Source organism: Pedobacter folensis (assembly GCF_056490665.1).
The window spans coordinates 403,701-519,043 of record NZ_JBWJIF010000004.1; the positions used below are offsets into that span (position 1 = coordinate 403,701).

The 115,343-nt window shown below is 38.2% G+C and carries 106 protein-coding genes (1 of these 106 only partly in view); 56 read left to right on the plus strand and 50 right to left on the minus strand.

Annotation, left to right across the window (positions count from 1 at the left end; translation table 11 throughout):
• Window positions 1–1,093: 1,093 nt before the first annotated feature.
• Both AC04QZ_RS21365 and AC04QZ_RS21370 read right to left on the minus strand, forming a co-directional pair.
• A complete protein-coding gene (locus tag AC04QZ_RS21365; RefSeq protein ID WP_478359393.1) occupies window positions 1,094–2,074 on the minus strand; it encodes a deoxyhypusine synthase family protein in 981 nt (326 codons plus the stop codon).
• A 485-nt stretch (window positions 2,075–2,559) separates the two neighbouring features.
• On the minus strand, window positions 2,560–3,594 hold the full coding sequence (locus AC04QZ_RS21370; protein ID WP_478359394.1) for a carboxypeptidase-like regulatory domain-containing protein: 1,035 nt from the start codon (window positions 3,592–3,594) through the stop codon (window positions 2,560–2,562).
• A 93-nt stretch (window positions 3,595–3,687) separates the two neighbouring features.
• Between AC04QZ_RS21370 and AC04QZ_RS21375 the strand changes: the two genes are divergently transcribed.
• Complete coding sequence (locus AC04QZ_RS21375) at window positions 3,688–4,818, plus strand: BamA/TamA family outer membrane protein (protein ID WP_478359395.1); 1,131 nt, start codon at window positions 3,688–3,690, stop codon at window positions 4,816–4,818.
• Between the two features lie 115 nt (window positions 4,819–4,933).
• Here the strand turns inward: AC04QZ_RS21375 and AC04QZ_RS21380 are convergent, their stop codons facing one another.
• The 5 genes from AC04QZ_RS21380 to AC04QZ_RS21400 all read right to left on the minus strand — a co-directional run bounded on the left by AC04QZ_RS21380 (window position 4,934) and on the right by AC04QZ_RS21400 (window position 11,232).
• The gene (locus tag AC04QZ_RS21380; protein ID WP_478359396.1) at window positions 4,934–7,138 is read right to left on the minus strand and encodes a M56 family metallopeptidase; all 2,205 of its coding nucleotides are present in this window, start codon (window positions 7,136–7,138) and stop codon (window positions 4,934–4,936) included.
• Window positions 7,139–7,150: 12 nt separating this feature from the next.
• Window positions 7,151–8,704, minus strand: coding sequence for an N-acetylmuramoyl-L-alanine amidase (locus tag AC04QZ_RS21385; RefSeq protein WP_478359397.1), 1,554 nt, complete (start codon window positions 8,702–8,704; stop codon window positions 7,151–7,153).
• Window positions 8,701–9,069, minus strand: a complete 369-nt coding sequence (locus AC04QZ_RS21390) for a BlaI/MecI/CopY family transcriptional regulator (protein WP_478359398.1) — start codon at window positions 9,067–9,069, stop codon at window positions 8,701–8,703. The genes AC04QZ_RS21385 and AC04QZ_RS21390 overlap by 4 nt, the downstream gene beginning before the upstream one ends.
• 707 nt (window positions 9,070–9,776) lie before the next feature.
• Complete coding sequence (locus tag AC04QZ_RS21395) at window positions 9,777–10,445, minus strand: DUF1345 domain-containing protein (protein ID WP_478359399.1); 669 nt, start codon at window positions 10,443–10,445, stop codon at window positions 9,777–9,779.
• Between the two features lie 4 nt (window positions 10,446–10,449).
• Window positions 10,450–11,232 carry an O-methyltransferase gene (locus AC04QZ_RS21400; protein ID WP_478359400.1) on the minus strand — a complete coding sequence of 261 codons (783 nt, stop codon included), beginning with the start codon at window positions 11,230–11,232 and terminating at the stop codon, window positions 10,450–10,452.
• 44 nt (window positions 11,233–11,276) lie between these two features.
• Here AC04QZ_RS21400 and AC04QZ_RS21405 point away from each other — a divergent pair, with 44 nt between their 5' ends.
• The gene (locus tag AC04QZ_RS21405; protein ID WP_086547908.1) at window positions 11,277–12,140 is read left to right on the plus strand and encodes a transglutaminase-like domain-containing protein; all 864 of its coding nucleotides are present in this window, start codon (window positions 11,277–11,279) and stop codon (window positions 12,138–12,140) included.
• Between the two features lie 18 nt (window positions 12,141–12,158).
• On the plus strand, window positions 12,159–13,283 hold the full coding sequence (locus tag AC04QZ_RS21410; RefSeq protein WP_478359401.1) for a glycoside hydrolase family 18 protein: 1,125 nt from the start codon (window positions 12,159–12,161) through the stop codon (window positions 13,281–13,283).
• Here AC04QZ_RS21410 and AC04QZ_RS21415 read toward each other — a convergent pair.
• The 5 genes from AC04QZ_RS21415 to prfB all read right to left on the minus strand — a co-directional run bounded on the left by AC04QZ_RS21415 (window position 13,278) and on the right by prfB (window position 17,815).
• Window positions 13,278–13,760 (minus strand): CAP domain-containing protein, encoded by a 483-nt coding sequence (locus AC04QZ_RS21415; RefSeq protein WP_478359402.1) that lies wholly within the window; start codon window positions 13,758–13,760, stop codon window positions 13,278–13,280. The two genes, AC04QZ_RS21410 and AC04QZ_RS21415, sit on opposite strands and share 6 nt — an antisense overlap.
• A 69-nt stretch (window positions 13,761–13,829) precedes the next feature.
• Window positions 13,830–14,657 (minus strand): glycoside hydrolase family 16 protein, encoded by an 828-nt coding sequence (locus tag AC04QZ_RS21420; RefSeq protein ID WP_478359403.1) that lies wholly within the window; start codon window positions 14,655–14,657, stop codon window positions 13,830–13,832.
• Between the two features lie 305 nt (window positions 14,658–14,962).
• Window positions 14,963–15,775 (minus strand): hypothetical protein, encoded by an 813-nt coding sequence (locus tag AC04QZ_RS21425; protein WP_478359404.1) that lies wholly within the window; start codon window positions 15,773–15,775, stop codon window positions 14,963–14,965.
• A 40-nt stretch (window positions 15,776–15,815) separates the two neighbouring features.
• Window positions 15,816–16,730 (minus strand): alpha/beta hydrolase, encoded by a 915-nt coding sequence (locus tag AC04QZ_RS21430; protein ID WP_478359405.1) that lies wholly within the window; start codon window positions 16,728–16,730, stop codon window positions 15,816–15,818.
• Window positions 16,731–16,740: 10 nt separating this feature from the next.
• Window positions 16,741–17,815, minus strand: a protein-coding gene (prfB, locus tag AC04QZ_RS21435) for a peptide chain release factor 2 (protein ID WP_145954278.1) whose coding sequence is annotated in 2 segments (ribosomal slippage) — window positions 16,741–17,754 and window positions 17,756–17,815 — 1,074 coding nt in all. Because the reading frame shifts where the segments join, the coding sequence is not laid out codon by codon here.
• Window positions 17,816–18,457: 642 nt separating this feature from the next.
• On the opposite strand from prfB, the gene AC04QZ_RS21440 reads away from it, so the two are divergent.
• Window positions 18,458–19,714: a 6-bladed beta-propeller gene (locus AC04QZ_RS21440; protein WP_478359406.1), complete on the plus strand. Its 1,257-nt coding sequence runs from the start codon at window positions 18,458–18,460 to the stop codon at window positions 19,712–19,714.
• Window positions 19,715–19,727: 13 nt separating this feature from the next.
• Window positions 19,728–22,553 (plus strand): TonB-dependent receptor, encoded by a 2,826-nt coding sequence (locus tag AC04QZ_RS21445; RefSeq protein WP_478359407.1) that lies wholly within the window; start codon window positions 19,728–19,730, stop codon window positions 22,551–22,553.
• Window positions 22,554–22,571: 18 nt separating this feature from the next.
• On the opposite strand, the gene AC04QZ_RS21450 is transcribed toward AC04QZ_RS21445, so the two are convergent.
• From AC04QZ_RS21450 to AC04QZ_RS21460, 3 genes are all read right to left on the minus strand, one after another.
• Complete coding sequence (locus AC04QZ_RS21450) at window positions 22,572–23,876, minus strand: amidohydrolase (protein ID WP_478359408.1); 1,305 nt, start codon at window positions 23,874–23,876, stop codon at window positions 22,572–22,574.
• 121 nt (window positions 23,877–23,997) lie between these two features.
• Window positions 23,998–24,996 (minus strand): NHL repeat-containing protein, encoded by a 999-nt coding sequence (locus AC04QZ_RS21455; RefSeq protein WP_478359409.1) that lies wholly within the window; start codon window positions 24,994–24,996, stop codon window positions 23,998–24,000.
• 261 nt (window positions 24,997–25,257) lie between these two features.
• The gene (locus AC04QZ_RS21460) at window positions 25,258–25,767 is read right to left on the minus strand and encodes a hypothetical protein (protein WP_478359410.1); all 510 of its coding nucleotides are present in this window, start codon (window positions 25,765–25,767) and stop codon (window positions 25,258–25,260) included.
• 156 nt (window positions 25,768–25,923) lie between these two features.
• Here AC04QZ_RS21460 and pgi point away from each other — a divergent pair, with 156 nt between their 5' ends.
• From pgi to AC04QZ_RS21495, 7 genes are all read left to right on the plus strand, one after another.
• Entirely contained in the window at window positions 25,924–27,570 is a 1,647-nt protein-coding gene (gene pgi, locus AC04QZ_RS21465; protein ID WP_478359411.1) for a glucose-6-phosphate isomerase, read from the plus strand.
• Window positions 27,571–27,742: 172 nt separating this feature from the next.
• On the plus strand, window positions 27,743–29,056 hold the full coding sequence (locus AC04QZ_RS21470; RefSeq protein WP_478359412.1) for a M16 family metallopeptidase: 1,314 nt from the start codon (window positions 27,743–27,745) through the stop codon (window positions 29,054–29,056).
• Window positions 29,057–29,089: 33 nt separating this feature from the next.
• On the plus strand, window positions 29,090–31,168 hold the full coding sequence (locus tag AC04QZ_RS21475) for a M16 family metallopeptidase (RefSeq protein WP_478359413.1): 2,079 nt from the start codon (window positions 29,090–29,092) through the stop codon (window positions 31,166–31,168).
• 387 nt (window positions 31,169–31,555) lie between these two features.
• Window positions 31,556–31,924 carry a hypothetical protein gene (locus tag AC04QZ_RS21480; RefSeq protein WP_478359414.1) on the plus strand — a complete coding sequence of 123 codons (369 nt, stop codon included), beginning with the start codon at window positions 31,556–31,558 and terminating at the stop codon, window positions 31,922–31,924.
• Window positions 31,925–31,983: 59 nt separating this feature from the next.
• The gene (locus AC04QZ_RS21485) at window positions 31,984–32,526 is read left to right on the plus strand and encodes a YceI family protein (protein WP_478359415.1); all 543 of its coding nucleotides are present in this window, start codon (window positions 31,984–31,986) and stop codon (window positions 32,524–32,526) included.
• A gap of 6 nt (window positions 32,527–32,532) precedes the next feature.
• Entirely contained in the window at window positions 32,533–33,480 is a 948-nt protein-coding gene (locus tag AC04QZ_RS21490; RefSeq protein ID WP_478359416.1) for a DUF5777 family beta-barrel protein, read from the plus strand.
• A 36-nt stretch (window positions 33,481–33,516) separates the two neighbouring features.
• On the plus strand, window positions 33,517–33,969 hold the full coding sequence (locus tag AC04QZ_RS21495; protein WP_478359417.1) for a QcrA and Rieske domain-containing protein: 453 nt from the start codon (window positions 33,517–33,519) through the stop codon (window positions 33,967–33,969).
• A gap of 54 nt (window positions 33,970–34,023) precedes the next feature.
• Here the strand turns inward: AC04QZ_RS21495 and AC04QZ_RS21500 are convergent, their stop codons facing one another.
• From AC04QZ_RS21500 to AC04QZ_RS21510, 3 genes are read right to left on the minus strand one after another with little or no spacing between them, the layout of a single operon-like run.
• The gene (locus tag AC04QZ_RS21500; protein WP_478359418.1) at window positions 34,024–35,166 is read right to left on the minus strand and encodes an ABC transporter permease; all 1,143 of its coding nucleotides are present in this window, start codon (window positions 35,164–35,166) and stop codon (window positions 34,024–34,026) included.
• The gene (locus AC04QZ_RS21505; protein ID WP_478359419.1) at window positions 35,166–36,302 is read right to left on the minus strand and encodes a glycosyltransferase family 2 protein; all 1,137 of its coding nucleotides are present in this window, start codon (window positions 36,300–36,302) and stop codon (window positions 35,166–35,168) included. Before AC04QZ_RS21505 ends, AC04QZ_RS21500 begins: the two co-directional genes overlap by 1 nt.
• Window positions 36,280–37,257 carry a hypothetical protein gene (locus AC04QZ_RS21510; RefSeq protein ID WP_478359420.1) on the minus strand — a complete coding sequence of 326 codons (978 nt, stop codon included), beginning with the start codon at window positions 37,255–37,257 and terminating at the stop codon, window positions 36,280–36,282. The genes AC04QZ_RS21505 and AC04QZ_RS21510 overlap by 23 nt, the downstream gene beginning before the upstream one ends.
• Before the next feature lie 41 nt (window positions 37,258–37,298).
• Between AC04QZ_RS21510 and ruvC the strand changes: the two genes are divergently transcribed.
• A complete protein-coding gene (gene ruvC, locus AC04QZ_RS21515) occupies window positions 37,299–37,886 on the plus strand; it encodes a crossover junction endodeoxyribonuclease RuvC (RefSeq protein ID WP_478359421.1) in 588 nt (195 codons plus the stop codon).
• A gap of 135 nt (window positions 37,887–38,021) precedes the next feature.
• Here the strand turns inward: ruvC and AC04QZ_RS21520 are convergent, their stop codons facing one another.
• The 3 genes from AC04QZ_RS21520 to AC04QZ_RS21530 form a co-directional block, all read right to left on the minus strand.
• Window positions 38,022–38,915: a DUF4349 domain-containing protein gene (locus AC04QZ_RS21520; RefSeq protein ID WP_478359422.1), complete on the minus strand. Its 894-nt coding sequence runs from the start codon at window positions 38,913–38,915 to the stop codon at window positions 38,022–38,024.
• 523 nt (window positions 38,916–39,438) lie between these two features.
• Window positions 39,439–39,657 carry a hypothetical protein gene (locus tag AC04QZ_RS21525; protein WP_029278686.1) on the minus strand — a complete coding sequence of 73 codons (219 nt, stop codon included), beginning with the start codon at window positions 39,655–39,657 and terminating at the stop codon, window positions 39,439–39,441.
• A 57-nt stretch (window positions 39,658–39,714) separates the two neighbouring features.
• Window positions 39,715–40,482: a 5'-nucleotidase, lipoprotein e(P4) family gene (locus tag AC04QZ_RS21530; protein WP_478359423.1), complete on the minus strand. Its 768-nt coding sequence runs from the start codon at window positions 40,480–40,482 to the stop codon at window positions 39,715–39,717.
• 174 nt (window positions 40,483–40,656) lie between these two features.
• Between AC04QZ_RS21530 and AC04QZ_RS21535 the strand changes: the two genes are divergently transcribed.
• Complete coding sequence (locus AC04QZ_RS21535) at window positions 40,657–41,289, plus strand: PKD domain-containing protein (RefSeq protein ID WP_478359424.1); 633 nt, start codon at window positions 40,657–40,659, stop codon at window positions 41,287–41,289.
• Between the two features lie 59 nt (window positions 41,290–41,348).
• On the opposite strand, the gene AC04QZ_RS21540 is transcribed toward AC04QZ_RS21535, so the two are convergent.
• The 9 genes from AC04QZ_RS21540 to AC04QZ_RS21580 form a co-directional block, all read right to left on the minus strand.
• A complete protein-coding gene (locus tag AC04QZ_RS21540; protein ID WP_478359425.1) occupies window positions 41,349–42,476 on the minus strand; it encodes an ATP-binding protein in 1,128 nt (375 codons plus the stop codon).
• Between the two features lie 201 nt (window positions 42,477–42,677).
• The gene (gene atpG, locus AC04QZ_RS21545) at window positions 42,678–43,574 is read right to left on the minus strand and encodes an ATP synthase F1 subunit gamma (protein ID WP_478359426.1); all 897 of its coding nucleotides are present in this window, start codon (window positions 43,572–43,574) and stop codon (window positions 42,678–42,680) included.
• Window positions 43,575–43,647: 73 nt separating this feature from the next.
• Complete coding sequence (gene atpA / locus AC04QZ_RS21550) at window positions 43,648–45,222, minus strand: F0F1 ATP synthase subunit alpha (protein ID WP_055912900.1); 1,575 nt, start codon at window positions 45,220–45,222, stop codon at window positions 43,648–43,650.
• 139 nt (window positions 45,223–45,361) lie between these two features.
• Window positions 45,362–45,901 carry an ATP synthase F1 subunit delta gene (gene atpH, locus AC04QZ_RS21555; RefSeq protein ID WP_086547935.1) on the minus strand — a complete coding sequence of 180 codons (540 nt, stop codon included), beginning with the start codon at window positions 45,899–45,901 and terminating at the stop codon, window positions 45,362–45,364.
• 61 nt (window positions 45,902–45,962) lie between these two features.
• Entirely contained in the window at window positions 45,963–46,457 is a 495-nt protein-coding gene (locus AC04QZ_RS21560; RefSeq protein ID WP_478359427.1) for a F0F1 ATP synthase subunit B, read from the minus strand.
• Window positions 46,458–46,544: 87 nt separating this feature from the next.
• Window positions 46,545–46,757, minus strand: coding sequence for an ATP synthase F0 subunit C (gene atpE / locus AC04QZ_RS21565; protein WP_025144011.1), 213 nt, complete (start codon window positions 46,755–46,757; stop codon window positions 46,545–46,547).
• Window positions 46,758–46,799: 42 nt separating this feature from the next.
• On the minus strand, window positions 46,800–47,930 hold the full coding sequence (gene atpB, locus AC04QZ_RS21570) for a F0F1 ATP synthase subunit A (protein WP_086547937.1): 1,131 nt from the start codon (window positions 47,928–47,930) through the stop codon (window positions 46,800–46,802).
• 14 nt (window positions 47,931–47,944) lie between these two features.
• Window positions 47,945–48,214, minus strand: coding sequence for a hypothetical protein (locus tag AC04QZ_RS21575; protein WP_478359428.1), 270 nt, complete (start codon window positions 48,212–48,214; stop codon window positions 47,945–47,947).
• A 325-nt stretch (window positions 48,215–48,539) separates the two neighbouring features.
• The gene (locus AC04QZ_RS21580; protein ID WP_478359429.1) at window positions 48,540–48,764 is read right to left on the minus strand and encodes an AtpZ/AtpI family protein; all 225 of its coding nucleotides are present in this window, start codon (window positions 48,762–48,764) and stop codon (window positions 48,540–48,542) included.
• A 110-nt stretch (window positions 48,765–48,874) separates the two neighbouring features.
• On the opposite strand from AC04QZ_RS21580, the gene porW reads away from it, so the two are divergent.
• The 5 genes from porW to uvrC all read left to right on the plus strand — a co-directional run bounded on the left by porW (window position 48,875) and on the right by uvrC (window position 56,480).
• Window positions 48,875–51,640 carry a type IX secretion system periplasmic lipoprotein PorW/SprE gene (gene porW / locus AC04QZ_RS21585; protein WP_478359430.1) on the plus strand — a complete coding sequence of 922 codons (2,766 nt, stop codon included), beginning with the start codon at window positions 48,875–48,877 and terminating at the stop codon, window positions 51,638–51,640.
• Between the two features lie 105 nt (window positions 51,641–51,745).
• Window positions 51,746–53,965, plus strand: coding sequence for a transglycosylase domain-containing protein (locus tag AC04QZ_RS21590; protein ID WP_478359432.1), 2,220 nt, complete (start codon window positions 51,746–51,748; stop codon window positions 53,963–53,965).
• A gap of 77 nt (window positions 53,966–54,042) precedes the next feature.
• Entirely contained in the window at window positions 54,043–54,273 is a 231-nt protein-coding gene (locus AC04QZ_RS21595; protein ID WP_478359433.1) for a hypothetical protein, read from the plus strand.
• Between the two features lie 2 nt (window positions 54,274–54,275).
• Window positions 54,276–54,644 (plus strand): type II toxin-antitoxin system VapC family toxin, encoded by a 369-nt coding sequence (locus AC04QZ_RS21600; protein WP_086547942.1) that lies wholly within the window; start codon window positions 54,276–54,278, stop codon window positions 54,642–54,644.
• Between the two features lie 33 nt (window positions 54,645–54,677).
• Complete coding sequence (gene uvrC / locus AC04QZ_RS21605; protein ID WP_478359434.1) at window positions 54,678–56,480, plus strand: excinuclease ABC subunit UvrC; 1,803 nt, start codon at window positions 54,678–54,680, stop codon at window positions 56,478–56,480.
• Window positions 56,481–56,588: 108 nt separating this feature from the next.
• Here the strand turns inward: uvrC and porN are convergent, their stop codons facing one another.
• From porN to AC04QZ_RS21635, 6 genes are all read right to left on the minus strand, one after another.
• The gene (gene porN / locus AC04QZ_RS21610; protein WP_086547944.1) at window positions 56,589–57,503 is read right to left on the minus strand and encodes a type IX secretion system ring subunit PorN/GldN; all 915 of its coding nucleotides are present in this window, start codon (window positions 57,501–57,503) and stop codon (window positions 56,589–56,591) included.
• A gap of 7 nt (window positions 57,504–57,510) precedes the next feature.
• The gene (gene porM / locus AC04QZ_RS21615) at window positions 57,511–59,043 is read right to left on the minus strand and encodes a type IX secretion system motor protein PorM/GldM (protein ID WP_478359435.1); all 1,533 of its coding nucleotides are present in this window, start codon (window positions 59,041–59,043) and stop codon (window positions 57,511–57,513) included.
• Between the two features lie 42 nt (window positions 59,044–59,085).
• The gene (porL, locus tag AC04QZ_RS21620) at window positions 59,086–59,889 is read right to left on the minus strand and encodes a type IX secretion system motor protein PorL/GldL (RefSeq protein ID WP_086547946.1); all 804 of its coding nucleotides are present in this window, start codon (window positions 59,887–59,889) and stop codon (window positions 59,086–59,088) included.
• A 40-nt stretch (window positions 59,890–59,929) separates the two neighbouring features.
• Window positions 59,930–61,255, minus strand: coding sequence for a T9SS ring complex lipoprotein PorK/GldK (gene porK / locus AC04QZ_RS21625; protein ID WP_478359436.1), 1,326 nt, complete (start codon window positions 61,253–61,255; stop codon window positions 59,930–59,932).
• A gap of 225 nt (window positions 61,256–61,480) precedes the next feature.
• Window positions 61,481–62,251, minus strand: a complete 771-nt coding sequence (locus tag AC04QZ_RS21630) for a uroporphyrinogen-III synthase (RefSeq protein WP_086547947.1) — start codon at window positions 62,249–62,251, stop codon at window positions 61,481–61,483.
• Window positions 62,252–62,265: 14 nt separating this feature from the next.
• A complete protein-coding gene (locus AC04QZ_RS21635; protein ID WP_478359437.1) occupies window positions 62,266–63,243 on the minus strand; it encodes a DUF4271 domain-containing protein in 978 nt (325 codons plus the stop codon).
• Window positions 63,244–63,367: 124 nt separating this feature from the next.
• On the opposite strand from AC04QZ_RS21635, the gene AC04QZ_RS21640 reads away from it, so the two are divergent.
• From AC04QZ_RS21640 to AC04QZ_RS21675, 8 genes are all read left to right on the plus strand, one after another.
• Window positions 63,368–63,595 carry a hypothetical protein gene (locus AC04QZ_RS21640; RefSeq protein ID WP_478359438.1) on the plus strand — a complete coding sequence of 76 codons (228 nt, stop codon included), beginning with the start codon at window positions 63,368–63,370 and terminating at the stop codon, window positions 63,593–63,595.
• 164 nt (window positions 63,596–63,759) lie between these two features.
• Window positions 63,760–64,893 carry a radical SAM family heme chaperone HemW gene (hemW, locus tag AC04QZ_RS21645; RefSeq protein WP_478359439.1) on the plus strand — a complete coding sequence of 378 codons (1,134 nt, stop codon included), beginning with the start codon at window positions 63,760–63,762 and terminating at the stop codon, window positions 64,891–64,893.
• Between the two features lie 93 nt (window positions 64,894–64,986).
• On the plus strand, window positions 64,987–65,769 hold the full coding sequence (locus AC04QZ_RS21650) for an SDR family oxidoreductase (protein WP_478359440.1): 783 nt from the start codon (window positions 64,987–64,989) through the stop codon (window positions 65,767–65,769).
• Between the two features lie 315 nt (window positions 65,770–66,084).
• The gene (locus AC04QZ_RS21655) at window positions 66,085–66,636 is read left to right on the plus strand and encodes a fasciclin domain-containing protein (RefSeq protein WP_478359441.1); all 552 of its coding nucleotides are present in this window, start codon (window positions 66,085–66,087) and stop codon (window positions 66,634–66,636) included.
• A 340-nt stretch (window positions 66,637–66,976) separates the two neighbouring features.
• Window positions 66,977–67,858 (plus strand): cupin-like domain-containing protein, encoded by an 882-nt coding sequence (locus AC04QZ_RS21660; RefSeq protein WP_478359442.1) that lies wholly within the window; start codon window positions 66,977–66,979, stop codon window positions 67,856–67,858.
• Between the two features lie 80 nt (window positions 67,859–67,938).
• Complete coding sequence (locus tag AC04QZ_RS21665) at window positions 67,939–68,724, plus strand: DUF3050 domain-containing protein (RefSeq protein WP_478359443.1); 786 nt, start codon at window positions 67,939–67,941, stop codon at window positions 68,722–68,724.
• Window positions 68,725–68,854: 130 nt separating this feature from the next.
• Window positions 68,855–69,733, plus strand: a complete 879-nt coding sequence (locus tag AC04QZ_RS21670; RefSeq protein ID WP_029274179.1) for a cupin-like domain-containing protein — start codon at window positions 68,855–68,857, stop codon at window positions 69,731–69,733.
• Window positions 69,734–69,848: 115 nt separating this feature from the next.
• Window positions 69,849–70,463: a sugar O-acetyltransferase gene (locus AC04QZ_RS21675; protein WP_478359444.1), complete on the plus strand. Its 615-nt coding sequence runs from the start codon at window positions 69,849–69,851 to the stop codon at window positions 70,461–70,463.
• A gap of 228 nt (window positions 70,464–70,691) precedes the next feature.
• Here AC04QZ_RS21675 and AC04QZ_RS21680 read toward each other — a convergent pair whose 3' ends face one another.
• Window positions 70,692–71,117 (minus strand): YybH family protein, encoded by a 426-nt coding sequence (locus AC04QZ_RS21680; protein ID WP_478359445.1) that lies wholly within the window; start codon window positions 71,115–71,117, stop codon window positions 70,692–70,694.
• Between the two features lie 92 nt (window positions 71,118–71,209).
• Here AC04QZ_RS21680 and AC04QZ_RS21685 point away from each other — a divergent pair, with 92 nt between their 5' ends.
• From AC04QZ_RS21685 to AC04QZ_RS21700, 4 genes are all read left to right on the plus strand, one after another.
• Window positions 71,210–72,088, plus strand: a complete 879-nt coding sequence (locus AC04QZ_RS21685) for a carbohydrate kinase family protein (RefSeq protein ID WP_478359446.1) — start codon at window positions 71,210–71,212, stop codon at window positions 72,086–72,088.
• Window positions 72,089–72,213: 125 nt separating this feature from the next.
• Window positions 72,214–73,311, plus strand: a complete 1,098-nt coding sequence (locus AC04QZ_RS21690; protein ID WP_478359447.1) for a vWA domain-containing protein — start codon at window positions 72,214–72,216, stop codon at window positions 73,309–73,311.
• A gap of 158 nt (window positions 73,312–73,469) precedes the next feature.
• Complete coding sequence (locus AC04QZ_RS21695; protein ID WP_478359448.1) at window positions 73,470–74,957, plus strand: P-loop NTPase family protein; 1,488 nt, start codon at window positions 73,470–73,472, stop codon at window positions 74,955–74,957.
• An 89-nt stretch (window positions 74,958–75,046) separates the two neighbouring features.
• A complete protein-coding gene (locus AC04QZ_RS21700) occupies window positions 75,047–76,303 on the plus strand; it encodes a metallophosphoesterase (protein WP_478359449.1) in 1,257 nt (418 codons plus the stop codon).
• A gap of 113 nt (window positions 76,304–76,416) precedes the next feature.
• Here AC04QZ_RS21700 and AC04QZ_RS21705 read toward each other — a convergent pair whose 3' ends face one another.
• From AC04QZ_RS21705 to AC04QZ_RS21715, 3 genes are all read right to left on the minus strand, one after another.
• Window positions 76,417–77,106: a response regulator transcription factor gene (locus tag AC04QZ_RS21705; RefSeq protein ID WP_086547960.1), complete on the minus strand. Its 690-nt coding sequence runs from the start codon at window positions 77,104–77,106 to the stop codon at window positions 76,417–76,419.
• A gap of 78 nt (window positions 77,107–77,184) precedes the next feature.
• Window positions 77,185–78,858 (minus strand): sensor histidine kinase, encoded by a 1,674-nt coding sequence (locus tag AC04QZ_RS21710; RefSeq protein ID WP_086547961.1) that lies wholly within the window; start codon window positions 78,856–78,858, stop codon window positions 77,185–77,187.
• Window positions 78,859–78,861: 3 nt separating this feature from the next.
• Window positions 78,862–80,745, minus strand: a complete 1,884-nt coding sequence (locus AC04QZ_RS21715; RefSeq protein WP_086547962.1) for a S9 family peptidase — start codon at window positions 80,743–80,745, stop codon at window positions 78,862–78,864.
• 228 nt (window positions 80,746–80,973) lie between these two features.
• On the opposite strand from AC04QZ_RS21715, the gene AC04QZ_RS21720 reads away from it, so the two are divergent.
• The gene (locus AC04QZ_RS21720) at window positions 80,974–82,797 is read left to right on the plus strand and encodes a tetratricopeptide repeat protein (protein ID WP_478359450.1); all 1,824 of its coding nucleotides are present in this window, start codon (window positions 80,974–80,976) and stop codon (window positions 82,795–82,797) included.
• Between the two features lie 150 nt (window positions 82,798–82,947).
• On the opposite strand, the gene AC04QZ_RS21725 is transcribed toward AC04QZ_RS21720, so the two are convergent.
• Window positions 82,948–83,505, minus strand: coding sequence for a GNAT family N-acetyltransferase (locus AC04QZ_RS21725; protein WP_478359451.1), 558 nt, complete (start codon window positions 83,503–83,505; stop codon window positions 82,948–82,950).
• A 390-nt stretch (window positions 83,506–83,895) separates the two neighbouring features.
• Here AC04QZ_RS21725 and AC04QZ_RS21730 point away from each other — a divergent pair, with 390 nt between their 5' ends.
• Entirely contained in the window at window positions 83,896–84,207 is a 312-nt protein-coding gene (locus tag AC04QZ_RS21730) for a DUF4286 family protein (RefSeq protein WP_478359452.1), read from the plus strand.
• Window positions 84,208–84,251: 44 nt separating this feature from the next.
• On the opposite strand, the gene AC04QZ_RS21735 is transcribed toward AC04QZ_RS21730, so the two are convergent.
• From AC04QZ_RS21735 to dtd, 3 genes are read right to left on the minus strand one after another with little or no spacing between them, the layout of a single operon-like run.
• Window positions 84,252–84,581, minus strand: coding sequence for a nucleotide pyrophosphohydrolase (locus AC04QZ_RS21735; protein ID WP_025143974.1), 330 nt, complete (start codon window positions 84,579–84,581; stop codon window positions 84,252–84,254).
• Window positions 84,571–86,133 (minus strand): glycosyltransferase family 39 protein, encoded by a 1,563-nt coding sequence (locus AC04QZ_RS21740; RefSeq protein ID WP_478359453.1) that lies wholly within the window; start codon window positions 86,131–86,133, stop codon window positions 84,571–84,573. Before AC04QZ_RS21740 ends, AC04QZ_RS21735 begins: the two co-directional genes overlap by 11 nt.
• A gap of 18 nt (window positions 86,134–86,151) precedes the next feature.
• Window positions 86,152–86,604: a D-aminoacyl-tRNA deacylase gene (gene dtd, locus AC04QZ_RS21745; RefSeq protein ID WP_478359454.1), complete on the minus strand. Its 453-nt coding sequence runs from the start codon at window positions 86,602–86,604 to the stop codon at window positions 86,152–86,154.
• A 30-nt stretch (window positions 86,605–86,634) separates the two neighbouring features.
• Between dtd and AC04QZ_RS21750 the strand changes: the two genes are divergently transcribed.
• Both AC04QZ_RS21750 and AC04QZ_RS21755 read left to right on the plus strand, forming a co-directional pair.
• Window positions 86,635–87,660, plus strand: coding sequence for a hypothetical protein (locus AC04QZ_RS21750; RefSeq protein WP_478359455.1), 1,026 nt, complete (start codon window positions 86,635–86,637; stop codon window positions 87,658–87,660).
• Window positions 87,626–90,079: a hypothetical protein gene (locus AC04QZ_RS21755; RefSeq protein WP_478359456.1), complete on the plus strand. Its 2,454-nt coding sequence runs from the start codon at window positions 87,626–87,628 to the stop codon at window positions 90,077–90,079. The genes AC04QZ_RS21750 and AC04QZ_RS21755 overlap by 35 nt, the downstream gene beginning before the upstream one ends.
• A gap of 297 nt (window positions 90,080–90,376) precedes the next feature.
• Here the strand turns inward: AC04QZ_RS21755 and AC04QZ_RS21760 are convergent, their stop codons facing one another.
• A complete protein-coding gene (locus AC04QZ_RS21760) occupies window positions 90,377–91,423 on the minus strand; it encodes a 3-oxoacyl-ACP synthase III family protein (protein WP_086547974.1) in 1,047 nt (348 codons plus the stop codon).
• A gap of 168 nt (window positions 91,424–91,591) precedes the next feature.
• Between AC04QZ_RS21760 and AC04QZ_RS21765 the strand changes: the two genes are divergently transcribed.
• The gene (locus AC04QZ_RS21765; protein WP_029274160.1) at window positions 91,592–91,873 is read left to right on the plus strand and encodes an ATP-dependent Clp protease adaptor ClpS; all 282 of its coding nucleotides are present in this window, start codon (window positions 91,592–91,594) and stop codon (window positions 91,871–91,873) included.
• A gap of 137 nt (window positions 91,874–92,010) precedes the next feature.
• On the opposite strand, the gene AC04QZ_RS21770 is transcribed toward AC04QZ_RS21765, so the two are convergent.
• Both AC04QZ_RS21770 and rsmA read right to left on the minus strand, forming a co-directional pair.
• A complete protein-coding gene (locus AC04QZ_RS21770; RefSeq protein ID WP_478359457.1) occupies window positions 92,011–92,610 on the minus strand; it encodes a thioredoxin family protein in 600 nt (199 codons plus the stop codon).
• Between the two features lie 405 nt (window positions 92,611–93,015).
• Window positions 93,016–93,801, minus strand: coding sequence for a 16S rRNA (adenine(1518)-N(6)/adenine(1519)-N(6))-dimethyltransferase RsmA (rsmA, locus tag AC04QZ_RS21775; protein WP_478359567.1), 786 nt, complete (start codon window positions 93,799–93,801; stop codon window positions 93,016–93,018).
• A 154-nt stretch (window positions 93,802–93,955) separates the two neighbouring features.
• On the opposite strand from rsmA, the gene pdxA reads away from it, so the two are divergent.
• The 20 genes from pdxA (at window position 93,956) to ade (ending at window position 114,239) form a co-directional block, all read left to right on the plus strand.
• Window positions 93,956–95,035, plus strand: coding sequence for a 4-hydroxythreonine-4-phosphate dehydrogenase PdxA (pdxA, locus tag AC04QZ_RS21780; protein WP_086547976.1), 1,080 nt, complete (start codon window positions 93,956–93,958; stop codon window positions 95,033–95,035).
• Between the two features lie 286 nt (window positions 95,036–95,321).
• Window positions 95,322–96,509, plus strand: a complete 1,188-nt coding sequence (locus AC04QZ_RS21785) for an MFS transporter (RefSeq protein ID WP_478359458.1) — start codon at window positions 95,322–95,324, stop codon at window positions 96,507–96,509.
• Window positions 96,506–97,024: a hypothetical protein gene (locus tag AC04QZ_RS21790; RefSeq protein WP_478359459.1), complete on the plus strand. Its 519-nt coding sequence runs from the start codon at window positions 96,506–96,508 to the stop codon at window positions 97,022–97,024. The genes AC04QZ_RS21785 and AC04QZ_RS21790 overlap by 4 nt, the downstream gene beginning before the upstream one ends.
• The gene (locus AC04QZ_RS21795) at window positions 97,021–97,863 is read left to right on the plus strand and encodes a sulfurtransferase (protein WP_478359460.1); all 843 of its coding nucleotides are present in this window, start codon (window positions 97,021–97,023) and stop codon (window positions 97,861–97,863) included. Before AC04QZ_RS21790 ends, AC04QZ_RS21795 begins: the two co-directional genes overlap by 4 nt.
• 142 nt (window positions 97,864–98,005) lie before the next feature.
• On the plus strand, window positions 98,006–98,761 hold the full coding sequence (locus AC04QZ_RS21800; RefSeq protein WP_478359461.1) for a hypothetical protein: 756 nt from the start codon (window positions 98,006–98,008) through the stop codon (window positions 98,759–98,761).
• 168 nt (window positions 98,762–98,929) lie between these two features.
• Window positions 98,930–99,460 carry a YceD family protein gene (locus AC04QZ_RS21805; protein ID WP_086547980.1) on the plus strand — a complete coding sequence of 177 codons (531 nt, stop codon included), beginning with the start codon at window positions 98,930–98,932 and terminating at the stop codon, window positions 99,458–99,460.
• A 15-nt stretch (window positions 99,461–99,475) separates the two neighbouring features.
• Window positions 99,476–99,667 carry a 50S ribosomal protein L32 gene (gene rpmF, locus AC04QZ_RS21810; protein ID WP_025143959.1) on the plus strand — a complete coding sequence of 64 codons (192 nt, stop codon included), beginning with the start codon at window positions 99,476–99,478 and terminating at the stop codon, window positions 99,665–99,667.
• 101 nt (window positions 99,668–99,768) lie between these two features.
• Window positions 99,769–100,707 (plus strand): phosphate acyltransferase PlsX, encoded by a 939-nt coding sequence (gene plsX, locus AC04QZ_RS21815; protein ID WP_086547981.1) that lies wholly within the window; start codon window positions 99,769–99,771, stop codon window positions 100,705–100,707.
• A gap of 18 nt (window positions 100,708–100,725) precedes the next feature.
• Complete coding sequence (locus AC04QZ_RS21820; RefSeq protein ID WP_086547982.1) at window positions 100,726–101,724, plus strand: beta-ketoacyl-ACP synthase III; 999 nt, start codon at window positions 100,726–100,728, stop codon at window positions 101,722–101,724.
• Window positions 101,725–101,841: 117 nt separating this feature from the next.
• Window positions 101,842–102,318 (plus strand): acetyl-CoA carboxylase biotin carboxyl carrier protein, encoded by a 477-nt coding sequence (gene accB / locus AC04QZ_RS21825; protein ID WP_086547983.1) that lies wholly within the window; start codon window positions 101,842–101,844, stop codon window positions 102,316–102,318.
• Window positions 102,319–102,414: 96 nt separating this feature from the next.
• On the plus strand, window positions 102,415–103,755 hold the full coding sequence (gene accC / locus AC04QZ_RS21830) for an acetyl-CoA carboxylase biotin carboxylase subunit (protein ID WP_057931790.1): 1,341 nt from the start codon (window positions 102,415–102,417) through the stop codon (window positions 103,753–103,755).
• A gap of 173 nt (window positions 103,756–103,928) precedes the next feature.
• A complete protein-coding gene (locus AC04QZ_RS21835) occupies window positions 103,929–105,116 on the plus strand; it encodes an LVIVD repeat-containing protein (RefSeq protein WP_478359462.1) in 1,188 nt (395 codons plus the stop codon).
• Between the two features lie 119 nt (window positions 105,117–105,235).
• Window positions 105,236–106,117 (plus strand): twin-arginine translocase subunit TatC, encoded by an 882-nt coding sequence (tatC, locus tag AC04QZ_RS21840; RefSeq protein ID WP_478359463.1) that lies wholly within the window; start codon window positions 105,236–105,238, stop codon window positions 106,115–106,117.
• Between the two features lie 45 nt (window positions 106,118–106,162).
• A complete protein-coding gene (rpiB, locus tag AC04QZ_RS21845; RefSeq protein WP_478359464.1) occupies window positions 106,163–106,600 on the plus strand; it encodes a ribose 5-phosphate isomerase B in 438 nt (145 codons plus the stop codon).
• Between the two features lie 27 nt (window positions 106,601–106,627).
• Complete coding sequence (locus AC04QZ_RS21850; RefSeq protein WP_478359465.1) at window positions 106,628–108,262, plus strand: M28 family peptidase; 1,635 nt, start codon at window positions 106,628–106,630, stop codon at window positions 108,260–108,262.
• 103 nt (window positions 108,263–108,365) lie between these two features.
• On the plus strand, window positions 108,366–108,575 hold the full coding sequence (gene vapB, locus AC04QZ_RS21855; protein ID WP_086547988.1) for a type II toxin-antitoxin system VapB family antitoxin: 210 nt from the start codon (window positions 108,366–108,368) through the stop codon (window positions 108,573–108,575).
• Window positions 108,575–108,964, plus strand: coding sequence for a type II toxin-antitoxin system VapC family toxin (locus AC04QZ_RS21860; RefSeq protein ID WP_478359466.1), 390 nt, complete (start codon window positions 108,575–108,577; stop codon window positions 108,962–108,964). Before vapB ends, AC04QZ_RS21860 begins: the two co-directional genes overlap by 1 nt.
• Before the next feature lie 140 nt (window positions 108,965–109,104).
• Window positions 109,105–110,490, plus strand: coding sequence for a LutB/LldF family L-lactate oxidation iron-sulfur protein (locus tag AC04QZ_RS21865; protein WP_478359467.1), 1,386 nt, complete (start codon window positions 109,105–109,107; stop codon window positions 110,488–110,490).
• 30 nt (window positions 110,491–110,520) lie between these two features.
• The gene (locus AC04QZ_RS21870; RefSeq protein WP_478359468.1) at window positions 110,521–112,497 is read left to right on the plus strand and encodes an alpha-ketoacid dehydrogenase subunit alpha/beta; all 1,977 of its coding nucleotides are present in this window, start codon (window positions 110,521–110,523) and stop codon (window positions 112,495–112,497) included.
• Window positions 112,498–112,601: 104 nt separating this feature from the next.
• Window positions 112,602–114,239, plus strand: coding sequence for an adenine deaminase (gene ade, locus AC04QZ_RS21875; RefSeq protein ID WP_478359469.1), 1,638 nt, complete (start codon window positions 112,602–112,604; stop codon window positions 114,237–114,239).
• A gap of 1 nt (window position 114,240) precedes the next feature.
• Here the strand turns inward: ade and AC04QZ_RS21880 are convergent, their stop codons facing one another.
• The 3 genes in view from AC04QZ_RS21880 to AC04QZ_RS21890 are tightly spaced (at most 38 nt apart) and all read right to left on the minus strand, a layout consistent with a single transcriptional unit that may run on beyond the window.
• A complete protein-coding gene (locus AC04QZ_RS21880) occupies window positions 114,241–114,585 on the minus strand; it encodes a DUF5615 family PIN-like protein (protein WP_086547993.1) in 345 nt (114 codons plus the stop codon).
• Window positions 114,585–114,821 carry a DUF433 domain-containing protein gene (locus AC04QZ_RS21885; protein ID WP_478359470.1) on the minus strand — a complete coding sequence of 79 codons (237 nt, stop codon included), beginning with the start codon at window positions 114,819–114,821 and terminating at the stop codon, window positions 114,585–114,587. The genes AC04QZ_RS21880 and AC04QZ_RS21885 overlap by 1 nt, the downstream gene beginning before the upstream one ends.
• A 38-nt stretch (window positions 114,822–114,859) precedes the next feature.
• Window positions 114,860–115,343, minus strand: the 3' portion of a protein-coding gene (locus AC04QZ_RS21890) for a SprT-like domain-containing protein (RefSeq protein ID WP_478359471.1). Its footprint extends 125 nt past the window's final position; only the last 484 of its 609 coding nucleotides appear in the window; the start codon falls outside the window, past its right edge; it ends in the stop codon at window positions 114,860–114,862.

A 115,343-nucleotide genomic window follows, 5' to 3' on the forward strand; every position in this document is an offset into this window, starting at 1 on the left:
ATACTTATTTAATTTACTTTTTGTTGTGAAATTGATGCTGAACTAGGGGTAGCCCCACCAAAACTTGAACAAAAGTATAACTTATTAATAAATCCCATGACATAATAGTGACTGGAAATACAATTTATAATCATTCTAAACAAATGTCATTTCAAGCCATTCAGGCAATAAAATACCCATTTTCGATATAGTATCTTAAATGGGCATATTGGAAACTAATTTGATTTTATTAAATCTTTATATAGCAAAATATTTATTGCATTATTTGATATTGAAAATGGTTGAGACGATAAGAGTTTTTCAACCATTACCTCTACTATTATTTAAATCATTTTAATAATGACCGATTTCAAATTCATTTATTCTCTTTTGATTATTTTTTTAAAAAAAAACAGACATTTTCTTTTATGGAATATTTTTTTATTCATATGTTTTCATCCTCTTTAAGAACTTAGTTGTTTCAATTTGATTGTTAAGACGATTAAAAATTTTATCGCTTAATATTCGCTATTGAGCAAAAAACATATAATCTAATTGAGAATAGTACTTTCATATTTTGTGTTTATAAATTCGATACTTATAAACAGATTGTGCTATTTAGTAAGTTTCATAGAACTACAAGAATAAATTATCTAAAACTTTAGCTAATATTTATGAATAATTTTATGCATTTTCAGAATATTTTTATTCTGAAAATATTCTTTATTAAGTGTAATCCACATTAACTTTATTTTTAGGCCTTATTAAATAATCGAGGCGTAATAATTGTTTAATATTTAACATCGTTACCAAATGAAAATCAAATGAAAAAATTAAGTTTACGAGCAAACGTCTTTAATAAAGGCGAAGTGCTAACAAGAGTGCAATTAAAAAAAGTAGTGGGTGGTTCAGGTTCAGGAACAGGTGACTGTAGACATCACTATACTGATGGCACAAGTCGCTGCCTCGGTCACGACTATACGCAAGCACAATGTACAGAATCATGTTCTCATAACCCTAGTTGCTCTTGGACCGATTCGCTTTGCTAATTGTAAAGGTTAACAACTTTAGATTTTTAAAAAAAATCTAAAGTTGTTAATTGAGAATTTATCGTTTATTGTTTTAATATCCAGGCAAACATTAATGGTGCTACAATTGTTGCATCACTTTCTACAATAAACTTAGGGGTGTGAATATCTAATTTACCCCAGGTAATCTTTTCGTTCGGTACAGCACCAGAATATGAGCCATAAGAAGTGGTCGAATCCGAGATCTGGCAGAAATAACTCCAGAAAGGAATATTTTCCATTTCCATATCCTGATAAAGCATTGGCACTACACAAATAGGAAAATCGCCGGCTATACCACCGCCAATCTGGAAGAAACCAATTCCTTTGCCACCACTGTTTGCAATATACCAATCGGCTAACCAGCCCATATATTCAATACCGCTTTTCATCGTTGTTGCTTTCAATTCACTTTTCATCACATATGAGGCAAAAATATTACCCATAGTAGAATCTTCCCATCCCGGTACTACAATTGGCAAATTCTTTTCTGCCGCAGCAAGCATCCATGAGTTTTTAGGGTCTATTTCATAATATTGCTCTAAATCGCCACTTAAAATCATTTTGTACATGAACTCATGCGGAAAATATCTTTCACCGGCCGTATCTGCATCTTTCCATATTTTATGAATGTGTTTCTGTAAACGGCGGAAAGCCTCTTCTTCCGGGATACAGGTATCGGTAACACGGTTGTAATGGTTCTCTAAAAGATCCCACTCGTCCTGCGGACTTAAATCGCGGTAGTTTGGTACACGTTTATAATGTGAATGTGCTACCAGGTTCATAATATCTTCTTCAAGGTTTGCACCCGTACAAGAAATAATTGCCACTTTATCCTGGCGAATCATCTCTGCAAGTGAAATTCCCAATTCTGCAGTACTCATTGCACCAGCAAGTGTGATCATCATTTTACCACCTTCGTCTAAATGCGTTTCGTATCCTTTAGCCGCATCCATCATTGCCGCAGCATTAAAATGGAGGTAATTACGCTCCATAAACTGAGATATTGGTCCTCTTGTATTGCTCATTTCGTTTTGTATTGTTTGCCGCAAAAATAGGTATTTAGGCCGAAAGGTTAAAACGTAAAAGCGTTTAGCGCTTGGAGCATCGCGTTTGGCGCATCGCGATTAGGGCATGGCGCCAATTAACTTATATAAAATTAACTGATCATTCCCTACCGGTTCGTCATCCTGAACTTGTTTCAGGATCTTTCATTAAAATAGTTGGCAATTAACAGTTATCAATAAACGGTAACCGATCCCCCTCGGGATTCGTCACCCTGAACTTGTTTCAGGATCTTTAATGGAAATAGTTGGCAATTAACAGTTATCAATAAACAGTTAACCAATTCCCACCGCGATTCGTCATCCTGAACTTGTTTCATGATCTTTTATGGAAATAGTTGGCAATTAACAGTTATCAATAACAATTAACCGATTCCCCTCGGGATTCGTCATCCTGAACTTGTTTCAGGATCTTTCGTGGAAATTAAGCTAATCTCATTTACCTATTATTAAGGCTGGTATTCAAATGGCAACCTATCCCCTATTCTTTTGCCGCCCCAAAAACCACGCACGTAAAAACTTTTATAATCTACATAACTACCTTTGCTATCAACCAGTGTATGCTTAAGGTAAGGGCGTAAAAGTGATCCAGCATTATAATCCAAACGCGCAGTAATTTCATGATTATACAACACATACACCGATCTGGGGAGTTCAAGTTTTATAAAATTACTATCTACTACACTCGTAAACACACTGGGATTTGTAGGTTGAGTACTTATTTTCATCGGTCCCGTTTCATTTATAGCGGCATAGGTAAAAAAACCATTTTGCTCTGCGTTGTTTGCAAACACAGTTCTTAAATAATGCATAAAAGAACCAAAATAAGCAACTTTCCTGTTCTCCATCCACTTGCTTCGCTCCTCCTGATTACCCGTTAGCTCTTCAAAAACACAATCACCATCAAAACTGGTCAAACGGCTAGCCCTGGTAAAAGTAAAGTCCTTTAGCAGATATTTTATCCGATAACCAAGCATATGATTTGTAATGATTAAAAAATCGCTGGATGTGGCATTTAAATAATCAGTTTTAGATTTAAACTTTAAAATTTCAGTATTCTCTATTTCACAACTGGCTGCGTTTGAAGACGTTCCTAAAAAAGCATCTCTAAATATCCTTAAATATTCTTCTCTTTTCTTATCAAATTTTATGGTTACACTATTTAATTCTACAACTGCATCTGCTAATTTTATATCCAGCACCAACGATTTACCATTAATGCTCATATTTCTTTTCTCAGAAACATAACCAATCATCTTTACGACTAATTCATAATTACCACTCGCTAATCCACCAATAAAATACGCTCCTTTATTATCCGTTAAGGTAATACTCTTCGAATCGGCTATAAACACAGTAGCAGCCTCAATGGGTTTTCCGTCTTTTGCTTTAATTACCCCACTAATGGCAAAATTATTTTGAGCCATAGTCACAAAATTGCCAAAACAGAATACCAATACTAGGAGCGCGAATTTATACATCATTATTTAGAGCGTTTTACTTTTTTTTTCAATTTATAAAATTAATTTAATCAGACAATTGTTAAACCATAATTTAAAATTCCTTTTCTTTGCGCCATGAAAAGAATCTACATTTTCTTTTTCCTTTTAACAATTACGCTGCCTGGTATGGCGCAGATGAAATTGATTAAAAAGATGCTCTCGAACGAAAAAGATACCACCCGCAAAGCCAGCTTTTTACCCCTGCCTGCCTTCGGCTATAGCCAGGAAACTGGTTTCGAATTTGGGCTTGGCGCGATTTACTCCTTTTATGTCGATAGAAAAGATACTTTGAACAGAAGTTCGAATTTCGCTTTGAATACGACCTATTCTACAAAAAAAACTGCCAATTTTATGCTTAAGGGCGATTCCTGGACCAAAGGGAATAAATACCATTTTATCGGCGATGTCCGTTTTAAAAATCAGCCTTTCAATTTTTACGGCATTGGCAATAAGGCAAAAAAAGCAGATGAAGATAAATTAGACCAACGGGTTTTTAAAACGCTTTTCGATGCCGAAATGAACACTTTACCCAAAGCATATACAGGCGTATCATTGGGTTTTGAGCATTACCGCTTTATAGATAAGGAAATTGGTGGCATTTACACAACGAATCCACAGATTTTAGATAAAGATGGAGGCTCAGTAGCGTGGATAGGTGCATCGCAGAGTTACGACACGCGTAACAGCAACAATTACCCAACAAGGGGCTTTTTTGGCAGGGCAACCTACCAGTATGCACCCGATTTTTTTGGTGGCGATAATTTTACCGGCTCACAGATGAAGCTAGATCTTCGCGGTTTCTTCAGTTTGTCGCCAAAAGTAGTTTTAGGGGTACAGGGTATTTTTTACACCATACAAAGTAAAGCTACGGCATTTTACCTTTTACAACAGCTAGGCAACGACCAAATGATGCGCGGTTATTACAGCGGTCGCTACCGCGATGAAAACCTGATGGCCACACAAGCCGAAATCCGTTACCGTTTTATGAACCGCTTTGGCATTGTAGCTTTTGCAGGTACCGGTAAGGTATTTGCAAACGGCCAATTTAATGCTGATGGATTAAAACCGAACTTTGGCCTTGGAGGGCGCTACTTTTTCGATCCGGCAAAAGGTTTAAGCGTGCGGGTAGATTACGGCATTGGCGAAAAACTGCCAAACGAGAAACGCCAATCGGGATTTTACATCAGTTTAGCAGAAGCGTTTTAAGAGGATGTAAGATGGGTGACGGAAAAGGGATAATGGGTTAAGATACCAGATACTGAAACAAGTTCTGAGCATGACAGACGAATTAAGAAAATAAATAGGCCAAATAATGCTATATCTAGCGATTTACATCTGCCCCATACAATTTGGCCTTTGTGGTTTTTAAATCAAAAACGATACTATCAGCCTTAACAGGCTTATGACCACCCGACGTCATTGTTCCCTTGCTCACCATCACAGAACTGTTATTTCTGTTGTAAACAATTTTAGCTCCTGATAAAGTTACCTCATCATATAATATCCTGGCATTTCCGAATAAATATATAACGGATTTATCCTTATTCATTTTAACCGAATCTTCAGCGCTGTAACTTATTTTCGTCTTCACTTTATGATCTTCCTTCGTTAAAGAGTCTCTGATTCTTTGCAACAGTTGTTGATCGGTATCTCTTACCTTAGGAGCTTTAAAAGTCCCATTACCATTTTCGGCAGTATAATTTCCATCTTTTAAATTAAAAACAAAAATTCTAGCCGTTGCAGACCCGCCTTCATTAGCTTTTAATACTGCATTTTTGGCAATCATTTTACCCTTAAGCTGATCCAATTCTACATATTCGGCTTCTAATCTACAGTTTACAATATCGATAACTGCATTTTCCATGTATGAAACTTTATTCTTCACATCACCAGTTATTTTAGAAAATGAGATGATTTTAGGTGTAACTGGTATGGCAACCCCGCTTGATTGATTTTTTATTGCAGCCACTTTCTGTTTGCCATCGTTAAAATAAAAACGGTTGTAAAGCACTTCGTTTTTGACCGCATATTTTTTAGGCTCAGAATACAAAATGATCATCTTATCAGTCGTATAGGTATTCTTTGAAACCAACTTTTCGCCAATAAATTTCACCAAAACCCGATCTCCCGTTTTAAAATTGTCATCCTTTATATTTTGAGCGGTAAGATTTAAATTGATAGTAAAAAGGCCATCATTTAAAACAATTTTTTCAAGTTTATTATTCGCACCTTTTTTTATCGACTTAATTTTAGAGGTGGCAAAACGGGCCTTATTGGCTTCATACAGAAAAGCATATTTTTCAGGTTTATACTCGTAAATTAAATTGCCCTTTAAATCCTTTATGGTTTGAGGCACGTAAGTAATGTCGACATCTTTAAATCGGCTAGGCTCTCCAATTGGTGCAGGCGGCAATATACTTGCGTTAATTAGTACAACTATTTTGTCGCCTATTTTAAGTTTATTGTTAACATTGTTATATTCTATTGAATAAGTACCAGTTGCCGTTTTTAAGCCAAATGTTTTATGGTTCCTTTTCTTACCAAATTCAATCACCACGCCTTCTATCGGTTTTCCAGGTAAAGAATCGGTTTGCAATGTTTTAATGTCTGTTTGTACCGTAGGGGCAACATCAACATACGCTACCGTAAAACTATACACCAGTCCCAATAATATCGGCAATGCCAGTACATACACTAACTTTTTCATGTTCGTTGATTTTTGGTTAAACAACATTTTAATACGGTCCTTAATCGGACTTTTAACAAAATTGTGGATCAATGGCATATCGCTTTTAGTTATGGCCAGTTTTAGTAAAAGATTGGCATATGCCCTACTGCCATAATCTGTTGAGGTGACTTCATCGGCCTCATATTCATGTACCTGCTCTAAAGCTTTATCAAATAGGTAAATCACTGGGTTAAACCATAAAACAGCTTTAAAAACCATAAGCACTAGCTTATCTATAGAATGGTATTGCCTGGCATGAACCTGCTCGTGTTTTAGCAAAACTGATAGATCAGCAGCACTTAAATCCTCATCATTTATAAAAACATAGTTAAAAAAGGAGCAGTTGGTAAAACCTTGTGTTTTGCTTATTAGCTTTAATCCATCGTTATTTTGGGTGTAACTACCGGTGTGTTTAAGCAAACCAAACAACCGCCATAGGCAAACCAACAATAAAAGTGTAGCCGTAGCACCGTAAGCAGTACACATCAGCAGCATCCAGTCGAATTGAGCGCTTACCTCTGGCTGGTACTTTAGCATAATGGGCTGAATAAGCTGCACTGGTGCCTCATCAGCAGGTTTTATTTCAGGTATATTAACCGGAGCCTCAGTTTCTACCGTTGTTATTTCGCGTTTAATTTCAACATGTAAAGCCGGAATAATAAAACTCAGCAACAGCGTAGCCAGCAAATAAAAGCGGTTGATCTTAAAAAAAGTGAGTTTTCTTAAAACCACCAGGTAAAATCCGAAGAACAGTACCGTACAGGCGGTAACTTTAAGCAGATAGGTTAACCATTCCATAGCTATCATTAATTAACAACCACGTTTCGAAAAGGCAACAAAGCCATCTAAAATCAGGTTGCTGATTTTTCGGATATTTTTCTCCTTATTAATGTAATCAAGGGTCTTACTGTTGGATATATTGCCAAGCTCGATTAAAACTGCAGGCACTTTAGATTCACGGAGTAATAAAAGGTTTGCATTTTTTAACGAATCTCTTACTTCCATCCCTTTAAGCTGCTTTAAATTGCTTAAAATTCCGGCACCCAGGTCTTCCGCTGTTTTAATATTGCTGTTCAGCTTAGAAACATAAACCTCAATACCACCGAAAGGCACTGCTTCATTTGCAACTGCTGCATTATGATGGATGGAAATAAATGCCATAGCCTCTTGTTTAGGCAAACGATCGCGAAGTGAGATAAATTCATCAGAAGTTCTCGTCAATACGACTTTAATCCCTCTCTTTTCTGCTTCTTCTTTAATGATTTTTACCGCCCTTAGGTTCAGGTCTTTTTCCTTTTGACCATCCAGGGCGCTTACAGCTCCATCTTTTCCGCCATGGCCGGCATCAATAACCAATATAGGTTCTACTTCATTAAAAGCAGGATTTGGATTAACCTTAATCGCGCTGTTTAAGTAATTCATGGCATAAACATTTGGCTTTATCGGTGCATCTGCTGAAGCCTGTTTCCCTACCAATGTTTTCTCAACAATAATTTCTTTGCGGTTTATAAATGCCATGCAGCAAATCATTAAAACCGGAATAATGGCTAAATAAGCAAGCTTTTGTAGCTTTGCATTTGGTTCTTTGTACAACATCATGATTCTATTTTTTAGTGGAAGTTTACTAAAACTATTAATGACTAAATTTTTAGCTGGCATAGCCAGATTTAAAAGTAAAGAAGCATAAACCTTCTTATCTGCAACTTTAGAAGTCTCACGATCGGCCAGAAATTCGTGGTTATGATCAATGGCATTCCGCCAGAAATAAATGATGGGGTTAAACCAGAGGACTGCAGTTACGAGGTTAACTAAAAGTTTATCGAAAGCATGCCACTGTTTTACGTGGACCGATTCGTGTTTAATCACCAGATTCTTTTCGTCCAACTGTAACGAGTCGTCGACAACTATCTGGTTAAAAAAAGAGCAGTTTTTTACGGTTGATTTACAATCGACCAAAATAATGGCACCATTTCTAACTATCGCATGTTTGCGCAATTGCATCTGGATGCGTACCATCATCAAAAGCATTCTAAAAACAAGGGCGGCCAGTATTAAACAGTAAGCATACATCACTAGCTGGTTCCAGTTTATGTTGGTGTTAGTAGCATTGCCTTCATCTGCAAAATCCTGCTCTACAAAACCATCATTACTATACGCTATTTTTGAGGGAATCTCCTGACTGGCTACTGTTACTTCGTGGCGATTTTCGATGGTCACTGCCGGGATGCTAAAACTCAATACCAGCATCATTAATAAATAAGCACGGTTCAGGTTAAAAAACGTGAGTTTAGCCAGCAAGAACTGATAGGCCGCAAAGAAGATTACGGTACAGGCCGAAACCTTTAATAAGTAAATTAAAATCATGACTTCGAATCCTGGTTAATGATCTTTTTAATTTCTTCTATATCTTTTTCACTTAGTTTTTCTTCTTTTACCATAAAAGATAAAAGGCTGGTTGGAGAATTATCAAAATAACCTGAAAATAATTTTGAAAAGGTAGTTTTGGCATATTCATCTTTGGTAATCGCCGGAAAGTATTCGTAGGTTTTTCCATAAGCCTTATAATTAACATAACCTTTCTTTTCTAAAAGCCTCACAATTGATGAGATGGTATTATAAGGTGGTTTAGGTTCTTCTTCCAGCTCATCAATAATATCTTTCACAAATGCTTTTTGCAGTTTCCATAAAATCTGCATAATACGCTCTTCTGTTTTAGTTAATTCTTCCATCCCCAAATCTATAACTTACTTTTCAGTTTTACAACTAAAAAACAAGTTATATTACTGAAAAATCAGTTTAAAATATCAATTAACTGATTTACAGATAAATAAATTACAAATTTCTTTTAATTAGCAAACGAAAAGATTGTAGTGCTTGGCAACTGTAGCCCCGCCATTCGCTATAGCCCTCATAAAAAATTCGGGGCTACCGCTGCTGTCAGGTTTATTGAACAACGGTCTCTCACCATGGTGCAAAACACGAAACGTTCCTAACGGAACGAAAAAAAAACAATATTTTTTCTACCCAAGAGCCGTCCCGATGGGACGTATATTCGCAGACCGTCCCATCGGGACGATTCCTGGGTAGCCAATTGTACGATTGGCGTTTCGTTCCGTAGGAACGTTTGGTGATTAATCTAATATTTTTTACCGGATGGGATTTAAAATTCCAACTCCAAAGGTCAGGATTCTGACATAGGGTTAAAAGGTATCCATCCTTGCTACCCCAAACCCGGCAGAAGCGGGAGCGGGACTGAAACCCGCCACAAAAACGGATCTGCTCATTTCCTAAAAACTGTTATAATTGTTGAGCATAAATCTTTCCAGTCCCCCAATTCGGCTAAAATATTGAATTTTAAAGATCATTCACTGCGCTCAGGATGACAAAAAAATAGCGGTATGATAGATTTCTTCTAGTTAGTCGGAATTTGAAATCCTTATTTGCTTAAGCCTGCCAATGCATTAATGGTTAAGGCTACAATAACCGTATTGAAGATAAAGGCGATTAAACTGTGCAGCAGTGATAGTCTTCTAATCTTTCGATCAGAAATTTCAACATCCGAAACCTGGAAAGTCATGCCCAGCACGAAAGAGAAATAAGCAAAATCGATAAAATCGGGTTCGTCATCACCAGGAAATTCCAGTCCGGCTCCTTTTTTATCAGTAGATTTCTTCTTATCGCCATAATAAAGGTGCGCATAACGCATGCTAAAGGTAGTGTGCACCAAAAACCACGACAAAAACATGCCTGCAATGGCCACCACCAGATCGAGCGGCTTAATATCTTTATTAATTAACAGCAGAATTACAGCAAGCAAACCTGCAAAGGTAGATACCACCACAATGGCAAAAATTTCGCCACGGGTTTCGTCCTGCATTTTGGCCTTCAGGTGTGTTTCGGCAGCAGAGGTATGAAAAAACATGTACCAATGAAGGGTAATCAGCATCAAACAAAACGCATCCCAACCCAACATGATATGCGTAAGCACACTCATTTCAATAAAAAGCGAAACCAAATAAAAAGCAATACCCGAAAATAAGCTAATCAACAAAATAAACATGGCTGATCGTTTCTGGATACCTGCTAATTTGGGTTCAACATTCATTTTTTTAAAATTTAAGCTTGAAGTGTTCCTTGGCCTGCCCTTTTTTAAAGTAAACCAAACCGATCCAGAACAAATCGACGGTTACGGTAACGTCAGGATGGTTTTTAATTTCTGCCCAGGCTTCTTTCATGCCATCGCTCCAATAAATATCGTCAAAAATCAGGAGCGAATCTTCATTAATTTTAGGCAAACACCATTTAAAATAATTCAGGGTAGCATCTTTGCGGTGGTTACCATCAATGTAAACGAAATCTAAACTGGGTTGTTTCGCAATAATATCGGGCAGGATTAAATCAAAATTACCGACATGAAGTTCGATATTCTCTAAATTAAGGTCCTGGAAATTTTTCTTCGCCACTTCAGCCGTTTGCGGACAACCTTCTATCGTAATTACTTCGGTTTGCGGATCTGTCTTAGCCAGATAGGCCGTGGTAATACCCAAACAGGTACCCAATTCGATGGCACTTTTTGGATGTGTATTTTTAGCCAGGCGATAAATAAGCTTGGCCAGCCTCGGACTTTTTAACGCATTCTTGGCAATCTGACTTACCTTCTTTGTACGGTTTTTATTGAGGTGAGAGCCCGCTCCAAGGTCTGTAACCGTGATTATCGAATCGTCATTAAAAAGTTTTTTTCGCTGTTCTTCTATGTTTTTGTATTCAGATTTGTCGGTAAAATCGTAAATTACCTCATCAGCGAGCTTGTACACGAATGGTGAGTGCGTTCCATGTCGGCTTTTTGCTGTTAAACGGTGTTTAAGGTAATCTGTAATAAATTGAAATAGCATAATATTGCAAAAGTAATTAAACACTGCAAACGTAGGTATGTTTTATGGAAAATAACGCAGAGATAAGTGCTTTAGTAAAACTGTTGGATGATCCTGACGAGGAAGTGTTCCATCATGTAGAGAAGAAACTGCTTGAATATGGCGGTGAGGTAGTACATTTTTTAGAAAATGCCTGGGAACAGTCGTTTGATGGCCTGTTGCAGGAGCGGATTGAAAACATTGTTCATCAGATCCAGTTTAAAACGGTTAAAGAAGATTTAAACTTATGGTATTTAAGTGGTGCTTTTGATTTATTGCAAGGTGCATTGATTATTAACCGGTACCAATACCCCGATTTAGATGAGCAAAAGGTAATTAACCAGCTGGAAGAAATTAAAAGAGATATCTGGCTGGGGCTTCAATACGAAATGAGTTCGGTTGAAAAAGTAAAACTGATCAATCATGTTTTGTACCAACAATATGGTTTTGGGGGTAATACCAAAAACCACCACGATCCGCAAAATTCTTATTTAAACCAGGTGCTGGAAAGTAAAAAAGGCAACCAGATTTCGTTGGCCATCATCTATTCTACCCTGGCACAGAAATTAGATTTGCCTGTTTATGGGATCAATTTGCCGCAACACTTTATTTTGGGTTATATAGACGATAGCAAACAGGAAGGAAGCGAATATGGTGTGCTTTTTTACATCAATGCTTTTAACCGCGGTAACATTTTCGGCAAACATGATGTTGATCAGTTTCTGCGTCAGCTTAATTTAGAAGCCCTGCCCGAATATTACAGGCCATGTAGCAATACCGATATTATCCGCCGCGTAATCAGAAACCTGATTTCGGCATACGAAAATGCCGGCGCAACAGAAAAAGTTGCCGAACTAAACGAATTACAAAATATTATTGCCGAAAAATAACCCCTTTAATTTTAGCCCGTGCAGAAAAGAAACGCCGATTACCACACCATCACATTCAGAATAACTGCCTTGGTGGTGTTGACACTACTGTTTTGCTTCCATGTAAAAGCGCAAAAAACAGTAAAACCTAATGTAATTGCATACTACACCGGGCAAAATACAGTAATAGATAGTTTCCCCATTGAAAAACTGAGTCACTTAATTTACAGTTTTGGACACTTAAAAGGCGATAGTTTAAACATTCGATCGGCAAAAGATTCTGCGCTGATTTCGAAAATGATCAGTTTAAAAAAACGCAATCCCGATTTAAAGGTGATGATTGCCATGGGCGGCTGGAGTGCTTGTAAAAACTGCTCTGAAGTATTTAGCAGGGCCGATGGGCGAAAAACATTTGCTAAAACCACCAAAGAAATACTCGATTTTTTTCATGCCGATGGGATAGACATTGATTGGGAATATCCTGCAGTAGTGGGTTTTCCCGGGCATCGGTACACCATAGAGGATAAACATAATTTCACTTTACTGATTAAAGAATTGCGCAAAAAACTAGGCAAAAAGGCCGAAATTAGTTTTGCTGCAGGTGGCACAAAAAACTGTATCGATTCTTGTTTCGAATGGGATAAAGTCATGCCACTGGTAAACCGGGTTAATGTAATGAGTTACGATCTGGTAAGCGGATACGCCACCCAAAGCGGCCACCACACGCCATTATACGCTACCGCCCGACAAGCTTTATCAGGCGATTATGCGGTAAAAGCGCTGATCGATTTAGGTGTACCTGCACAAAAAATTGCGTTAGGGGCAGCATTTTACGCCCGTATTTTCGAAAATACTACCGATGCCAACCAGGGTTTATACCAGCCGACCAAATTTTTAAGGGGTGTTTCTTTTAAAAACTTTACGAAACAGTTTTCCGCTGAGAATGGCTATACCTACTATTGGGATGAGGCAGCCAAAGCACCTTATTACTATAATCCACAAACGCGATACCTCGCCACTTTTGATGATCCTAAATCAATTTCATTAAAAACCAAATATGTAATTGATCAAAAATTAAATGGCATCATGTTTTGGGAGTTGACCGATGACGCTTACAGCAATGGACTACTGGATGTGATTGACAAAACGATAAAAGAATTATAAGGGACTACCGAAGGTAGCCACCCAGTAATTTTGTGCCATACCTGCTCCCGCTTCTTTACTTTTAGCATCCATCATGGCTTTACAATGGCTTACACTATTTTTCCATGCGGTAATTACCAGACCGACCTCGTTATACCCTTTTGCTAAATTTTCTGCCCTAAAATCGCCTTTATAACCAGCATTTAATGCCCGCTCAGCCGGAGTACCGCCATCTTGGGATAAGTGATCAAAATAGTTTTGCTGAGCCATATCTTTGGCATGAAGCATTGCCGCATTTTGCAATTGTTTATTCAAAGATAACGCAGGTACCGGAGGCATGTATTCCGTACCGCAATTACATCCGCTTTGTCTGAGTAGATTAATCTTGCCAATCAATAAATCAGCATTGCTTTCCGGCAAGGTTATTTCTTCCTTTTTGCAATGCACCAATAAAATGCAGAGCAAGACACCAGTCAGCACAATTAGGTATTTTTTCATATTCTATTTTATATGGCAAATGGAGGCAGCCATAAGGCTACCTCCAAATTGAAAGTTTGATTTTCCAGATTAGAAGGCTCTTTCTCTGCCCAGGTAAATATTTTTACCAGTGTAAAAAGTATTACCAGACGGGCCTGGAGAGCCACTATCACCTTCCATTTGCATGTTAATGATGAGCCACATGGGTTTGTTCACCGAGTTGCTCATGGTGTGCTTAGCTACCCAAACATTATCGATATAATAATGGCAGTCTACATCTGTTGCACTTACTTTATTGTACCAGCACTTGTAATTATGATACGAGCCAGCATTAGAAACTGCTGTGAGTTTATTCTCCCAGCCACCATCATAAGTATTCTGCCAATTGGTATTACTGCCTTTAAACTCCATAATATCGCTTTCAGGCGGCCATGAGTTTACTCCTGTAATCCAGAATGCGGGCCAGGTACCTTTGCCTGTTGGTACAGCGAAATCGCCAGAAATGGTATAACTGGGAAACTGATCGTTAATTAGCACCTGCTGTTTGGCATGGCAGGCACCAGAGTTATACCATATCGCCACATTAGTAAAACCGTTAGCCGTACTGTTTCCCGGAGATGAAGCTAAACGCGTAGCTTTAATCGTTAACACACCTCCACTTAACGAAATTTGATTATGGTTAGAAGCGCTGCCCACCATACGTGCAGATCCATTATGATCGGTGCCCCAGGGATAATTATAATTCCATTGCGCCTCAAAATTAGTGTAATTGGCAAAAGAGTTCCCGTCAATCAATGTTTCCCATGCTTTAACCTGGCCTTTTTCTGTTTTAATTTCTTCTTTATCTTTTTTACAAGATAAAATTGATACAAACATGCATACAAATAGGGTGCATAATTTCATTTTTTCATTTCTCATTTTTTTTGATTTAGGTAAATATTTGGTTAAATAATAGGCATACTCTAAACTGATAACCGACATGCCTGTAAACAAAGGTAGACGACGTATCACTAGAAAATGAGGGTCTAAATGGTAAAAATGAAGTGGTAAAATGGGCGTTTTACTTGTCTTTTCTAATTTGGCAGGTTATTCTGATTTAGAATATTGTAGGTATCTGACTTTATTGACAAAAAAGTTATCAAAAACAAAAGCCTGATCATGGCTCATGATCAGGCTCTTATATATTTCTTTACGTTACTTGCAGATGTATTAAGGTATATCGTTTATTTACAGTTGTATACCAGATTATAGGAAGTTGATACTTCGTCAAATATGGCACCAGAGCTTGATTTCTGGGTATTTTTTACAATGATAGATGTTGCATTTCCTTTGGCATCGAACTTATAACTGTAATCTGAAATTACTGCATTGGCATCTCCGGAAGATTGGGTTGTAGATTTGATCACTACATTCTTGGAATGTTTCCCAAAGTAATTCCCAGGCATGTAGTCTATAACCAGCGAAATAGGATCAGATGTTTCGTAAGTATTTACAGCAAGTTGACTTGAATATTCATAAATAGTAGTTTCCACTTCCCCATCAAAATAAGTAACCTTTACCTGTGTTAAGTTACCATTGGTGTATGTAAGTTCGGCGGTAGAGTTAAGTTGGGTATCGAGATAACTTTTTACCACACTCAAATAGCCATCTGCATTGTAGGCATAGGTGCGGGTAACTGGAGTCTTTGAACCATTTACACTAAAAAAATCTGAATTATAGCTGGAAACCGCCCTTCCATCAGCTATAGTAAGTTCTGTAATTTCGCCATCAGGCAATACACCTGTAATTTTTGTAGCAGAATAAGTATACACCCTAGATTCACCATCACTTGTAGCCTTAGTGAGTTTACCTGAAGCATCGTAAGTATAGCTAATTGAATATTGACCAAACATACCTAAATCGGTATTTACTGTCGTTAACTGGCAACCGTTGCTGTTCGGATCCAGGCGTGCATTCCAATTAATTTCTTTTTTACAACCTGCAATTGCAATAATCGCCACCAGGGCCACCATCACATATTTAATTGTTTTTTGCATTAAAATTTCTGGTTAAGAGGTTAAAATATCGGCAAAGATATTAAAATTTCTCTTTTTTCATCCAGGTAGCCAACAAGTTAAACCAGTCTACATCAGAAGTTTTGTTGATCAAACCGAAACCATGACCACCTTTTTCGTACAGGTAAATATCGGTTGCTACCTGATGCTGCTTTAGTGCCCCATTCATCAACACACTGTTTTGGTAAGGCACAGTCTTATCATCTTTAGCATGCACAAAAAAGACAGGAGGCGTTTTTTTATTTACATTTTTATTGGCAGAGAAATAATGTTTTAAACTATCAGCAGGATTTGGCCCCAATAAATTCTTCATGGTACCGGTATGCACCGATTCTTCAAAACTAATTACAGGGTAAATTAATGCAGCAAAATTAGGCTTTAGCGTTATCTTTTCCAGATTGGCAATTTTAAGATCATTATAGTGTGCAACAAGGGTAGAGGCAAAATGACCACCAGCCGAAAAGCCCATAATCCCGATCTTGTTGGTTTTAATTCCATATTTTTTGGCATTCTTCCTGATCAGGTATATCGCTTGCTGTGCATCCTGTAAAGGCCCATAGGTTTTATCAACCATAATCTGATCGCTCGGTAACCGGTACTTCAATACAAAAGCGGTAACGCCAATGGCATTAAATCTTTTGGCCACATCGGTTCCTTCGTGACTAAACGCTAATGCACCATAACCTCCACCCGGGCAAATGATTACTGCAGTTCCGTTGGCGATATTTTTAGGTGCTTCAAAAACCGTAAATGTTGGCACCGATACTTTGGTAATACTCAAAGTACCATTGGCACGAACCTCAGTATTTTCTACATAATCAGCAGGCGTAGCCTTGGCTCCGGGAATTTCTCCTGAATACAGGGGCACAACTTCTTGCGCATTGGAATAGCGAATTACCATAAGCAACAAAATTATAATGATAGATGACTTTGCCATTTTTTTGATTTTAAAATTCCATTAAATAAGCTTTCAGGAAATCGTTTATATCGCCATTCAAAACGGCATCAGGGTTTGAGGTCTGATAATTGGTACGGTGATCTTTTACACGCCTATCATCGAGCACATAACTCCTGATTTGTGAGCCCCATTCTATTTTCTTTTTCGATCCCTCCACCGCAGCAATTGCTTCATTACGTTTCCGTTCTTCAATTTCATATAACTGAGATTTTAATAAACGGATTGCATTCTCTTTATTCTGCAACTGCGATCGCGATTCCTGGTTTTTAATAATAATGCCTGAAGGTTTGTGGTATAAACGCACAGCTGTTTCAACTTTGTTTACATTTTGTCCGCCTGCTCCACCAGCCCTGAATGTTTCAAATTCTATATCAGCAGGATTAATATCAATCTGTATGGTATCATCAACCAGGGGATAAACATACACAGAGGCAAAAGACGTATGCCTGCGGGCATTCGAATCGAATGGAGAAATCCGTACTAAACGGTGTACACCATTTTCGCCTTTAAGATAACCGTAAGAGAAATCGCCATCAAATTGAAGCGTTACCGATTTTATACCGGCTACCTCCCCTTCCTGACTATCCTGCTCGGTAATTTTATACCCATTCTTTTCTCCCCACATCATGTACATCCGCATCAACATATAAGCCCAATCGCAGCTTTCTGTTCCACCGGCCCCGGCAGTAATTTGTAAAACGGCAGAAAGCTGGTCTTCTTTGCTACGGAGCATATTTTTAAGTTCCAGCTCTTCTACGGCAGTTTTACTAATGTCGAACTGGTCTTGTAATTCCTTTTCAGAAGCATCACCCGATTGAAAAAATTCGAACATTACTACTGCATCCTCAACCGCGTTATTGGTTTGGTTAAAGCCATCCGTCCATTTTTTCTTTGAACTAATTTCGGCAAGAATTTTTTCTGCTTTTTTAGGGTCGTCCCAGAAATCGGGCGCCATTGTTAATTTTTCTTCTTCGCGTATGGCGTAAAGTAGCTCATCAACGTCAAAGATACCTCCTCAGCGACGTTACTCTGTCCCTTAAATCTTGAATATTTTCTTTGGTCATGGTAGCAAATATAGTAAATATGAGATACTATTAAGGAGAGCTAACCAAAACCTTAACGATCATCCCTTATTAATGGTGGAGAAAACAGCCATAATACTTTTACCATTTAGAAATTAAAGACATTAAGAGGGTCTGACCAAAACCTTAATTATCTTAACTTCTTAATGGTTTATAATTTAGATCCTTTTACCATTGAGAAATTAAGGACATTAAGAGGATCTGACCAAAACCTTAATTATCTTCACTTCTTAATGGTTTACAATAATTTAGATCCTTTTACCATTGAGAAATTAAGGACATTAAGAGGATCTGACTAAAACCTTAATTATCTTCACTTCTTAATGGTTTACAATAATCTAGATTCTTTTACCATTGAAAAATTAAGGATATCAAAAGGCATTAGGCTAAAATTAAATGACTTATATTTTAACCACGAGTAACCGTAAATTAACACTTCCAGTAACTTAGCTGTTAAAACTTGTTAAAATCAAAAAATGAACAATCAACTAACTATTTAATTGATTAATTTTCGGGAATATTTATCAGATCGACCGGAATTCAAATACACGCCATTATATAAAGTGGCGAAGTTCAAATCAGTCTGTTAATACCAAACAAATATTAACATCTTAACCAACACAAATGAAAATGCTCTTTTTTATTTTAGGGTATTTATTTTTCTGTACGGCAACATTTGCGCAAACAGGCAAAATAGATAGCTCTGAAATGGCCACACTGCGTATCGACCCTCAAACTGCGCGTGGCGCAGCTGTTTCTCAGGTTTTTAGCGAAGTAGAATTTATCCCCCTCGAAACGACTAAAGAAAGTCTGTTTGGCAATATTAGCCAGCTAAAAATCGTAGATGATAATTATGTAATTTTTGACTACGATACCAAGGCAATCTTAGTTTTTTCGAAAGACGGCAAGTATAAATCTAAAATCAATGCAAGTAATATACAACCAGAAAAGAATGATAAAAACAAAGCGGAGTTTTATGGTTTTACTGTGGAAAAAGAAAATAATGTTAATTATATAGTCGTTTTTGCCCATCCTCGTGCATTCTATTTTGATTTAACTGGAAAACAGGTCAAAAAAGTAATGATTAAAGATTACTACAAGCAAAATACTAGTCGAGATTATAAAATTGCAAATAATAATACATCAATAAGGCCAGATTTTAAAGTAAAAAAAGGAACAGACAGTACGCTCTACGAACTTGGAATAATTAACAAAACGGATTCGGTTGGTTATTTCCCTTATAATATAAAAAGATATGAAACCGATGAATTTTGGGGATCGGGTGAGCGTTTCTATAAATACGGAGTTGAAAATGAAATGTTTTACCTCAACTACTATTCTTACAATATCTATAAAGCCAGTCCTTCCAAACTTTCGCTTGCCTACCACATTATATTTCCAGCCGCCAATTCCTTACCGAATGATTTCACAACCAATCCGGTTTACGTTAAAAAGCGTGGGGAATATTTCAGGAACAACCCAAAGGTTTTTTACAGCTTAAGTAATACATATTTAATTGGCAATAATCTTTTTCTCAAAATGCATAATTATGGCTGGGACACAGGAATGAAAAAGGCGCTTATTTATAACCTAAAAAGCAGTGAGTTAACTTCTATACAGGATCTGGAGCCTGATTCACTTTCGTCTTTTTTACCCGTTACTGATGCCAGCGGTAATTTCTATGATTTTCTGAACCGTGGTTTTCATATGTACGAAAACGGTTATTTGTACACTAATTATTCTTCTTTGGCCATGTTTACTTTTAAAGAGCAAAGCGAAGGCAAAACAACGAAGTACCCGCCAAATCTGGAAGCTTATTTTAAAACGCAGAATAAAAAGAGCAACCCAATCATTATTAAACTTAAACCTAAACAAAATTAATTTCCCCATCTAAATGCGCCATACCTTACGCTACCTCATCGTATTTTTAATCTTATTCAGTTCTTACAATGCTAAAGCACAACAAGCTAACCCTACACAAATTGGGGCAGTAAAGGGTGTGATCAGAGATACCACACACAACTACAATTTAAAATCGGCAACAGTATCGTTGTTTAAAGGCGATAGTACCTTAATCAGCTATCAGCTGAGCAATAACTATGGCGAGTTTAGCTTCAAAAACTTGCCACTCAATGCTAAAATGTATGTAGAAATAAGTCATATTGGCTACCAGTTGCTCCGTAAAAACTTCACCATTATTGACGGGAAAGCCGCACTGGATTTAAAAACATTAATTATCTCGATAAAAGACAACAATTTACAGGATGTAGAGATTAGGGTAGCCCCCATTACCATGAATGGCGATACCTTAGAATTTAATGCCGCAGCTTTTAAATTGGATAGTAATGCAGTTGTAGAAGACCTTTTGCGCAAAATACCCAATGTAACCCTATGGGGTGACGGACAGATTACCGTTAACGGCCGTGAAGTAAAGAGTTTATTGGTAAACGGAAAACAATTTTTTGGCGGAGATATTAAAATGGCTACCCAAAACATTGCAAAAAATGCATTAGACAAGGTGCAGGTTTACCGGGAACGGAATGAGAGTAACCCGCTTGACAGTACCTTAACGGTTAATTTAAAGCTTAAAAAAGGAAAAGACATTGGTTATTTTGGCAAAATTGGTGCGGGTTATGGCACCACTAAAAAGTACGAAACTGATGCAAGTTTTAATGTGTTTTCGCCCAAAATGCAACTCGGTATTATTGGCGCAAGCAACAACATTAATAAAACCGCCAATAGCATCAGATCGCTAACCGCTAACAGCACTTTTAAAGGCCTAACGACGAATGTAGAGTATCAGCCCGATTTCAGACAATCAGGCATTAATCAACCGAATATTGGCGGCGTAACTTTTACTTATAATTTCATTGAAAAGCCTGTGTACGATAAACGAAGTACCATAAATGCGAACTATTTTGTGCAGAATAGAAACAATGAAAATAGATATGACGCGCAAACAACCACATCTATTAATGCTACTGATAAAATATTCGACACCAACACCACCACGGGTAATAGCACCTCAACCAATCAAAACTTTACTTCCAGTCTCGATTTTGTTAAAAAAAACCACCGTTTAAATATTAACCAATCGATGTCTTTAAACAATGGCAACTCCAGTAACGACACGCAAAGAAGTGCTTTTAATGGCCAAAATGTGTTAACAAGCACCAATAATACAAAAGGTCAAAATGATTTTAATAACAAGGGCTTTAATCTTGGTATAAGGTATGGTATGTCTCCCAATTATATCACCAGAAAAGAACATACTTTTGGTGGGCTTAACGCAAATTATCAGTTATCAGTAAATGACAATGACAGCCAGAGATCGAATTTAACTTCTTTCAGATCCTTTGTAAATGCGTCCACTAATAGAGATTATGACAGGCGGTATGATACACAGCGGAAATCTTTTAACCAGACCTTATCATTAGAACTGCCGAATTTAAAATCATTATTGTTCGGCTATAAAAATCTTGCAAACTTCGATTTATCCTTAAACAATAATTTAGCACTTAACAACAGCACCGATCATAACCTGGTAGAAGATTTAACGGCTGGTACCTATGCTACAAATACCTATTTAAGCAATAATACCAAAATCAGTACCGTTGACGAAACCCCTGGCTTAACTTTAAGTAAATCTTTCCACAAGAGTTTATCAAACAGATTCAGCAAAAGTTTAAATATTGGGATTTCTGCGAAACAGCGTTTTATTTTTCAGGATAACAAGTCGGATAAGGCGCAGCAAAATATTAACCGAACTTACAACAGATTTGTGCCAGAGGTAAATATCAATTATAGCAATTATCAGTACGGCGAATCTTATAATTCAATATCATTAACCTATAAAACAGATATCACCATACCCAATTTACAACAACTGGCTCCTTTAACCGATAGTACCAATTTGTACAATTTGCAGCGGGGGAATATTAAACTGCGGGAAGCCACTAACAGATCCATTAACTTTAGCTTAGACCGGTCGGATCAGAAAAGCAAAAACACCTTAAATTATAACTTTAGTATTTCGGCGGGTATGATTGATGATGCTATAGTAGACAGTATTTTTATCGACAGCCAAAATAAGCGTACAGCTTATTTAACCAATGCCAATGGAAATAAGTATTTATATGCTAATGGTTATTTAAGAAAAGCTTTGAAACTAAAAACTTCAGAACTGCAGTTAGGCTTAAATGGAGGTATAAATATTGCCAAAAACCCAGGTTATTTGAATGATGTATTCAGTTTTTCGAATACTTTAAATACAGAAGCAAAATTAAGTTTAAACTATACCTACAAGGATAAATTTGCTACTGAAGTAGCACAGGGTTTTAACACTTATCGATCGGAGCAGGAAGCTTTTAACACCAAATACAGTGGATTAAATATAACTACTTCTTTAAGCAGCATTTACAATGTGACCAAAAAATTTACCTTAAGCAGTAACATCAGCTTTAACTCCAGCAAATCGAACAGTGCTGCCAGTATTAATTTTGCCATCTGGAATGCCAGTGCGGTTTATCGCTTTCTGAAAGGGAATAATGCCGAGTTTAAATTCTCAGCAATGGATTTACTTCATCAAAACACCAACATCATTAATTACGGTGGCGCCAACAGTTTTACCCTGGGCACTCAAAATGTATTACAACAATACTTTATGACGACCTTTTCGTATTACCCTAGGCAGTTTGGCAAAAAGCCAGTAAAGAAATAAGATGATTTAACCATCATCTTATTTCTTCATCGACATATAATCTAAAGTAAGATTTGAAAGCAGTTTAACACCCAATACGAAGCCGCTTTCATCAAGATAAAAATCGGGGGTATGGTGCGATGGGGCCTTTAAGGGGTCTTTACCTTTTGGCATTCCACCTAAAAACACAAATAAGCCAGGTACCTTTTCCTGAAAGAAAGAGAAATCTTCTGCGCCTGTAACGGGTGGTTTTAATTTCACATGATCTTTACCTGCTGTATTTTGCATACTTGGCAGCATTTTTTCGGTTAGGGCAATATGATTAAAAGTAACCGGATAATGGTTGCTGTAGGGGATTTTAACCTCGGCGGTAGCCCCACTTGCTTCGGCCGTTTTGGTTACGATGGTTTTAATCCTTTCGATAAACATGGACTCATCTTCCTTGCTAAAGTTACGTACCGTGCCCAGCATTTCTACCTTTTCGGGAATAATATTCGACCGAACACCACCATTAATGGCTCCTATGGTAACCACGCCTGGATTTTCGGTCACATTTAAATTCCGGCTCACAATAGTTTGCAAACCGTTAATAATCTGAGCCGAAACCACCACCGGATCGATACTGCTCCATGGATAAGCCCCATGTGCCTGGCGGCCGGTAACGGTAATCTTCATATCGTTTACAGCAGCCATTGTTCCACCCGGGCGATAAGTTACATCCCCAACTTCGGTTTGAGAATTAATATGCAAACCGAAAATCACATCAACCTTAGGGTTTTCGAGTACACCTTCTTTAATCATTAAGGCTGCACCACCTTCATCTCCGGCAGGTACACCTTCTTCAGCAGGTTGAAATATGAATTTCACCGTTCCTTGAATATCTTTTTGCATAGAAGCCAGCACTTCTGCTACGCCCATTAAAATGGCCACGTGGCTATCATGCCCGCATGCATGCATTACACCTACTTCTTGTCCGTTATATTGTGTTTTTACCTTTGAGGCAAATGGAACATCTACCCGCTCGGTAACCGGCAAGCCGTCCATATCGGCACGCAAGGCCACAACTGGCCCGGGTTTGCCGCCCTTTAGCACACCCACCACCCCTGTTTTTGCGACACCTGTTTTGACCTGTATACCTAAAGATTCCAGATGTTTTGCAATAATGCCAGCTGTTCTTACTTCAGTATTTCCCAATTCAGGATGTTCGTGAAAATCGCGCCTCCAGGCAATTACTTTTTGTTCGATGGCATCCGCTTTTTTCGAAACCAATGGTCTTAAATCTGATTTTTGGGCAAAAGAATTTAATGCCAGCAACGAAAAACCGATCAGGAATATTTTCTTCATGTATGAACTATTTAGTTTAGGTGCCCTAAGCTAAACAATTTTGAGGAGAGATGGAATTGTCTACAATGACAAAAGCCATCCTGTATAAGAATGGCTTTACGTAATTTTATAGAAGCAAATTTTAACCTTTTTTAAATACGATTATCCTTCTTCCATAAACATCGCAGGCAATAACATCTCCATTCGGTGCAACTGTAACATCTACTAAATTCAAAAATGAACCGGCACCTATTTTTTCTTGAATATCTCCGTTTTCATCAGTCTTAATAATAACGCTTTCGCCTGAGTTGGCTATGTAGATATTATCACCAAATGCCCTTAATCCAAAAAGGTAGCCCTTTACAGCAAAAATTTTTAAGAATTTACCGTTCTTGTCAAATACTTCAATACGATTATTCCTTGTATCTGAAACGTATATTTTGTTTCTGAAATAGCATATACCAAATGGGGCATCAAAATCACCTTCTGATTTTCCTTGTTTTCCAAATTTCAAAAGGAGATTACCATTTTGATCATACTTTTTTATCCTATGATTCACACCATCAACGATCCAGATATTCTGTTCATCATCTATCGTCAAACATTCAATATTACCGAAATTGCTATCACCTGTACCATAAGTACCCCATTCCTTTATCAGTTGTTTATTAGGATTAAATATCTGCACATAGCTACTGCTCTGGGTGCGAGTAGCAATATAATTGCCATTACTAAAAAATGCGACGGCTCTGGCAGCAGATCCACTGTAAAATTGCTCAATAAAACTTCCAGTAGAACTGAATTTCAAAACCCTGTTTAACCCTTCATCGCTAACGTAAATATTTCCGGTTTTATCAACTTCAACGTGCATATTAAAGTTAAACTGTGTAGCGCCCGATCCTTCTGAACCAAAAGATAGTGCTTTATAATAGTTAAATGCAGAGGTATATCCAAAATCTGCATCACTAAACCGACTAAAAAACTTTGTACTATTGTAAGTTCTAACTTTATAAAAGTTCTTTGTCAAAGATTTTGCTATTGCTGTATCATCAAAAGTAGTATCGGTTAACTCTTTTAACAAAACATACTTCTGGGTAACATCATTAAACTTATATAGCTGATACTTTTGAGCCAATGGCATTGGTGTCCAAGAAATGGTGATCCGAGTTCCGTAAATGCCTTTTGTGGCTTTTAGATTTATCGGGCGGTCAACATCGAGTGTGTCGATGATTCTTAAGGTATCAATTTTGGTTACACCATCTTTTTCACAAGAAGAAAAAAAGAAACAACAAAAAAACAGGCAGCATGTTGCCAATATTGAGAGCGCTCTAAACATATTTTATAAAATTTTCCGAAGATAATTATTTAAAAGCACTCAGTAAATAATTATCTTCAACTGTTTTTACCCAAACATCCCCTTCAGTTTATCCATAATACCGCCGCCACCGGTTTGGCCAGGTTGCTGTGCCTGCCCGCCACCATTAAACATCCCGATTACATCACTCACATCAAATTTACCATCATCACCACCCAAACTTCCCAACACATCTTTGATGTTAAAAGCACTATCGTTCGGGTCATTTGTTTTTTGCGTAAACTTGGCTATTAGGCCAGGAATAATACTTGCCGCCAAAGACTTTGCGGTATCGGCATTAATGCCCAGACCACTTAATTTATCTATAAAACTCCCCGAAGCCTGCGCGACAACCTGAGTACCTTCTGCCTTGTTACCATTAAATATATCCGTTAATGCGCCAATATTACCTGATGATACCTGGTCTTTCAGTGTATCGAAAATCGAACCCGACGCAGCCCGAATTACCGCTTCATTGTGTTCGTTCGGAATAGCAGTATTGTTTACAACACTCTCCTGTACGTTTTCACGCACCATTTCATTTAAATTTTCTAACATAACGTAGAATTAAAGGTTAAAATAATAGATGAACTAACAGGGACGGTGTATTAAAGTTAAGTGGTTTAATCGACATTAAAAATTCTTATTGATTTAGAACATTAAAAAGACCATTTTAAATTTTTGCTTTATTACTTTTACAAAAAAACAAAGATTATGTTACCTAAAGTAAATTTCACAGAAACAGAGGCCTACAAGTATTTAGCCGATCATTTTATAGATATTAATCAAAAAAGCATTAAAGATCTTTTTGCTGAGGATGCAGATCGTTTCAATAAGTTTTCTGTTTTTTTTGAGGATATTCTGCTGGATTACAGCAAAAACCGCATCAGCGATGAAACATTGGCATTATTGATTCAATTGGCACGCGAGTGTAAATTGGACGAAGCGATAAAATCGATGTATAACGGCGATAAGATTAATGAAACCGAAGACCGCTCCGTGCTTCATATTGCCCTTCGGAATTTAAGCAATACCCCAATTTTTGTTGATGGCAAAGATGTGATGCCCGAAGTAAATGCGGTACTGGCTAAAATGGAGAAATTTAGCAACAGCATCATCAGCGGCGAATGGAAAGGCTATACCGGCAAAGCCATTACTGATGTGGTTAATATCGGTATCGGTGGGTCAGACTTAGGTCCCGTAATGGTTACCGAAGCTTTAAAGCATTATAAAAACCACTTAAACATTCACTTCGTTTCGAATATTGATGGCACACACATCGCCGAAACCTTAGCCGATTTAAATGCCGAGACCACATTATTCTTAGTCGCATCAAAAACTTTTACGACACAGGAAACCATGACGAATGCACACTCTGCCCGTACATGGTTTTTAGATAAAGGTGGAAAAGAAAATGATATTGCTAAACACTTTGCAGCTTTATCTACCAATGCCAAAGATGTTTCGGCTTTTGGTATCGATACCGAAAATATGTTTGAGTTTTGGGATTGGGTTGGCGGTCGTTACTCATTATGGAGCGCTATCGGCTTATCCATCTCCTTAAGTATAGGTTTCGATAATTTTAAACAATTGCTGGCTGGTGCACACGCAACCGACGAGCACTTTAAAACTGCCGAATTCGAAAGCAATTTACCGGTAATTTTAGGTTTGTTAGGGGTTTGGTACATTAATTTCTACAATGCAGAAACACAGGTTATTTTACCATACGATCAGTATATGCACCGTTTTGCGGCTTATTTCCAACAGGGAGATATGGAAAGCAACGGTAAACATGTTGATAGAAACGGGAATGAGGTTGATTATGAAACCGGACCGATTATCTGGGGCGAACCTGGAACAAATGGCCAGCATGCCTTTTACCAGTTAATCCACCAGGGTACCAGAATTATCCCTGCCGATTTTATTGCTCCGGCACAGAGTTTAAATCCACTGGGCGATCATCACCCGATCTTACTATCTAATTTCTTTGCACAAACTGAAGCTTTAATGAACGGTAAAACCGAAGAAGAAGTAACCGCCGAGTTAAAGAAAGAAGGTAAATCAGCTGCAGAGATTGAAAAAATTGCGCCGTTTAAAGTATTTGAAGGCAATCGTCCAACAAACTCTATATTATTGAAAAAAGTAACGCCATATACCTTGGGTAGCTTAGTAGCCATTTACGAGCATAAAATATTTGTTCAGGGAATTATCTGGAACATCTTTAGTTTCGATCAGTGGGGCGTAGAACTTGGCAAGCAATTGGCCAAAAAGATTCTTCCCGAACTGGCTGGCAGCGAAAAAGTTTCGAGCCACGATAGTTCTACCAATGGCTTAATTAACCAATACAAGGCCTGGAGATAAAAATATATTAAAAAAAGCGAGTGTAAATACTCGCTTTTTTTTGTTTAAATCCATAATTTAGGCCCATCCTTATTATTCTTCACGCTAGTGAAAAATCCAAATTAACTTATTTAATGAAATAGTTGCTCGCTTTCGCTTTTGATTATTTCTAATCATTAAAAACAAATTATCTATGAAAAAAAGAATTCTTTTTGCTTTGGCCATTTCCGGTCTGTGCTTAAGTGCTTCTGCCCAAAAAGTACAGTTTACGGAATTCGACCTGGACAATGGTCTCCATGTCATCCTACACCAAGACAAAACCGCTCCCGTTGTTGCCGTTTCAGTAATGTACCATGTTGGCTCTAAAGATGAAGAAACCCAACGTACAGGCTTTGCCCACTTTTTCGAACATTTATTATTTGAAGGTTCGAATAATATCAAAAAAGGTGAATTTATGAAATTAGTGAGTAGTAATGGCGGACAGAACAATGCCAATACCTCTCAGGACCGTACTTTTTATTACGAACTTTTTCCTTCAAACCAACTGGAACTCGGTTTATGGTTAGAAAGTGAAAGAATGTTACACCCGGTAATTAACGAAGGCGGGGTAAAAACGCAAAACGAAGTAGTAAAAGAAGAAAAACGTTTACGCATAGACAACTCACCATATGGAAAATTTACAGAGAAAATTTTCGGGCATTTGTTTGCTGGTCATCCTTACCGCTGGCAGCCAATTGGCTCAATGGAGCATTTAGATGCCGCAAAACTGAGCGAGTTTATTGCTTTCTTTAAAAAGTATTATGTGCCTAACAATGCGGTTTTAACCATTGCCGGCGATTTAGATATAGAGAAGACTAAAGCTTTAGTAAAATCATACTTCGCCGAAGTACCTAAAGGTGCACCAATTGTACGTCAGGAATTCAAGTTACCAGAAATTACCAAAGAGATTATCGATACCGCTTACGATGCGAATATTCAAATCCCAGCCATCTTCGCGGCTTATCGTGTACCAGGCATGAAGAGCAAAGAGAGCAAGGTATTAGGTATGATCAGCTCTGTTTTATCAGAAGGCGGAAGCTCGAGATTAAGCACTAAAATGGTCGATCAAAAGAAAACAGCCTTACAGGTTGCTGCTTTTAACTATTCGCTTGAAGATTACGGCGCTTACATCACCCTGGCATTACCCAATAAAAATACACCGCTTAACGATTTATTAAAAGATATCGATGAAGAAGTTTTACGTCTTCAAACCGATTTAATTAGCGAAAGCGACTATAAAAAACTGCAGAATAAATTCGAAAACAACTATGTAAGTGCAAACAGTAAAATGTTAGGCGTTGCCGAAAATCTTGCAGATGGTTATACTTTCCATGATAAGGATACAAACGATATCAACAAGGAACTTGAGGTCATCAGATCCATTACCCGCGAGGAGATTAGAGACGTTGCTAAAAAGTACCTGAACAAAAACCAAAGAGTTGTATTGTATTACTTACCTAAGAAATAAGCTGACCGCTTTTTCATTTTAATTATTAAAAACATGAAGAAATTATTCATTATAGCTGCAGTTTCCTTATTGGCTCAAGGTATTTCAGCACAAACTATAGATCGAAGCCACAAACCAAAACCAGGTCCAGCGCCTGTTATTACTGTTGGCGATCCTGTTATTTATAAATTAGCAAATGGCATTACTGTTTTGGTGGTAGAAAACCATAAACTGCCAAAAGTATCGGCCAGTTATAGTATCGATGCAGGTCCTATTACTGAAGGCGCAAAAGCCGGCGTTGTTGGTTTAATGGGCAATATGCTGAATGAAGGAACCACCACCAAAACAAAAGCTCAGTTTGATGAGGCGGTAGACCAGCTGGGTGCAGATGTAAGTGCTGGTGCCAATGGCGGGAGTGTTTCTGCTTTAACCCGTTATTTCCCTCAGGCATTTGCTTTAATGGCAGAGAGCATCCGTAAACCTGCTTTCCCCGCAGAATCTTTCGAAAAACTAAAATCGCAAACCATCACTGGATTAAAATCGAATGAGAAAAGTGCAAAAGCCATTTCAGCACGTGTTGTAAACGCATTGGCTTATGGCAAAAATCATCCTTACGGAGAGTTTGAAACCGAAGCTTCTATCACAGGCATTACTTTAGATGACGTAAAAGCAGCTTATAAGAAATACATTACCCCATCAAGAGGTTATTTAACCTTTGTAGGCGATATTAAACCGGAAGCAGCCAAAGCTTTAGCAGAGAAAGCCTTTGGCGATTGGAAAGGAACTGCATTAACTTTACCAGTACTGACTAAAGTTGCTAATCCTGCCAAAACCGAAGTTGATATCATTAATGTGAGCAACGCCGTTCAATCGGAAATTACCGTTGTAAACTTAATCGACTTGCCAATGAGCAGCCCTGATTATTTTCCGATTTTATTGGCCAACCAGATTTTAGGTGGTGGCGGTGAATCGAGATTATTTGATAACCTTCGTGAGAAACATGGCTTTACTTATGGTGCGTATTCGAGCACAGGTTCGGGTCGTTTCCAGTCTAAATTTTCGGCCAATGCTGCGGTTAGAAATGAGAAAGTCGACAGTGCAGTAGTAGAATTTTTAAGAGAAATTAACACCATTCGTACCACAAAGGTAACTGCTGATGAATTACAAAATGCGAAAAACCTTTTCAACGGATCGTTTGCTCTGGGTTTAGAAAATCCGGCCCGTACTGCAGGTTTTGCGAGCAATATCTTGATTAATAACTTACCCAAAGATTTTTACCGTACTTATTTACAAAAGATTAATGCGGTAACAACCGACGATATTTTAAGGGTAACTAAAAAATACTTTAACCACGACAATACACGTATTGTTATTGTAGGCAAAACCGACGCATTTGCAGCAGGTTTAACTAAAGCAGGTTTTAAAACACAGGTTTATGATAACTATGCAAATTCGGTAAAAGCAACCGAAACTGCTGCTGTACCAACAGCTGCACCTGCAGAAATTATCAAAAACTACATTAAAGCCATTGGAGGTGAAGAAGCCATTAAAAAAATCACGTCATTACAGCAAAATGGTGAAATGGAAATGCAAGGTCAAAAACTTACAGTTACCATCAAAAATATGGCGCCTAACTTAAGCAGCATGGAAATTTCTATGGGAGGTCAAACGGCGATGAAACAAGTTTACAATGGCAAAACTGGTTATGCGATGCAAATGGGTCAAAAAGCCGATTTAACGGGCGATGATCTGGCTGAAAAGAAAGATGATAGAGGTTATGGTGGTCAGCTATATTATGCCACTGATGGAACTAAAATTGAATCTGCAGGTACTGCCAAAGTGGGTACTGCTGATGCATTTAAATTAAATATCACTTCTCCTTCAGGCAAAAAGAAAACTGAATATTACGACACCAAATCGGGCCTGCTTTTAAAAGATGAGAGCACCACTACCAAAGGTGGAGCTGAAATTAGCCAGGCAACGGAATATTCAAACTACAAGAAAGTTGGTGATGTATTATTTCCGTTTACTTTAACCCAATCGGTGGCAACCCCACAAGGTTCACAGGAGTTTTCAGTTGTAATTAAAGATATTAAAGTTAATCCGCCATTAAAGGCTGAAGATTTTAACTAGGTTTTAGACATAATTTATCTTGAAAGCCGTCCTGATGTAAAAATCGGGGCGGCTTTTTTTTGTGTTTTTTTTTATTGCAGGCAACCAATTCAAAAAAGTGTACGTAACGATTAAGATTTCAACAGAAATTACTTAAAAACCTTTGGTTGCTGTAAAAACAGTTATGGTTTTTGAATAAACAAAACATTAATCTTTAAAAAATCGGATATGGCTGCAAAAAAACAAGTTATCGCAATTCTATTTGCTGTATTTCTGATCATGCTGTGCATATCAGTAAAAGCAAAAACTAATTCAGACGTGAAGGCAAGAATTTCAATTGCGCCACATACCAATCGAACATGATATAGAAATGAATCTACCACCAATTTTAATCTTAACTAAATACCTATGAAAAAACAAAATTCTATCTTTTTACTAGCCACCATTACCGCCTTGCTTTTTGCCTGCTCAAAAAAACAGGCAGAGGAATTAAAGCCAGAAACACCAACACCCAATGGTCCAACACCTGTAACCACGGCGAATGTAACCTACACTAATTTTAGCGGGGCACTGTTTCAAACCAAATGCAATAGTTGCCATGGGCCAAATGGGGCCATGAAAGGTGTATGGGCATTAAACGGATTAGCCTCCATAAAAAATGATGCCCGCGTAGCTAATGCGGTTTTGGTTACTAAAACGATGCCCAAAGGCGGCTCTTTAACCACGAACGAGAGAGCATTACTACAAGCCTGGGTTGATAAAGGTATGCCGGAATAATAAATAAAGATTAATGCTAAAATCAGATGGTTTCATTAAAAATTTAAACAAATACAGCTATGCAAAAATTACTTTTCACCTTAATAACCTTGTTATTATGTACCGGTATAAAAGCGCAGATATGGACAAGTAAAAATGTAACTTCTTCATTTTTCTCTTCAACACCTGTAGAAGATATTGATGCGTTGAGCAAAACAGGCGCTTCGGCCATTAATATCAAAACCAACGAGATCATTTTCAAGATCAACAATACTTCTTTTCAATTTAAAAAGAAGTTGATGCAGGAACATTTTAACGAAAACTATATTGAAAGCGATAAATACCCCACTTCAGATTTTAAAGGAAAAATTATAGAACAAATTGATTTTTCAAAACCGGGCACTTATCCAATCACCATTAAAGGAAACCTGCAAATTCATGGCGTTACCAAAGAATATCAGGTCAAAGGTTCGCTGGTGATTACAGCTGATGAGGTGAGGGCAACTTCAGCATTTAATGTGAAACTTGCTGATCATGCTATCAAAATCCCAACAATTGTTTTCAATAAAATTGCAGAAATAGTGCTGGTAAAAATGACCGCAACTTATCAACCTAAAAAATAAAACCTTATGAAATATCATCTGAAATCTCTTACATACCTATTTATTATTGGCTTGCCAACTTTGGCTTTCGCCCAGGATTCGCTTGAAAATGCACTGAAGATGCCCATTGAAAAGAAAAATGTAAGCGCAACTTTTAAGGCCACTAAACTCATTAACATCCAAACCAATGAAACCATTTTTAAAAACGAATTGGATTTTAGGGTAGACCACCGGTTTGGAGATATAGCTGGCCATGGGGGTGGAATTAAAAACTTTTTTGGTCTGGATCAATCAACGGATATCCGCATCGGTTTTGAATATGGAATCAGCGATAAACTTTCTGTAGGCTTAGCCAGGGCAAAAGGCGCTGGAATAGTAACTCAGTTATATGAAGGAAATTTAAAATATCGCCTGCTAGAACAAACATCCGATGAGAAAGTTCCAGTATCGGTCACATTATTTGGCAGTACCACCATTGCGGCGGTAAAAGCCTCAACTGATCCAACAGCCGTGAATGCCTACAGCGAATTTCAAGACCGTTTAACCTATGTAGTTCAAGCCATAATTGCCTGTAAATTCAATTCAAACTTCTCGATGCTGATCATGCCCTCGTACATCCATCGTAATTTTACTGTTTTTGGCGATCAGAACGATATGCTTGCCTTATCGGTTGGTGGCCGTATCAAAATCACCAAACGCATGGCTTTTGTTGCCGATTATACCATTCCGTTCAGGGATAAAGCTAAAAAGGCTTATCTGGAAAGCACATTGGGAACACAATATTACAAAACGCTTGGCGCCGGACTGGAGTTTGAAACTGGGGGGCATATTTTCCACCTTAATTTTACCAACGCCACTGCCATACAGGAATCGCAATTTATTACCGATACCAATACTTCCTGGCTTAAGGGACAATACCGTTGGGGTTTTAGTATTGCCCGAAGGTTTTCCTTCGATAAGAAGAAAGCAAAGTAGATCAAATTCAACCAAATATAAATTAACTAAACAATTATGGAACGTAACGAATTTATCAAATCATTGGGACTGGGTGTTGCCATGGTTTGTACCGGAGCTTGCTTTTCGGCTTGCGGTAAAAAAAGTGATTCACCAGAACCCGACAAACCTAATGGCGGGGGTGTTCCTTCAGGTACTACCGCAAGCGTAGATCTGAGTACGCAGTTACTCGCTGTTGGCGCATCCATCACTGTAAACAGCATATTGTTTATCCGTACAGCAACAGGAAATGCCAGTACCTCATTTGTGGCTACACAAGCCGTTTGTCCACACCAGGGTGGCGCATTAAGTTTTATCCAGGCCAGCAATTATATTCAATGTGGCCTGCATAGTTCGAGGTATACAACTTCGGGAAGCATTTTAGCCCAACCGAATGATGGTGGCACCACAAGTGCACTAAAAGTTTATCCGATTACGGTTTCAGGAAATACACTGACTGCCACAGCGTAAATTTTTGTTTTTGAGGGTAAAGCAGTATCGCAGTTGGTACTGCTTTTTTTATAATTAAACGGTTACGTTCTGTCCTTTTACATCAAAGGCATCGCGTAAGCCTATGGCCAGTACATTAAAGGCATAAACCGTAAACATAATGGCTAAACCAGGCAAAACAGCCAGATAAGCGGCATCCATAATGATATAACCATAATGCTCCTTGATCATACTCCCCCAACTGGGCATCGGTGGCTGGGCACCAAAACCTAAAAAGCTGAGGCCGGTTTCTAATAATATAGCTGAAGCGAAATTGGAAGAGGCCACCACTAAAATCGGGCCTGCAATGTTAGGTAAGATATGTTTGATAATGGTCCTGCTCGTGCTGAAGCCCAAGGCCCTTGCTGCCTCCACAAATTCTACCTCTTTTAAAGCCATTACCTGCCCGCGTACCAATCTGGCTACATCTACCCAGGTGGATAAGCCCACCGCAATAAAAATCTGCCAGAAACCTTTACCCAAAGCAAATGATATCGCTATAACCAGCAGTAATGATGGCAGCGACCAAACAACATTCATAAACCAGCTAATCGCAGCATCTACACGGCCACCAAAATAACCTGCTATCGCACCTAAACTCACGCCAATAAAAAGGGAGATCAGCACAGCCATTAAACCTACCGATAGTGAAACACGGATACCTAAAATTAACCGGCTCAATAAATCACGTCCGTAAATATCTGTTCCTAAAATATAAGTTTGTTTGTAGATGTTATTTTTTTCGAAAAGCGCTTGAGGTGTACCCATTTTCGACGGCAATACACAAGAGGTGCACAAGTCCTTGAGTTCGTACCTCGTTTCTTTGGCTTTTTCATCGTCGCCGATATATTCCTGTACAAAAACGGCTTGATCTTTTATCTGATATGAAGTAATTGGGATACTTTTAAAAGTTGGTGTTTGCCCATTTAACATTCTTTCGAAAAAGTTAAGCTTTTCTACTTTTGGGTTTCTGCTGACAATTAAAAAAGTGAATGTACTGCCGGGTTTCTTTTTATTTAACTGAAGCGTCTGAACATTGGCATTTGGAGAATCATCAGGCATAATGAGGTAGCCCAGAATGCCCATCACCATTAAAAGTAAAATAAAAACCAATCCGCCGAAAGCAAATTTATTCCGTTTAAACTTTAACCATACTTTTTTTGATGGGCTATTATCCATTATCTAACCATTCTGCCTTTCCAATTATATTTGCCGCTGTTTCCTGCAATGCCGATGTAAACCATATAAAGTACATGCAGCACATTTAAAACCGGTATTAAAATGAGTAAACTACGTCTTTTTGCAAAGCCGGTTACATCCCATAAAAATAATGTTTCTAAAACCATTTTAACCAATAATTGATAAAATGTGATCGCTAAAAAGCCCGGAACAAAAAGCCCGGTGATAAAATTTGCGAGAATAGAAAGATTAAAAATCCAAATCAGTACCCCCAATACGATAATGGCTTTGTTTTTATAACGGGTGCTTTTCGAGGCCCATCGTTTGCGCTGCTGTATAAACGAACCTAAAGTTTCTTTGGCATGGGTGTACACAATGGCTTCCCTGTTTTTGAGGAAACCAATCTGATCTGGATATTTGGCTGCAATTTTATGCAATAGCAACTCATCATCGCCCGATGCCAGATCATCTATTCCCTGGAAGCCACCAACCTCATAAAAAGTTGCTTTTTCGTAGGCCAGATTTGCACCGTTACAGGTAGAGGGTTGCTTGTTTCCAATGGTAGAGGCACCTAAGCCAATCAGATATAGAAATTCTAAAGATTGCAATCGCTCAAAGAAACTTTTCTCCTGAAAGTAAGCTACAGGAGAAGAAATCATTTTATAGTTTTTCTGCTCGTACAGGTTTACAATGGTCGCCAGCCAATCGGCTCCCATCCTGCAATCGGCATCTGTAGTAATAATCAGATCGCCGGAGCAGCTTCCTATTGCGGTTTGAATGGCTTTCTTTTTGTATGAATTTAAGGCCCTGTCTTCATTTAGCCTGATCAGTTTCACATTCCTGTCCGCATAACTCAATACAATTTCGCCGGTACGATCGGTAGAGTGATCATCAATAATAATAATCTCAGTTAAAACTTTAGGATATTGCTGCGCAATCAGGTCATCAATGGTTTTGGTAATGTTCGCTTCCTCATCCCTTGCAGCAACGATAATGGAAACTTTGGTTTGGGGATCTGATTTTTGAGGCGTAAAATAGATCAGGTTATGCCATCCCCTGATAAAATTAAGGACCAAAAAACCATAAATTAAGGTTAAAGCAGCGGATATAAGACTAATTAGATTTAAGATTTCCAAAAAAATTGAGTTTAAAAACGAAATAAGTGCCTAAGATAGCAGGAATTATAATATTTATGAGCCAAATACTTGCAGTACATGCAATAACCGCTACATGTTGATCGGTTACATGTTTGAATAATTCAACCGCCGTAACACTTCTGATGCCTACATCAAAAAGATCTAAAGAAGGCAATGCCGATTGAACCAAAAAGAGCAAACAGGTCATCATTATAATATCGGCATAATGCAAACCCGGGATCAACCAGATAAACAAAATGAAATATTGCGAACTAAATACCAGGTAGCGCGCAAAACAGTATACAATGATTTTAAACAGTTCTCTTTTTCGGTAGCGGCCCAAAATGCTGTAAAATTTCTTGTATTTCCTGGTGAATTTAATGGAGAGCAAAATCCCGTTCAACCAGCGGATATTAAAGTAAAAGACCAGGAAAAACAGGCAGAAAAATACGGCCAGAAATACCACTGCAATAAACAGCACATGATCGATCGGGATAAACCGGTAAACAAAAAAACAGGCTGCAATAGCGCCAAAAACATTGGTTAGTACCAATTGACCGATACTGCCAACACTCATGGCTACAATGCCCACAATCCTTCTTTTAGGCGAAAGGAAAAATACCCTTCCGCCATACTCCCCTAGCCTGTTGGGTGTAAAAATGGCCAGTGTTAATCCGCAAAATACCGATTCGATGGCACGGTAAAAGCTAATGGGCTCAATGTGGCTCATGAGGTATTTCCATTTTCCGGCCTCTAAAAACCAGTTTACAAACATCAGTAACACCACGATACCGATTACCGTAATAATTTCTGTTTGAGGAATATCTTTTAACAGTGTACTGAAATCGTGAAGATTTTTATTCGCCACCAGCTTATGGTAAATAAACCAAAAAGCAAATATGACGATTGCAGCTTTGATGAGAAATGATAATATTTTTTTGTTCTTGCCTGTCAAGATTATCTTTTTAGTTTGCAAATATGCTTAATATTGCTGTAATGTTGAACGAAAAAAAGGAACGGGTTATTATGGGCATTGATCCAGGCACGGCGGTGATGGGTTATGGCGTAATTTTAGAGAAGGGAAATAAAACAGAACTGATTAGTTTAGGGGTGGTAAAGATGACCCATTTAGATGATCCATTTCTTAAGCTTCAACGGATATTCGAAAAAACAGTGGTTTTGATCGATCAGTATAAGCCTGATGTTCTGGCCATCGAAGCCCCGTTCTATGGTAAAAATATTCAGGTATTATTAAAACTTGGCCGTGCGCAAGGCATTGCTATTGCAGCCGCCCTGTCGAGAAATATCTCGGTTACCGAATATTCCCCACGAAAGATCAAACAATCGATTACTGGTAGCGGCAATGCCACGAAAGAGCAGGTGGCGGCCATGTTGCAACGCTTGTTAAATTTCAAGGAAACGCCAGAGTTTTTAGATGCAACCGATGGTTTAGCCGTAGCGGTTTGCCATTCCTTTCAGAAAATTACCACAGGTGGTAAATCTAAAACCTATTCGGGTTGGGAATCCTTTGTAAGCGATAACAAAACCAAGGTTAAAGGTTTGGCGGTTAAGGTGAAGAAATAGTTCCAAAAGTTCCCGTCACCCTTACCTGAGTTAACGAAAGCTACGAAGTAAATTTATTTCGGGGTCTATTGTTAAATGTATATTTTAAAATGGCCCGTGCGAACACGGGCCATGGAGCGATAATGAAATAACTGTTTATTGCCTGGCCTGATCGATCATGTTTTTGGTGGCCTCTTCCATCGCTAATTTATTTTTACGGATAAAATATTTTATAGTAAAGAAGATTGCAATACCCACCAGTATTAACATCCATAAATTAGAAATAGCAATTATAATCTCTTTAAATATGGTCCAGCCGTTTACAATACCTAACCAAAGCCTGTTTATAAATGCCGGACGGTAATCGTACAGATTGTCATTGGCAACAATCATCGTTTTAACCGTATTGTCCTGATAAAAATTAAGGGTAATGGTACTGAATTTTACGCGGCTATCGATTTGCATATTCTCGATTTTCTTATCCACATAATCATCTTTAATGTAAAGAGAAGATTCTACATTGGCACTTTTCTTTGTGGCTACTTTATTAATTTTTTCAATCGCATCAATCCTGTTCTGTGCCTTTAGTTTATTGGCGAGATAAGCGATACTCTGGTCATCCATTTTCATCGATTGGTTATCGACAAAGACAGCCATTTTTGCAATGGTATTGGTAAATTCGTCTAGTTTATCGGATGGAACCTTAGCCACCAGATATCCCTGTGTACGATAGGAGGTAATTTCTTTTAGCGAGTCGGTAGATTGTTTAACCTTATCGGTTTCCTGGATGGAGCTTTCGATAGAAAATTCAGCCACCGTTCCGCCTTCGGCTTTGATGGTTTTACTCAGCTGTTCTTTGGTCTTCTGCACATCCTTAACCCGAAACCGCATATCAGCAGTTTTGACAATTTTCTCTACAGCGGTACTATCTGAGCTTTCTCGGTTGAGCTCTCCATTGCTTACAACATCGGCGCCGGCGTAGTCTTTTTTTTCGGCGTTACAGCCAAACAGAGCCAAAATTATGGCTATAGCAATAATATTCCTTTTCATGATTTTGTGTGTTTAAATAAATAATCATTTTAAATATTTGCTTCAAATGGCCATAAGAAGTACAGCGTTTTGGTTAGCTTTTAACGCCGTGTTTTCCCTTAATACCAGAATTATATTTAGGTAACCCAATGTTGGGTTTGGAGTAGCGGGAAGGGAGTTTAAGGGGCAATTGTGATAATCCTCACCGTTTTTTGAAAAGCAGGTTACTGTGTGCATCGGTTCCGAAAGCCCTGCCATCCGCTTTACCTCTCTGCGTTCGGTGCCCGCTCCTGTCAGGCTTAAATTACCCGGGCAGCCCTTTCTATCCTAAACCCGATAGCAGCGAACACTTAGTGCAACGAAGTAAAGCGTATAGCGGGACTGCTTTAACCAAACTGCTTCTGAATTTGCTTTTCCAAAAAAATAGACACACTAATTTTAATTAAACCCATCAGGTTTTTGAAAGCTGATCGGTTTGTATGATAAAACAAAAAAGCCGGTCATGAATGAACATGACCGGCTTTATATTTTTATAGTAGAACGCTTATGCGTCTAATATTTTGAATACACCTTTAATGGCAATAATTGCACCGATGAACAAAACAATCCAGGATGCTAAAGATACTTGCCACGAATCGTAAGCGAAACGTGCGTAAGTACCCACCATGCAAACCAGTACACCAAAAATCATTAATTTATAAATTCCTGGCTGGTTAGCCGTTTTCATACTTTCTGTATTGTGCTTTAATTCGTTGTTCTCCATAATGTTTATTTTTATGATGCTGCAAAAGTAATACTTATTGCTGAATAATTATAAAACTTAGTAACTTTTTAATCGTTCTAATCTTTGTTTCGCTTTATCCTGATCATTCAGTTTTTCTCCCTGATACAAAGGCTTTTCCCAATCGCCGTACATTGGGTTTGGTAATACGATATACTTTGTTCCAAACAGATTCTGATTTGCGTTTACCTGCGCAAAGGTATTTTTATTTTCGCGATAAAAAATATTGCTGAAATCGCTTAAATTATCGCCACATAACAGGAGAATATCATGTGTTTCAGTAATTTTTTGGCGGCGTGGTTCTTTATTTGAAGTTCCTTTCGAGACGATTAAATGCGCATCGTCTGCATAGGGAAAGCCAAAGTGCTGCAGGTTTTTCAGTGTTGCATTATAATCCTTTTCATCGCGGTTACTCACATAAAAAGTTTCGATATGCTTTGATGCGGCAAACTTTAAAAAAGCCAAAGCACCCGGAACGGTATCGGCCTGCGCCAGATTGGTCCATTCGGCCCAGTCTTCAGGGGCATAACTTAGTCCTTTTTTAATTTCATGCCCCTGAAAAGCAGAATTATCCAAAACGGTTTCGTCAATATCAACAATCACACAATTTGGTTTTTTACTGGTATCGGCCCATAAAGCTTCTTTTAGCGATAAACGGGCAAAGTTATAAGCCTGAAAGCATAGTGCCCTATACTCGCCCGACGTTTGCTGCCAAAGCACCGCATTGGTATAATCTCTAGCCGGATTTTGAGCTGCAGCAACAAGTGGCAGTAAAAACGATATAATGATGAACAGGTATTTTTTCATGATTTGAATTAAAGTTCAAAGATATTAAACTCCTGTGATGCAGTATTCATTTAAACATCATAAATCCGATCGTCATCAATTCAGGGCAAAAAAATCGTGAATAATTTAATCTATTAACTTTTTAGTTATAGAAATTTATTAGTTTTGGGTACACACACAAATAAATCAATTACCATGAAATTTAAAAGTTTACTGGGGCTTACTATTGCCCTTTCTTTCCTTGCGGCCTGCAAGAAACAATCTACCCCAGAGATTAGTACAACCGATTTTAACATTAATAAAAAATCATTGTATTTACCCCAATCAATTGAGCTTAATGCAAAAGATGCAACCGCAGGTAGCAATTATATTTGGAATTATGGCGATGGAACTATTGAAACCAAAGGAAGTAAAACTGAACATCAGTACAAAACTTCTGGCATTTTTGAAGTGACTTTGACCGTTTATAACAAGACTAGTAAGATCAAAGTAAGGGTACTTCCCGGGGATATCAGTTATCAGATTAAAAATAACAGTACCTTCGACCTAGATCTGAATTCTTATGTCAACCTACCTGTTAATACAATAAGATCGGTATTAAAGCCAAACGGACTCTCAGATACTATTTACGTTAAATTACAGGCTACAGGAAATTTATTGCAGCTTACAAACATTAGTGGCATAGCGAAAGGAAAAGCTTTTCGTTTTGATGATATGTTTTGGCAAAAAGATTCTATGCATAACGTTCTCACAGTAGATAACGATACTAAAATTCAACTTGGCGCACATGGGGAACTAGGAATTAGTTCTACACTTGGGAATTTATAACAATCAGTTAAATCATAAAGCCTGTTCCTAACCGAAACGGGCTTTTTTGTTATAAAGATTTAACCATTCAAAAAGCTTGCCCGATCGGTTTTTGATAAGATTAGCGTTTCTGCTTCCGGATAAGCTTGTGTAAAAGTTGTAGGAATTTTATTTTTACCTCTTTCGTTCCATTTAAACTCAACAGCTAATAATTTATCTTTCGTTTTTTCAATATAATCGATTTCCTGCTGCTGTGTAGTGCGCCAAAAAAAGCAATCTGCTTCCATTTGATGCTGATGTAAAAACTTCATCCGCTCTGCAATCATATAATTCTCAAACAATGCACCTACATCATTTCTGTTTGCGATTGAATTAAAATTACGCGTGATGGCATTCACAATGCCGGTATCATAAAAATAGATTTTCTTATTCTTTTTGATTTCATTACGCACATTGCCTGCAAAGGCTGGTAAAGTAAAAATCACAAAAGATTTTTCAAGTAAATTGATGTATTTGTCTACCGTTTTCTGATCAGCTTTTACCAATTGAGCCAACTCGGAAAAATTTACTTCGCTCCCGATCTGCAAAGCCAAAGCTTTTACTATTTTCTCGAACAGTAAAGGCTTTTTCACTTCTTCCAGGGCAAATAAGTCTTTATATAAATAACTGTCGGCAAGCAACTTTAAATGTTCTTCAGCATTTTGAGGATCATTAATGATTTCGGGATAAGAACCGTAAATCAAACGTTGTTCTAAGGATCTTTCTTCGGTAAGAAAATCGGTATTGTTTATCAGTTCTGCATACGAAAAAGGCAATAACATCATTTCGTATTTTCGACCCGTTAAAGGCTCGTTAATCTTTCCTGACAACTCAAAAGCCGACGAACCTGTAGCAATTACCTGAACGTTTTTGAAACGATCTACAATAATTTTAATTAATAAGCCAACATCAGTGATCCGTTGGGCTTCATCTATAAAAAGTATTTCATAATTACCAAGCAGCTGCGCAATTTGTGTGGCATTGGGCCTGGCTAAAGCTTCCCTCACATCTGCATCATCTCCGTTCAGGTATAATGTCTTTTTATCCACTTTGGCCAGCAACTGCTCTACAAAAGTAGTTTTACCGGTTTGCCTTGGCCCAAATATAATAAACGCCTTGCCCTTAAAGAGCCTTGCAGAGGCATAATCCAATTGTTTCCTAACGATCATAGCAAATCTTTACCATACAAAAGTATAATAATTTTGGATTACAATCCATAAAAAACATAATAATTTTGGATTACAATCCGCAAAAAACATAATAATTTTGGATTTACTTTAACAAAGGTCATAAAAAAGCCCATTTCAATTCAGAAATGGGCTTTGGTAATTTTGACTGTTGACTAAAGGCTTCCGACTCTAGACTTGATCTTATCCGTTTAATGCTGCTGCACCACTTACAATCTCAGTTAACTCAGTTGTAATTGCTGCCTGACGTGCCTGGTTGTATGAAAGTTTTAAGGCTTTCAATAATTCTCCGGCATTTTCAGTTGCTTTATCCATTGATGTCATACGGGCACCGTGCTCAGAAGCATGAGAATCTAATACGGCTTTGTATAACTGAATTTTAATTGATTTAGGAATTAACTGCTCTACAATTTCTTCTTGAGAAGGCTCTAAGATATAGTCAACATTTGTTGTTTTCTTATCTGTTTTTAGATCAGCTGGCGCTTCTTCTGCTTTAGGTAAAGGCAACAACTGCTCCGTAGTAATAAATTGTACTGCTGCGTTTCTAAAGCGGTTATAAACTACTTCTACTTTATCAAACTCACCTTTAATAAAACCAGCCATAATCGCATCCGTAATTTTAGTTACGTTTTCGAAAGTTAAAGCCGAGTATACTTCGTTATTATTGCCAATAACGTTGTATTTACGTTTTTCGTAAAAATCTTGAGTTTTCTTACCGATAGAAATAATGCTCACATTACCGTTTTTCAACTGTTCGCTATATTTTTCAGCAATTAAATTGTTGGCCGCTTTAATTACGTTCATGTTAAAAGCACCAGCCAAACCACGGTTTGATGATACCGTAACAATTAAAACCTTATTGGGCTCACGCTCTTGGATAAAAGGTGATGAAGACCCTTCTAAACTTGCCGATAGATTACCTAAAATCTCTTTCAGTTTAGTTGCATAAGGACGTAAAGCGATAATTGCATTAGTAGCACGTTTCAACTTTGCTGCCGAAACCATTTTCATAGCCTTGGTAATCTGCTGTGTTGATTGTACCGATGCAATCCGGTTTCTTACTTCTTTTAAATTAGCCATTCTTTATTTGTGCGAAGAGCGTAGGGCGTAGCGCGCTTGGGTTACAAACGCTTTACGCCCTGCGCTTAGCTTTTTAATATTTACTTGAAATCTCTTTTGCTACTGTATCTAAAACACCAGTAATGCTATCATCAAATTTACCAGCTTTTAATGCAGCTAAAGTTTCTGGATGACGTAATTCCAATTGAGTTAAGAATTCAGTTTCAAATTCTTTAACCTTGTTAACCGGAACACTACGCATTAAGTTTTTAGTACCTGCGTAAACAATTGCCACTTGTTTCTCTACTGTAAATGGAGAGAACTGTGCTTGTTTCAACATTTCTACGTTACGTGCACCTTTATCTAATACCGATTTTGTTGCCGCATCTAAGTCAGAACCGAATTTAGAGAAAGCCTCTAACTCGCGGTATTGAGCCTGATCTAACTTTAAAGTACCTGCTACTTTTTTCATCGATTTGATCTGCGCATTACCACCTACACGTGATACCGAGATACCTACGTTAATTGCCGGACGGATACCTGAGTTGAACAAGTTCGACTCTAAGAAGATCTGGCCATCAGTAATCGAAATTACGTTGGTTGGGATATAAGCTGATACGTCACCTGCCTGAGTTTCGATAATTGGTAAAGCTGTTAATGAACCACCACCTTTAACGATATGCTTAATCGATTCTGGTAAATCGTTCATTGCTTTTGCGATATCATCGTTAGCATTGATTTTTGCAGCTCTTTCTAACAAACGACTGTGTAAGTAGAAAACGTCACCTGGATAAGCTTCACGGCCCGGTGGACGACGAAGTAATAAAGATACCTCACGGTAAGCTACAGCTTGTTTAGATAAATCATCATAAACAATTAAAGCTGGTCTACCTGTATCACGGAAAAACTCACCAATTGCAGCACCTGCAAACGGAGCATAAAACTGCATAGGCGCAGGATCTGCAGCCGAAGCAGCAACAACAACTGTATATGGTAAAGCGCCGTTTTCTTCTAATGTACGTACAATGTTAGCTACAGTAGAGTTTTTCTGACCGATAGCAACATAAATACAGAACACAGGCTGGCCTGCTTCATAAAATTCTTTTTGGTTGATAATGGTATCGATACAAACGGCAGTTTTACCAATCTGACGATCGCCAATAACCAACTCACGCTGACCACGACCGATTGGAATCATGGCATCGATTGCTTTAATACCAGTTTGTAAAGGCTCATTTACCGGCTGACGATAAATTACACCTGGTGCTTTACGCTCTAAAGGCATTTCGTAAGTTTCACCTAAGATTGGACCTTTACCATCTAAAGGCTCACCTAAAGTGTTCACTACGCGGCCAAGCATACCTTCACCAACTTTAATAGAGGCAATTTTTTTGGTACGTTTAATCGTATCACCTTCTTTGATCTCGTCTGAAGCACCCAAAAGTACCACACCAACGTTATCTTCTTCAAGGTTTAATACAATACCTTGTAGGCCGTTTGCAAATTCAACTAATTCTCCCGATTGAACTTTAGTTAAACCGTAAACACGGGCAATACCGTCGCCCACTTGCAACACGGTACCAACTTCTTCCAGTTCGGTTTCTGATTTGAAGCCCGCCAATTGCTGTCTGATAATTGCCGATACTTCGTCTGGTCTTACCTCTACCATAATTTTACTTTATATCTTTTTGTAAATGTTTAGTGCTTAGCGCATGGCGCTTGGCATTTATTCGCCATCCGCTTATCGCAATTCTTCTATTTGGCGTTTGGCGCACGGCGTTTTCCGCTATACGTTTATCGCCACGCGCTTACTGCGCAAATTCTTTTTTTAGTTTACTTAAACCGCTGGCAATACTTGCATCAAATTGCTTATCACCAACTTTCAATATAAAACCACCAATTAATTTTTCGTTAATTTTTTCGTTAACAATAACCTGGTTGGCGTTTAATTCTCTTTTTACAATCGCAACAATCTGCTCTTTAGCTGCAGGGCTTAATGCACTTGCAGTAGTTACATCAGCAGTAACAATACCTTTAATTAAGTTATATTGTTGAACGAACTGTTTTGCAGTGGCAAATAAAATTGCCGAACGGCCTTTGTTAACTACGATCTTGAAAAATGAGATGGTTAGTTTACTTACTTTATCAGCAAAAATACCGTTCAAAATACCTGTTTTTTTATCTAAAGGTACAATCGGGTTTTTTAATATTGCTTCTAGTTCAGGAGTTTCATCAACCACTTTTTCAAACAAAACCATATCATTATAAGATGCTTCCAGCGCATTGTTTTCAACGGCTAGGTCTATTAATGATTTGGCGTATCTGCTTGCAACTTTAATTTCTGACATATCTTTTGGGTTGGCGTTTAGCGGCTGGCGTTTAACACGCCTATCGCTTTACGCAATACGCTTAGTTTAATTCAACGTCTTTTAACAAGTTAGCTACTAAAGTTTCTTGTTTAGCTTTATCATCTAACTGCGTACGTAAAACACGTTCTGCAATTTCTAATGATAATGAAGAAACCTGGTCTTTAACCTCAGCTAAAGCTGCTTTCTTTTGGTTCTCGATTTCGATTTTAGCTTTCTCGATCAATTTAGTACCTTCAACCTGAGCTTGTTTTTTAGCTTCGTTTAAGATACCATCTTTTAAGGTTTTAGCTTCCTTCAAAATTTCGTCACGTTCTGCACGAGCTTGTTGCATCAAATCTTGATTCTGACTGGTTAAACGAGCCATTTCTTGTTTGGCCAATTCAGCTTTGTTAAGTGCCTCATCAATGCTTTGCTCACGTTCGTGAATTGCACCTAAAATAGGTTTCCATGCAAATTTTCTAAGTAAGATCAATAAGCAAATGAATGCTAACGACGTCCAAAAAACCAATCCTATGCTTGGGGTTACTAATTCCATTTTATCTAATTTTTAAAAACAATCTTTTTAATAGGGCTGGGTAAATAACCAATCGTTAAATACCCAACCTAATTTCTTCAGTGATTATTAACCGTTTAAGCCTAATAATGCAACTACCACACCGAATAAAGCAGCACCCTCAATAAGGGCAGCAGCGATAATCATTGCAGTCTGAATTTTTGATGCAGCTTCTGGTTGACGAGCAATACCTTCCATTGCTTTACCACCTACTTGACCGATACCGATACCTGCACCGATTACTGCTAAACCGGCACCAATTGCCGCGATTGAACCTACCATAACTAATTTAATTTATATTAATTTGTAAAAAATAGTTTTCTGTTAATGATGCTCTTCTACTGCCATACCAATAAATAAGGCAGTTAATAATGTAAAAATAAAGGCCTGTAAAAACGCCACCAGTAATTCTAACACATCCATAAACAATACGAATGCAACAGAAACCGGCGCAATAGCCAATGTTTCGAAAATAAAAATTAAGGATATTAAACTTAATACGATAATGTGACCAGCAGTAATGTTTGCGAACAAACGAACCATTAAAGCGAATGGTTTAGAAATGATACCAATTAACTCTACCGGAATCATAATCGGATACAACCAAAAAGGAACATCTGGTTTAAAGATGTGTTTCCAGTAATATTTGTTACCATTAATATTAACGATGATTAAAGTTCCCAAAGCCATTACAAAAGTTAAGGCAATGTTACCGGTAACGTTAGCGCCACCCGGGAAAATTGGAATCAAACCAAATAAGTTGTTGAATAAAATAAAGAAAAACGTCGTCAATAAATAAGGCATAAACTTAGCGTATTTATGACCGATGTTTGGTTTAGCAATATCGTCTCTCACGAAAATGATAATTGGCTCCATAAAAGATTGTAAACCTTTAGGTGCTTTACCTACACGTTTGCGATAAGAAGCTGCCACCGAAATAAATATTACCAGTATGACAAAAATCGCAACGAACATTGCAGCAACGTTTTTAGTAATTGAGAAATCTAAAACAGATTTACTCGCTTCCTCATCGATTTTTCCATCAGCACCAACCACTTTAATGTGGTCTTCTTCTAAACGATAGTTGTTGTATTTACCGTTATAATCATGTTCACCATGATGAAAGTGACCAGAAGAGAAAAACTCTAAACCATTAGCTGTATATAAAATTACCGGAAGAGGCAATGAAGTATGTCCCCAAAGGTGCCACATGTGTGAATCAGCAATGTGCTCCATGATCACTTTAGTTGGCTCGAATTTTTCTTTACCATGGTTAGCAGCGCCATGCTCACCAGAAACTGCTTCGGCAGATCCGGCTACAACGCTATCAACAGGAACAACAGCGCTATCAACCTGAGCGAAAGTATCAATTTTGATAGATAAAAACGCGATTAAAAGCGTAAAAACAATAGTTAGCCTTTTAACTTTAGACACAAAAACTCGGTTACAATCCATTTATTGGCAGTTTTTTACTTTAAATTTTGGTGGCGCAAGTTACGTAACAAACAGTAAATTTCAAAGGCCGTAAACAATAAATATAAAGAAAAAAAATTAAGCATAAATATTAGCCCAATTCCCTTCGCTTTTATACTGTAAATCAATACAAAAGCCATACAAAAAATCATCTTCACTGCAATTGATCCCATAATAGCCATCACACCTACTTCAGGATCACGTTTTATACCGATATCAACAAGCATATAAGCCACGTAAGTTATGCCGGCCAAAAAGCCAAACATCACCCAAAAGTTATTCACGAACAATTGTTGATTAGGAAATACGACAGGTAAAACGGCAATTACACCTATTAATAGGCCTACGAAAATGAAATAGATACTGGTAAATTTGGCTAGAGTCAATGTATAATTTCTTAGCAGATAAAAACTCCGGCAAAGATAAGCTTTTTAGTATCATTAAGTAGTGCAAAGCAGAATTATTATGAGGTTGATTAATTGCTTAACTGTTGAATTGGTTAACTGGTTAACTGAAGCTAGGGCTGAACCGTAAACTGCCAACTGAAAACTGTTAACTGCCAACTGCCAATTGAAACTGCCAACTGAAAACTTACAGCTTAGTCGCCTGCCTGATGGCCTGATATAATGCAATCCCCACCCCTGCCAAAGCAAAAGCAGCAGTAATTAAATTAGTTTTGCTGTTTCTGTGCTCATCGATCTTGTAACCTATAAAAGTAAGAAGGCCAATGGTCGCAATCATTTGGAAGCCAATAGCAGAATATTTGGCGGCTGCATTTACCTTTTTCTTTGTATCTTCTTCTTTCGGATTTTCCATTTTTTAATGCAATAATTAAATTAACTTTGAATAATTAAAATTTGTTGCCAAATAAAATATTTTTCTACATATATTGTTTATTGTATATCCACCTAAGAGATTTATCATACTTGAAAAATTACGCTAACAAAAACTTAAATCCCTTCCTCATCCTTATAAGTGTCCTCCTTATTTATGGCTGTGTCGCAAATAAAGATACAGCAGTAGATCGCAGGTTTCAAAACTTAACGGCAAGGTATAACTATATCTATAACTCCAATGTGTTACTAACCGAGTATAATGAGAGCCTGTTACAAAGTTATGCAGATAATTACGAAAAAACCCTGCCTGTTTACCTTGATCCCGAGCCTCAGGTTAATCTGGTACTTACACCAGGCGTAGCCAATAAACAGCTCGATGATGTTATTACCAAAGGACAAACCGTTATAAACGATAAAAGTTTTAGTAATTATATTGATGATGCCTATATGCTTTTAGGCAAGGCGAATTACTTAAAAGGCAACTATTTTATTGCGTCAGAATACTTTGATTATACGGCTAAAACCTATAACAACGATTTAAAAACATTTATTATGGCTATGAACTGGAAAGTACGTAGCCAAATGCAATTAAACAATATGGTGCTGGCCGATAAAATTCTCGACACCATGTTGCGTGCTTCTGATGAGCTAAAAAAAGATCTGGCAGAACCTTTGGCTACTGCCGCACAGATGCGCATTTACCAGAAACGCAATAAGGAAGCAATCCTGTTTTTAGAGTCGGCAATTGCACTTCCAGCCGAAAAACAGCTCCGTATACGCTGGCGCTTTATCCTTGCACAGTTGCAGGAAAAAGAAAAAAATCTTCAGGATGCTTATGCCAACTTCACCAAAGTTGAAAAAAGCAACGCCCCTTTTGAAATGTATTTTCATGCCAATTTAAACCGGATTAAATTAAAAGCATTATTAAGCGGCGTAAACCTGAACAAAGAGGAACAGCTTTTAGCGTTACTTAAAGACGATAAAAACTTCGATTATACCGACCAGATTTACTACCAGGTTGGCGAACTTTTTTCGGCAGAAGGAAACTTTGTAAAAGCGGAAGAAAATTACCAAAAATCGGTTGCAAAAAGTACCAGAAACCAAAACCAAAAAGCCCTGTCGTACTTAAGAATTGCTGATTTAAACTTTAAAGAATTTAACAACTACATTAAAGCAAAGTTGTATTACGATAGTACGGTAATGATTTTGCCTAAAAACTTTCCTGATTACGACAACATTGTTAAAAAAGCCGATAACCTGAAATATTTGACCGACAGGTATACCATTATTGCAAAGGAAGATACCGCCCAGGCTATAGCTAAACTTCCTGCTGGTGAGCGTGAAGCAAAGGTTAAAGCTTATTTAACACCAAAAGTTGAGGTGAGCAATACCGGAGGAGTAATCAGTAACCAGTATTTAAACGACCCCGATTTTCCTAATCAATCGTTAAACGCCTCGAACAAAATTGGCGGAAATACTTTTTATTTTAATAATAATGCAGCGATTAGCAATGGCTTTGGCGATTTTAAGAAACGTTGGGGCAACAGGCAACTGGAAGATAACTGGAGACAAAGCACCCGGTCTTCTGCTCAGGAAACCAATCAGGTTTTGGCAGGCGGAAATGTAGCCACTGGAATAAAACCCGCAAATGGAGAAACCAATCAGGCTGCACAAGACCAAACTTCATTAGAAAAACAGTTTTTAGATGGCCTTCCTACTACTCCGGCATTATTGGCCACATCTGATCAGAAAATTATCGATGCTTATTTCGAAATCGCCAGTTTTTATCAGCAGGAACTGAACGATAAACCAGAAGCAAACAAAATATACCTGGAACTGATTAAAAGATATCCTGATAACAATCATTTAGTTGCCATTTATTACAGTTTGTACCTTAATTATAAAGGTACAGATGAGGTAAAATCAGATCAGTACAAACAGTTGGTGCTTACGAAATTCCCGGAATCTAACTTTGCCAAAAACATTTTAGATCCATCCTATTCGGCCAAACAAACTGAAATGGAGAACATTGCCATCAACAATTACAATGTGACTTTTGATGCCTATGCGAAAAAAGATTATGCAACTGTAGTAAAACAGGCTAACGATAACATCACTGCTTTTCCAAACAACGATCTTGCACCGCAGTACGCTTATTTAAAAGCAATTGCCATTGGCCGTACAGCAAAAGTTGATCCCTTGCTTACCGAATTTAACCAGATTACCACGCTTTATCCAAACGATAAAATTATTACGCCATTGGTGCGCGATCATTTAAAATATATTGAAGCGAACCTGGAGGAATTTAAACAAAGGCCGCTTGCCCTGGTTGATTTCGATGCCAACGCACCACGTTTTGTAAGCCAGGCTACCCCAATTGCCGTTCCAACAAAACCTTTGGTAACCGATAATGCAACCGTAAAAACGGCAGAGCCTGCTCCTGTAGCCAAACCTGTTGACGTTAAACCTGCTGATCCTACTAAACCGGCCAGCATTTTTAGTGCAGCTAAATCAGAAGAATACTATTATGTGATCGACGTAGCGGATGCCACTTTAACCTTAAGTTCATCGCGTTTTGGAATAGGACAATTTAACCGTGGCAATTATCCTGATAATGATTTGGAACATAAATTGGTAGAGTTAGATAATGATCAGCTGATTTACATTACAAGTTTTATTGATTTGGAAGATGCTAAACTTTACGAATCGAGTATTACAGGCCAATTAAAGAACATTATGAAAGTTCCGGCTAACTTATATAAAGGTTTTATCATCAGTAAAGAAAACTTCGAAAAACTAACAGATCGCTCACGTATTCAAGCGTATCTGGAGTTTTTAAAAGACAATTACAAATAAGGAGCATGATTTGAGCCGGTGGTGAAAAACCTGTTCTATAAAAAATTAATAAATTTGCATCCAAAATCTTCTATTCTGGAGATTAATGGAAAATAACAATACAAAATGAATAAGTCCCTTTCTGCACAAGAAACAAAAAGATACAGTTTAATCATCTGGAAAATATTAATCGGGGGAATAGCCCTGTTTGCGATTTTCATTTCGATGATCGGTTTGGGGCTTTTTGGTGCATTACCTTCTTTCAGAGATATCGAACACCCTAAAAGTAATCAGGCTTCAGAAATTATTGCCGAGGATGGTCGGCCTTTAGGTACTTATTTTGTTCAGAACAGATCGAATGTGACTTATAAGGAAATTTCTGAAAATGTAATTAATGGATTAATCGCAACAGAAGATACCCGTTTTAAAGAACACTCGGGCATCGATTTTAAACGTACTTTTACCATCATCGGTTACAATTTAATCGGCAAAAAGCAAGGCGCGAGTACCATTACGCAGCAATTGGCTAAAAACCTTTTTCCAAGAGAATCGAACCTGAATTTTTTCTCCCTGGTATTAACCAAGTTTAAAGAGTGGATAGTTGCCGTTAAATTAGAACGGAACTATACCAAAGAAGAAATTATTACCATGTATTTAAATACGGTCGATTTTGGTAACCAGGCTTATGGCATTAAATCGGCAGCAAGGGTTTATTTCAATACCACGCCCGATAAATTAACCTTAACACAGGCAGCCACTTTAGTGGGCATGCAAAAAGGGATTACCATGTATTCACCAACACGTCATCCTGAGCGCTCGAGAGACCGTAGAAATACCGTAATGGCGATGATGGTTAAATCTGAGCTCTTAACCCAACAGGAATTCGATGAGCAAAAAGAGAAACCTTTAAACCTGCATTTTAATGCCGCAACCGTTAACGATGGTATTGCACCTTACTTCCGTTCGGTATTGAAGAATGATATTAAAACCATTTTTCAGGAGCAGTCGATTACCAAACCCGATGGCACACCTTACGATTTGGACCGCGATGGTTTGAAAATTTATACCACATTGAATTATGATATGCAGGTATACGCCGAAGAAGCGCAAAAAGAATATATGAAGATTCTACAGGCGCAGTTTATCGCCAGCTGGAAAGGCAGAAACCCTTTTAAAGATAAAGCTTTACAGATTGAACAGGGTATTAAACGCTCTGACCGTTACAAATCGTTAAAACTGGAAGGTAAATCGGACGATGAAATTAAAGACGATTTTAACACCAAAACAGAAATGACCATTTTTACCTGGAAAGGTAATATTGATACGGTAATGAAACCGATCGACTCCGTTCGTTATTACAAAATGTTGTTGCGCAATGCGATGATGACGATGGATCCAACCAATGGCCATGTAAAAGCATGGGTTGGCGGGATTAATTACGAGCATTTTAAATACGATCAGGTTAAAATGGGAACCAGACAAGTGGGCTCAACTGCAAAACCATTTACTTACGCCGTAGCTATTGAAAATGGATATTCGCCATGTTATACCGTACCAAACGTACCAGTAACGATAGATGGCTATGGAGAACCATGGACACCAAGAAACTCAGGTAAACCTTTACCAGGCAATATCACTTTGCAGAAGGCGCTGGCCTACTCACAAAATTTTGTTACCGCTTATTTAATGAAACAGGTTGGCCCGGTTGCTGTATCTACCTTAGCGACCAAAATGGGAATTCCTAACGTTCCGGCGTTTCCATCCATTTGTTTGGGAACATTCGATTCTTCGATTTATAATATGGTTGGGGCATATGGCGCTTTTGCAAACAAGGGAACCTATACCAAACCCATTTATTTATTAAGAATTGAAGATAAAAACGGGGTGGTATTGTTTTCTCAAAAGGAAATACCAAAACCAATTATGAGCGAGGAAGTTGCCTATGTAATGACCAGGATGCTTAAAGGTGTAGTCACCAACGGAACCGGTTCGAGATTAAATTATAAATACCATGTAAATGCACCAGTAGGAGCCAAAACAGGAACGACGCAGAATAACTCTGACGGTTGGTTTATGGCCATTACCCCTCAATTAGTAACCGGCATCTGGACGGGCTGCGAAGATAGGGCATTCCATTTTATCAGCACCAACCAGGGTGAAGGTGCCAATACCGCGTTGCCAATTTTTGCAGGTTTTATCAAAAGAGTATATGCCAATCCGGCTTTAAAAATTAGTCATGCTGATTTTGAGGCGCCAAAATCTGGTGTTTCCATCACCTACGATTGTAACCAATACCAGCAACAGGAAGAAGGCGCAACCGAATTGGATGAGAAGTTGGGATTCTAGGTACTATAGTCATTCCAAAAGTTTTCAGGTAAACTATTGGAGATAAATATTAAATTTGTAATAGAAAATTGAAATATATGAGAGTTACACTAGAAATATCAAATTTTGATGAGATGGAAAAACTCCTTTCTTTATTTCAGACTATGAAATTAGAAAATATTAAAATAATTTCTTCACAGCAGGATAGTAAGTCCAATATATTAAAAGGCGATAAAGCACTTAATCCTAAAGAACTTTTTGGTATATGGAAGGACTCACCAAGAAATATAGAAGATATAAGAGATAAAGCATGGGATCGTAAAAAATAATTATGATTTTGTGTGACACTAATATTTTAATACATGCATTCAATGGTAACACCTCAACCATCGAAATATTGGAAGAAATAGGTTTCAAAAACATTCTGCTCTCATCAATTACGACGATGGAACTTTTGCAGGGCATGGGAAATAAAGTAGAGCTAGCGCAGATGAAGAAAAAGATCAAGTATTACGATATTATCCATTTTGACAACTATATATCTCAGAAATCCGTAGAACTTATCGAAAACTTCAAACTAAGTCATCATCTTCAAATACCAGATGCAATCATTGGGGCAACAGCTATTGTAAATAAAATTGAATTGTTTACTTATAACAAAAAAGATTTCGATTTTATGCCTAACATTATTCTTTATTAAAAAATTACCTAATTTTTGCTCCTTTAATTTCCCATGAGCAGTTTCGACCATAAAACAGCATTAACCGCAATTCCGCATAAACCCGGTGTTTACCAATATTGGGATGCTGATGGAAAGCTGATGTATATTGGAAAGGCTAAAGACCTGCGCAACCGTGTGGGCTCTTATTTTAATAGTGACAGAAACCAGTTTAATGGCAAAACAAGGGTGCTGGTATCCAAGATCCGTAAAATTACTTTTACCATTGTTGATACAGAGATTGATGCCTGGTTACTTGAAAACAGCTTAATTAAAAAACATCAGCCAAAATTTAACATCAACCTAAAGGATGACAAAACTTATCCATGGATTATTGTTAAAAACGAGAATTACCCCCGAATCTACTGGACAAGGAAAGTGATTAAAGATGGCTCTACCTATTTTGGCCCTTATGGCTCGATAGGTATGATGCATACTATTTTGGATCTGATTAAGGAAACCTATCCGCTGCGTACCTGCACTTTGCCTTTAACAGAGAAAAATATCGCTGAAGGAAAATTTAAAGTTTGTTTGGAGTATCAAATCGGCAATTGTAAGGGCCCTTGTCAAAATTACCAGACCGAAACCGACTACGATAAAAATATAGGGGAAATCAAAGAAATCCTGAATGGCAAAATTGGAAATGTTATCCGTGATGTTAAAGGAATCATCAAATCAGCTTCAGAAAATTTGAACTTCGAACTGGCGCATCAGTATGCAAGGAGATTAGAAGTACTGGAGAAATACCAGAGCAAATCGACTGTGGTAAATAGCGCCATCACCAATGTGGATGTGGTCAGTATTGCATCAGATGAACGTTATGCTTTTGTGAATTACCTGAAAGTAATGAACGGAACGATTATCCAGACGCAGACCATCGAGGTTAAAAAACAGCTTGACGAAAGTGATGATGAGATTTTAACCCTGGCCATGTTAGAGTTCAGAACGAAATTCAACAGTACCTCTAAAGAAATTATTGTTCCTTTTGAGCCTTCGTTAGAAGATGAAAGTTTAAAATTTACCGTTCCCAAACTGGGCGAAAAGAAAAAACTCTTAGAACTTTCGCAGAAGAATGTATTGTTTTTCAAAAAAGAGAAACTCAATCAATACGAAAAGTTAAACCCCGATTTACGCACCGATCGTATTTTAACGACTATGCAGAAAGATCTGCGCTTAACACAGCTTCCAAAACATATAGAATGCTTTGATAACTCCAACTTTCAGGGAAAATATCCGGTTTCGGCAATCGTTGTTTTTAAAGACGCAAAACCATCAAAAAAAGACTACCGCCATTTTAATGTGAAAACGGTAGAGGGTCCTAACGATTTCGCGACCATGGAAGAAGCTGTTTTCCGTCGCTATAGGAGAATGTTAGATGAAAACCAGACTTTGCCTCAACTCATCATCATTGATGGCGGTAAAGGGCAGCTTTCGTCGGCCGTGAAGAGTTTAAAGTTATTGGGTATAGAAAACAAAGTCACAGTAATCGGTATTGCCAAACGCTTGGAAGAGTTATTCTACCCGGGCGACTCCTATCCATTGTATCTGGATAAAAAATCAGAAACCTTGAAAGTGATCCAACAGCTCCGTGATGAGGCCCACCGCTTTGGGATTACCTTCCACCGCAAGAAACGCGATCAGGGGACACTTAAAACAGAACTCGAACAGATTGAAGGTATTGGTAAAACTACTGCTGATAAATTGCTCACTCACTTTAAATCGGTTAAAAAAATTAAAGAAGCTACCGAGAAAGAGCTGGCCGAAATATTGAACAAAAAGCAGGTCATCACCCTTCAGGCTTATTTTAATCAGGAATAGCGCTTTTAATCCTCATTCTCTTTGAAGAGAAATCTCAATTTCTACCATATAGTCTAAACGATATAAACAAAAAAAGCTCCGATGAAAATCGGAGCTTTTTCGTAATATTTAGTATTCCCAAAGGCCTTGTTCGTAATCAAGAACAGATTTTTTAATCCTTTCTGATTCGTACAACCTTTCTCTGGGATCGGTAATAATATCTCTGATCTTATTGTCGCCAGGATTTGACTCTTTTACAATGTAGCTGCTGAATAAGCGGCGGATAAAGAAATCATCGAAACTCAATGAAGAAGCATCGTTATTGGTATTGATCAAACGTTTCTTCGTTAAAATCTCCCTCGCCTCCGGATAGTACACCCAAAATACCGGTTGCCATTGTTTAGAAACCTCATTGTATTTTAATGGCGCAATACCTACAATACGCGGTTCGAAAACAGAACGTTTGGTATCAAAAATCCAGTCTTCTTTAATTCTGAATTTTAAGAATAACTCTGGGTTAAAATCATTAACTACCGTAGTAACCGTTCCGGTTTTATTGTTCGAAACCTCTGCTGTTCCTAAAGCTGATTTGGCTGCAGAATCTGCCGACATTGGATTAAGAAACGCATCATCTTCATTCAATGCACTGTCAATTGGCGAGTATGCTGTTAGTTCATCTTTCTTAATTGCTGCAATTAATACATCAATCAGGCGAGATTTAGGTGATTTTAAGGCCGAATTAACCGTATCACGTAAATCAATTTCTCTCCAGATCCGTTTTGCATAAAAAACATCCTCTTCTCTCACATCTGCCAAAGGAACCATTTCAGTACTGTCAATGTCCTTACGGGCATAAAAACCATCTTTAGGTGGTACCTTAAGTTTCTTTTTAGCTGTTTTAACAGGGGCTTTCACCGTATCTGCCACAGGAGGTGCGGCAACTACTGGTGCAGCTTTCTTCGGTGCTAACCTGGTAGGCTTTTTTTGTGCAAAAGCAAATGTGGTTAACAACACTAAAATAGCAATACTTAAAATCCTTTTCATCTTCTTTTTATTTTACGCTAAACGCTAATGAAGGCAAAATTTTCTGACGGCCATCTGGGCCTATCGAAACAATATCTTCAAAAAACACTCTTGTACCTGGTGTAATCGAATTTATTGCACCTTTAACCGCACCTGCGAAACTTCCACCGCTACCTGGAATGGTAACAGCATCAGAACGCGGTTTGATAATTGTTAACTTATAACGTTGTATCTTAAATTTCACATCGAAAGGAAAATCGTCAAGATCTGCCTCAATTTCAGTTTCACTTTTTAACTGTACCGAAGCTACATCTCCTCCAGCGCGGCCACCAACTTTAGCTACCGGCGTAGGAATTCCTTTAACCCTGAATTTTTGTGAGCCTAAACTAACAGTTTTACCAGCATTGTTTGCTGATACATTGATAGAAACATCTTGTCCAACCAGGCTTCCCGGAACGTTAACATTGTAGTTCCCGTTACCACCAGACATTGAACCGCCAGAAATGGAAGCACGAATACTTTCTAATGGGAAACCTGCTGCTGATACCGTAAATGGATTCGGAATACCGGCATAAATTACATTCAGTTTTGTTGAAGAAACCGATGCAGATGGTTTCGCTACCTGATAAGTTTGTGGTTGAGTTTTGTATTCCTTTACCTGACCATCAGTTTGGCGAACACGAACCGTACCTACCCAGGTAAACTGACCAACACTGCTGGTACCACCGCTATAAGTTCCCTTACCATCTTTAACCGATAATTTACTTCCGTTAACGGTAATATCAGGAGTAGATCTCGAATCACTAGCGGTTAAAAATACTTCAGCAGTATAAGGCTGGCCCTGGATTACATAAGAAGTAGGTGCTACTGCCACTGCCGCAAACTGATCCAAATTAACCTGTGCTTTATCCATGTTTCCGAATAATTTTTTAACCACCTCTGCTTCAGCATTTTTAGTATCTGTTTGCAGTTTGGTTAAAATCGTCATTGCAGCAGTTAATGGCGTTCCCTCACCAAAGTAAGTTTCCTGCCAGTTACCTTTTCTTTTTCTTGCCGGATCTTTAGCTTCAAGAGAGAATGATACATTTGCCCTATCAGCAGGATCTAATAAAGAGATTAATTTTTCACGCGTGGCGTTAATTCTCTTTTTTAACTCATCCGCTTTCTTTTGATTGATCATGATATTCTGTGCAATATCCTGATTTGATCTATTTACCAAATCCTCAGTTTCCGGATCAATTCCATCACCTGCCTGGGTAAATTCTTTTTTAATGCTTTCAATATAATTATTTAAGTCATCAGCTGCCTTTTGTGCTTGTTTTGCCTTATCGTAAATTGGCTGGGCACGGGCTGGCTCTTCTTTCAACTTCGAATTTTCGAAGGCAGAAAATAACTGATTAATACTTGTATTTACATTGTTTTTAGAGGTATCCAAACTATCATTGATATTTTTGAATGCATCTAAAATGGTATCTGATACGTTTAAGGCGAGCATAGCCAACAATACCAAATACATGATATTGATCATCCGCTGCCTTGTTGTTTCTTTTCCGCCTGCCATGTTTGATGTAGCTTTTCCTTTAAAAATTAAAAACTAAACAAATTATACACGTGGGCCGTTCATAGCCGATAACATATTGCCATAAATTGCATTAAGCGATGATAGGTTTTTAGCCAACTTATTCACCTCTTCTTTAAACTGTTTCGAATCTTCCATCGATTCGTTAAAGTTTTGCATGGTTAATGATAAGTTCGAATAGAATTTATTCATCGATTTTAGATGCGCGCTGGAATCTTGCAATTCTAATTCATATACTGCATTTAAAGCTGATAAATTCTTAGCTAAATTGTTCACCTGATCGTGGTAAGCCTGAGAATCTACACTGCTCTCGCCCATTGCTTTCAAATTAGCTGTGGCTTTATCAAAAGATGCACTTAAGTTATCAAAACCAGCTGAAGCTGTTTTAATTTTGCCGGTAAATTCGTTGGTTGCGGTAGATGCATCTGCAACATTAGAAATCGTTGCCACTTTATCACCAAAAGTACGTAAACCAGATCCTAAGCTTTCAATCAATTCAGGACCGATTTTAGCATCTGATAACATTTTATCTAAAGCTGCTGTATTCGATGCAGTTGCTGCCACTGGTCTGGCTGATGCAGTTGGTAATTCTCCTTTAAAATCTGCTTTTAATTCAGGGTAAACTCTTTCCCAAGCTGGTTCTGGCTCTGGCGGGAAAAATCCTGTTAAAAAGAATAAAAATGCTTCTACACCAAGACCAAGACCGATCATGTAGTTACCCAAAATTCCACCAATGTGGAGAATTTTAAATAACGCTCCGATAATTACAATACTTGCTCCCCATGAAATCGCTACGTGTAACCAGCCTGGTTGTTTCTTTGCTGCCATAAAATTTTGATGTTTTTCTTTAGTTTTTAGTTTGTTTGGTTTAATGTCTTAAGTCGGTACCAGGGTAAGATGAAACGCATCTGAAACCAATATATGATCTTTGTGTATCCTGATATTCGTATGTTGCTACGGCGTTTTGCAGAAAATAACCGGTGTCTTTCCACGAACCGCCTTTTACGACTTTACGTTTTTTGTATTTGCTGTCGGTTGCACCAGCATCATAAGTAAAATTCGGGTTCAAATCGTGTAATAACGGGCTTGCACCTTTATTATAAGCGGTTAATGTCCATTCTGAAACATTACCAGCCATGTTGTACAAACCATAATCATTCGGAAAATACGATCTAACACCTACCGTATAAATACCACCATCGCTCGAATAATCGCCACGGCCTGGTTTAAAGTTAGCTTGTAAACATCCTTTTGTATTTCTGATATAAGGACCACCCCAAGGGTATTTGGTTTTGGTATTACCACCTCTTGCTGCATATTCAAATTCCGTTTCAGCTGGTAATCTGTAATCTGATCTAGATCCTACAGGTAATTTTCTTGCTGTAGCAACACCATCATATAACCTGGTTCTCCAGTGAGAGAATGCTTTTGCCTGCTCCCAGCTTACACCTACTACAGGATAATCATCATAAGAAGGGTGATTATAATAGCCACGCACCATCGGATCGTTTTGTGAATAAGAATAATCTGTTTTCCAAACCATTGTATCCGGATAAATGGCAACGGTATAACGATCGATATAATCCTGGCGTTTACTGTTTGGATCTTTATGTCCGATAGCGGCTTTCTCCATATTTAATTCGGCATAAGAATATTCGAATTTACGAACATCTAATTCCTTTTTTCCAGGAAGCGCATCTAAACCTGAATAATACATCCCATCTAATTGGCTCACCTGAGCAGCCGCTGCGCCCCTACCTTTATTACGCCAAATGTTGGCTCCGTTTGGCCCAACTTTTTTCCAGTCAATATATCTCTCCCCACCAACAGCAGCTGCGGCATTTCCTCTTGGGGTAATCATAAATTGTTGAGGGTTGCCCATCATTGCAATGGCAATCGAATCGCGTACCCAGTTGGTAAACTGGCGATATTCAGCATTGGAAATCTCCGTTTGGTCCATAAAGAACGCACTAATGGTTACCATTTTACTTGGCCCATTCTGAGAGAAAGTGATATCTTCATCCGAACCTCCCAGTGGCGTATGCCCTGGTGGCACGTAAACCATTCCTAGTGGGATTCTATCGTTTTTGAATTTTCGGTTATAAGCACCAACCAGCTCGCCTGGGCCACCATGACCACAGCTTGCTAGCATTACAGTTATACCTACAATAGCTAGAAGGTAGATTTTCTTCATATTTTTTATAGTGTGCACAGCACGATTAGGAGCAATTTTATCAAAAATCACTGAAATTATCAACAAAAGCAAATATTTTACGTTAAATCATCACTCAAAGGCAATTAAAGTTAGATTAACTTTTTTCCAACAACCTTATATTTTGTTCAATAAAATGCGTAACTCTCTTATTAACAGTAAAGTTACGCATTTATTGTATTGACTTAAAATAAATTATTAATCGTATTATTTATTAGATATTTTGATGTAATTTTCAATAGCCATCGTCATAGATGGAACGCCCGGGGTTGGCGCAGCAATATCCACGATCAGATCCATATCGGTACAAGCCTTACTTGTGTTGGTTCCAAAAGCAGCAATCCGGGTATTATTCTGTTTAAAATCGGGGAAATTTTTAAACAACGACTGAATACTTGAGGGACTAAAAAACGCAATAACATCATAGAACACTTCGGCTAAATCAGATAAATCGCTCACCACTGTTTTAAACAAAACAGCAGGGGTAAAATTATACCCGCTTTTTTCCAAAAACTTCATCGTGTCTTCGGTAGCCATATCAGAGCAAGGGTATAAAAACTTCTCGTTGGCATGCTTTTTTAGTACCTCTGCTAAATCTGCTGCAGTTTGTTTACCAAAAAAGATTTTGCGCTTACGATATTGAATGTACTTCTGTAGATACAAAGCAATGGTCTCAGAAAGACAGAAATATTTCAATTCTGCCGGCACTTCATAACGCATTTCTTCACAGATTCTGAAAAAATGATCGGCTGCATTACGGCTGGTAAAAATTACCGCTGTAAAATCGGCCAGGTTAATTTTATCCTTTCTAAAGTCTCTTGCGGGTACACCTTCAACGTGAATAAAGGACCTAAAATCAACTTTTAAGTTGTGTTTTTTGGCCAAATCGTAGTAAGGAGATTTTTCTGTTTCAGGTTTTGGTAAAGTAACCAAAATACTTTTTACTTTGCGGATTCTAGAGTCGTTCTTTTCTTGCATTTTCCTTTTTCCTGCTACAGTCCTATCGTTTTAATTAGTATTAGGATAGGACATATTTCGAGGGCGCAAAAGTACAAAAATAAATGCATTCTAGAAAACTTATTATTAGAAAGTATCGTTATACCTGCCCGTAATAGTTGAAAAGCAAAAATAATGCCTAACAGCAAGAATGCCAACACGATATAAACCGCACCGTATTTAAGTGGTGATAGGGCAAAAGCAACAACTAAAGGGATAAACAGTAGAGATGCATTGAAGTAACTGAGGTACAAAATGGAGATGTATTCGCCCACTGGCTTCTGCACATTAAATAGGTAACCCAAAAAGCGCAAAAGAACCAGTTTAAGGGCATAAAAAACAATGATAGTAATCGATATACTAAAGAAAAACTTAAATCCGTCTTTAGCCTGATACATGTCATTCCACTGGGCAACCAGAAAAAAGAACATCCCAAAAACGAAACCAAACTGCACAAACAGTAACAAAAACGGCCACGAGCTAAACAGGTTATCTTCTTTATTGATATTGTTTAGAATCCGGTTACTAAAAAACGATTGCACAATGGCCGATAATTGTTTAGAAAAAGCATTTTTTAGAATCGCAAAAATAATGAGCATACCAAAAATAAATCCAAGCAAACCAACATTACCTTTTGGAATTTTTGTTCCCAATTGATAAGGATTTGCCTTTTTCTTTAAGTGCTGGTATTTCTTCTGCCAGGCCAGTAAATCGAGTTTAGGAAAAAGGTATTCCTTTTCGATGGTATCGAGCAGTGCCCCTTTATTGATTAAACTATCTGGCAGCACCCAGGTATGACGAACAAGCGAATCGGTTGAAAATTTCTGCCTGGCCAGTGTTGCCGAATCGGGACGATATCTTCTATACTGGTACTGATTTACCGTTACGCTATCTGTTTGAACAGGAATTTCTTGTGCTGCTCCAAAATGGGCAGAACATAAAAACGCGAACAAAATGAAAATGAATTTCGGCATGCTGTAAATCAAAACTTAAGGATGCAAAAGTAGCTGAATAATCATTGTTTACCTAAAGAAAATAAGTTGATTAATTAATAACTTTAGCAATAATGGAAAAACAGTACGGTATTTAATTTTAATAATGTCCAATTCAAAGAAGAAAATGCCAATATTCGGAATAACAACTGCAACTTCAGAAAAGTTAGATAAAAGACGATGGAACAAAACCTTTAGAAGAATCTCAAAAATCCTGATTATTAAACAGAAAGAGCTACCGCATAAAATTTCAGCTGTTACAAATGTTTGGGATGGAGATAAAGATGGAAAAAGATATATAAAAACTTACAGCAGCAAAGAAATGCGGAAGTAATTTCAATGAAGCCTCCTTGAGTAAAGCTATGACTTTACAAAAACAACAAGAAAGTAAATATATAGCTTTACTTTTTTATTGTTCTAAAGTTTATGCGTCCATTCAATCTACTTAACTCAATATTATGACAATAAAGAAAACCTAACTTCACTATCTTTGCAGCAATGTCTGGTATCTATATTCATATTCCTTTCTGCAAAAAGGCCTGTCACTATTGCGATTTTCATTTTAGCACTTCTCTAAAATATGCTGATGAAATGGTTGATGCGATCTGCAAAGAGATTAAAATGAAAAAAGATCGGATTAGCGGACAGGTGGGGAGTATTTATCTGGGCGGAGGAACACCTTCTATCCTGTCTCAGGCAGCATTACAAAAGATTTTCGATACGATTAACCATACCTTTTCAGTCGATTCAAATGCAGAAATTACGATCGAAACCAATCCGGATGATTTAACAGCGCAGAAATTAAAAGAACTGAAACAATTACCCGTTAACCGCTTTAGTGTGGGTATTCAATCTTTCTACGATGAAGATCTGACCTGGATGAACAGGGCGCACCAGGCAAAGGAAGCTGAAGACTGCATCAGAAGAAGTCAGGATGCCGGTTTTGAAAACCTAAGCCTCGATTTAATTTATGGTTATCCTTTGCTTACAGACCAAAAATGGCTGAACAATATCCAGAAAGCAATTGAGCTGGAGGTGCCACATATTTCGGCCTACGCGCTAACGGTAGAACCCCGTACAGCTTTAGCCCACGCCATCAAAAACAAAAAACAGACACCAGTAAGCGATAACCAAAGTGCTGCTCAGTTTGTAATTTTGATGGATAAACTGGTCGATGCCGGATTTGAACACTATGAAATTTCGAATTTTGCCAAACCAGATCATTATGCCGTGCATAACACCAATTACTGGAAGGGAATAGATTACATTGGTGTCGGCCCATCGGCACACGGCTTTAACGGCCAAAACCGTTATATGAATCCTGCCAATAATGCCTTGTACATGGAAACCTTAGGTCACAACAAGCTCCCTGAAATTGTTGAAGAATTGAGTTTAAACGATAGATTTAACGAATACATCATGACTTCGTTAAGAACCATGTGGGGAACTGATTTACAAAAAATAAATACCGATTTCGGGAAAGACTTTTTAGCAGAAACAAAACATAACCTTAAAAATTTTGAGGATAAAGATTGGCTGGTGATTGACGGAGATAAAATTTGTTTAAGTCAGAACGGAAAATTATTTGCCGATCATATTGCTTCAGAATTGTTTATTGTAGGAGACGAATGAGTGAATTGAAAATGATTGAATTAGAACATGAAGGATTTAAAAACAACATTCACTGATTCAAAACCCAATCATTCAGTATTTAATTAAAAAATTATGTCAAAAATTGTATGGATTACAGGCGCATCATCAGGTATTGGCGAGGCCCTGGTATATGAATATTTCAAAGGGGGTAACAAACTGATTATCTCAGGGAGAAATCGCGATGAGTTGTTCCGTGTAAAAGGAAACTGCCAAAACTCTTTTAATGTACATGTTCTCCCATTCGATTTGAGCGAAACGGCTACACTCGAAAACAAAGCGGCCGATGCCATCCGCATTTTTGGAAAAATAGATTTACTGATCAACAGCGGTGGCGTAAGTCAACGGAGTTTAGCACTCGAAACCAACCTGCAAACCGAACAGCAAATTATGGACACCAACTTCTGGGGAACGGTTGTTTTGAGCAAAGCGGTTTTGCCCTCGATGATAAGCAATGGTGGCGGACAACTGGTTATCATCAGTAGCCTTGTTGGGAAATTCGGCACGAAATTCCGCTCTAGCTATGCCGCATCAAAACATGCGTTACATGGTTATTTCGATTCGCTCCGATCGGAAGTTTACGACAAAAATATCGATATCACCATCATCTGTCCGGGCTTTATCAAAACAAATGTTACCTACAATGCACTTACCGGAGATGGCAACCCACTTAATATAATGGGTGATGCACATGAAAATGCCATGACACCTGCCGAATGTGCCAAACAAATTGTATTGGCTGTTAGCAACAAAAAAGAAGAGGTTTATATTGGTGGAAAAGAAACCAGAGCCGTGTTATTAAAACGCTTTTTTCCGAAGATTTTTTCTAAAAAGGTAAGAACCGCGAAGGTGAATTAGACTGGCGTTTTGCGGTGAGCGTTAAGCGTGACCAGCGATTTCCTGATGGCTTGTGGATCTGTCAAATCGTGAGTCTTGGCAAGAGCCCCCCTGTAAAATAAACCCGATTGAAGCGGTTTCGATTCTTCATCGAAAGTAGCAAAAAGCGGGAATGTAATTTCCGAAGAACCACTGCAGTACCTTTTCAAAATCAAAAAACAAAAATTAATCAATTAATAATCAATACATTAAACAATAAATTTTATTTCTAAAAACCAAGTATCTGTACACTGTCGTAAATGGAATCAAATAACAGAAACTTAAAAATTAGAAATAATGAAAAATTTAATCTTAACCGTATTTGCTGTAGTTACCATGGCATTTACCACACAAGTTTACGCTCAAAAAAATCCAATGGTTGGCGGTGCAGCCATGTATCCCACTAAAGACATTGTAGATAATGCTGTAAACTCAAAAGACCATACCACACTGGTAGCAGCAGTAAAAGCAGCAGGTTTAGTTGAAACTTTAAAAAGTGCTGGTCCGTTTACTGTTTTTGCACCAACAAACGCTGCATTTGATAAACTTCCTGCCGGAACGGTAGACAATCTGGTTAAACCAGAAAACAAAGCAACCTTAACTACGATTTTAACTTACCATGTTGTTGCCGGCAAAATGGACAGCAAAGCCATTGCAAAAGCCATTAAAGCTGGTGGTGGCAAAGCTGAACTTACAACCGTACAAGGTGGCAAACTTTGGGCCTGGATGGAAGGTAAAAAATTAGTTTTAAAAGATGAAAAAGGTGGAATGAGTACGGTAACCATTGCAGATGTTTATCAAAAAAATGGTGTGATCCACGTAGTGGATACCGTTTTAATGCCAAAATAAAATTGATATATCCTTTTAATCAGTATAAATTAATCAGTATAAAACGCCCTGGCTTTGGCCAGGGCGTTTTTGCTTTTATAAAAAATCATCTTTTAAAATCCGTCGTTATTTTTTCATCGTACATATATACACAACACTGGAAGATATCCTTATTAAAAACATACGTCCCGTGTGATTATAAAACTAACGTCCTTTCTTAAACGTAGGGGCGTTTTTTATTTATCACCAATATACTTTCTGACTTTTTTTGATGAATTGTCAGTTTTTTTTCAAGTTTTTCCATTTGTAATGTTTAGTGTTTTTTAACTATTTAATTTTGCTGTATTAATAGTTTTTTAACATGAAATTCAATTTATCTCCGATAGATGTAGTTGAAGACATATCTAAATCAGATTTCGAGCTGAACTACCTTAAACCACGTAAACCTTTGGTTATAAAAAATATGGCCAAAAAGTGGCCTGCATACCAGAAATGGACGATGGAATACATGAAAGCGGTGGTTGGCGATAAAACTGTTCCACTTTACGACAGTGCTAAAGCCGACCCTTCTAAACCTATAAATGCATCTGCTGCCGAAATGAAATTTGGCGATTATATAGATCTGATTAAAGAAACACCGACCGATCTCCGCATCTTTTTGTTCGATCCCATAAAGTTTGCGCCAAAACTACTCGAAGATTATATCGCCCCAAAAGATTTGATGGGTGGTTTTTTAGATAGCTATCCCAATATGTTCTTTGGCGGTAAAGGTTCGGTAACCTTTTTGCACTATGATATCGATTTAGCGCACATTTTCCACACACACTTTAATGGGCGAAAACATGTCATCTTATTCGATTACAAATGGAAAGAACGTTTATATCAGATTCCATACGCCACTTATGCCCTGGAAGATTACGATGTAGAAAATCCCGATTTTGATAAATTCCCTGCATTAAAAGGTGTTCAGGGTGTTGAAGCGTTTTTAGAACATGGCGATACCTTGTTTATGCCAACCGGTTACTGGCACTGGATGAAATACCTTGACGGATCTTTTTCTATTAGTTTAAGGGCATGGGATAAAAGCTGGGCCGTAAAAGCAAAAAGCTTGTATAACTTAACTTTACAGCGTAAATTTGACGACTTTATGAAAGCAAACTACCGCGAAAAGTACATGCAATGGAAAGAGGAACTTGCCGTTAAAAGAGCGAGCAGGGCACTGGAAAAGAATTTACCAAAATAAGCGAAAGAATAAAGACAACGATTAAATAGGATGATGAGGTTTGGACGCCAAACCCTTAACTCCCAACACAAAATTCAAACATGCATCCTAACATTATAAAAATCCAGGAAAGAATAGAGCCGCTTAGGCAGGAAATTATTAACCATAAAGTTTATTCGGCCATTAGTGAAATAGAAGATCTCCGGATTTTTATGGAACACCACATTTTTGCCGTGTGGGATTTTATGTCGCTACTTAAAGCTTTACAAATTAATTTAACCTGCACTACCCTACCTTGGTTCCCGGTGGGCGATCCGGTTACCCGTCAACTGATTAATGAAATAGTTGCAGGTGAAGAATCGGATGTGGATGCCTACGGAGCGATTAAGAGCCACTTTGAACTCTACCTGGATGCCATGGATCAATGTGGTGCCAATACAAAACCCATCAATATCTTTTTACAGGAACTAAAAAACGGAAAAAGCTTTAATGAGGCTTTCGAAATTGCTGAGGTACCTGCTACAGCAAAAGATTTTGTTAAGGCGACATTCGAAACCATTAATAGTGGAAAAACACACTTACAGGCAGCAAGTTTTACTTTTGGTCGCGAGGATTTAATTCCAAATATGTTTTTCAGTATGGTAAACGACCTGAACAGTACCCAGGCTGATAAAGTTTCGATCTTTAAATACTATTTAGAGCGCCATATCGAAGTAGATGGCGATCACCATAGCCATTTGGCGCTCTCGATGACAGAAAAGCTTTGTGACAAAGATGAAGCCTTTTGGGCGGAGGCAGAAGAAACCACAAAACAAGCCTTACAGAAAAGGATCGACCTTTGGGACGCTGCCTATGCCGAAATTGTTCAAAATAAAGTTGAGGCGTAATTTTATTAAATTGTTAAGTATTTACTAATTTTAGATTACGTGATTTTAGTCACATTTACCTGTTAACATCAATTTTGTAAAATAAAATTTACACATTTGTTGTTCGGCACAAATAACCGATTTTAAGCGCATGAGTTTCATTTTAAAACCTGTTGATATCGTTGAGAGCATCACTCCCGAAGATTTTAAGAAAAATTATCTGAAAACTAAACGTCCGTTAGTAATCAGGGGCCTAACTAAAGACTGGCCTGCCAGAGAAAAATGGACGACTGAATATTTAAAAGAAATTGGTGGTGAGCTTGAAGTTCCGCTTTACGACAACTCTAAAGCAGATCCATCAAAACCGATTAATGCGGCTACAGCACACATGAAATTTGGTGATTACCTTGACCTGATTAAACGTGAGCCAACGGAACTGCGTATATTCTTTTTTAACCTGTTTAAAAAAGTACCTAGTTTAATCAACGATGTAAAAATCCCTAAAGATTTAATGGGTGGTTTTATCGAAAGTATGCCTGCTATGTTTTTTGGCGGTTCTAACTCGGTAACCTTTTTACATTACGATATCGATTTACCACATATTTTCCATACGCATTTTGGCGGCAGAAAACACATTGTTCTTTTCGATAATAAATGGAAAGACAGGCTGTATTGCTTACCAAATGCAACTTATGCATTAGAAGATTACGATGTGGCCAACCCTGATTTCGAAAAATTCCCGGCACTGAATGGTGTAGAAGGTTACGAGGTTTTCTTAGAACATGGTGATACTTTATTTATGCCTACCGGAATGTGGCACTGGATGAAATATCTGGATGGCTCGTTCTCTTTAAGTTTAAGGGCCTGGGATCAATCGATTACCCGAAAAGTAGCGAGTGTTTGGAGTTTATTTACCCATGGCGCCATTGACAGTTTAATCAAAATGACTTTCAAAGAAAAATATGCCCACTGGAGAGAGAAAAAAGCAGTTAAAATTGCTGAAAGGGCTTTAGCTAAAGGCAGACCATAAAAAAGTATTGAAAAAGTAAAATACAGCGGGGCATCGGTTACGATAGCCCCGTTTTTGTTATTATTGCTTTCTGAATGCTTAAGATTAGCATAATTTAAAAAGATCAGATACCAAAATGGATACGAACATACTTAGCGAAAAAGAAAAAATGCTGGCTGGCAAAGCTTATCAGGCTGGCGGTGAAGAACTATCAAAAGAAAGATTAAAAGCACGTGAAATTGTTTTTGAATTTAATAACCTGGCACCGAAATTTATCAAACAACGGAAAGAATTATTAAAAAGGTTATTCGGAAAAACAGAAAGGATGTTTTATGTAGAGCCGCCATTTAGATGCGACTATGGTTACAATATAGAAATCGGCGATAACTTTTACGCAAATTTTAACCTGGTGATTCTGGATTGCGCTAAGGTACGCATCGGCAATAGTGTTTTTATTGCGCCGAACGTAGCCATTTATACCGCTGGCCACCCGATACATGCACATTTACGCGATCAGGAATATGAATGGGCGCAGGAAGTTACCATTGGCAACAGCGTTTGGATTGGTGGAAACGTGGTGATTAATCCGGGTGTTACCATTGGCTCAAACGTAGTCATCGGATCAGGTAGTGTGGTAACCAGAGATATTCCGGATAATGTTTTTGCAGCAGGAAACCCGTGTCGGGTAATTCGCCAGTTAACAGATGCGGATAAGGATTATTATTACAAAGATTTTAAGTTGGGGGAATAAATAATCGTCCCGATTTCCAATCGGGATGCATGAGAAGGGCGATTTTATCGCCATTAAATTTATTCTAGAGGCTGTATTATAAATCTAGTTTCATTAGAATTGTCACGTTGAGCCTGTTGAAACGCCTTATACAGGTTTGGCAGATCCTTCGACAAGCTCAGGATGACAATTCTATAAGCTTATTGTACTATGATTCCCAATCAAGCTAGGAATGAGAACCCGTTTATATTAGCTGCTATGATCAGCAACTACTTTCCATTCGCCCTTAATTTTTTTAATTAACAAGGTAAAATATCCTTTAAGTTCATCCTTTTCGCGTTTAACATTCCAACTGCCCAATACAAAAGCCAAATCAGGTTTTAAAAAATCGACCTTTTTAATGCCAAACACCAAAAATCCCATCGCCGATTTATCCGGATAGCCTTTTTTATAATTATCCAGCGTTTTTTGCCAGCCATAAGTTGGTCCGCTTTTACCTACAAAAAGTAAACTGTCTGATTTTTCATAACCTTGCATAAAGGCTTCAACATCACCTTTGTTCCAATCTGTACGTTGCTTTTCGAGTAAATTAAGTATGGCCTGTTTATCTTTCGCATTTTGCGCAAAAGCGCTAAAAGAAGCTAAAAACAATGCAATTACAAGTATTCTTTTCATGTTATCTGAGTTGAGGTAAAAATTAAAGATATGAAACAAATTATTTTGTTCCATGCGTAAAAATTCTTTATTTACACATCTATAAATCTTCTATGCAAAATAAAGTAATCACAATTGGCGAAATACTCTGGGATGTTTTCCCAGAGGGTAAAAAAGCAGGCGGCTCGAGCATGAATGTTGCCCTTAATTTACATAAACAAAGTATAGAGAGTAGTTTTATTAGTGCCGTTGGCGATGATGAAAATGGCAAGGAATTATTTAATTTTTTAGCCAGCAATCATTTTGCAACTGATTTGATTCAGGTAAACACCGAATTGCCAACCAGTACGGTGGTGGTACAGCTTGACGAAAACCATCAGGCTACTTATACCATTAAACAACCCGTGGCATGGGATGATATCAAAATTACCGACGAAAATATTGCTGCTGTTAAACAGGCAGATGCTTTGGTATATTGCAGCTTAACTTGTAGATCGGAACAATCTAAAAAAGCCATTCTGGCACTTTTAGAAAATGCCAAAACTAAAATATTCGACATCAACCTCCGCGCTCCGTTTTATACCAGGGAATTAATTGCTGAGCTTCTGACTAAAGCAGATATCTTAAAAATAAATGAAGATGAAATTTTATGGGTGAAAGAATCTTTTGGCTTGAGCGGTAATACAGACGAACAACTTTTAAAGCAGCTTTCCAGTCAGTTTAATATTGAAATCATCTGCCTTACACTTGGCGATAAAGGTGCCTGTGTTTTAAAAGACGGCAAACTGTTTAAACATGCAGGCTATAAAGTACAGGTAGCCGATACAGTTGGTGCTGGCGATGCCTTTTTAGCTACGTTTATTGCTTGCTATTTGCAAGGCTACCCAATGGAAACTACATTAGATAATGCCTGCAAAGTTGGCGCCTTTGTAGCCTCGCAAGCTGGCGCGAATCCTGAGTACAATAAAAAGATTTATCATATGGCGCTATAGGACCTTATAGGTTTTTGAAACCTATAAGGTCTCTTTTGCCTTTCTGCTTGTCTCCAAAAATGACACCGCGCTTAAATTAATGCAAAGCGAAACTTTTATCTTCGATAAATCGTTAATACAAGCACATGAGAGGTTTTCGTTTTTCTGATTATAAGCCGGGCGATGCGCCAAAGGGAGGGTTTGATGAGTTGCTGAAATTATTTAGCGAACTGCTGAATTATACGGCCGGAGATGCCGCAGAGGCTTTAAGCTGGTTGAACGAACTCGACAAGCAATATAAACTAACCAATAACGAATATGGTATTGGCAATTTTATCGACGAGCTGAAAGACAAGGGTTATCTGACAGAAGACAATCAATCTGGCGAGTTTAAAATTACGGCTAAAACCGAGCAGACAATCCGCAAATCGGCACTGGATGAAATTTTCGGGAAACTCAAAAAATCAGGCCGGGGAAATCACAACAGTAATCAATCAGGTGTTGGTGAAGAGAAAAATGCCGATAGACGCGAATATAGTTTTGGGGATAGTTTGGATCAGATTGATATGACTGCCTCTATTCACAATGCACAAATTAACCATGGTATTGGCGATTTCACTTTAACCGACCGCGATCTGGAAGTAGAGGAAAAGGATTTTAAAACCTTAACTTCTACCGTATTGATGATTGATATTTCGCACTCCATGATTTTATATGGCGAAGACCGGATTACGCCTGCCAAAAAAGTAGCCATGGCTTTGGCCGAGCTGATTAAAACGAAATATCCCAAAGATACTTTAGACATTGTGGTTTTCGGAAATGATGCCTGGCCAATTAGCGTGAAAGACCTGCCTTATTTACAGGTTGGCCCTTACCATACCAATACCTATGCAGGCTTAGAACTGGCTGCAGATTTACTCCGTCGCAGGAAAACGCATAATAAACAGATTTTCATGATTACCGACGGAAAACCAACCTGCTTAAAAGAAAATGGCAAATATTATAAAAACAGTATGGGTTTGGATAGGAAGGTGATTAATAAAACCTTAAACATGGCAGCTCAATGTAAGCGCCTGAAGATCCCGATTACGACATTTATGATTGCCAAAGACCCTTATCTGCAACAGTTTGTTCGTCAGTTTACCGAAATTAACGGCGGCAGGGCTTTTTATAGCTCCTTAAATGGTTTGGGCGAATACATTTTTGAAGATTACATTAAAAACAGACGTAAGACAGTTAAATAAGGTAGAGGGCAAAAAGGTGGAAGGTTTAAGGCAAAACCCAATGCCGTAAATACCTATCTAACAAGTCTAAGAAAACATTTTAAACAGGCGAAGATTTAATGGTTGAACGCTGTGCGCTGCAACCCTAAACCCTAAACCTTAAAACCGATTTTAAAAAGATGCAAAACACCACATTAGGCGAATTAAAAACCACAGGATATAAATCGAGATCTGTAAAAGAAGAGCTTAGGGAAAATCTGATTAAAGTGCTCCGCGATAAAAAAACCGAATTTGAAGGCATTATTGGCTATGATGAAACGGTGATTCCTGAATTGCAAACCGCCATTTTATCGCGCCACAATATTTTATTATTGGGATTACGTGGGCAGGCAAAAACACGTATTGCCCGTTTAATGGTAAACCTATTGGACGAATATGTACCATATGTTGCCGGAAGTGAGATTTTTGATGATCCATTGAACCCAATTTCATGGTATGCGAAAAACGAAATTGCCATAAAAGGCGATGATACCGAAATTGCCTGGTTACACCGCAGCGAAAGATATACCGAAAAACTGGCCACACCCGACGTTACTGTTGCCGATTTAATTGGCGATGTTGACCCGATTAAAGCCGCTACATTAAAATTAACCTATAATGACGAACGTGTAATCCACTTTGGTTTAATTCCGCGTGCACACCGCAGCATTTTCGTGATTAATGAACTGCCCGATTTACAGGCACGTATCCAGGTGGCCTTATTTAATATGTTGCAAGAAAAAGATATCCAGATCCGCGGTTTCAAACTGCGTTTGCCTCTGGATATCCAGTTTGTGTTTACCGCAAACCCTGAAGATTATACCAACCGTGGAAGCATTGTTACCCCTTTGAAAGATAGGATTGAAAGTCAGATTTTAACCCACTACCCTAAAACCATCGAAATTTCTCGTAAAATCACTTTTCAGGAGGCAAAACTAACGGAGGATCAAAAAGCCAATATTGAAGCTGATGGCCTGGTGAAAGACCTGATTGAACAGATTGCCTTCGAGGCGCGTAAAAGCGAATATATTGATCAAAAATCGGGTGTATCGGCAAGATTAACCATTTCGGCTTATGAGAATCTAATCAGCACAGCCGAAAGAAGAATGCTGATTGCTGGTGAGAAAAATACTTTTATCCGATTATCTGACCTGGCAGGAATTATCCCGGCAATAACCGGTAAAATTGAACTGGTTTACGAAGGTGAACTGGAGGGACCAGCCCACGTAGCCACCACCTTAATTGGCAAAGCGGTTAAAACTTTGTTTGCTCGTTACTTCCCTGATCCTGAAAAAGCGAAAAAAAGCAAAACGGCCAACCCTTATACCGAAGTAACCGAATGGTTTACCGAAGGTAATAATGTTGATGTTACCGATACTTTAACCAATGCACAGTATAAAAAAGCGTTGATGCTGGTGCCTGGCTTATACGATCTGGTCAAGAAGTTTCATCCTAAATTAAGCGAAAACCAAACTTTATTGTTAATGGAATTCGTGCTACATGGTTTAGCCGAATACTCGCAGCTGAGCAAAAACTTTTTAAATGGCGGCTTCGGTTTCGCTGATATGTTTGGCAGTTTATTTAACGCCGAATTTGATGAAGAAGAGGACGAAGACGATTTCAGATAATATTGAATTTCTCTAATTTGATTAGCTTTGACAAATTCTTTCTCTAGGAAGAATCTGTCGAAGCTTTTTATTTACAAACCCTAAACATAATGGGAAGACTACCTTTTATCATTGCCGCCTGCATTTTTATTATTGCATTTGATATTTATTGCTATAAGGCCATTATTGCTGTTTTTAAAAAATGGAAACCGACTACTAAAAAAATATTTGGTATTGTTTACTGGACATATAGCGCATTATTGATTATTGGTGTTTTCTGTGGCATTTACCTCAATCTTTTCCTTACGTTAAGGGCCATTATTTTGGTGGCTTTCTTTTTAACGGTAGCCTGTAAACTGGCGATGTTGCCTTTTCTGGTATTGGATGATTTACGCAGGTTATTCATTAAAATTTTTAGACGAAACAGAAAAAGTGAAGTTTCAACAGCACAAAGTACGGCAACTGTGGCAGAACCCATCTCACGTTCTGAATTTTTAGTTAAAGCCGGATTGGTGGCTGCGGCAGTACCCTTAACTTCACTGAGCTGGGGCATTATTTCCGGCGCATACGATTATCAGGTACGACGGGTAAATTTAATCCTGCCTAACTTACCCAAGGCTTTTGACGGGATTACCATGGGACAGGTTTCTGATATTCACTCCGGAAGTTTTTATAACAAAACAGCCGTAAAGGGCGGCGTAGAAATGCTGTTGGGCGAGAAACCCGATTTTGTCTTTTTTACCGGCGATTTGGTGAACAATCTGACCAACGAAGTGAGAGATTATCAGGATATATTTTCGAAAGTAAAAGCACCCCTCGGTGTATATTCATCACTAGGCAACCACGACTACGGTGATTATTATTTTGGCAAAGAATCTTCTCCTGCCAAGGTAAAAAACCTGAAAGATATGGTTGATGTGCATAAAATAATGGGTTACGACCTGCTCATGAACGAAAACCGCAGGTTAAAAGTAGACGGAGAAGAAATTGGGATTTTAGGGATCGAAAACTGGGGAATGGGCCGTTTCCCTAAATATGGAAAAATGGAGCAGGCGGTTCGAAATACGGATGATTTACCCGTTAAACTTTTACTGAGTCACGATCCTTCACACTGGCGTGGTGAGGTTTTGAAAAAATACCCGCAAATAGATGCCATGTTCAGTGGACATACCCACGGCATGCAGTTTGGCGTTCGTTTAAAAGAGTTTCAATGGAGCCCGGTGCAATACATTTATAAAGAATGGGCAGGTTTATACCAGGAGCAAAAGCAACAGCTTTACGTTAATGTAGGCTACGGCTTTTTAGGTTATCCGGGCAGGGTTGGCATTTTACCGGAGATCACAATATTTACCTTAAAGCGGGCATAGATATTAAAATTCGTCATTTCGACTGATTGCAAAGAAATGGAGAAATCTATAAAAGATAACTAAGTGAATCACTCATTAGATTTCTCCACTGCGGTCGAAATGACGACTATTATTTATCCCGCGTTAAAGCGATACCCTACACCCCTAACGGTTTGTAACAACTGCGGATTATCGGGATTCAATTCTATCTTCTTGCGTAAGCGCACAATGTGCATATCGAGCGTACGGGTATTTACATCAGAGTTGTAACCCCACACCACCAGCATTAATTCATCACGGTTGATTACCTTACCTGGGTTACGCAGGAAATAAAGCAGGATACGGTTTTCCAATATCGTTAACTCAATTTTCTTTCCATCCCTGAACAATGTGTGGATGTTCGGATGATGTTCCATATTACCAAAACGGTGAATTTCAGCGGTATCTTTATTCACGATAAATTTCACCTTGCTCTCCAACATCGCCACTAAAACATCCATGTTAAATGGTTTGGTGATATAATCAGATGCACCAAAGTTATAAGCGTCGATTTTATCTACATCCTGTGCTTTGGCAGTCATCATAATAATAAGGTTTTCGAAACCCTGCTTGCGCACATTCTCGCAAACTTCGGCGCCCTGTTTGCCCGGCATCATCCAATCCAATAAAACAATATCAGGCTGATCGGCCAAAATCATTCTTTCACCAGCTTCGCCATCATTTGCTTCAAGCACAGTATAACCTTCAGCCTTTAAACGGTGGGCCACAAGAAAGCGAAGATTTTCATCATCTTCTACGATTAATATTTTTACTTCTTTAGACATTTGTATGTGTTTTATACGGTTGTAATGTTGAAACGTTATAATGTTTGAAGATTAAGTCCAACTTTTAACTTTCCAATTTTAACTATTATAAGGCAGTACAATTTTAAATTCGGTACCACTTCCTACTTTACTTTTTACCGAGATTTCTCCCTCCATAAAGTTAACCAGTTCTTTGCAGAATGCCAAACCCAGGCCTACACTGCCCATCTGGTTATATTCATTCTGAATCCTGAAAAACTTCTTAAATATATTGTTTAATTCTGACGCTGCGATACCTATCCCTTTATCGGCAAAGCGGAAAACCAGTACCCCTTTGATCAGCTTTGCACTAATGTGTAATTTTTTCTGTTCTGGTTTCGAATATTTGTAGGCATTCTCTGCCAGATTATCGAATAAACTCCCCAATAATACCGGATCGGTAATAAAGGTTTTAAAGCCCACCACCTCATAGGTCATCTTAAAATCGGGATGCTTTAGTGTATGCGATTCGATGGTGCTCTCTATAAAGTCAACAATATTAACCTCTTCCTGGTTCAGCTTAATCGCCTTATTTTCGATCTGCGTAAAGGCCAGTAATTTGTTCATTAAACCATTCAATTTATCGGCTTCTTCATCCAGTATCTTGCCATAAAGCTGCTGTTCCCTTTGGCTCAATGCAGTAGCACTTTTAATATTGTTCCCTGCAATCTTGATCACACTGACGGGCGTTTTAAACTCGTGCGTAAGGTTATTCACAAAATCGTACTGCAACTTAAACATTTTACTATTGATGTTCAGGTTACGGTAAATTAAAAAAGCAACCAATAAAAGCACCCCATATACCAGCAAGAGCACCAGGGCAATTGGCATGAAGTAAATAAAAATTTCTTTCTTGATGTAAGATTTTGATGAAATGAGGTACAGCTTAAAATCAGAAAATGCACCAGGCAAGGCTATTTCAGTAGTAATATTTTCATCAGAAGTATCAATCGGATCGTAAGTTAAAGGTTCAATCCTGATGGTTTGGTACAACAAAGGTCTTGTATTAACGATCTTTATTTTATGCGCATCCAATTTAAAAACCATTACATCCTGTGGATAAACGGGAGCCGGGTTAAGCTTGCGCCTGATCATATCCTTATAAATCCTTAAATCCTCGCGACGGGGAATATTAAGGTAGGTGATTTTATTTTCGTTCGAGTTAACGATAGAAAAATTGGTAAACAGTTCTTCTTGTGTAGGTACCGATGCAGTATCGAGATCCTCAACAAAAGTGGCCAGTTTAATGGCTATTGCATTAAAATCGCTCCCTACATTAAAAGATCTGGTATCATCTTCGGAATACAATTTTACCGAATCAGGCTTTACGCCTTTACCAAACTGGAAAATAGATTTCGGCCCAATGCCCAGGTGGTTTGCATTAATCCCATCTTTTACAGGAACATTTTTCACCTCCGTATCGTAAAAAGTAACCTTCGAGATAAAAGGGTATTTTAACATCACGGTATCTACAAACTTCGCTGCTGTAGAAGAATCTAAAAAGCCACTGTAATAAGAAACTTCGGGCATTTTATTCTGAAAGAAATCGTTGTAAGGTTTAATACTTTGCTCGAGCACATTGACTTTTTCAGATACAAAATCGTTCTCAATCGATTTTTTGCTATAGTTAAACGCTAAAAAAAGCGATAGGATAAAAAGAATGGAAATGAGTACAATGAAGGTTACACCGAGGGAGAAATTTTTACGATAACCACTTTTTTTATCTAAGGCCATACCCTATTTCTTACCTAGATTTTCCTGTAAAAATTCTTCCAAAGCTTTATACAAAGCCGTTCTACTCTGCTGGCGGACAATCGGGTTTGGTCCCTCTTCCTTTTCGATATAGGTAACCTGAACATTTCGTTTTTTCAGTTCTTTAATAAACTGAACGCCTTCTGCTACATTAACACGCGGATCTTTAGGATTTTGTGCGATAAAAACAGGCGATTTAAAGCGATCGGCATGAAAAACAGGCGATGCAAACCGCATATAATCGGTATCGGTTACCGGATTGCCAACAATTTCATAATACATCTGCAGATTCGCTTTTAAAAACGGCGGAATGGTTTTCAGGTAACTAAACAAATTGATTACACCTGAATTTGATCCACCACATTTATAAAGATCGGGATTTTTATACAAACAATTTAATGCGATATAACCACCAAAACCATTGCCATAAATGGCGATTTTTTTAGGGTTGGCAATTTTTTTGGCAATTAACCATTTTACGCCATCATTAACATCTTCCTGGATTTTATCGCTCCACTGCTTGAAACCAGCCGCATAAAAAGATTTTCCATAACCGGTAGATCCACGATAGTTTACCTGCAAAACAGCATAACCGCGGTTAGCCAGGAACTGAACTTCTGCATTATAACCCCAGCTGTTTCTTCCTGCAGGGCCATTATGTGGCAAAACCACAACAGGTAAATTAACAGCCTTTTTATTTTTGGGTAAGGTTAAATAGCCGTTAATGGTTAAATGATCAGAACTTTTAAAACAGATGGGTTTCATGGCACTCATATCGCCCTGTTTAATAGATGGGCTAATATCAGTTAGTTTTTTAAGTTTATTCTCGCTAACCGTATATAGATAATAAGAGCCCGGATTTTTATCGGTAAATGTTCTTACCACAAAAACCTTGTCCATTTTATCTTTATCCATAATCTTCCATTCGGTGCCTGGCAAAAGCCGGTCTATTTTCGAATAGGTAATTTTGGTACTGTCGTCAAGGTAATATTTTTCTTTTTTCCAGGTTTCGCAGGTTACAAAAAGCATTTTCTTTTGTGGTCGCGAGTATTTGGCATCGACTACATTTAAGGTATCATTTGCAAAAAGCACCTGTTTTTCTTTACCGCTTTTTAAATCGAGTGCCACAAGTGCATTCTTATCCCTATTTACATTAGAAATAACATAGAGTATATTCGGTTGGTCTTCTGAAAAAGCAATTGGCTGTAAAGTGGTTTCGAAATTATTGGTAATTACCGGAGCAAAGGCCTGATTTTCGTTTTCGCGGTACATTAAGGTTTCATTCACCCCATCGCTCGCTACTGCAATTTTCAATACCCCTCTGTTATCCGTCATCCATTCGGTAATATTACCAGGGTTTTTGGCCGCAATATCCATCTTGCCATTCCGAACATTTAAGCGATAAACATCGAAAACAGTCGAATCGCGTTTGTTGGATGCAACAATAATATATTTATCATCAATTAACTGATCTTCTATTACCCTCAGCCTGTTTTTCTCGTTGGCACTCAGCTGAACCTGCTTACTTCCATCTTTATTGATAACGAAAATATCCGATTTACGCTCTTTAGATTCGTCTTCAGTATAATAAATCAACTCATTATTGCTGGTCCAGAAATGAAAACTGATATTCTTTCCATTCAAATGGGTTAACTGAACACTATTTCCAGTGGCCAGATCTTCCACAAAAAGATCAAGTTTTTTATCATGGAGTTTTAAATAAGAAAGACTTTTCCCGTCCGGAGAAATGCGATAATAGGCTTTATCCTGCGTTTTAAAAAAATCGTCCACAGGAATAGTATCATTGTCCGTGCCTTTACAAGCCCAAATCAATGCAACCATTAACAATAGAAAAATCTTTTTTAGCATAAATAAATCCTTTACGGGATGACAAAAATAAGTATCACAACAACTTAACCGCGATTTACACCAACAATGTTACTTATGCAATCAATAATAAGTCGTGGTTCAATTTAGTATTTATAAAATACCTACAAAATAAAATACAGGTAACATTTAAAATACGTTTAATATCAATTGGCGGTTTAGCTAAAGATGTATTAAAATGTTACATTTAAAACTTATAATTTAGGGTTTATGAACCGCTTGTTTTTCATCATATTCTTATTGCTATCGCTTGGGGCCAATGCACAGATTTTTCGTCCCAACCAACAGATTGCCCCTGATGAAAGTAGTCTGGCTATACAATACTACCAGGATGGAGATTATGAAAAGGCAGTTGTGCTACTGGAAAAACTCTATGCCATTCCCAATAACGAAGCCTATTTCGATATTTACTTTAATACATTGTTAAAACTGAAGCGTTATGATGTGGCAGAAAAAGTGGTTAAACGGGAAATCAAAAAAAATCCGCAGAACGATATTTATCCCATAGCATTAGGCAAACTTTATCAGGAGAAAGGCGATACGCAAAATTCAAATAAAATTTTCAGCGATGTGATCAGCAAACTTCCCAAAGATGAGTTTAAGATCAGAAATTTAGCCAATAGTTTTTACCGTTTTGAAAATTATGAGTTTGCTGTTCAAACCTTTAAACAGGGCCGGAAACTGTTGGGCAACGATCAGCTATTTGCCTTTGAGTTATTAAACATCTACCGTTTTAAAAAGGATAAACCCATGCTCATGCAGGAGTATCTTGATGCGCTTGGAACAATGCCGCAGCTTTTACCGCAGGCTGAAGCAGTACTGGCTTCTATTTTTGAAGATAAAAACGATTATCAAACCTTTCAGGCGGCCATTTTAAAAAAAGTGCAGAAAGAGCCCGATGCCGAAATTTATATCCAGTTACTTACCTGGAACTATATTCAGCAACAGGAATTTGACATGGCCCTGCGCCAGCTTATTGCCTACGATAAACGAACCAAAGCTGATGGAGGCACCTTATTTAATGCCATTTATACCTTTGTGGATAATGGTGCCTACGAAACTGCAATTAAAGCCTACGATTACTTGCTAACCAAAGGAAAGGATAACCAGTATTATCTTCCTTCGAAAATAGAAATGCTGAATACGAAGTATAACCTGCGTACCAATGGGAAATATACAGTAGCTGATCTTGATTTATTAGCGAAAGATTATCAGGCCTTGTTGGGCGAAAACGGCAAAAACAGGAACACCCTGTTCGCGATAAAAAAACTGGCAAATTTGCTGGCTTATTATTTAAATCAACCTGGCAGTGCAGAAAAAGAACTGGAAGAAGCGATAAAAATGCCTGGCATTAGCGATCAGGACTTAGGCCAGCTAAAACTCGATTTAGGCGACATTTATATTTTAACCAACCAGCCCTGGGAAGCTTTTTTGGTATACGAACAGGTGAGCAAACAGTTTGAAGGACAACCCGTGGGAAATGAGGCACGTTTCAGGAGTGCTAAACTTTCCTTTTATCAGGGTAATTTCGACTACAGCAATGGCCAATGCCTGGTTTTAAAGGCTGCAACCTCACAACTCATTGCAAACGATGCCCTGAACCTGAGTTTACTGATTAACGATAATATTCAAACCCCTGCAGATAGTAATGCGCTAAAAATGTATGCTGATGCCGAGATGCTTTTATTCAGGAACCTGCCCGAACGCGCCGTTAAAAAAATGGATAGTATTGCGATAGCCTTTCCACAAAATAGTTTGACCGATGCGATAATGATGAGCAAAGCAAAAATTTTCATCAAAGCCAACGATTTCCAAAAAGCCGCCGATATCCTGAAAAAAGTAACTGAGGATTTTAAAGATGGTATCTGGACAGACGATGCCCTTTTTACCTTGGGTGATCTTTATGAAAAGAAATTAAACGACATCGCGCAGGCCAAAATTTATTTCCAGAAGTTAATTACCGATTACCCGGGCAGCATGTTTAGTGCCGAAGCCAGAAAAAGGTTTAGAAACTTACGCGGAGATGGAGTTTAATTGGTTCAATGATTCATTAGTCATTAGTTCATTCCTAATGGTTAATCGGTTAATTTTTTTAATCGGTTAACTGAAAACTACCAACTGAAAACTGGTAACTGGTAACTGGTTAATTGACGCCAAACGCCTATCGCTAAACGCCAAACCAATCTATTCTTTCCAATCCCAAACTACTACGTTCCATTCCACCTCACTGCTATCTGTATAGGTATAAATTACTTCGAAACCGATACGTTTATGTGCATTCATCGAGCGTAAATTGACACTGGCAATTTCGGTGATGGCGAAATCGTATTTAGGTTTAAAATAGTCTTTATAAGCATGATAACATTGATCGAATAAACCTTTACCACGATAAGCCTGACTAACGCAAACCTGTCCTACCACAATGTATGAATAAGCAGAAACGGGTTTACCCTGATATTGAATATGATCGAAACTTTCGTACATTTCGGTCAGCCTGGGAATATCATTTTTAGATTGCTCGGTCATTCCGAGTACATAAGCGGCAATTAAGTCCCCATCTTTCGCAATAATGTTGGGCTCATATTGATGCATTTTCGCTAAATCATCAAGCGAATGCGAAACGGTAACAAAACCCTGTTCTTTTATGTGTTCAGGAGTGAGGTCTTTTTTAAGGTTTTGTTTTTGAAGTTCGAGAATCCCTTCAAGCTCTTTAGTAGTAGATGAATTGGTGATGGTAATCATTTCTGAATGGCAGATGACTTAGGCATCCAATGCAATAATAGTTAAGGTTAACAACAAAATGAAGCAAATCGTGGCTAAAATCAAAATCCTTGCCCCGTGTTGTCTATCAGTTAGTGAATAAGAAAAACACTTTTCACCCGTACTTAGTGTTCTTTTTTTCTTCATTAAATCCCAACCAATAACCAGCCCTAGAATACCGCCGAAAATTGCAGTTAGGTAACCAGTATAAATGTAATTGCGTGTTGAGTTATCTATTTTTTGAGAGCTATTACTTCGTATCATGCTTAAAAACAATGGGAATTGGCAAATTTAAACGATTCACATCACTTTAAAGAATAAAATCCATCTTCATCAATTTTTTAGCATTTATATATTATCTACCTTTGTGCCATGTTTTTATATAATGTTACGCTCATCTTAGATGATGCAGCAGCTGAAGAATGGTTACAGTGGATGCAGGAAATCCATATCCCACAGGTTATGGCTACGGGAATGTTTGTTTCTAACCGTTTATTAAAGGTGGTAGATTCGCCGAATGAAGGCGTAACCTATTGCGCACAATATGTTGCTGAAACATTAGAGAACTATAATCAATACCAGGAAGTATTTGCACCTGCTTTACAGGCTGAACTAAACGAAAGATACAAAAACCGCTTTGTGGCGTACAGAACTTTGATGGAGTTTGTACCCCCAACCCCCTAGAGGGGGCTTACAGCCCAAGAAATATAAAGTCCCCTTTAGGGGATTTAGGGGTTAAGCTTCTCGTTATTTTTATGCCTGTCTGCATCGCGGATGCTCTTTTTCTCCAGATTTTTCTCTAAAGCATCGGTAAGGTTTATGCCCGTTTGATTAGCCAGACAGATCAAAACAAACATTACATCAGCCATTTCATCGGCAAGGTTTACCTCTTCATCGCTTTTTTTAAACGACTGTTCGCCGTATTTACGGGCCATGATACGGGCAACTTCTCCAACTTCTTCCATCAGAATGGCGGTATTGGTCAGTTCGTTAAAATAACGGATGCCTGTAGTTTTAATCCAACGGTCTACGGTTTCCTGTGCTTCGTTAATGGTCATGTTTTTCTTCTTCTATTTCTGAATTGATTCTACTGTTAATATCGATATGGGCATCTTCGAGTAAAAAGACACTTGCGCCTTTTTCTCTGGCATATGGCGTAGTTACTTCGCCTATTTTGGTAATCTTCCCAAAAAACGGCTGTTCTTTTTTACGCTGAGGATCTTCTTCACCTGGCTCTCTAATTAAAATTAAATGTTTAATCGGTTTATCCATTTTAAACCAGTACAAATAATCGGCGTTGTAAGCTACAGCGTTGATATTTTTAAACTTCGAGTAGTAATTGATGGCCCCAGCCTCTCCGTAATTATCAGCCCGAACCAGCAAAGCTGATTTATCTTTAACCCTGGCATAGGCTAGATCAGTTAAGGCAGCCATTTCTTTCCAGCCCTGCATATCGGCAAAATCCTGCGGCAAATCGTGCTGTAAACCGTCTTCCCAACGCAGCATGCCTATTTTAGCAAATTTATCGTGTTTGGCTATAATCTGCTCCGGACTTAAAACCGGATAGGCAAATTTCATCGTAATGCTAAACAGTGCAATGGGGAAAACAATCATCAATACTTTCAGATATTTTTTCCAACCCTTATGAAGAACAAGGCTAAAATATGCACATCCTGCTGCAATAATAACAGGGTACAAACCAGCAGCATAATATCCTTTTGCCCTAAACCAGGTAAACAAAGCTAGGGAAATTATAAAGCCAAAAATTACCCAACGGAAAGCTGCAAAAGGTTTATAAAACAGTAACGCGATAATTCCGGTCAAAACAATAAAAATAACATTAAAGTAGTAGAGCAACTGATCTTTCAGAAAATCGATCCGGTTAATTTTATCCAACTGTGTTGCAGCCAATTCTTTCATATGGCCAACAACCGGAAAATGGTGCGTGTATTGCCAGATGAGGTTAGGCAGCATGATGAACAAGGCCAGCAAGGCCGCAAAATAAAGATGTTTATTCCTGAAAACCGCTCGTTGCTTCGAGATCAGCAAAGCTGGAATTAAACCCGCAGCCAAAAACACAATACTGTATTTGTTTAAAAACCCTAGCCCTAGTGCAATGGCTAGGAAATAAAGAAATCTATTTTCTTTCGTATCAAAAAACCTGATCAGGAAGAAATAAACAGCTGTCCAGCATAAAATATCGAATGCATTAGGCTGAAAAAGTAAGTCTAAGCGCCCAATAGCACAACAAATTAAGGCAATGGCCGACAAGGCTTTCGCGTATAAATTGCCTTTTAAGGCTTCCACAATTTTCCAGGTAAACACCAGGGTTGCCGCGCCGATGCCGGCTGATACCAAACGGACTACCGCCTCACTACTACCCAATAATTTAATAATCACCGCAAATATGGAAGTTACCGGTGGTACAGACTGAAATCCCCAGGCCAAATGATGGGCCTGATCTAAGTGCAAAAACTCATCACGGTGTAAGCTATAAGCCGCATTGACCAATAAGAAAGGTAAAATCAGTTTTAAAATAACGAAAAAAACAAGAACGCCTAAATCTACCAGAGCAGACTTCGACTTTCTATGATTCATCTTATTTTCCATACCTGTGCGATTTTGAAGCTATTCTTTATTCTTCGTATCAATCAATATCGTAACCGGACCGTCGTTTAATAAAGCGATTTTCATATCGGCCCCAAAAATCCCTGTTTTTACTTTTTTGCCTAACAATCCGGATAATTTCTCGATCATTTTCTCATACAGCGGAATGGCGATGTCTGGTCGTGCAGCCCTCGTAAAACCCGGACGGTTCCCTTTTTTTGTTGAGGCGAATAATGTAAACTGGCTAATCAGCAGGATGTCGCCACCAACATCGGCGAGTGCTTTATTCATCAATCCGTTTTCATCTCCAAAAACACGCATACCGATAATTTTCTGCGCCAGCCAATCCAAATCCTCTAAAGTATCGGCATCTTCTATACCCAACAACACTAAAAATCCGGTTTCAATTGCTCCTGTTACCACGCCATCAACCGTGCAACTTGCCTGTGTAACTCTTTGTAAAACTGCTCGCATTTTATACTACTTTTGCTCAATAAAATTGATATGCGCAAGATAAGTATTTTAGTGGTTTCTGTATTTCTCTTCTTTGGTTGCAGGCAAAAATCAATTGTTCATCCAACTTTTTATTATTGGAAAACTGATTATAAAAACAAAAAAGCAGAAACCGGTTATCTCGATCAATTTAAGTCGAAATCTTTGTACGTACGGATTATGGATGTAGATTTTAATCCCGATCTGCAACTCCCAGTGCCTGTTTCGCCGATTAAATTTTCAGATCCTTTACCTAAACAGGTTCATATTATTCCTGTTGTATTTATCGTAAACCAGGTTTTTGACAAGATTGACACCCTGCAAACAGCGGTGATGGCCAATCGCATTGCTAAATTTGTGGAGGCTAAGGTAAAACAGTCTGGACAACAAAATTACCAAGAGCTTCAGATAGATTGCGATTGGACCAAAGGCACCAGAAACAGGTATTTTAAATTTTTAGCGCAATTAATGGATAACCCACTTTTAAAGGGCAAAACCATTTCGGTAACCTTGCGATTGCATCAAATCAAAAATATGGTGTCGAGCGGGGTTCCCCCGGTAGAGAAAGGCATGTTAATGTGTTACAACATGGGTAACCTGCGTAAATACGGTGAACAGAATTCGATATTGGATCAGCACGAAATGGATGTTTACCTCAAAGATTATCTGGAGCAATATCCCTTAGCACTTGATGTAGCCTTACCCATTTTCGAATGGGCAGTGGTATTCAGGAACGAACAATACGCTGGTATTTCCAAGCGGATTGGCAAAGTCCAGATCGAGGATAAAAAACTTTTTAAGCAGAGGGGAAATTCCATTCTATACGACTTGCTGGCTGATTATCCCGCAGCTGGATTAAAACAGGGCGATGTGGTAAGATGGGAACAGATTTCTCCTGAAGATTTACTATATACCTCTAAATTTTTATCACGATATTTAGCCCCCAGAGACCGGAATCTTGTTTTCTACCATTTAGACACCGACCTATTAAAACATTTTACCCATGAAGACCTTCAAAAAGTTATCGCTAATTTTTAGTGTATTCCTGATTACTTTTTTCGGCGAAATTGCCGTCAATCTTGCCTGTGGCGGTGAGATAGATCCCTACGATTATTACATTTCTTATTTCCACAACAATATTGAAGGAGATGAATATTCTCCCTTCGCCTATAACCAGATGGTTTACCTGAACAGTGAAACGGATATAGAAAGCGAGCCTGATATCAATAGCCGTGAATGGGCAAAATACCTCAATGTAAAAAAAGAGGATGTGCTAAAAGTAATGTACAAAACCGACAGTGCCACTGATGTAAAACTGGTGAATTTTGATGGAAATCTTTCTCAATTACCGGATAGCTTACAACAGAACAGTTTTATCCAGGCCTTAAGCAAACGTAAAGAACCTTTAAAGTATTATCAATTCGCCAAAAGCTGCGAACCGCTGGCCAATGTAGATTTTAGTCTTTGGGATCCAAAACCACGCGACACCACAACGATGGGCTCAAAAGCCAAAGAAGCTTTGAAATTAACAGAAGCTGAAAAAGACGATTTCCTGAAACTACGTTATGCTTACCAATCGCAACGTATGTTCCATTTTGCCGGTTATCACAGCGAAAGTAAATCAACTTACGAGAAATATATTAAAACAAGCAAGCTCAACAGCTCGGTTAAGGGCTGGGCATTGGCACTGTATGCCGGATCGACCCGCAGGTTGGGCAATCCTGAAGAATCGGCCTTTTTATTCTCGAAGGTTTTTGCGAGTAATCCAGAACGACGAGTGCAGGCCTATAAAAATTATTATTACACCAGTTCGCCCGTTAATGGGGCATTGAAATATGCGAAGACCAATAACGAGAAAGCCAATATTTGGGCAATAAACGGGTTTGGTGATGCTGATTCGGGTATAGAAAGCCTGAATAAAGTTTATCAGTACGAACCGAAAAGCCAGCTTAACGGCACGCTGCTGGTGCGCGAAGTAAACAAATTAGAGCAGGATCTTATCGAGGCAAACGATATTGCCAAAATTGGCTATAATTATTATTTTTCTGATAATGGCAATCCGAAATATAAAGACAGTTTAAAAAATATTAACCTAAAACACCTGAATGAAATCAGGAATTTTGCTGTAAAACTAGCCACGGAGAAGAAATATCCTCAGCCTGAACTGGGTACCTTAACCGCCGCTTATTTATCATGGATGGAGAATAAAGATTTCTTAGCCTCAAATTACCTGGCCATATTAAAACCAGATAAATTACCAGAAAGATTACGCGACCAATATCGAATCACCGATTTATTGATCAAGGCCAAAAACATCAAAAAAGGAAATCCTTTTAATGAGAATGATTTATTGCCGACCTTAAAATGGCTTGATGAAAAACGTTTTGCAGAAAACAGTGAGCAACCAAAAGGGCCATATTATTATGATACTGATCGTGCCAGCAAACGCTTTAGCAGAACGACCAGAAACTTTTATCAGCAGTTATTGGCTCCAGCTTATTTGAGTATGGGCGATACCGCAAAAGCAGCATTAGCCATGGTTAAAGGCGACCTGGAATACAAAACCTTAAAAGAGAATTCGCTTTTCCAGAATATGAGTTATCAAAGCATTGCTTTTTGGCAGAAAAATTTAAGCCCGAAGAGTATGCAGGGTCTGGCCGTTTACAAAACAAAAGCAGCAGGTAATGATGTTACCGCTTTGTTAGCTTCGGCCTTAAACCAACTTAAAAATGATGATTTTTATGAGCTTTTTGGCACAACTTACTTGCGCACACATCAGTATGATAAGGCTGTTCAAATGTTTGCAAAGGTTTCTCCAAACTATAAATACTTCAATCCAGAGAACTGGTATGGAGATGAATCTAACGCAAAACTTTATGCGAATCCTTTCATCGAAACGATAAACGATTATCCGAAAAAGTATGTAACGGCGAAAGCATCCATTACCAAAAAAGCTTTTGCGGCCGAAATGCTCCGCTTACAGAAATTAAGCATTAGCGATAAAAAGAACGCTGCGCTTTATTATTACAAAATGGCCAATGCTGTTTATCAAACTGGTTATTATGGCAACAGCTGGTTTTTAATCAGTTACGACTGGTCATCATACGACAACAGCAATCCTGCAAAATATGTATATGATGGCGATTATAAAAAAGCGCAAACGGCAAAAGCCTGGTATTTAAAAGCCAGGGCATTAAGTACCAATGCCGATTTTAAGGCAAAATGTACTTTTATGCTGGCTAAATGTTTGCAAAAGCAGATTATCATGAATGCCAATCCGCTATCATTTTATTATTACGATAAAAAAGATGTGAAATGGAGAAATTTTATCAAGGCAAATTATAACAACCCTTATCTTAAAGAATTAAGGTTTAGCTATGCAAAAACGCCTTTTTATGCTGTTGCAGCTGGCGAATGCAGTTATCTGGGAGATTTTATCAGGCCAAAAACGCAATAGTCACGTTTGACCATTAAGAAGTTAAGGTAGTTAAGAACCATGCGACAAACCTTAATGTCCTTAACTCCTTAATGGTGGAAAACATAAAACAGTGAAACTTTGCAGCACAACACTTATCTATTTAATAGATTTCTCGGCTTAGTTGCACCCGATAGCTATCGGGTTCACTCGAAATGACGAATTTATATTGATGAGACAATTACTTATTTTATCCTAACTTGCCTGACTATTTTACCTAAACCCTAAACCCTAAACCCTAAACCCTAAACCCTAAACCCTAAACCCTAAACCTTAAAACTACCACCTAATCAGCGCACTGGCCCAGGTAAAGCCTGATCCGAATGCAGCGAGGCAAACCAGATCGCCATCTTTAATTTTGCCAGCTTCCCAGGCTTCGCATAAAGCTATCGGAACAGAAGCAGCCGTGGTATTGCCATATTTTTGAATATTATTAAAAACCTGATCATCATTTAAACCCAATAACTGCTGGACATACTGACTGATACGCAAATTGGCCTGATGTGGCACCAACATATCAATATCTTTCTCCGTTAGGTTATTTGCAGCAAGGGCCTCCTTAATTACTTCAGGAAATTTCACCACTGCTTTTTTGAAAACCGACGGACCATCCATATATGGCAAAGCTGCGCCACTGTCTAAAATTTCCTGCGTCATAAATAATCCACCTAATTCCTGTTCAGGATAGGCAGGTTTATCTTTCAACCATTTATTGGCATGAGCGCCTGGATAATACATGGCCAGGATTTCGGCATCGGCACCATCGCTATGTAAATGTGTACTTAAAATTCCTTTCCCCGGCTCGTCTGTAGGTTGCAGCACCACAGCACCAGCACCATCACCAAAAATAACCGATACATTACGGCTTCGTGTTTCAAAATCCATGGCAAACGAATGTTTCTCGCTCCCCACTACCAGCACATTTTTATACATGCCCGTTTTTACAAACTGATCGGCCACAGAAAGTGCATATACAAAACCAGAACATTGATTTCTGATGTCCAAAGCACCGATCTCGCCCATCCCCATTTCTCGCTGCAACAGCACCCCACATCCCGGAAAATAATAATCGGGACTCAAGGTAGCAAAAACAATAAAATCGACATCCTTAGCGGTAATCCCGGCTCTTTCTATAGCAATTTTGGCCGCCTCGATGCCCATGGTGGTGGTGGTTTCCTCATTGCGATCGGCAAAACGACGTTCTTTAATACCCGTACGTTCCTGGATCCAGGCATCGTTGGTATCCATAAAACGGCTTAAATCATCATTGGTATATACATTTTTCGGAACGTAGTAACCTATTCCGGCTATTTTAGACTGGTGCATACTCGTATATTATTTGGTTAACAAATGTATTAAAAGGGACGGAAGAATATGTAAAATGTACGATGTAAGATGTTGTATGGACTTATGTTACTGCACCTCATCCATTTTACCTATTCCATCTTACATTAAAACTATTACATCTTCCATAAAAATAGTTATTTTTGCACCATGTCTACAGAAACCAAAGAAGAGACCTTTACGCTCGAAGAAATTTTAACTTCCCTAAAAACCGTACATCGCCTTATTTTGTGGAATGATGATATCAATACTTTCGATCATGTGATTTACTGCATGATGAAATATCTCGATTATAACGAATCGCAGGCCGAAAAAATTGCCTGGAAAGTACATAATGATGGAAAATGCCCTGTTTTGGAAGGCTCATTTACCGAAATGGAAGTTTACCGTAAAATTTTACAGCAAGAGGGATTAACGGTTTCTGTTGATTAAGGCTATTTCCCGGCGAATCGTCATGCTGAACTTGGTTCAGCATCTTTCCTGCAACATAGACCCAGAAATGAATTACCTGCGGTGAGCTCGCCAAGGCTCAGTTCAGGGTGACGAGCTACAAAAAACGCAGCCAGGTATTACCCTTCCAAGCCCTTCAAAAGTTCATTTAATCCAGCCTGTGTAGTCTGCGTTTTATCTTTAGCGTACCAGCCATGAAGTTTTTCGGCTAAAATTGGCATATCAGTACTTTCTTTTTTCCACTCTTTTAAAAGCTCCTGCAAAATTTGTGGTCTTGGACCCCAGGTTCCTAAAACTTGGTCTGTTGATTCATTTAACACAATTAAAACCGGAATAGCTCTTCCTCCATTGGTTAAATGCGCATCAATCAATGGCAGATTTTTATCTCTAAGCACAAATTTCAGGTCAATTTTACCTAATGAGGCCGTTGCGATTTTATTAAATATTGGAACAATCTGAGCAGCATCGCCACACCACCCTTCAGTAATTACTAAAAACTTATAATTTTCCTTAAGGTGATCAATGGTTGAAATCAACTCATCAGTTAAGCTGATCGTTTTATCCACACGACTCATCCTTTGCACATTCATTTTAGTATAGTGCAAATCGTAAGTTACATCACCAGTAGCCTTTCCCTCTAACAGAAGTTGGTCAATCAATGCACGGTAGGTTAAATAGTCAATGCCTTGTTCTTCAAAAATTTCGCGATAATTTATCATAAGATCTCCTAAAATTACAGCGCAAAGGAAAGGAGAAATTCAATGAAAATAATCACGGATTTGCAAGAAAACGCAGGCGATTAATTGCACAGATTTTGGGATTACACAGCTGTTTCAGCTGGCAAGAAAAAGAATTCTATGATCGTATAAATGCTGATTTTTGTAGTGTCCCATTTTTGATTAAACCCGATAGGAGCGCAAAACACGAAGGTGAGGAACGAACCAAGGCTTTGAAGCGGATAGCGGGACCGCTGCAACCGAAATGAACAGAAACCTGCTTTTCATATTTATAACATTCGCGCTTAAAAAAGGTCTCGAAATAAATTACCTTCGGTGAGTCCGCTTAAGGCTGGGTTTACTTTGTAGCTTTTCGCTGCGCTACAGGTCAGGATGACGATTACATCACTAAACCGCCATCAATTTAGTTACATGTTGTGTTAAGGCTACAAAATCGGCCACGGTTAACTGCTCTGCACGCTTCTCGAAGTAGATATGATCGTCCATTTTATCTTTAGGCATTACCGCAGAAACCGCATTACGCAAAGTTTTTCTCCGCTGGTTAAAACCTGCTTTAACCACCCGCCAGAATAATTTTTCATCGCAGTCTAAAGTCTCCACTTCATTTCTGGTTAAACGGATTACTGCAGAGTGCACCTTTGGCGGTGGATTAAATGTACCCGGTTTAACCGTAAACAGATATTCAATTTTATAATAAGCCTGAAGAAACACGCTTAAAATCCCGTACTCTTTGTTACCCGCAGGCGCAGCACAACGTTGGGCAACTTCCTTTTGGAACATCCCAACCATTTCTACAACCTTGTTGCGGTTATCTAAAATCTTAAATAAAATCTGAGAAGAGATATTGTATGGAAAATTGCCAATAATGGCAAATTGACCTGGAAAAATAGCATCGAAATCGAGTTTCAGAAAATCACCGTTAATCAACCGGTCGCCAAGCTGAGGGTATTTTTCATTCAAAAAATGGAAAGATTCGGTATCGATATCAATCAGATAAGTTTCTAAGTCTGAACGCTGCAACAAAAAATCAGATAAGATCCCCATTCCAGGCCCTACCTCTAAAACCTGTTTATATTTATCGGTATTTACCAAAGCCTCAACAATGCGGTTGGCAATGCCTTTATCGGTTAAAAAATGTTGACCTAAATGTTTTTTCGCTTTTACTAAACTCATACCCCAAACCCCTGAAGGGGCTTTAAAAATTAAAATTCTTTGCAAAGATAGGCTTATTATTTCTTTGCAAATCACTTTGCGTACTTTGCGGTTTCATTTTTTTTAAAGGGTTTAAACGAAAATCAGTAATTTGCGCTAAAATTTTCCAGTAATTATGAGCAATAAACTTAAAATTGGCATCAGTATAGGCGACGTGAACGGTATAGGTTTAGAGGTAATCATTAAAACATTATCCAATCCTGCCATTTTAAATTATTGTACTCCAATTGTTTATGGCCACACCAAGGTTTCATCTTTTCATAGAAAGGCAAATAACCTGGGCGATTTTAGTTTTAATGTTGTTAGCCATGCCAACCAGGCACAGCCAAAAAAGGCAAACATGATTAATTGCTGGGAAGAAGATGTAAAAATCGAATTGGGTCAGGTTACGGCAACCGGCGGAAAATATGCCCTCTTATCATTAGAGCGTGCCACAGCCGATCTGGTAAATGGCGATATCGATGCACTGGTTACGGCTCCGATCAATAAACATAACATTCAATCAGAAACTTTTGCTTTTCCCGGCCATACCGAATACCTGCAGGAAAAAAGCGGCAGTAAAGATGTGCTGATGTTTTTAATCAGCGAAAATTTACGCGTGGGTGTGGTAACTGGTCACATCCCGGTGAAAGACGTTCCGACCTCAATCACAAAAGAAAAAATTATCAGCAAATTAAAGCTGATTAACGAAAGTTTAAAAAAAGACTTCTGGATCGAAAAACCAAAAATCGCAGTTCTGGGTTTAAATCCACATGCCAGCGATAATGGCTTATTAGGCACCGAAGAAGCAGAAATTATTACACCAGCTATTCAGGAAGCTTACGATAAAGGTATCGTTTGTTTTGGTCCATACCCGGCTGATGGCTTTTTCGGCAATGGCAGCTACAAACAGTTTGATGCAGTTTTGGCCATGTACCACGATCAGGGTTTAATTCCTTTTAAAACACTGGCTTTCCATAATGGCGTAAACTATACCGCTGGTTTAAATTTCGTTCGTACTTCTCCCGATCACGGAACAGGTTACGATATTGCGGGTAAAGATTTAGCGGATTCGACTTCATTTACCGAAGCTTTATTCTCAGCCATCCACATTGTAAAAAACCGTAGAGAACAAGAAGAAATGTTGGGCAATCAATTACGCACAGGCGGTAAAGTGGTTGAAACACAGTTTGACATTAAGGATGATGCTTCTTAAGGTAGAAGGCTGAGGGTAGAAAGGTGGAAGGTTTGCAAATCGCGCACCTGACCTCTGACTTCGGACACCCGACACCTGACTTATTGAAAACTCAGCTGTATTAAGGTGTCTTAGGTGGTCAATTTTTTTTTTAAAGCAATGCCTGTTTTTCATCGGTTCCGAAAGCCCTGCTATGCGTTACAATCTTTTTTGTGATTGCCATGCTGTGCTGTTAAATTACTGCAACAAAAAAGGATTTCCACTTCTATCAGGTTTATTTTAGTTAAAATTGTGCATCAAATTTAAAATGAGCGGCACTAAAAAACCCAGTTACATTCTCCCCACAATTGTTATTGCGCAGTTTCTTTGTACTTCGTTATGGTTTGCAGGCAATGCGGTATTACCCGATATTGTTAAAAACTTCCCTACCGAAACTAATCTGCTGGCCAATCTGACCAGCATGGTGCAGTTTGGCTTCATCAGTGGAACATTAGTTTTCGCTTTTTTTGCCATTTCCGATATTTTTTCACCTTCAAAAGTATTCTTTATCTGCGGCATAGCTGCTGCATTATTTAACCTGGGCATCTGTCTGGAATTACCAGAGGTAAACTTGTTATTGCTTTTTCGCTTTTTAACCGGTTTTATGCTGGCTGGAATCTACCCCGTTGGTATGAAAATAGCTTCCGACTACTTTAAAGATGGACTGGGAAAATCCTTAGGTTTTTTAGTTGGTGCATTGGTACTTGGCACTGCATTTCCGCATTTGTTAAAAACATTTACAGCAAATTTTGCCTGGCAATATGTAATCTTTGCTACATCTGCTTTATCTGTAACTGGCGCTTTAGCAATCTTATTGTTTGTACCCAATGGTCCGTTTAGAACTGTCGGGCAAAAATTTAATTTCCATTCTTGTTTTAATGGCTTCAAAAATCCGCATTTTCGATCTGCTGCTTTCGGTTATTTCGGGCACATGTGGGAACTTTATACTTTTTGGGCATTTTTACCTGGCATGCTACTGCTATACAATACTACACATACTCATGCTACGCTAAATATCCCACTGTTTTCCTTCTTAATTATCGCATCAGGGGGCCTATCCTGCATGATTGGTGGTCTGCTCTCCCAAAAATTTGGCGCAAAACGGATTGCCACCATTGCCTTAAGCCTATCTGGCCTATGCTGCTTGCTCTCTCCTGTTTTTTTATTCAGCGGCTCGGTTTATCCTTTTCTTATATTTTTATTTTGCTGGGGCCTTTCCGGCACAGCAGATTCGCCATTGTTCTCTTCTTTAATTGCCAAACATGCACCCGAAAGCCTTCGGGGAACTTCGTTAACCCTAGTAAATTGTATCGGTTTTGCCATCACAATTATTAGTATCCAGGCGATTAATCTGTTAGCTAAAGAAATAAATTCCCATTATCTTTATATGGTTTTGGCTATTGGTCCAGTTTTGGGTATTGTGGCATTATTAAAAAAGCATAATGATGTAAAATGAAGAAATTCCAACTCATAATTGCTTTGTTATGCCTAATCAATATACAGGCATTTGCTTGTACATGCTATGAAATCACAACAAAGCAGGCTATTAACGGTGCGCAGATTGTAATGAAGGGGAAAGTTATTTCAAAAATTTTAACACATAACCTTTCTGATATAAGCACAATAAAAACCAGCGATACCACAAACATTCATTATGTAATGGCTCATAGGATTTTAATGGCAGTGGTGAAAATCAAAATAAACAAGTTTTACAAAGGAAAAATTTCCTCAGACACTATCACAATGATCACTCCGAAAATGAGCGCAAGTTGTGGCTTTAACTTTCAAATCGGCGACGAATATATTGTATATGCAACCAACCACGACATGACATTCATGTCAAGCAAATTTGAGCGAAAATCAAAAGACATCAATACCTATTGGACGGATCAGTGTAGCAGAACCATGCTGTCTAACCAATCAGAAGAAGATCAGATAAAAAAGATATTAAAAGGACAAAAATCAAAATGAATTCACAATCACCTATCATAAAACCAGCAGAATTAACCTGGTTAAACCAAGACAATGAAATCGTAATTATCGATGCCAGTGCCGGGTCAAAAGCCAGATACGACGAACAACACCTCGCCGGTGCCCTCTTTGCCGATGTAAATAACGATTTAGCTAACATCGTAGATTTTGCGGTGGGCGGAAGACATCCTTTACCTACTTTCGGGCATTTTTCAGCTGTTTTACAGCGGCTCGGCATTACCAAAAACAGCCATGTGATTGTTTACGATGATAAAAACGGTGGTAACGCAGCTGCAAGGCTCTGGTGGATGCTTAAAGCTATCGGCCATAAAAAGGTACAGGTAATTGACGGAGGCTTTCAGGCAGCCGTTAAAGCGGGCTTCCCAACAACTGATAAAATAGAAATCCCAAAATCTGTTGAGCAATATGAAATCACAGCCTGGAACCTGCCACTATCAGATATCAACGAAGTTGAAAAAGTAGCCAAAACCGACGATTACATCGTGATTGATGTTCGCGATGCCAACCGTTTTGCAGGCCTTACTGAACCGATCGATTTAATTGCAGGCCATATCCCAGGTGCGGCAAATATTCCCTATACCGAAAATTTAGATGCTTCAGGTGCTTTCCTCGCTCCCGAAATATTGAAAGAAAAATATGCTGAAGCCCTGGCACACGTTAAACCCGAAAATGTAATTGTACACTGCGGCTCGGGCATTACCGCCTGCCACACGCTATTGGCAATGGATTATGCAGGCTTACCAATTCCTAAACTTTATGTTGGCTCGTGGAGCGAATGGAGCAGGAATAACAAAGAAATGGTATTGGCTGATCAGTAATTTTGTTGGTCGAGATTTGCAATCTCGGCTCAATGGACTGTGGATTTACAATCCACTTAATGAATAAAAAGCCTTTATTCTAAGTCGGGATTACAAATCCCGACTAACAAGAGAGATGATATCTTAATAACAAAACGCTCGCATGAAAACATTTAAATTACTTCTCATATTTACAGGCTTAATCCTAATAAACAGAGTTAGAGCCCAAAATATACCATCACAAAAAATAGGTATTGTTACATACGTTAAACAATCAAAAATTACAGATACAAATTCTTTCAATAGAACATCTGTACTATTCGTCAATAACCTTCTTGATTCTATAAAAACTCAAATTATAGCAGAAAAAAGAAATGTTAATGAGGCAGTCGACACTTCAATAGTAAATAATACAATTAAATCCCTTAAAAATTTATTGTTACAAGAAATCTTCAAAACAGATTTTCAGGAAAAAAATACTGATGAATTTCAAAAAGATAAAATAGTCAATTTTGTAATAGGGGATCAAAGCAACAAAATAGAAAGATTTAATTTTAACTATGCTGACCATTTAGTTTATAATAGCTTTAATTCAGAAGAAATTGAAGACTATTTTGAAAGCGAAGAAATAATTTCCTTAAAAGAATGCAAAACCGAAAATAAACTCATAAAGGGCTACAATTGCTTTAAAGTAGCCTATGTGTATCGGGAAAAATTTGATAATACAGAATTTCAAACGACTGAAATGATAATTGAAAGAGAATTATGGGTGACGGACAAAATAATAGCTCCATTTCATTCTATCATTAGAAATCAACAAATACTTTCAAAATATTATCCATTGGAGATCACTGAAAAAATGCGCAAAGTGAATGGTTTTGAAACAAAATACCTGGTTGAGAACGTTAGCCTCAAATAACTATTTGAGCTTGGGCAACTAATTAAAACCAATGAAACTGATTTTCAAAAAATTAGTATTTCAATTAACATTCTGAAAACCTGTTCGATTAACATCAACAATTTTTAAAAAACATTTTTAATCTAATTATTTTATCCCTACATTTGCAGGCTAAAATTTTACAGTACTTTGAACCCACTAAAACAATTTTCATTACCGTTTACCGGATTAAAATTGGGAACTCATCAGTTTGATTATGAGCTTGATGACCGCTTTTTTAATGCATTTGAGTATTCGTTAATTAAAAGCGGAAATTTAAAAGTAGACCTGGAACTTGAGAAACAAGAGACCATGTTGCTTCTAAAATTCAAAGTTATTGGTACGGTAAATTTAGATTGCGATAAATGTTTATCTGAGTTTTCGTTACCGGTAAATCTTTATGAAAGGCAGATTGTAAAGTTTGCTGAAGATGAACTAGAGAGCGACGATGAAGAAATTATTTCGCTAAGCCGTAAAGATACCGAGATTGATATATCTGGTCCTTTATACGAGATGATTAACGTAGCGGTACCTTATATCAAAAACTGCGAGCAGGCAGATAAAGATTGCGATCAGGAAATGATTGATCGTTTAAATCAATTATCGATCGAGAAGCAGGCTGAAGAAAATGAACAAACAAGCGACCCACGTTGGGAAGCCCTTAATAAGTTAAAAAAATAATTAGATTATACACCAATGGCACATCCAAAACGGAAAATCTCGAAACAGAGAAAAAATAAAAGAAGAACACACTATAAAGCTGTTACTCCTTCTTTAGCAACATGCTCGGCAACAGGTGCTATTCACGTACCTCACCGTGCTTACAACGTTGATGGTAACTTATACTACAACGGCAAACTGGTTATCGAAAATACTCAGATAGGGTAATTTTCTTAAAAAATTGTTTGTGTTTTCAGCGGCTTTAGTCATACCTTAGTCAACTGAAAAATTCAGGATTACACCTGACTTAACACAAACAGATTTTTTCTATGAAAATAGGCCTCGACATAATGGGCGGAGACTATGCTCCCAAAGCAATTGTTTTGGGAGCAATAGCTGCTCATCAATCGCTTAACGCTGGAGAGCATTTAGTTCTTATTGGCGATACCGAACAGATTAAACCCATTCTTGCAGAAGAAGGTTTTAATCCAGATCATTTTGAATACGTTCATACTGATGAAGTAATTGGTATGGGCGAACATCCCACCAAAGCAATCGTTCAGAAACCAAATTCGAGCATAGCAGTTGGTTTTAACCTTTTAAAAGAAGGTAAAATCGATTCTTTCGCAAGTGCTGGTAACTCTGGAGCCATGTTGGTTGGCGCAGTTTTTAGCGTTAAAACCATCCCGGGCATTATCCGCCCTTGTTTATGTACCATTCTTCCGAAAATTAAAGGCGGCACTGGCTTACTGTTAGATGTAGGTGCAAATGCTGACTGCAAACCCGATATTTTACTACAATTTGGCGTTTTAGGCAGTTTATATGCAGAAAATCTTTTGCAGATAAACGATCCGAAAGTAGCCCTGATGAATATTGGCGAAGAAGATGAGAAAGGAAACATGTTAAGCATGGCTACTTTTCCGTTAATGAAAGACACCAACCTCTTCAACTTTGTTGGTAATGTGGAAGGAAGAGATTTATTTAACGATAAAGCAGATGTAATTGTATGTGATGGTTTTACCGGAAATGTAATGCTAAAATTAGCAGAATCGTTTTATGTACTGACCATTAAAAAGGGACTTAAAGATGAATTCTTCGATCGTTTTAATTATGAACAATACGGTGGAAGTCCGGTTTTAGGTGTTAACGCTCCCGTTGTTATCGGACATGGAATTTCCAGTCCCTTAGCTGTTAAAAATATGGTTCTGCAATCCAGGGAAATGATCACCACTGGATTAGTAGAAAAAATTAGAATGGCATTTAAATAATTTATTAAAATTCTTAAAATGAGTAAAATTCACGCTGCTATTACAGCAGTAAATGGTTACGTTCCCGACTATGTGCTTACAAACGCAGAGTTAGAAACCATTGTTGACACTTCGGATGAATGGATTACCAGCAGAACGGGAATTAAAGAACGTAGAATTTTAAAGGGAGAAGGTTTAGGTACTTCTGATATGGCTGTTCACGCTGTAAACGGTTTACTTAAAAAGAGAGGAATTGATGCAAAAGAAATTGAACTGATTATCTTTTGCACCACTACTCCTGATTTTACTTTCCCTGCAACAGCAAACGTTTTAGCTGATAAAATCGGTGCTACCAATGCCTGGGGTTACGATTTACAGGCCGCTTGTTCTGGCTTTATTTTCGGGCTTTCTACAGGTGCATCGTTCATCGAATCGGGAAGACACAAGAAAGTTTTAGTGGTTGGTGGCGATAAAATGTCGTCAATCATCAACTACGAAGACCGTACAACCTGTATCATTTTTGGTGATGGTTGCGGTTGTGCTTTATTAGAGCCAAACGAAGAAGGTTTTGGTATTCAGGATTCTATCCTGAGAACAGATGGTGCAGGAAGAGATTTCTTAGGCATGAAAGCAGGTGGTTCGGTGATGCCGGCAACACATGAAACTGTTGATGCCAGATTACATTTTGCACACCAGGAAGGTCCAACAGTATTTAAATTTGCGGTAACCAATATGGCCGATGTTGCTGCCGAAATTATGGAACGCAACAGCTTAACTGCCGATGATGTGGCATGGTTAGTACCTCACCAGGCGAACAAACGCATTATCGATGCTACTGCCAACCGCATGGGCGTTACCACCGATAAAGTAATGATCAACATCGAACGTTACGGAAATACAACCAACGGCACAATTCCTTTATGTTTATGGGAATGGGAAAGCAGACTGAAAAAAGGCGACAACATCGTTTTAGCTGCATTCGGTGGTGGTTTTACCTGGGGTTCGGTATACCTTAAATGGGCTTACGACACTAACTAGTCAGAAGTTCTTAGTCCGGAGTCCGATTAATGGCCTTCAGCAATAAAAAAATAAAACAAAAAAAGTATAACTTAGTTAATTCAATAAACACTATTTTTTACATAACTAGCCTAAAAAATGGATATCAAACAAATACAGGAACTGATTAAATTTGTTTCTCGTTCTGGAGTAAATGAAGTTGCTATTGAGCAGGAAAACTTCAAAATCACGATCAAAACAAACCAAGCACCAACAGTTGTGCATGCTACCGTACCACAGGCTCCGCTTGTACAGGCTGCTGCCCCTGTTGCTACAGCTCCTACTGCTCCGGTTGCAGCAACACCTGCTGTACCAGCTGCAGAAGACACTTCAAAATACTTAACCATCAAATCTCCGATGATCGGTACTTTCTACCGTTCGGCTAGCCCAGACAAACCAATGTTTGTTAATGTTGGCGACGAAATTAGCACAGGTAAAGTAGTTTGTATTATCGAGGCAATGAAACTTTTTAACGAAATCGAAAGTGAAATTTCTGGTCGTATCGTTAAAATCTTGGTTGATAATGCTTCACCAGTAGAATACGATCAACCGTTATTTTTAGTAGAACCTATTTAGAAGCTGATTTCAGAGATTAATTTGATTTCACAGATTTGATGATACCGCTTAAATCGGTGTAATCCTTAAAATCAGTGCAATCCTAAATTAAAAATTATGTTTAAAAAAATACTAATTGCCAACAGGGGTGAAATCGCTTTGCGTATTATCCGTACCTGTAAGGAAATGGGCATCAAAACGGTTGCTGTTTACTCTACCGCAGATCGCGAAAGTTTACACGTACGTTTTGCTGATGAGGCTGTTTGTATTGGCCCCCCTCCTAGTAAAGATTCTTATTTAAATATCCCAAATATTATCTCGGCTGCAGAATTAACTAACGCCGATGCCATACACCCAGGTTATGGTTTCTTATCAGAAAATGCTAAATTTTCTAACATTTGCCGCGAGTACAACATCAAATTTATTGGTGCAACACCAGAGCAGATCAATGGCATGGGCGATAAAGCCTCTGCAAAAGAAACCATGAAAATTGCCGGTGTACCAACCATTCCAGGATCAGAAGGTTTGCTTACCAGCGTTAAAGAAGGTATTGCAATTGCAAATGAAATGGGCTACCCGGTGATCCTAAAAGCAACTGCCGGTGGTGGTGGTCGTGGGATGCGTGTGGTTTGGAAAGACGAAGATTTCGAAAATGCATGGGATAGTGCCCGTCAGGAATCTGGTGCAGCATTTGGTAACGATGGTTTATATTTAGAGAAATACATTGAAGATCCACGCCACATCGAAATCCAGATTATCGGAGATCAGTTTGGTAAAGCCTGTCACTTATCAGAACGCGATTGTTCAATCCAACGCCGTCACCAGAAATTGGTAGAAGAATCTCCTTCTCCTTTCATGACCGATGAACTTCGCGTAAGAATGGGCGAAGCCGCTATTAAAGGTGCAATGGCCGTAAATTATGAAGGTGCTGGTACAATCGAGTTTTTGGTTGATAAACACCGGAACTTCTACTTCATGGAAATGAATACCCGTATTCAGGTAGAGCACCCGGTTACTGAAGAAGTGATTAACTTCGATTTAATTAAAGAACAGATTAAAGTTGCTGCCGGAATTCCGATTTCGGGCAAGAACTACTTCCCTGATATGCACGCAATAGAGTGCCGTATCAACGCTGAAGATCCGGCAAACAACTTCCGTCCTTCACCAGGTAAAATCACCAATTTCCACTCTCCGGGTGGCCATGGCGTTCGTGTTGATACACATGTTTATGCCGGTTATTCAATTCCATCTAATTATGATTCGATGATTGCTAAATTAATCTGCGTTGCACAAACGCGCGAAGAGGCAATCTGTACGATGGAGCGTGCTTTAGGCGAATTTGTAATTGAAGGGGTGAAAACAACCATTCCTTTCCACCTGCAGTTGATGAAAGATCCGAACTTCAGGGCAGGAAATTTCACTACGAAATTTATGGAAACGTTCGAATTTTCAGAATAATAAAAGTATTTCTATACTTAATCATACAAGGAGGCTATTCAAATCATTTGGATAGCCTTTTTTATTGTTTTAGATTTCAACAATTGCCGGATAAACACCTGATAATTAATATTAAACGCCAATGCTGTAGCGTTTAATTAATTCGCTACGTTTAATAGCAAAACACTCCAAATATGAAAAAAAATCTAATTAACGCGTTACTCCTCCTACTTGTTTTCGCTGTATTTACAGGATGCAAAAAAGACGAGTATGAAATGATACAGATCGCAAAAATGATTTCTGTTCAGCAAATGAGGGCTTTACCTGTAGGGATGACCAAAGCTATTCCTGCCAAAAGAACCGGAAAAATATACATTTACAACGATTATCTTTTCATTAATGAACCCAATGAAGGTATTCATATCTACAACAATGCTAATCCGAGTGCTCCTGTAAATATGGGCTTTCTAAAAATTCCAGGAAATGTAGATTTAGCAATCCATAACAATATCCTTTATGCCGACAATTTTATTGATTTGCTCGCTTTTGATCTCTCCAACATGGGCAATATCAAACAAGTTAAGCGAGTAACTGATGTTTTCAATCAATTGGGTACCACCGGCGCTCAAAAGTATATTTACATCTATAAAGATACCCTGGTAAAGAAAGAGACGAGCAAAGTATATTATAATGATGTGGTCGCTAACAGCAGTAGCTCTTCCGGTCAAGGGGGATCGATGGCCAGGTTTACCTTGATGGATGATTATTTATATACTGTTGGCATCAATAATTTAAGTTTATTTGACGTTAAAACAGCATCGAACCCAACTTTTCTGAAGGTAATTAATTTAGGTTGGGGTGTCGAAACCATTTTTCCTTACGAAAATAAATTATTTATAGGCACCAATAGAGGTATGCATATTTTTAGTGCTACCAATCCGGCCAATCCTGTTCAACTCTCTACTTATAGCCATGTTTTTGCCTGCGATCCCGTGGTTGTTCAAGGAAAATATGCTTATGTTACTTTACGTACGGGTAATACGTGCAGGCAGGCCAGCAATCAATTGGAAGTGGTAGATATAGAAGATCCCACCAAGCCTAAACAGATTGCGGTTTACCCTATGCAAAATCCTCATGGCCTAAGCACCAGTGGTAATTATTTATTTCTCTGCGAAGGTAACTATGGAATAAAGAGTTTTAATATTACCGATAAAACCAGAATTGGCGACAACATGTTGCAGCATTTAAGTACTATTAAAAGTTTTGATGTGATTGCTGGTCCTAAATCCTTAATCGTTACAGGAGAGGATGGCGTATATCAATTTAATTATAACGATGCGGCAAAATTAAGGCAACTCAGCATAATTAAAGACCAACTTTAAAACTACTGCCATAGCCGGGTTCAATTTTTGCAGTCATTTCTCATAATAATATAAACTATTTCTATATTTAACACGTAAATACCATTCTATTCAAATAGAATGGTATTTTTGTTTTCAACATGAGCGACACTAAAAAAACTTCACTTACAAAAGCTATCGGGCAAAAGAGCACCACCTTAGAGGCAGAAATGTCTTTTTTCGATCACCTGGATGTTCTCCGTAAACATTTAATCAGAGCCGTAATTGCCATTGCCGTTTTTACGGGTATCGCTTTTTACTTCAATGAAGAAATTCTGGATAAAATAATTTTCGGACCTAAAAAACCAGATTTCTGGACCTACCGCATGATGTGTAAACTGGTGGAGCATTTTCCATCATTGGGTAAGGATATGTGTATCACCAAAATTAATGGTGAAATTATCAATACCGAGATGGCTGGACAATTTAACCTTCAGCTTAATGTTTGTGTAATGTGCGGTATTGTGGTTGGTTTTCCTTATTTATTATGGGAAATCTGGCGTTTTATTAAACCAGCATTACACGAAAATGAACGCAAATCGGCCAGTGGTTTTGTATTCTTCGCATCGGTACTTTTCATTATTGGTATCTTCTTCGGATACTTTGTGGTATGCCCATTGTCAGTTAACTTTTTAACAGGTTATACGGTAAGTGCCGAAATCAAAAATACATTCACAGTGGATTCCTATCTATCATCTGTTGCCACTTTAACTTTAGGTACAGGGATTATCTTCGAACTTCCGGTTATTATTTTCGTTTTGTCGAAACTTGGGTTGATGACACCAAAGCTGATGAGATCAAGCAGAAGATATGCCGCGGTAATTATTCTGATTATTGCTGCTATCGTTACGCCAACACCTGATATTATGACGATGCTGATTGTAGCTACGCCATTGTTCTTACTTTATGAGCTGAGTATTTTTGTTTCGGCTTATATAGAAAAAAAGAAGAAAAAGGCTGATGCTGCTTTCTATGCTAACTAACAAAAACATTACGAATAGATTTTATAATTCTCTATAAATTTGACAATGTCTGATACAAAAATTAAAATTGCTATTGGAGCGGATCACGCCGGGTTTGAATACAAAGAAATATTAAAAGATTTTTTACAGGATTACGAAGTAAAAGATTTTGGTACATACTCAGAGAATTCTGTTGATTATCCGGATTTTGCCCATCCGGTGGCCTCTGCAGTAGAAAACGGAGAATTTACTTACGGAATTTTACTTTGTGGATCAGCCAACGGTGTAGCCATTACGGCTAACAAACATCAGCAGATCAGGGCAGGTTTATGCTGGGAAAATGAAGTTGCTTCATTAGTGCGTAAGCACAATAACGCAAACATTTTATGTATCCCGGCAAGATTTGTTTCAGCAGAACAAGCCAAAGAGATTACCACAACTTTTTTAACCACTGAATTTGAGGGCGGCCGTCACCAGAACAGGGTTGAAAAAATTTCGTGTTAACCAGAAACTTAACTAACTATTATCATAATGAACAAAAAATTTTTAACCCTTGGCCTGGTATCGCTTGTTACCGTGAGTTGCTTTAGCCAGGTAAAGCCCCTTATACCGAATAAGGATGCTATAAAATTCAGTAAGGCCATTAGTCCTGAAAATGCCTACAAACACCTTTCAGTACTGGCCTCTGATGAATACGAAGGCCGTGAAACGGGAACAAAAGGCGCCTGGATGGCTGCTGATTATATCCGCGATTATTTCAAATCTTTGGGTTTAAAAGCACCAGTAAATGGCAGTTATTTCCAAAAAATTGATTTGGTTAACGTTACATTGAAAGAAAGTCAGGTAACGGTAAATGGTCAGCCTAAAGAATACCAGAAAGATTATTTAGTATCACCCAGCTTAATCAGCGATCAAGGTTTTACTTTCTCAGCCAACGAGCTTGTATTTATTGGTTATGGTTTAAAAAAAGACAACTATAACGATTTTTCAGGTACCGATATTAAAGGGAAAGTGGTTATCATGTTCAATGGTGGAGATCCAACCGTAAAACCGGGTACAAGAATTGATAGAGCAGCTTACCGTGCAACACTTGAGGCAAGGGCAAAATATTTTGCAGAAAACAATGTTAAAGCCATTATTCTGATCGATCCGGCGGTGGATAGAATAACCGAAAACACGAAACAAACCCTTAAAAATGGTAAGGTAATGGTGAAAACCAATGCCGCTATCGAAGCGCAAAAACAAAACGACATTCCACGAATCTCGATATCGGTTGCTTTAGCCAACGAATTGTTAAAGGCATCGAATACTACCGTTGCAGACCTACAAAAGAAAATAGTAGATAGCCAGGCTCCTGCCTCGCAGGTATTAAATGTACCTTTCTCTGCTAGTGCAGCAAAAACAGAAACACCAGTTAGATGCGAGAACGTTCTGGGTTATTTAGAAGGTTCAGATCCGGTACTTAAAAAAGAAGTATTGATCTTAACCGGCCATTACGACCACATTGGACTAGAAACAGATCCGAATGCTAAAGACAAAGTAAACAATGGAGCGGATGATGATGGATCGGGAACTACTGGCGTTTTATTAATGGCAAAAGCATTTACAGATGCTAAAAAAGCCGGAAAAGGTTCTAAACGCAGCATTCTATTTATGACTGTAGTTGGTGAAGAAAAAGGTCTTTGGGGTTCTGAATGGTATTCGGAGCATCCGGTTTTCCCTGTCGAAAATACTATTGCTGATTTAAATACCGATATGATTGGCCGTACAGGTGAAGAATATTTGGGCAAAGCAGATTCAGCAAACTACATTTATTCGGTAGGTTCGAAAATGTTGAGCAGCGATTTAGCCAACATCAGCGAGCAGGTTAATGCAACCTATACCAAAATGAAACTGGATTATAAATACGATGATCCAAAAGATCCTGAGCAAATTTATTACCGTTCAGATCATTATAACTTCGCGAAATTAGGCATTCCAATCATCTTCTATTACGATGGAATGTTACAACAAGATTACCACAAACCTGGTGATGAAGTAAGCAAAATCAACTTCCCGCTTCTGGCGAAAAGAGCAAAATTAACTTACTTTACCGCATGGGAATTAGCCAACAGAGCTAAACGTCCCGCAGTAGATATGGATGGAAAAGGTAATCCAAAGAAATAATAACTCTAAATTTAAGTCCCGATCTAACATCGGGACTTTTTTATGCTTAATGATGTAGCTTTCTATTTCAAGATTAAAATGTTATTTTTGATAAAACCGAGTTATGGATCAGTTGCATATTTTAGAAAAAATCAAAATGATCCCTGTTGCCTATCAGCAAGAGGTAGAAGACTTCATTGATTTTATTTTACAAAAGAAAGTAAAGAAAAAAGATGAAGAAAAAACCAAAAGGAAACTTGGCCTACTGAAAGGAAAAATGAAAATGAGTGATGATTTCAATGCACCATTGGATGATTTCAAAGATTATATGTAGTGAAAAAGTATTTGCTTGATACCCATGTTTTGCTTTGGATGTTGGATGACAATATTGCATTATCTAAAACGGCAAGGAAAATCTTAGAAGATTCAACTACCCAAATCTATTTAAGCATAGTTAGTTTATGGGAAATCACAATAAAACAGTCTCTGGGCAAGCTACAATTAGAATATTCATTAGACGAACTTATCAATTCTTGCTACGCAAGTAATATTACCATTCTTCCTATAGATTACGGAACATTAAAGATACTTAAGGCTTTGCCGTTCCTACATCGCGATCCATTTGACAGGATTATTATCGCGACGAGTATGGAATTAGGTTTAGACCTTATTTCCAGTGATGAAATAGCTAAAAAATATACCACCAGAATTATCTGGGAATAGTCTATTCAAAAAATAACAATTTTCGTTGTATTACTTTTCTAAAATAAAATCGACATGGTTTCCTATCTTTGATGTGATAACGAAATGGTTAAAAACTAAAATCAGTTAATATTCGTTACCCTATTACAAAATAACTATTGATGAATATTGCCGAGGAATTTTTAGAGAAATCTGACGAGAAAGCTTTCGATCTACCGCATCGTAAAACCATAAATTATAATATTGGTAAATATAATGCAGCTGTTGAACGCGGTTTATCAAAATTCGAAAATTTAGAGGCATCCAAGAAAAAGGCACACGTAATTAAATGGCGTGTAATGGAAAACCTCGATAAATTCCTGCCAGAGTTCGAATCAAATTTCCAACGGCGTGGCGGTAAGGTAATCTGGGCAAATGATGCCGAAGAAGCTCAGCAGGAAATCCTCAATATCATCAAAAGAAACAACGGTAAAACGGTTATCAAATCAAAATCGATGACTACCGAGGAAATCCACTTAAACGATTTTCTGGAAAAGAACAACATCGAATCTTTAGAAAGTGATCTGGGCGAGTATATTGTTCAATTGCTTGGTCAGGCTCCATATCATATTGTTACCCCGGCCATGCACCTGAGTGCAACAGATATCGCGCAATTGTTTCACGATAAATTTGGCACGCCTATCGATGCTACGCCTCCGCAGCTGGTACAAAAAGCAAGAGAATTACTCCGCGATAAATACCTAAATGCCGATATTGGTATTAGCGGCGGGAATTTTTTAATTGCTGATACGGGAAGTATTGCCTTAACCGAAAATGAAGGCAATGCACGTTTAAGCACCACATTTCCTAAAATACATATTGCGATAGTAGGCATCGAAAAGGTAATTCCTTCTATTGCCGACCTGGATCTGTTCTGGCCTCTACTGGCATCGCACGGTACCGGACAAAACTTAACGGTTTACAATACCATTTTAAGTGGTCCACGCCAGCCCAATGAAACCGATGGGCCGGAAGAAATGTATGTGATTTTATTAGATAACGGGCGCACCAATTTACTAGCCCAGAAAGACCAGCGACAGGGCCTATACTGTATTCGTTGTGGTGCATGTTTAAATGCTTGTCCGGTTTATAAAAATATTGGTGGCCATACTTATAATACAACCTATAGTGGTCCAATTGGCTCGGTTATTACCCCGCATTTAAAGGGTATGGAGGAGTTTAAACATTTAAGCTATGCATCCAGCCTTTGTGGCAAATGCTCGGAAGTATGCCCGGTAAAGATCGATATTCATAAAATGCTCTTACTTAACCGTAGAGATGCTGCTGCAGGGCACGAAAATGGCAAAAAGGAGGAAATTGGCTGGAGCATGTTCAGCAGAATGATGCAAAAACGCAAATGGATGGATTTCTTTGGTGGGAAGTTTAAAAACTTTATGCTCAAAAGGTTCTTCAAGAAGAGCTGGGGTAAATACCGGGAGATGCCTAAAGTTGCCGATAAATCTTTTGCTAAACAATGGGAAGAGTTAAAGAAAAGTCGGGAGTCTTAAGTTAAGGCTCATTAGTCAAAATAACCAGATATGCAATTTAAAAGAGGTGATAAAGACGACAAGTTCTTACTGAACTTATACAGAAGATTACTTTACCCTCGGATGGTTGAAGATAAAATGCTAAAGCTTTTGCGTCAGGGCAGAATTGGTAAATGGTTTTCGGGCATTGGCCAGGAAGCCATTGCAGTGGGCAGCACTTTAGCCATGCAAAGTGATGAGTACATTTTACCCATGCACCGCAATTTGGGTGTTTTCACTTCACGTGATATTCCTTTAAAAAAATTAATGGCTCAATGGCAAGGCAAAATTACTGGTTTTACCAAAGGCCGCGACCGTTCCTTTCATTTCGGTACGCAAGAATATAAAATCATCGGCATGATATCCCACCTGGGACCACAGATGGCCTTAGCCGATGGCATCGCGCTGGCGGATGTTTTACGCAACCAGCCCCACGCTACATTGGTTTATACCGGAGAAGGCGCAACCAGTGAAGGCGATTTTCATGAGGCGGTAAATGTTGCCGCAGTTTGGAATCTTCCCGTTATTTTTCTAATTGAGAATAACGGATACGGTCTTTCTACTCCAAAATCAGAGCAGTTCAGATGCAAAAACCTGGTGGATAAAGCCATTGGTTATGGCGTAGAGGGCATACAGATCGACGGAAATAATATTTTAGAAGTTTACGATACCATCAACCAGCTGGCTATGGAAATCAGAAAAGATCCAAGACCGGTTTTGGTAGAATGCCTTACTTTTCGAATGCGTGGGCACGAAGAAGCATCAGGTACTAAATATGTTCCGCAAGAATTATTTGATGAATGGGAAAAGAAGGATCCGTTGAATAATTATGAAGCGTATTTAATTGAACACGGTGTTTTAACACCGGATACCGTTATCGACATCAAAATCCAAGTAAAAAGAGATATAGAGCTGGAAATTGAAGAAGCTTTTAATGAAGATGAGCCGATTGCAAATGCCGATCAGGAAGAGACCGATATGTATTTCCCATACAGGCAACAGGTTATTCAGCCCGATGAATCTTCAACTGAAAAAAGGTATTTAGATGCGATAACCGATGGACTGGACCTGGCCATGCAAAAATATCCTAACCTGGTTTTAATGGGACAAGACATTGCTGATTATGGTGGGGCTTTTAAAATTACAGATGGTTTTACCACTAAATATGGCAGAGGCAGAGTGCGCAATACCCCAATTTGCGAATCGGCCATTGTCGGTGCAGGTTTAGGCCTTTCTATAAATGGTTATAAAGCAGTTGTAGAAATGCAATTCGCCGATTTTGTAACCGTAGGTTTTAATCAGATTGTGAATAACCTGGCCAAAACACATTACCGCTGGGGCGAAAAAGCTGATGTGGTGGTGCGTATGCCTACAGGCGCCGGAACAGGTGCAGGCCCGTTTCACTCACAAAGCAACGAAGCCTGGTTTACCAAAACACCGGGGTTAAAAATCGTTTATCCGGCTTTCCCCGAAGATGCGAAAGGTTTACTGCTTGCTGCAATCGAAGATCCAAATCCAGTGCTCTACTTTGAGCATAAATACCTCTACAGAAGTTTAAGTGCTCCTGTTCCTGATGGTTATTATACGACAGAAATTGGTAAAGCCGTTAAGCTTGCTGAAGGAGATAAATTCACGATTATTACTTACGGACTGGGGGTACACTGGGCTTTAGATTATATGGAGCAATATCCGGAAAGTGGCGCAACATTAATTGACCTGCGTACATTACAGCCCTGGGATAAGAAAACTGTAAGCGCAGCAGTTAAAGCAACCGGAAGGGTTTTAATTTTACATGAAGATACCTTAACAAACGGTTTTGGCGCCGAATTATCTGCCTGGATTGGAGAACACTGTTTCGCTTATCTGGATGCCCCCGTAATGCGCTGTGCGAGCTTAGATACCGCCATTCCGATGAGTAAAATATTAGAAGAAGATTTTTTAGCTAAAGCAAGACTAGCAGAAACGATTGATAAATTATTGAAATATTAAGGACCTTAATAACCCTATCGTCATGCTGTCCAGAAAATTCAGGATCAGCAGCTTAAAAGACCCTGAAATAAATTCAGGGTGACGACATCAAAAAAATCAGAAAAATGAGCAATTTCAAAGTCGAAGGGAATATCATCAACATCACCAAGCGGAATATTTTCTTTGGCGAAGTAGCCGTTGAAGATGGAAAAATAAAATCGATCACCAAAATTTCTGAACAGAAAGAAGGGGCGCATTTTATCTCCCCAGGCTTTATCGATAGCCATGTGCACATCGAAAGCAGCATGTTAATTCCAAGTGAATTTGCGCGGTTGGCGGTTGTTCATGGAACGGTTTCTACCATTAGTGATCCGCACGAAATTGCCAACGTCTGTGGCATGGAAGGTGTAGAATTTATGATCGAAAACGGCAATACCGTTCCTTTTAAATTTAATTTTGGGGCGCCAAGCTGCGTTCCGGCTACGATTTTCGAAACGGCTGGCGCTGAATTAAATCACGATGATGTAAAGGCACTTTTAGAACGTCCGGAAATAAAATACCTCAGCGAAATGATGAATTTCCCAGGTGTGCTTTATAAAGATGAAGAAGTTTTAAAAAAGATTGCCGCTGCGCACCAGTTGGGCAAACCTGTTGACGGACATGCCCCCGGCTTACGTGGTGATGCGGTTCAACAATACATCAATGCCGGAATTTCTACCGATCACGAATGTTTTACTGCAGAAGAGGCACTGGATAAATTGCAACGTGGCATGAAAATCCTGATCCGCGAAGGAAGCGCCGCCAAAAATTTCGAAGCACTGATCGATCTGCTGAACGACTGGCCAGAAATGATGATGTTCTGCAGCGACGATAAACATCCTGATAGTTTAGTTGAAAATCATATTAATCAGCTTTGCGCAAGGGCAGTAGAAAAAGGAATCGACATATTCCATATCCTTAGGGCAGCATGCATCAACCCTATTCTACACTATAAATTAGATGTTGGTTCACTCCAAATCAATGATGATGCTGATTTTATTGTGCTTGAAGATTTAAAAAATTTCAAGGTAAAACAAACTTATATCAATGGATTATTGCTTGCCGAAAATGGAAAAACAGTGGGTAATTGGGTAAAACATGTCGAAGATCGCGAATCGGTAAACCACTTCGATTGCAGTTTGAAAAAGGTAGAAGATTTTACTTACCCTTTCACCGGACAAAAAGAAATCCCTGTTATTGAGGCATTAGACGGGCAATTGATTACCAACAGAACATCTGCCAGACCAAAAGTTTTAAATCAAAATATCATTAGTGATCTGGAAAACGATGTTTTGAAAATGGTAGTCGTAAACCGTTATCACGATGCACCTATTGCAATATCGTTCGTGAAAAACTTTGGCTTAAAACAGGGTGCCATTGCATCAAGTGTTGCCCATGATAGTCATAACATTATTGCCCTTGGTGCCGATGATAAAAGTATCTGCGAAGCCGTAAATCTGGTAATTGCAGCAACTGGTGGTGTAGTGGCAATGGGCAATGGGAAAAAAGAAGTTCTGGCCTTACCGGTAGCAGGCTTAATGAGCAATCATAATGGCTACGAGGTTGCAAAAAGTTATACCTCCATAGATCAGTTTGCAAAGGACCTGGGTTCTACACTACTTGCACCTTTCATGACCCTTTCTTTTATGGCTTTATTGGTGATCCCTCACTTAAAATTGAGTGATAAGGGCTTATTTGATGGGGACGAGTTTAAATTTGTTTAAATTATTTTACCCCCTCAATCCGATCAATAAAGACATTAATCAATTTAAAATCTTTGTTAAGTTCAATTATCTGAGGCCAAAGGTTAGTAAGAACATCATGAAACCGGTTCATTTTCATGTTTCCTAACTTAATATGAATAACTTTTGGGGGAGGATTGTGTAGCAAAATACGTGAGGAAAAATCACTGTCTTTAGTAATGATGGTTAAGTTTTCTAATTGAGCATATTTCCAGATTTCGGTATCCGACCATTCATCGCCAAGCTCATATTGATGGACATATTCTTCAGAATTCCACAAAGAAAAGAATCTTGGCAAATTTACATCAATAAGAAAAACCTTTTGCATTAAGCTACGGCTTGCTTAATTACAAAACTATGGTTCATTAATTCAGTTGCATATAGCATACAAGCAGTAATATCCTCAGCTTCCAAAGATGGGTATTGCTTCAAGATTTCCTCCGAAGTCTCACCTGCTGCTAAAAATTCCATTATCGTTTGCACAGTAATTCTTTTACCTCTTATAATTGGCTTACCACTACAAATATTTGCATCAATGTATATACGGTCAAAAATCTTTTCCATAACTTAAAGTTAATCAATTAGTTTAATATCAGCTAATCTTATTCCACCACAAGAACCTCGGCTAAAGGGTTAAACAAATACAATCGTTTATCATCCAAACAAATACAACGATACCGTTTCCTGATTCTTTCGCCTTTGGTAAAGCGACGGCCATCTTTGATTTTAAAAGTGGTATTAATGGGCAATTGTTCTAAATGTAAAGTCTCGGTTTTATTGCTATCGTATTTTTTTAAAGCACGCGATAAATGCAGATCGGAACAACTTGAAGCCGCCGGGTTAGACATATAGTTATCAATCGCTCTATGGATATCATCAGGAAAGATATTCATGTCAAAAAAAGGAACCATCATGCGCTGGAAATTCTTCTTCCACTCTGTGCCATGGGGTTTTACTTTATTCTTGAAATCGTTCCAGGTGAGTAAATGGGCAAACTCATGTACGGTAGTAACCAGAAAAGCGTAATGATTGAGGTTAAAATTCACCGAAATGCGATGGCCTTTACCTTGATAAGGATGACGGTAA

What these genes read in the sequence shown, in the direction of transcription:
- AC04QZ_RS21800 (WP_478359461.1), top strand. Translation starts at nt 98,006, where the DNA reads ATGAAAACATTTAAATTACTTCTCATATTTACAGGCTTAATCCTAATA.
- AC04QZ_RS21700 (WP_478359449.1), top strand. Translation starts at nt 75,047, where the DNA reads ATGGGAAGACTACCTTTTATCATTGCCGCCTGCATTTTTATTATTGCA.
- pgi (WP_478359411.1), top strand. Translation starts at nt 25,924, where the DNA reads ATGTTACCTAAAGTAAATTTCACAGAAACAGAGGCCTACAAGTATTTA.
- AC04QZ_RS21560 (WP_478359427.1), bottom strand. Translation starts at nt 46,457, where the DNA reads ATGGAATTAGTAACCCCAAGCATAGGATTGGTTTTTTGGACGTCGTTA.
- AC04QZ_RS21520 (WP_478359422.1), bottom strand. Translation starts at nt 38,915, where the DNA reads ATGAAAAGGAATATTATTGCTATAGCCATAATTTTGGCTCTGTTTGGC.
- AC04QZ_RS21470 (WP_478359412.1), top strand. Translation starts at nt 27,743, where the DNA reads ATGAAAAAAAGAATTCTTTTTGCTTTGGCCATTTCCGGTCTGTGCTTA.
- AC04QZ_RS21600 (WP_086547942.1), top strand. Translation starts at nt 54,276, where the DNA reads ATGATTTTGTGTGACACTAATATTTTAATACATGCATTCAATGGTAAC.
- AC04QZ_RS21575 (WP_478359428.1), bottom strand. Translation starts at nt 48,214, where the DNA reads ATGTTTGGCTTTTTGGCCGGCATAACTTACGTGGCTTATATGCTTGTT.
- AC04QZ_RS21440 (WP_478359406.1), top strand. Translation starts at nt 18,458, where the DNA reads ATGAAAATGCTCTTTTTTATTTTAGGGTATTTATTTTTCTGTACGGCA.
- tatC (WP_478359463.1), top strand. Translation starts at nt 105,236, where the DNA reads ATGAGCGACACTAAAAAAACTTCACTTACAAAAGCTATCGGGCAAAAG.
- AC04QZ_RS21695 (WP_478359448.1), top strand. Translation starts at nt 73,470, where the DNA reads ATGCAAAACACCACATTAGGCGAATTAAAAACCACAGGATATAAATCG.
- AC04QZ_RS21490 (WP_478359416.1), top strand. Translation starts at nt 32,533, where the DNA reads ATGAAATATCATCTGAAATCTCTTACATACCTATTTATTATTGGCTTG.
- AC04QZ_RS21675 (WP_478359444.1), top strand. Translation starts at nt 69,849, where the DNA reads ATGGATACGAACATACTTAGCGAAAAAGAAAAAATGCTGGCTGGCAAA.
- AC04QZ_RS21740 (WP_478359453.1), bottom strand. Translation starts at nt 86,133, where the DNA reads ATGGAAAATAAGATGAATCATAGAAAGTCGAAGTCTGCTCTGGTAGAT.
- AC04QZ_RS21370 (WP_478359394.1), bottom strand. Translation starts at nt 3,594, where the DNA reads ATGATGTATAAATTCGCGCTCCTAGTATTGGTATTCTGTTTTGGCAAT.
- porK (WP_478359436.1), bottom strand. Translation starts at nt 61,255, where the DNA reads ATGAAGAAAATCTACCTTCTAGCTATTGTAGGTATAACTGTAATGCTA.
- AC04QZ_RS21880 (WP_086547993.1), bottom strand. Translation starts at nt 114,585, where the DNA reads ATGCAAAAGGTTTTTCTTATTGATGTAAATTTGCCAAGATTCTTTTCT.
- AC04QZ_RS21500 (WP_478359418.1), bottom strand. Translation starts at nt 35,166, where the DNA reads ATGGATAATAGCCCATCAAAAAAAGTATGGTTAAAGTTTAAACGGAAT.
- AC04QZ_RS21375 (WP_478359395.1), top strand. Translation starts at nt 3,688, where the DNA reads ATGAAAAGAATCTACATTTTCTTTTTCCTTTTAACAATTACGCTGCCT.
- AC04QZ_RS21650 (WP_478359440.1), top strand. Translation starts at nt 64,987, where the DNA reads ATGTCAAAAATTGTATGGATTACAGGCGCATCATCAGGTATTGGCGAG.
- dtd (WP_478359454.1), bottom strand. Translation starts at nt 86,604, where the DNA reads ATGCGAGCAGTTTTACAAAGAGTTACACAGGCAAGTTGCACGGTTGAT.
- AC04QZ_RS21820 (WP_086547982.1), top strand. Translation starts at nt 100,726, where the DNA reads ATGAGTAAAATTCACGCTGCTATTACAGCAGTAAATGGTTACGTTCCC.
- pdxA (WP_086547976.1), top strand. Translation starts at nt 93,956, where the DNA reads ATGAGCAATAAACTTAAAATTGGCATCAGTATAGGCGACGTGAACGGT.
- AC04QZ_RS21765 (WP_029274160.1), top strand. Translation starts at nt 91,592, where the DNA reads ATGTCTACAGAAACCAAAGAAGAGACCTTTACGCTCGAAGAAATTTTA.
- AC04QZ_RS21760 (WP_086547974.1), bottom strand. Translation starts at nt 91,423, where the DNA reads ATGCACCAGTCTAAAATAGCCGGAATAGGTTACTACGTTCCGAAAAAT.
- AC04QZ_RS21395 (WP_478359399.1), bottom strand. Translation starts at nt 10,445, where the DNA reads ATGAATGTTGAACCCAAATTAGCAGGTATCCAGAAACGATCAGCCATG.
- AC04QZ_RS21430 (WP_478359405.1), bottom strand. Translation starts at nt 16,730, where the DNA reads ATGGCAAAGTCATCTATCATTATAATTTTGTTGCTTATGGTAATTCGC.
- AC04QZ_RS21400 (WP_478359400.1), bottom strand. Translation starts at nt 11,232, where the DNA reads ATGCTATTTCAATTTATTACAGATTACCTTAAACACCGTTTAACAGCA.
- AC04QZ_RS21735 (WP_025143974.1), bottom strand. Translation starts at nt 84,581, where the DNA reads ATGACCATTAACGAAGCACAGGAAACCGTAGACCGTTGGATTAAAACT.
- AC04QZ_RS21685 (WP_478359446.1), top strand. Translation starts at nt 71,210, where the DNA reads ATGCAAAATAAAGTAATCACAATTGGCGAAATACTCTGGGATGTTTTC.
- AC04QZ_RS21485 (WP_478359415.1), top strand. Translation starts at nt 31,984, where the DNA reads ATGCAAAAATTACTTTTCACCTTAATAACCTTGTTATTATGTACCGGT.
- accB (WP_086547983.1), top strand. Translation starts at nt 101,842, where the DNA reads ATGGATATCAAACAAATACAGGAACTGATTAAATTTGTTTCTCGTTCT.
- ade (WP_478359469.1), top strand. Translation starts at nt 112,602, where the DNA reads ATGAGCAATTTCAAAGTCGAAGGGAATATCATCAACATCACCAAGCGG.
- AC04QZ_RS21870 (WP_478359468.1), top strand. Translation starts at nt 110,521, where the DNA reads ATGCAATTTAAAAGAGGTGATAAAGACGACAAGTTCTTACTGAACTTA.
- hemW (WP_478359439.1), top strand. Translation starts at nt 63,760, where the DNA reads ATGTCTGGTATCTATATTCATATTCCTTTCTGCAAAAAGGCCTGTCAC.
- rpmF (WP_025143959.1), top strand. Translation starts at nt 99,476, where the DNA reads ATGGCACATCCAAAACGGAAAATCTCGAAACAGAGAAAAAATAAAAGA.
- AC04QZ_RS21365 (WP_478359393.1), bottom strand. Translation starts at nt 2,074, where the DNA reads ATGAGCAATACAAGAGGACCAATATCTCAGTTTATGGAGCGTAATTAC.
- ruvC (WP_478359421.1), top strand. Translation starts at nt 37,299, where the DNA reads ATGTTGAACGAAAAAAAGGAACGGGTTATTATGGGCATTGATCCAGGC.
- AC04QZ_RS21390 (WP_478359398.1), bottom strand. Translation starts at nt 9,069, where the DNA reads ATGGAAGAATTAACTAAAACAGAAGAGCGTATTATGCAGATTTTATGG.
- AC04QZ_RS21595 (WP_478359433.1), top strand. Translation starts at nt 54,043, where the DNA reads ATGAGAGTTACACTAGAAATATCAAATTTTGATGAGATGGAAAAACTC.
- AC04QZ_RS21785 (WP_478359458.1), top strand. Translation starts at nt 95,322, where the DNA reads ATGAGCGGCACTAAAAAACCCAGTTACATTCTCCCCACAATTGTTATT.
- AC04QZ_RS21670 (WP_029274179.1), top strand. Translation starts at nt 68,855, where the DNA reads ATGAGTTTCATTTTAAAACCTGTTGATATCGTTGAGAGCATCACTCCC.
- atpE (WP_025144011.1), bottom strand. Translation starts at nt 46,757, where the DNA reads ATGGTAGGTTCAATCGCGGCAATTGGTGCCGGTTTAGCAGTAATCGGT.
- AC04QZ_RS21730 (WP_478359452.1), top strand. Translation starts at nt 83,896, where the DNA reads ATGTTTTTATATAATGTTACGCTCATCTTAGATGATGCAGCAGCTGAA.
- AC04QZ_RS21795 (WP_478359460.1), top strand. Translation starts at nt 97,021, where the DNA reads ATGAATTCACAATCACCTATCATAAAACCAGCAGAATTAACCTGGTTA.
- AC04QZ_RS21405 (WP_086547908.1), top strand. Translation starts at nt 11,277, where the DNA reads ATGGAAAATAACGCAGAGATAAGTGCTTTAGTAAAACTGTTGGATGAT.
- AC04QZ_RS21865 (WP_478359467.1), top strand. Translation starts at nt 109,105, where the DNA reads ATGAATATTGCCGAGGAATTTTTAGAGAAATCTGACGAGAAAGCTTTC.
- AC04QZ_RS21680 (WP_478359445.1), bottom strand. Translation starts at nt 71,117, where the DNA reads ATGAAAAGAATACTTGTAATTGCATTGTTTTTAGCTTCTTTTAGCGCT.
- AC04QZ_RS21525 (WP_029278686.1), bottom strand. Translation starts at nt 39,657, where the DNA reads ATGGAGAACAACGAATTAAAGCACAATACAGAAAGTATGAAAACGGCT.
- AC04QZ_RS21690 (WP_478359447.1), top strand. Translation starts at nt 72,214, where the DNA reads ATGAGAGGTTTTCGTTTTTCTGATTATAAGCCGGGCGATGCGCCAAAG.
- AC04QZ_RS21540 (WP_478359425.1), bottom strand. Translation starts at nt 42,476, where the DNA reads ATGATCGTTAGGAAACAATTGGATTATGCCTCTGCAAGGCTCTTTAAG.
- AC04QZ_RS21850 (WP_478359465.1), top strand. Translation starts at nt 106,628, where the DNA reads ATGAACAAAAAATTTTTAACCCTTGGCCTGGTATCGCTTGTTACCGTG.
- AC04QZ_RS21710 (WP_086547961.1), bottom strand. Translation starts at nt 78,858, where the DNA reads ATGGCCTTAGATAAAAAAAGTGGTTATCGTAAAAATTTCTCCCTCGGT.
- AC04QZ_RS21495 (WP_478359417.1), top strand. Translation starts at nt 33,517, where the DNA reads ATGGAACGTAACGAATTTATCAAATCATTGGGACTGGGTGTTGCCATG.
- AC04QZ_RS21590 (WP_478359432.1), top strand. Translation starts at nt 51,746, where the DNA reads ATGAATAAGTCCCTTTCTGCACAAGAAACAAAAAGATACAGTTTAATC.
- AC04QZ_RS21715 (WP_086547962.1), bottom strand. Translation starts at nt 80,745, where the DNA reads ATGCTAAAAAAGATTTTTCTATTGTTAATGGTTGCATTGATTTGGGCT.
- AC04QZ_RS21630 (WP_086547947.1), bottom strand. Translation starts at nt 62,251, where the DNA reads ATGCAAGAAAAGAACGACTCTAGAATCCGCAAAGTAAAAAGTATTTTG.
- AC04QZ_RS21770 (WP_478359457.1), bottom strand. Translation starts at nt 92,610, where the DNA reads ATGATAAATTATCGCGAAATTTTTGAAGAACAAGGCATTGACTATTTA.
- AC04QZ_RS21835 (WP_478359462.1), top strand. Translation starts at nt 103,929, where the DNA reads ATGAAAAAAAATCTAATTAACGCGTTACTCCTCCTACTTGTTTTCGCT.
- AC04QZ_RS21460 (WP_478359410.1), bottom strand. Translation starts at nt 25,767, where the DNA reads ATGTTAGAAAATTTAAATGAAATGGTGCGTGAAAACGTACAGGAGAGT.
- porM (WP_478359435.1), bottom strand. Translation starts at nt 59,043, where the DNA reads ATGGCAGGCGGAAAAGAAACAACAAGGCAGCGGATGATCAATATCATG.
- AC04QZ_RS21635 (WP_478359437.1), bottom strand. Translation starts at nt 63,243, where the DNA reads ATGCCGAAATTCATTTTCATTTTGTTCGCGTTTTTATGTTCTGCCCAT.
- AC04QZ_RS21640 (WP_478359438.1), top strand. Translation starts at nt 63,368, where the DNA reads ATGTCCAATTCAAAGAAGAAAATGCCAATATTCGGAATAACAACTGCA.
- AC04QZ_RS21725 (WP_478359451.1), bottom strand. Translation starts at nt 83,505, where the DNA reads ATGATTACCATCACCAATTCATCTACTACTAAAGAGCTTGAAGGGATT.
- AC04QZ_RS21425 (WP_478359404.1), bottom strand. Translation starts at nt 15,775, where the DNA reads ATGCAAAAAACAATTAAATATGTGATGGTGGCCCTGGTGGCGATTATT.
- AC04QZ_RS21415 (WP_478359402.1), bottom strand. Translation starts at nt 13,760, where the DNA reads ATGAAAAAATACCTAATTGTGCTGACTGGTGTCTTGCTCTGCATTTTA.
- atpA (WP_055912900.1), bottom strand. Translation starts at nt 45,222, where the DNA reads ATGGTAGAGGTAAGACCAGACGAAGTATCGGCAATTATCAGACAGCAA.
- porL (WP_086547946.1), bottom strand. Translation starts at nt 59,889, where the DNA reads ATGGCAGCAAAGAAACAACCAGGCTGGTTACACGTAGCGATTTCATGG.
- AC04QZ_RS21885 (WP_478359470.1), bottom strand. Translation starts at nt 114,821, where the DNA reads ATGGAAAAGATTTTTGACCGTATATACATTGATGCAAATATTTGTAGT.
- AC04QZ_RS21750 (WP_478359455.1), top strand. Translation starts at nt 86,635, where the DNA reads ATGCGCAAGATAAGTATTTTAGTGGTTTCTGTATTTCTCTTCTTTGGT.
- AC04QZ_RS21420 (WP_478359403.1), bottom strand. Translation starts at nt 14,657, where the DNA reads ATGAGAAATGAAAAAATGAAATTATGCACCCTATTTGTATGCATGTTT.
- AC04QZ_RS21480 (WP_478359414.1), top strand. Translation starts at nt 31,556, where the DNA reads ATGAAAAAACAAAATTCTATCTTTTTACTAGCCACCATTACCGCCTTG.
- porN (WP_086547944.1), bottom strand. Translation starts at nt 57,503, where the DNA reads ATGAAAAGGATTTTAAGTATTGCTATTTTAGTGTTGTTAACCACATTT.
- atpG (WP_478359426.1), bottom strand. Translation starts at nt 43,574, where the DNA reads ATGGCTAATTTAAAAGAAGTAAGAAACCGGATTGCATCGGTACAATCA.
- AC04QZ_RS21790 (WP_478359459.1), top strand. Translation starts at nt 96,506, where the DNA reads ATGAAGAAATTCCAACTCATAATTGCTTTGTTATGCCTAATCAATATA.
- AC04QZ_RS21580 (WP_478359429.1), bottom strand. Translation starts at nt 48,764, where the DNA reads ATGGAAAATCCGAAAGAAGAAGATACAAAGAAAAAGGTAAATGCAGCC.
- rpiB (WP_478359464.1), top strand. Translation starts at nt 106,163, where the DNA reads ATGTCTGATACAAAAATTAAAATTGCTATTGGAGCGGATCACGCCGGG.
- AC04QZ_RS21380 (WP_478359396.1), bottom strand. Translation starts at nt 7,138, where the DNA reads ATGGAATGGTTAACCTATCTGCTTAAAGTTACCGCCTGTACGGTACTG.
- vapB (WP_086547988.1), top strand. Translation starts at nt 108,366, where the DNA reads ATGGATCAGTTGCATATTTTAGAAAAAATCAAAATGATCCCTGTTGCC.
- AC04QZ_RS21445 (WP_478359407.1), top strand. Translation starts at nt 19,728, where the DNA reads ATGCGCCATACCTTACGCTACCTCATCGTATTTTTAATCTTATTCAGT.
- AC04QZ_RS21535 (WP_478359424.1), top strand. Translation starts at nt 40,657, where the DNA reads ATGAAATTTAAAAGTTTACTGGGGCTTACTATTGCCCTTTCTTTCCTT.
- AC04QZ_RS21705 (WP_086547960.1), bottom strand. Translation starts at nt 77,106, where the DNA reads ATGTCTAAAGAAGTAAAAATATTAATCGTAGAAGATGATGAAAATCTT.
- AC04QZ_RS21720 (WP_478359450.1), top strand. Translation starts at nt 80,974, where the DNA reads ATGAACCGCTTGTTTTTCATCATATTCTTATTGCTATCGCTTGGGGCC.
- atpH (WP_086547935.1), bottom strand. Translation starts at nt 45,901, where the DNA reads ATGTCAGAAATTAAAGTTGCAAGCAGATACGCCAAATCATTAATAGAC.
- AC04QZ_RS21665 (WP_478359443.1), top strand. Translation starts at nt 67,939, where the DNA reads ATGCATCCTAACATTATAAAAATCCAGGAAAGAATAGAGCCGCTTAGG.
- plsX (WP_086547981.1), top strand. Translation starts at nt 99,769, where the DNA reads ATGAAAATAGGCCTCGACATAATGGGCGGAGACTATGCTCCCAAAGCA.
- AC04QZ_RS21385 (WP_478359397.1), bottom strand. Translation starts at nt 8,704, where the DNA reads ATGATTTTAATTTACTTATTAAAGGTTTCGGCCTGTACCGTAATCTTC.
- atpB (WP_086547937.1), bottom strand. Translation starts at nt 47,930, where the DNA reads ATGGATTGTAACCGAGTTTTTGTGTCTAAAGTTAAAAGGCTAACTATT.
- AC04QZ_RS21755 (WP_478359456.1), top strand. Translation starts at nt 87,626, where the DNA reads ATGAAGACCTTCAAAAAGTTATCGCTAATTTTTAGTGTATTCCTGATT.
- uvrC (WP_478359434.1), top strand. Translation starts at nt 54,678, where the DNA reads ATGAGCAGTTTCGACCATAAAACAGCATTAACCGCAATTCCGCATAAA.
- AC04QZ_RS21455 (WP_478359409.1), bottom strand. Translation starts at nt 24,996, where the DNA reads ATGCCATTGGCTCAAAAGTATCAGCTATATAAGTTTAATGATGTTACC.
- AC04QZ_RS21450 (WP_478359408.1), bottom strand. Translation starts at nt 23,876, where the DNA reads ATGAAGAAAATATTCCTGATCGGTTTTTCGTTGCTGGCATTAAATTCT.
- AC04QZ_RS21655 (WP_478359441.1), top strand. Translation starts at nt 66,085, where the DNA reads ATGAAAAATTTAATCTTAACCGTATTTGCTGTAGTTACCATGGCATTT.
- accC (WP_057931790.1), top strand. Translation starts at nt 102,415, where the DNA reads ATGTTTAAAAAAATACTAATTGCCAACAGGGGTGAAATCGCTTTGCGT.
- AC04QZ_RS21660 (WP_478359442.1), top strand. Translation starts at nt 66,977, where the DNA reads ATGAAATTCAATTTATCTCCGATAGATGTAGTTGAAGACATATCTAAA.
- rsmA (WP_478359567.1), bottom strand. Translation starts at nt 93,801, where the DNA reads ATGAGTTTAGTAAAAGCGAAAAAACATTTAGGTCAACATTTTTTAACC.
- AC04QZ_RS21475 (WP_478359413.1), top strand. Translation starts at nt 29,090, where the DNA reads ATGAAGAAATTATTCATTATAGCTGCAGTTTCCTTATTGGCTCAAGGT.
- AC04QZ_RS21530 (WP_478359423.1), bottom strand. Translation starts at nt 40,482, where the DNA reads ATGAAAAAATACCTGTTCATCATTATATCGTTTTTACTGCCACTTGTT.